Below are 113,717 nucleotides of genomic sequence, written 5' to 3' on the forward strand. Positions count from 1 at the left end.
GGCTTGGCAGCAGCCGGTTTCGCAACAGCTTTAGCGGCTGGCTTGGCAGCAGCGGGTTTCGCAGCAGCTTTGGCGGCCGGCTTGGCAACGGCAGGTTTCGCGACCGCTTTGGCAGCTGGCTTGGCTGTGGATGATTTCGCGGCGGTTCTGGCAACTGGCTTGGCGGCAGCGACTTTAGCTGCAGGCTTAGGAGCAGCTGGCTTCGCAGCAGTCTTGGCAACCGGCTTGGCGTCGGCCTTGCTGCGGCTAACCAGAGCCTTGTTGGCGGCTTCGCGGACCTTGCCGACGCCCTGGGCCAACTTCAGGCTTTCCTGCGCGTCACGCTTGAGCTGCACGATGTACTGGCGGGTCTCGCTCTGGCGAGCCTGCAGGGCGTCCAGCACGCCTTCCAGCTCATCGACAGCGGACTTGGCTTTCGCTTGCGCCTTGGCTTTGCCTGCACTCACAGTGGCTTGCAGCTTACCGCGCGCCTTGTGCAGCTTTTCCTGAGCACCGCCGCGCTGCTTCTCGAGTTTGGCGAGTACTTTTTCAGCGTCTACCAACGCTTGCGAGCAAGCACTTTCGAGATGCTCAAGCAAACTTCCGGACAGCTGTTGCAGCAAATGCAATGGGGTAGTGACCGACTTCTTTTTCACGTTCTTCGTGGCCGACATGACGCGCCTCCTGGCGGATGAGATGGAGCCATACTAGACGTGCGAATTGGCGCCCGCTAGAGGCACTTTGCAAGCACCTGCGCAAAGCGCATCACGCACGCTTGAGCAAGCGCAAGAGCCATACAAAAACGCCGCGAGTAATCGCGGCGTTGAATGTCATACCACCGCGGCGGTGGCCTGCTGCTGGTGGGCAGTGTGCAGCACTTCGATCAGACAATCCTCGAGCTCGAAGCGCTCGTGAAGCATCTGACCAAGACGCGTGAGCTCGGCGCTCACTGCTTCGGTATCGCCGCAGTCTCCCGCGTCACAGCGATCATTGAAAGCCAGTGCAGCCTCGGTGATCACTTCGATACGCGGATAGATCTGCTTGGCCAGTTCGAGACCGCGCTGATCATCGAATGCCCGAGCTTCGTCGGTGAGCTGCTGATAAACCTCGAAATGCCCAGCAGACACATAATCGACGAGGATTTCGCAAAATCGCTGCATGAGGATCTTGTCGCTCACATCGTCAATGGCGGCGTAGGCTTTGATCAGCTCCGCGCGCTCCTGCAGCCAGCGATCAATCAGCAGGTGTACACCGCCCCATCGCTCCTGCGCATTCTGGCAACTCTCGAGCATGGCGCTCTCCTTCCCTTAACGGTCTGTCATGTAGGCATCCGGGCAACGGCTGTCGTTCAGCGAATCTTCAATGCCCCGAATCGGAAGCTGGCTAATCGCCAAATGGCAGCACTTCCCTGCTGCCGTTTCGGTGTGAGACTCGCTCAACCCGATAACGACGAAGCGTCACGCATCACCCCTTGAACGTGCAGCCGAACCCCGACACTAGCATGATTCGCCCCGGCAGTCCGAACACTCATTTCCACCCCGATAATACCCGCCAGACGGAGCCGGAAAAACGCCTCTTTGGCGCTCCCGGCTCACGCGTGGCAGCGCACTCTCGATCAGATCCCGATCAGCTCTCTGGCCGCACTGGCTGCGGCTTGACGGCAGGCACCACAGCGACCTGCCCACTCAAACGATGGTCCAGCAGCCCCAGCCCTTCCTGAAACAAGCGGTTACTGCGTTCCACATCACCCAACTGAGCGAGCAGCCGCGCCAACTCGGCACAGGTTTCCGGGTGGCGCTCGAAGGTCAGGCTGGTTTCAAAATACTCACGCGCCTTGCCCCACAGTTGGTTGTGCAGGCTCAGCCGGCCCAAGGTCAGCAACAAACCCGCATCACTGGGGTGCTGCTTCAACCAGCCCTCGGCAGCCTGCAATTGGCGCGCTGAGTCACGGCCACGCAGCAGACCATAAAGACGCGCCAGACGGCTGTCGTAGTCGCGGTTCAGTGCCTTGTTGAGCAGCTCCTCCGCACCAGGCTCGGCGCCCAGTACACGTAGCCGCTCCGCGTAGACAGCGAGCAATTCAGGCTCGCCGCGCAAGTTGGGCGACAGCCGCTCCCATGCTTGCGCCAGAGACGGCAAGGCACTGTCATCGGCGCCGTGCAGATCGATGCCCGTCAGGTACTCGCGCCAGGCACGGCGCTCCAACGCCATCAGCTCAGCCGGCACCAACGCCTTTTCCTTGCGCAATGTCGGCAGCAGTTTGAGCAGCGCCTGCCAATCGCCACGTATCACGTAGAGCTGCTGCAGCTGACGCAGCACCTGCGGGTTACGCGGATGACGCTCCTGCATGACCAGCAGGGTGTCCTGAGCCGTGTCGATCTCGCCGCGCGCCAGCTGCAATTCGGCATGGGTCAAGGCGATAGCCAGCTCAGCGCTAGGCTGGCGCTCCAGCGCCTCGGCCAGCAACGCATCGCTTTCCTCGTAATGCTCAAGATTGTTCGCAGCGCGCGCTGCGCCGAGGTAGTGAATCAGCGGGCGTGGCTCGTTACGAGCTATTCGGCTCAGGTGCGTCTGCGCCTTCGCCCAGCGACCTTCGATCAGCTCCTGAAAGCCATGCTCGGACGCGCTACGCACCCGGCGCTCACGGTGCAAACGCGACCAGGGATTAACCAAACCCAACGAGGTGAGCAGCGCGCGAATGACCAGGCGCAACAGCCAGAATGCCAGGCACACCGCCACAATCAGCAGCACGAATGCCCAGAGTGTCGATTCGTAGCGAAACCCCTGATAAGCGAACAGCACGTAGCCCTTGTGTTCGGAAATGGCCAGCCCCAGCAACGCCAGGCCACCGATCACCAACACGGCGAGCAACAGCAGGTAGACGCGCTTCATGGGCGCTCCTCCTGATCATCGCCAGCCCCGTCGCTCGGTGCGTCCTTCAGGCGCTCACGCGCCGACTGCTTGTGTTCGATATAGGCCTGTACGGCATTGAGCGACTCGCTCAGCTCGGGCACTTCGACTTCGATAGGCTTGTCGACCAGCTCGGCGACACGTGTGCGCAGAGCGCGGCTGTCCGGATTGTCACGATTGAAGTTAGCGTCCAGTACTTCGCCGGCCTGTTGCAGCGCCTGACGATACACCTGAGTCTCGCCGTGTAACGCCGCCCATTGCGCCTGCTCGAGCGCCAGGCTCAAGGCCAATCTCACTTGAGTCAGGCTCTGCCCGGCGAGCAGCGGACGAACGTTCTGGTCGGCATTGAAGTCGAGGCGGAAATACTGCGACAACGTCTGCAGGCTGTGGCCCCACCAGGTGCCGGGCTCGCTTTCTGCAGCCATTTCACCCAACACGCCGCCGTCGGCAACGAATTTCGGATTCAGCGAGCTGAGCTGCGACGCCTGCTCGCGCAATGCGCCAAGCTGCAGGAACAGGCCGGTGCGGTCCGGGTTGTCAGTGGAGCGCAAGGTTTCCAGGCTCTTCGCCAACTGCTCGCGAGCAGCGAATGCGGCTGGGTCATCCTGATCACGCAGAATCTCGTCGGCCGCCTGCACCAGTGCTGTGGCGCTGCTGGTGTCCTGCAACGCAGAGAGACGCAGGCTGGCCAGGCGCAGCAAGTGCTCGGCCTCGGCGAGTCGCCAGTCCTGCCGGCTGGCGCCGAGCACGGTTTCCAGACGCTGGTTGAGCAGTTGCTGATCACCCTGCAGTTGGGCGACCAGCCGGCGACGTTCTTCCAGCTCCTGCACAGTCGGCAGTTGCTCGAAACGGCCATTGAGGCTTTCGGTACGCTGCGACAGTGCAGCAGCCTGGCTGCGTGCCTGCTCGAGCTGACTCGCCTGCTGCTGTGCATCGCTTTGCAGCGCGCGCAATTGCCAGGCGCTCCAACCGCCTACACCGACTCCGATCGCGCCGACCAGCAGCGCCACGGCCGCCAATGCAGAACCCCGTGAGGCGGGCCTGGTTTCGCCGGCGACCGGAGACTTGAGGGCGGGTTGTACAGGCTGCTCCTGCTCTTTCGGGGTAGTCGCTTCGCTCACGTATCCATCCTTTGCTTCAAGAGTCGGGCGAAGCCTGCGCACGCAAGGCCGCCAACAACGCCGGGGTATCTGCACCACGGCAATCCACAACATTCAGCGCACCCAGCTCGCGCGCCATTTGGGCGACCCGCGGGCTGGGCACGAACAAGGGTAGCTGCGCCAGCTGTAGCCAGTCATCCGCCGCCAATTGGCGCAGATGCGTCAGGCCCTGCCCACTGCTGACCACCAGCCCATTCAAGCGTTCCACCTGTAATAGCTGCTGCAACGCGCCGGCAGGGTAACTCGGCAGTACGCGACGGTAGACGGCTAGATGATCGACCTCCACGCCCTGGCTCTGCAAGCGTTCGGCGAGCAGGGTACGCCCGTCTTCGCCGCGAATGATCAATACGCGGGGGAACAACGCGTCGCGCAACGGCGCCTGCAGCTCGGGCAGGTCCAGCAATGCCTCACTGTCGTCGCCTTTGCTGGGCCAGAAAACCGGTAAGCCGTAATCGGCAAGAATCTGTCCGGTGCCGGCGCCAACACTGAACCAGGGCTGGTCGCCGAGCGGCTGCGGCCAGTAGCGATCGAGCAGCTCCAGACCCAGACGAGCAGCTGGCTTGCTGACCACAATCACCGCCGTGTAGCGGTGCAGGTCGCAGATCAGCGCGCTCTGCTGCGGTGTTTCTGGCAGCGCTTCGATGCCCAGCAGGGGCAGACAGGCGCTGTGAATGCCTTCACTGGCGAGCGCCGAGGACAGCGTTTGGCATTCCTGCTCAGGACGCGTCAGCAGCAGCCGCCAGCCGCTCACTCGACGCTGGCCTCGCCGTAGATGGCTTTCAAAATCTCACCTGCGCCCTGGGCCAGCAACGCTTCGGCCACCTCGATGCCCAGGCGCTCGGCATCTTCTACCGCAGCGCGTTGCTCAGCACGCAGCAGACGGCTGCCATCGGGCTCGCCGACCAGGCCGCGTAGCCACAGTTGCTCGCCTTCGTGAATCGCATAGCAAGCGATAGGCACCTGGCAGCCGCCGTTGAGGTGCTTGTTCAAGGCCCGCTCGGCGGTAACTCGAGACGCCGTTTCAGGGTGATTGAGCGGCGCGAGCAGCGCGTGCAATTCGCTGTCGGCAACCCGGCATTCGATACCGACCGCGCCCTGCCCGCCCGCCGGAAGACTGTGCTCGGCGCCAATCGAGTCACGGATACGCGACTCAAAACCCAGACGGATCAAACCGGCGGCGGCGAGAATGATGGCGTCATACTCGCCAGCGTCCAGCTTGGCCAGGCGCGTATTGACGTTGCCACGCAGAAACTGAATCTTCAGGTCGGGCCGGCGCGCCAGCAGTTGCGCTTGCCGACGCAGGCTCGAGGTGCCCACCACACTTCCGGCCGGAAGCGCGTCGATGCTCTCGAAATGATTGGAGACGAAGGCATCACGCGGGTCTTCGCGCTCGCAGATGCAGAACAGACCCAGGCCTTCGGGGAAATCCATCGGCACATCCTTCATCGAATGCACGGCGATGTCGGCCTCGTTCTCCAGCAACGCAGTTTCCAGCTCTTTGACGAACAATCCCTTGCCGCCGATTTTCGCGAGTGGCGCATCGAGCAATTTATCGCCACGGCTGACCATCGGCACCAGGCTCACCGACAGGCCGGGATGGGCCTGTTCAAGACGCGCTTTGACATGTTCGGCCTGCCACAGGGCCAAGGCGCTTTTGCGGGTAGCGATGCGAATTTCGCGGAGCATGGGACAATTCCAGAAAACGAACTGTCGCCGATGATAACAGGCTATCGAGGTGCCAGCCCGCAGCCGCCTGCGACGCTTCGCCCTACCAGGAGCGGCGGTGGTGCTTGCTAGCGCACTCGCCCGATTAGCCGATCAGGCAATAAAAAGCCGGAGTGGACATGCGATTTACCAACGGTAAAAGCGCATTCCAAACCGGCTTTTTGGAGCATCCGAAAGGCGTAACGCAGGCAGCAAACCTAGATGTGGTTCATCAGCTTGCGCACACCTGCCACATGACGGCGGCTAACGACCAGCGCATCGCCATTGAGACCTTTAAGATAGAGCTGGAAGTGCCCAAGCGGCGTACGCTGCAAGCGCTCGATGCGTTCGCGGGCAACCAATGCATTACGGTGAATACGCACGAAACGATCACCGAACTCATCCTCCAACGCCTTCAACGGCTCGTCGAGCAACACCTCCCCGCCCTCATGGCGCAGGGTGACGTATTTATGGTCGGCGATGAAGTAGATGACGTGATCCAAGGGGATCAACTCGATGCCCTTGCGGGTCCGTGCGCTGATATGGCTGCGCGGGCCGACGCCGCTTTCCGCTGCCGGTCGTGTCAATGCGGCCAGCTGTACGCGGTTGAGGCGCTCGGCTTTTTTAAGTGCATCCTCCAAGTGTTCCGGCCGCACCGGCTTGACCAGATAACCCACCGCACTAACCTGAAACGCCTCAACGGCGAATTCATCGTGGGCGGTGCAGAAGATCACGGCGGGTGGTGCTTCGCGTTCGCAGAGCCGAGCAGCCGCCTGCAGGCCGTCGAGCCCAGGCATGCGAATATCGAGCAGCACCACATCAGGCCGAAGGCTTTCGACCAGAGCCAGGGCCTCTTCGCCGTTGCTCGCTGAGGGCTCGACAACACGGTAACCCTCCAGCGCAGAGACCATCCGGCCTAAACGCTCGCGGGCAAGGGGTTCGTCATCGACGATCAAGACATTCATAGTGCTCTGGCTTCCTGCGTGGGTCTCGCACATGGATAGCGTAGACGGGTGTAGTGTCGACCATCGCGGCGCTCTACGCTGAGGCTGGCTTGCGGCCCGAACAGCGCCGAAAGACGAGCATCAATATTGGCCAGCGCCTGATGAGTTCCGCGAGAGGACCGCTGCTCGCCGTCCTGATAAGGATTGCTAACAATCAGATGGAATATGCCATCGCTGTAATTGGCTGTGATCTGCACCAGTCCCCCCTCGATTCGCGGCTGGATTCCATAGATCAAGGCATTCTCCAGCAACGGTTGTAAGGTCAGCTGGGGAATGGGTAAATCAGCGGGTACATCGTCTACATCCCACTGCAACTGTAGCCGCTCGCCGAGCCGGTAATGCTCGATCGACAAATAGCGGCGGGCCAGCTCCAGCTCCTCGCTCCAGCTTACGAGGCTACCGGGCCTGGCCAGGCTTGCCCGGAACAGGTCGGATAAATCCAAAACGGCCTGTTCTGCCTTGCCTGAGTCTGTGACAACCAGGCTCGCGATGCTGTTCAAACTGTTGAACAGGAAATGCGGGCGGATCCGTGCCTGCAGCGATTCGATGCGCGCTCGCAACTCAGCCTGCTCCTGGCGCCGCCACTGGCTTTGCAGGTAGAAATAACGCAACAGCAGTGCCGACATGATCAGACTGATCAGCGCATGACGCAGGTACAGATTCACTTCGCCGTCGCGCTGCAGCGGGCCGCCAAGGTCGTAATACTCGGCGACGGCGGTGCAGCCCAACGTCAGGCCGACGACCAGCGCACAACAGGCCGCACCTGCCCACATTGCGGGAAGCTTCGCCAATAGAGGGCGCAAGCGACACAGCAGCGCCGAGGACAAGAGCACGATCCACTGCACGAACAGCGATGTCAGCGCCAGGCGGACCCAATCGAAGGCCGGAAGCATCGGTTCAGCCAGCACCAACACGAACACCAGCAGCTCGGCGAGCAGCACGGTGCTGAGCAGCGCTTCGGGCTGGCACAGTTCCGGCACGAAGAAATCGTTGGCCGCAATGATGGGCGAGGTCTTGCGAGTCTTGTTCATTGCCGCAGTGTCCGCGCACGCAAGAACGCCGGCAAGCGGGGGTGAGCGCAAGTGAGTGATAAACGCCGCTGAAACGCGTAATAGCGCGTGAAATTGTGATCGAGGCAGCACTCGTCCGGCCCGCTGCCTGGACAGCCACGTCTGTTATCATCAGCGCAAATTTCCGTCGTGCCGGAAGCTTCCGGCCCGTCTGCACCTGCCTACAGCCGAGCCCACTCATGAGCAACGAAAAAACCAATCAGTCCTGGGGCGGCCGCTTCAGCGAGCCCGTCGATGCCTTCGTCGCCCGCTTCACCGCCTCGGTGGAATTCGACAAGCGCCTTTACCGTCACGACATCATGGGCTCCATCGCCCATGCCACCATGCTGGCCAAAGCCGGCGTGCTGACCGACGCCGAGCGCGACGCGATCATTGACGGCCTGAAGCAGATACAGGCCGAGATCGAGGCCGGCCAGTTTGACTGGCGCGTCGACCTGGAAGACGTGCACATGAACATCGAGGCGCGCCTTACCGACCGCATTGGCGTGACTGGCAAGAAATTACACACTGGCCGCTCGCGTAACGACCAGGTGGCCACCGACATCCGCCTGTGGCTGCGCGATGAGATCGACATCATCCTCGCCGAGATCACCCGCCTGCAGCAGGGTCTGCTCGAGCAGGCCGAGCGTGAAGCCGAGACCATCATGCCCGGCTTCACCCATTTGCAGACCGCACAACCGGTGACCTTCGGCCATCACCTGCTGGCCTGGTTCGAAATGCTCAGCCGCGATTACGAACGCCTGGTCGACTGCCGCAAGCGCACCAACCGCATGCCCTTGGGCAGCGCCGCACTGGCCGGCACTACCTACCCGATCCAGCGTGAAATCACCGCCGAACTGCTGGGCTTCGACGCCGTGGGTGGCAACTCGCTGGACGGCGTGTCGGATCGCGACTTCGCCATCGAATTCTGCGCCGCTGCCGCCGTGGCGATGATGCACCTGTCGCGCTTCTCGGAAGAGCTGGTGCTGTGGACCAGCGCGCAGTTCCAGTTCATCGATCTGCCGGATCGTTTCTGCACCGGCTCCTCGATCATGCCGCAGAAGAAAAATCCCGACGTACCCGAGCTGGTGCGTGGCAAGACCGGCCGCGTGTTCGGCGCCCTGACCGGCCTGCTGACCCTGATGAAAGGCCAGCCGCTGGCCTACAACAAGGACAACCAGGAAGACAAGGAACCGCTGTTCGACGCCGCCGACACGCTGCGCGATTCGCTGCGTGCCTTCGCCGACATGATCCCGGCGATCAAACCCAAGCACGCCATCATGCGTGAAGCGGCGCTGCGCGGCTTCTCAACCGCGACCGACCTGGCTGACTACTTGGTACGCCGTGGCCTGCCATTCCGTGACTGCCACGAAATCGTCGGCCATGCGGTGAAATACGGCGTGGACACCGGCAAGGACCTGGCAGAAATGAGCCTGGAAGAGCTGCGCCAGTTCAGCGATCAGATTGAGCAAGATGTGTTCGCCGTGCTGACTCTGGAAGGCTCGGTCAACGCCCGCGACCATATTGGCGGCACCGCACCCAATCAGGTACGCGCTGCCGTGGCACGCGGCAAGACCCTGCTCGCGTCGCGGTGACCGCACCCGGCCGCTGCATCTCGGTGGTCGGCTGCTCGGGCGCCGGCAAGACCACGCTGTCGCGCCGCCTGGCGCAGCAGCTCGGTTATCGGCATGTGGAGCTGGATGCACTGTTCCACCAGCCGGGCTGGCAACCGCTTCCCATCGAGCAATTTCAGCAGGCGACCCGTGATGCGTTGCAGGGCGATGGTTGGATCGCAGAGGGCAATTATTCAGCCGTGCGCCCGCTGGTGCGTGAGCGTTCGGACATGGTCATCTGGCTGGATCTGCCACGCCATAAAGTGATGCGCCAGGTGATCTGGCGCACCCTGCGACGCCTGGCCTGCCGGGAAGAATTATGGAATGGCAACCGCGAACGCTGGAGCAACTTATTCAGGCTCGATCCGCACCAATCCATTCTGGCCTGGTCCTGGACGCGCCACCCGGTGTACCGACAGCGCTACGCCGAGGAAATGCGCAACGCGCCGCCATCGTGCCGGTATCTGCGCCTGCAATCATCACAGGCCATCGACGCCTTTCTGGCGAGCCTGCCACCCCGTTAAATCCTGTTTGAGAGTCTGCCGTAATGCCCTTGAATATCCGCCCTGCAGTGCGCGAAGACGCCGCTCTGATCCTGCGTTTCATTACCGACCTGGCCATCTATGAAAAGGCCGAGCATGAAGTCAAAACCGACGTCGCCGGCATCGAGAACAGCCTGTTCGCCGACGGAACCACCGCCCACGGCCTGATCTGCGAGTTGGATGGCGAGCCCATCGGCTACGCGGTGTACTTCTTCAACTACTCGACCTGGCTGGGTAAGCACGGCCTGTACCTAGAAGACTTGTACATCACTCCAGAGCAGCGCGGTGTCGGTGCCGGCAAGGCGCTGCTGCGCCACCTGGCCAAACTGGCGGTGGCGCGTGGTTGCGGTCGCTTCGAGTGGTCAGTGCTGGACTGGAACACGCCGGCCATCGACTTCTATGATTCCATCGGCGCCAAGCCGCAGAACGAGTGGATCGGCTACCGCCTGACCGGAGACGCCCTGAGCCAGTTCGCCGCTGGCTGATCAGCCCTTGAAACGCGCCTGCATGTGGGCCATGAACGGCCCCATCGCCGCGTCCTTGTCGACCGCAATACGCTGCACGTTGGGGTTGCCGGCGAAACGTTCGAGCAGCGCTCGGGCTTGTGGCAAATCGGCCAGCAGGTCGATCTCGAACAGCTTGTGGGCGACGCCGGCCGCCAGGTCGATGCTATACAGAAAATACAGATCGGCCAGCGTCAGGCTATCACCTGCCACATAGGGCGCAAAACGCCCCAGACGCTTGAGCGAATCGACACCGGCAAGCAGCTCTTCGCGGCTTTTAGCCAGAATTGCCGCATCGACCTGCATGCCGAAAAATGCCTGCGCATAGCAGGCTCGCGCAGGCAACTCGATATACAGCTCGATGTGCTTGGCAAGCTCGCGAACCCGCGCCTGCTCAAAGGCTCCTCCTGGCAGCAAGGCAGGACCCTGGCCCAGGCTCTCAACATACTCGAGAATCGCCGATGTCTCGCTGATATAGCCCACCTCGCACTGCAGCACCGGCACCTTGCCTCGCGGGCTGATGGCAAGAAATGCCTCGTCACGGGACGCGTAAACAGTGGCCTCCTCGAACGGCATGCCCTTTTCCAGCAGGGCGAGCTTGACCATGTTGTAGTAGTTACTGACCGCGAAACCGTGAAGTCTGAGCATGGATAGGTATCCTCTGAAGAGACCGGCGAAACACCGCTGGAAGGAGCACGCTAACTCCATTCATGGAGCTTTGCCATGGGCTTTTCCTGGCGGCTGGCTGCGGCCGCTCTGGGCTGCTACTCTGCGCCCGCCTCGGGCGCTCACTGCGCCGCATGCGGTAGCCTCTACCGCCCGGGTATCCCTACCATGGACTGGAGTTACACCATGAAGAACCTGTTCTTCTTCGACGCGATGCTCACCCCGAAAATCATCACCTTCGTCTACTGGCTGTTGCTGCTCAGCGTGGCAGTCAGCGGCCTGGGCATGATGTTCAGTGGTTACGGCAGTTTTCTCGGCGGCCTCGGCACCCTGATCGGCGGCGCCATCGGCGCGCGCATCTGGTGCGAGCTGATGATAGTGCTGTTCAAGATCCACGAAAACCTGCAGAAAATCGCCAACCGCGCTTGAGCAAGCTAGCCCGCGCACGTTGCATGCGCGGGCGCTCTGTCAGCCGAGCGCGGCCGCGCCGGCCAGCGCCACCTGCCCGTCCTGAGTAGGATGCATGCCCGATACGCCGATGGCGCCGATGACCTTGCCGTCCTGCACCAGCGGTACGCCTCCTTCGAGCAGAATGGCGTTGTGCATCGACAGCAGCCGCAACGCCGCTCCACCGGTGGCCAGGGTTTCCTCGAAGCCCTTGGTCGAGCGCTTGAACAGGGCCGCCGTGGAAGCCTTCTTGATCGCCACGTCGACACTGCCCAGCGCCGCTTCATCGAGCTTGTGCAGCAGCACTAGGTGGCCGCCGCTGTCGGCCACGGCAATCACCATCGGCCAGCCATTGGCCTGAGCCTCACGCTGCGCAGCCGCTGCGACATGCTGCGCCTGCTCCAGGCCAATCGGCGCACCGTAGCTCAGCACGCCGGGGGCCAATGCGACAGGCATGCTCATGGCATGGCCTGCCCGCCGTTGACGTCGAGCACCTGGCCGGTGATGTAGCCGCTGCAGGCGTGTGACGCAAGGAACAGGTAAGACGGCGCCATCTCGTCCGGGGTGCCAAAACGGCCCATCGGAATGGTGGTGCTTACTGCCGCGCGCGCGGCCTCGTCCTTGTCGGCGTGGAATGCGGTGTCCACGGTACCGGGTGAGACGATATTGAAACGGATGTTGGCTGGGGTGAACTCCCGCACCCAGTTGCGCTGGATGTTATGCAGCCAGGCCTTGGCTGCCGCGTACAGGCTGGCACCCGGACCACCGCCACCGTGGGCGGCGATCGAGCCGGTGGTGATCACCGCGGCGCTCTGCCCGCTGGCCTCGGCCGATGCGCGCAGATGGGGAATGGCCTCGCGAGTGACCATCAGCGCCGAACGCAGGTTGACGTCGGTCATGGCGTCGAAGAAGGCATCGTCGATGCTTTCCAGGCCACGACGTTCCAGCAGCGCCCCGGCGTTGTTGATCAGCACATCGATGCCGCCGAAGCGCTCGACGAATGCCGCGACGGTGGCCACACAGGCCTCGGTCTTGCCGAGGTCGCCGGCGAAGAACGCGGCCTGGCCGCCATCGGCCGACAGCTCGCTGAGCAGCGTATCGAGGTTGGCCGGCGTGTTGCGTGCGGTGATGCCAACGTGGGCGCCCAGCTTGGCGAAGGCGCGGGCAGTGGCCAGGCCGATACCGAGGGTAGAACCGGTGATTAGAACGCGCTTGCCGCGCAGGTCGTTGAACGTCATAGGGTGCATTCCTCTTTACGATGAGCAGGGGATTCAGGGGTGATACCGGCACGGCGCTTGAGCAGGCGCAACAGCACCGGCAGCATCCACAAAGACAGGGTAATGATGGCCAGCGCCAGCGAGACCGGGCGTTCGAAGAACACCATCAGGTCGCCCTGGGCACGCATCATCGAGGTGATGAACGTTTCCTCGAGCATCGGCCCGAGGACGATGCCGAGAATCATTGGTGCCAGCGGAAAACCGTTCTCTTCCATGAAGAAACCGATGATGCCGAAGGCAAGAATGATGACGATGGCGAACAGGGTGTTTTCCACCGCGAAGGCACCGACCATGGAGAACGCGAGGATCACCGGCATGAGCATGCTCTGCGGCACCTGCAGCACCCGTTTGAACAGCTTGATAGCGAGGAACCCGAACGGAATCAGCAGGATGTTGGCGAGCAGGAACGCCAGGAACACCGCGTTGATCATGTCGGCGTTTTCGGTAAAGATCGTCGGTCCCGGATTCAGCCCCTTCATGAACAGCACGCCAATCACGATCGCGGTGAGCGAGTCGCCGGGAATGCCGAACACAGTGGCCGGAATGAAACTGCCACCCACCGCCGCGTTGTTGGCCGCCGTGGCCGGGACGATCTTGGCCATGTTGATCTCGTCCTCGGTAGGCCGCTTGGCCGCGGCGCGCTTGGACATTGCATAGGAAATGTACGCCGCCACATCAGCGCCAGCGCCCGGCAAAATGCCCACCAGCACCCCCACGAACGAACCCTGAACAACGCCAGCCTTGTATTTGAAGATGTCGCGCAGCGCCTGCAGCAGCATGGGTTTCTGCGGCACCAACGCGGCCTGTCGGGAGTTGCCGGTGCGGCTGTTACGAGTGCAGAAACGCAGGATTTCCGCGACGGCGAACAGACCGATGATCACCGGAATGAACCCCAGGCCGCCGAGCAGATCGGCATTGCCGAAGGTGAAGCGCGACTCGCCGGATACCGGGTCCAACCCGACGCTGGCCACCAGCAAACCGAGCAACAGCGACACGGCGCCTTTGACGGGTGAACTGTCGGACACCGCAATGGCGGCCGTCAGGCCCATACAGGCCAGCCAGAAATATTCGAACGAGCTGAAGTTGAGGGCAAATTCGGCAAGAAACGGGGCGCAGAGAATCAGCGCCAACACGCCCACGCTGCCACCGATGGCCGAGCTCACCGCACTCATGCTCAGTGCGTACTCACCCAGGCCGCGCTGCGACAGGCCATAGCAGGGCTCGGTGTAAGCAGCGGAGGCCGGAGTGCCGGGCATGCGCATGTAAACCGCCGGCAGGTCACCGGAGAAGATCGCCATGGCGGCCATGGTGACAATGGCGGCAATCGCCGGCACCGGGTCCATGAAAAAGGTCACCGGCACCATCAGCGCCACCGCCATGCTGGCAGTGAGGCCGGGAATGGCACCGACGAACAACCCGTACAGCGCGGCGATCACCATCACTGCCAGGACTTCGAAGGTCATGACCATGCCGAATGCATTGATTATCGCTTCCACGATCAGCCTCCCAGGTAGCCGGTGAGAAAGCCCATGGGCAATTGCACGCTCATCACCTGCTGAAAAAACAGGTAGAGAAACAGCGTGACCAGTATCGCGGTGACCCAAGACAGCAGTGGGCGGCCACTGAAGCGCTGGCAGAGCACGCCGATCAGCAGCACACCGCAAACCAGGAAGCCGGCGTGTTCGACCACGGCGATGAACACCGCGACCAGCAGCGGCACCAGCACGATGTTGACTACCCGCTCGCGATCACGCAGCCAGGGCCCGGCTTGTACCAGCCAGAAGCCGCTTTGCTGGGCCAGCGCCAGGCGCATGCCCTTGATCAACAGGATCGCGCCACAGACCGCCAGCAGGCTGCCGATGATCGACGGAAAGAAGCCGGCGCCGTATTGGAAGAACGGCGAGGTTTTCATCTGCTGGCCGTGCAACAGAACACCCAGCCCGAGCAGAGTGAAGAGCACCCCGAGGGTGATGTCGCTGAATTTCATGCTGTGCGCTCCTGTCGATCAGCAACACCGCCCGCGGGCGCGGGCGGCTGCGCCGGTTAAGGATTGAGCTTGCCGATCAGGGCCTGAACGTCCCGGGTGTGCTGTTCCAGGTACTGCCCGAAGGCTTCGGCATTGCGCCACTGCGGACGGAAGCCACGGGCTTCCATTTCCTTGCGCCATTCGGGGTCGTTGTAGATTTTCTCCAAGGTCGTTTCGAGCTTGACCTTGATGTCATCCGGCAGGCCGGCAGGCGCCACCAGAGCACGAAACGAGCCCAGCTCCAGATCCAGTCCGGTTTCTTCTTTCAGGGTCGGCACGTCCGGGTAGGCGGCCTGACGCTCGGAGCCGAACACCGCCAGGCTGCGCACCTTGTTCGAGCGCAGCAGCGCGTCGGCCTCGGGCAGCGAGCACGGCACGAAGTCGACGCCACCGGCCGCCAGGTCCTGCATCGCCGCAGCGGCGCCCTGCCCCGGGATCATGCGGACTTTCTGCAGGTCGACCTGCCAGGCGTCGAGCAGCCCGGCCACGGCCATCGGCCAGGAGCCACCGCAACCGCCAGCGCAGGCAATGGTGTACTTGGCAGGGTCGGCTTTCAGTGCATCGAGCGCCTGGCGCAGGCTGGTGAAGGGCGAATCGGTATTGACCTGAAAACCGGCCAGGTCGAAGTTGTACTGGCCGATGGGCGTGAAGTCGCTGGCCTTGAAATCGGCCTGGCCCATCTCCTTGTAGTGGGCGTAGTTGAACAGGATGCCCAGGGTGTAGCCGTCAGCCTTGGAGCTGATGATCTTCTGGAGGCCGACGACGCCACCGCCCTGCCCCAGGTTGATCACATTGAACTGCTGGCCAAGCTCCTGCTTGAGGTACTTGGACAGGATCCGCGCGGTGCCATCGGAACCGCCGCCGGCGCCCGCAGGCACGATGATGCTAACCGGTCGGCTCGGCCATTCAGCGGCCATCGCTGGCATTGCTAGGCCTAGCGCCAGGGTCAGTGCGGCCAGCTTGCAGCCGGCGCGGCTCAGCAGTTTGCCGAGGGTGGAAGACTGCGACATGCGGGGTGCATGGTTAATGAGCATAACGAGCTCTCCTTTTATTATTGTCGAGTACGGCTGTCATGTTGATCGGGTGCAGCGAATCTCAGTGTTGTGTTGCCCTCCAGGCGGCCACGAAGGCCTTGCCGTTTTCGCCCACGTCGGCGGCGCTCATGCCCGGCTTGTACAGCGCCGAACCGAGCCCGAAGCCACTGGCGCCCGCGTCGACGTAGGCGGCCATACCGGCGGGCGTAATGCCACCAACCGGCAGCAAGGCGATATCTCGCGAGAACACCGCGCGCCAGGCCTTGACGATCGACGGGTTGAACTGCTCGGCAGGAAACAGCTTGAGCACCTGCGCACCGGCCTCAAGCGCGGCGAAGCCTTCGCTCGGCGTGGCGACACCCGGCGAGCTGAACAGCCCAGCGCGGCGTGTGGCGCGGATCACCTCGGGGTTGCAGTTGGGCGATACGATCAGCCGCCCACCGGCCTGGGCCACTTCCTCGACCTGCCCGGTGCTGAGCACAGTGCCAGCGCCAACCAGGGCGTTATCCCCCAGCTCGGCGGCCAGCAAACGGATGCTCTGCAACGGTTGCGGGGAATTGAGCGGAATCTCGATCAAGCGGAAGCCGGCTTCATACAATGCCAGGCCGACGGGCACGATCTCCTGGGGCGTAACACCGCGCAGGATGGCAATCAGCGGCAATTGCTGCAGATAGGAATCAGACATGCAAAGCATTCCTCGATGTAGGGGTGGGCATCACGTTGACCAGGCCGGCGGCGCCGGCCAGGTGCCAGAGGCCAGCGACTCCGGCGTTTTCCAAGGTGCGCACTGAAGTGACGCCGAAGCGCAGCAGGGCCAGGCGATAGCGCTCGCACAGCTGTGCATCGCCAATCAGTACCAACGGTGGGCAGACGCCACCGACGAGGCCGGCGAGCACGCTGCGCAGCTCCTCACCAATCAACAGGCCGGATAGGTAGTCCAGGCTTTCGGCCGCGGTCAGGCGCCCGGTGAGCAACAAGCTACGGGTGCTGAACAGGCGAGCGGATACGCCTTCAGCGGCGCTGTCTCGGGCCGCGTCGAGGCCGCGATAGAACGCGTCGTCGCTGCGTTCACTGCCCTGTTCACGTGCCGGGCGGCCGAGAATCGAATGGTCACGCAGCACCGCGAACAGCTCACCGGTCATGTGCGTAGCGAAGTGACTGATCGCGCCGTCGCGCACCGTCACCCATTTGCTGTGGGTCCCGGGCAATACCAGCAAGGTGTTGTCGCATAGCTCGGGCGCCAGTTGCAGGGCGCCGAATACTTGGGTTTCTTCGCCGCGAATCACGTTGGGCAGCGCGCTGGCGTCGAGCACACCTGGCACCAGATGCAAGGTACCGCAGGCGGTATCTAGCGCCAGCAGCCCATCGACCAGATCGTTCGCCGTAGCGGGGCAACGTGCGTAAGGCACTTCGCGCCAGCCTTGGCGGCTGCCGATCATGCCGCACGCCAGCGCCGGCAGGCCCGGCCATTTCTGGCACCAGTCACCGACCAGCTCCGCATAGGCGCGGGCGAAGTCGCCGTCGGGGGTGTGCTGGATGCCCCAGGGCCGGTGCAGGGTAGCCAAGACCTGACCGCCGTCACCCAGCAGATAGGCTCGTAGCGATGAGGTGCCCCAGTCGAGGGCAATCAGCGTCGGCGCGCAGCGTTCGGTCATGAGGCACTCCAGCCCAATTCATGGGAAATGGCCATGGCACACGCCGTCACATCCGGGCGCAACTCGTGCAGCCGGGCTTCCGGCATATAAGGGATCGCGCTGGCAACACTCAGCGCGGCGACAATCTGCCCACTGGCATCGCGCACCGGCGCGGCGACGCAGCGCACGCCGAGTTCGTTCTCTTCCAGATCAAAACTGAAACCGCCTTCGGCATAGCGGTTCATCAGGCTGCGGAAGTCTTCCCACGCGGTGAATTCTTCGCGCAGACCGGACTGCCCAGCGCGGCGCTGCAAGCCCTGCTCGTAGAGGTCCCGCCACTGCGCTTCAGGCAGATCAAGCATCAGCGACTTGCCAATGCCGGTCAGTGCCAGTGGCATGCGCAGGCCGATTCGCGAACGCATCTCCAGGCCGCGACTGCTCGGCAGCTTCTCGATGTAGAGCACATCGCCGTCGTCGCGCACGCCGAGGTGCACGGTGTCTTGCGTGAGCCGCGCCAGCGCTTCCAGATGGGGGCGCGCCACGTTCGCCAGTGGCATCTGTGCGCGGGCTTTGTAGCCCAGCTCGATGAGTTTGGGACCGAGCTGATAGCCACCGTTACTGCCACCGATGGCGCGCAGATAACCTGCCTGCACCAATGCGGCGATCAGCCGATGGGTAGTGCTGCGCGTGCAGCCGATGGTCGCGCCGATGTCGACCAGGCTGCTGGCACCCTGGGCAACGGCGTCGATTACAGCCAGGCCCCTGAACAGCGCCTGGGCACCCGTGGGTGCGTGATTGTTGTTTTTATCGGGCATTGGACTCTCCTGGCGATGGACTCTAATCGGGTTTTTCGCAATTCTCAATATGCGAAACAAACTCCCACATTATAGGATCATTACGGACGAAACGGCATTTGCATGGCCAGCACGCAGGCTGGCTGGCAAACTGAAGGCTCTTTCCAGCCACATGGACCTGCACCATGAGCACTGCCGACGAGCACGACGACGAAGCCTTCACCGAGAACACGCTGGTTCAAGCCATCGAAAATCAGCTGGAATCAGGCGAGCCGGCGTTCGCCCAGTCGGTGCTCAACAAGCTGACGCTGGTCGGTTACGAGCGCGAGGAAATCGTCCAGATGATGGCCATGGTGCTGGCCCACGAAGTGGACGTCATGTTGCGCGAAGACCGCCCGTTCGATGCCGAAGGCTATGAACAAGCACTGCGCGCGCTGCCGACACTGCCAGACGAAAGCTGAGTCGACGACAGCGACAGTCGGCCGCCTTCTCGCGTACGTGGTGTACTGCTAAGGTGTGCCGACAAACCGCGTGGATAGTTACGGATGCGCCATTCGACCTCTATCCGTTTTTGCCTGGCGCTGCTGATCGCGGCGAGCGCTAGTGCGCGGAGCGAGGAACCCCTGCGCATCGGCGCCGAAGACGATTGGTACCCCTACACGGCGTACCGCGACGGCAAGGTTCAGGGCATGTCGGTAGATATCGTCAAGGCAGCCTTTGCTGCGAGTGGCACGCTGATCGAACTGGTGCCCTACCCCTACTCGCGTTGCATGCAAATGGCCCACGACGGGCAGCTGGCGGCCTGCTTCAACACCTCGCCCGACAAGCGCATCGACAGCGATTTCCTGATTCCTCACGAACCGCTGTTCAGTGACGACATCCTGCTCTGGGCGCTGAAGAGCAACCCAACGCCGAATCCTGAGCACTTAGGCGGGCGCAAAGTCGCTGTCACCATCGGCTACGAATACGGTCCACGTCTGGATAACGACGAGCAGGTGATCCGCGTACCGGTGCGCCGAGACCTAAGCGGCTTTCTCATGCTGCAGCATGGCCGCGTCGACTTCGTTGCCGCTTACCGCGGCACCGCTCAGGCGCTGTTCGAAGAAAACCCGGTGCTGCAAGATCAGTTCGTACCAGTTGCCACCCTGCATCGTCCTTCGCTGTACCTGAGCTTTTCCCGCCACCACACCAACGCCAGCGAGTTGCTGGGGCGCTTCGAGCGCGGCATGCAGACCATCCACGGCAATGGCCGTTATCAACAGATTCTCAACCAATGGCAGCACAGCCCGGCGAACTGACGCCGGCTTGACTACACTTCGTCTGCGGGGCGCCAGACACCCCGCAGCCCACGGCCGACGCCGTGCACGACAACGACAGGCAGGAGTCATCATGGTCTTTACCGCCGAATTGGTCGCCGAACTGGAAATACTTTTGCTGTTCAACCTGGGCAATGGTCAGGAGGGTTTGAAGATCCACCACGATGCCGCTCCCGCCGCAGTCGCAGCTGCCAAGCGCCTGCATGATAAAGGGCTGATCAGCCTCGCCGATGGCGGCTACCTGACCCGCCTTGGTCATGAAGCCGCCGAACATGCACAGAGCCTGCGGGCCATTCTTACCACCCCGCAACCCGCTTGATATCGACCCGACGCCTACCGCTGCGAAGACGGTAGGCTCTTCCCACTGAACGATTGCGACACCGCCCGGCACGACGGTAGTCTTGCTCATCACCTGGCCGAGCCCGAGCATGACGCGCCACCTGCCCTTGCGACCGAATATCGACGACGGCATCGACCGCAAGGTGCTGACGCAGTTGCGCGCCCGCTTCCTGCGTGTCAATCAGGGCCGTCAGCTGCGCGCCATGCAGGCCTTGTCGAGCCGCCAGCAACGGGTACTGACGCTGTTGCCGCTGCTGTTTCACGTCAACCATCCCCTGCTACCCGGCTACGTGTCCGCACAGACGCCGGCCGGCCTTAGTGGCTTCGAGCCAAGCGCAGAACTGCTCGTCGAAGCCCAGCGCCTGACCCGTTCGTTCGGCTACAAGCCAGCCCGTGGCCCGGCGCCTACGCCAATCCATGGTGTGTTTCTGATGGGCAGCCTCGGTACCGTGGCGCAGGCCGAACAGAGCGACATGGACTTCTGGGTCTGCCACGCCAGCAACCTCAGTGAAGCCGCGCGTGGCGAGTTGCGCCGCAAGTGCGACCTGCTGCAAGACTGGGCCGCCAGCCAGGGCACCGAAGCGCACTTTTTCCTCATTGACCCGCAGCGCTTTCGTTCTAGAGAGCGCGAGGCCCGGCTGACTTCGGATGACTGCGGCAGCACGCAACACGTCCTGCTGCTCGACGAGTTCTACCGTACGGCAATCTGGCTGGGCGGCCGCATACCACTCTGGTGGCTGGTGCCCGCAGTCGATGAGCATCGCTACGAGCAGGTGACCGGGGTGTTGCTGGGCAAGCGTTTCATCCGTACCGAGGAGGTTCTCGACCTCGGCCATCTCGCACACGTGCCCTGTGGAGAATTCATTGGCGCCGGCATGTGGCAGCTGTTCAAGGGCATCGAATCTCCGTACAAGTCGGCGCTCAAGCTGCTGCTTACCGAGGTTTATGCCAGCGAGCATCCGCGAGTGGAGTGTCTGTCGCTGCGTTTCAAGCAGTCGGTATACGACGGCCAACTGGACCTCGATGAGCTTGACCCCTACATCATCATATATAGACGGCTGGAGGACTATCTGCAGGCGCGCAATGAGCCCGAGCGCCTGGAGTTGATGCGCCGCTGCCTGTATTTGAAGGTCAACAAGAAAATCAGCAAACCGCCGCGCAACCGCGCCAAAAGCTGGCAGCGCCTATTACTCGAACGCCTGACCCGTGAATGGCGATGGAGCGAGCGACAGTTGGCGATGCTCGACAGCCGCAGCCAGTGGAAGGTGCGCCAAGTCAGTGTGGAGCGACAGGCGCTGGTCAACGAGCTCAATTACAGCTACCGATTTCTCTCCTCCTTTGCGGGCAGCCAAGCCGGCGACGTGCCACCCGAAAGCCGCGAACTGGCGCTACTCGGGCGGCGCTTGTATGCAGCCTTCGAGCGACGCGCCGGCAAGGTCGAGTTCATCAACCCCGGGATTGCCCCGGACCTCGGCGAAGACACGCTGACGCTGGTGCACTGCCCAACACCCAGGGCAGAGCGCTGGGCGTTGTTCAACGGCAACCTTGGCGCTCACGAATGGCAGGATTTCGCGCCCTTGCGGCAAGCTCGCAGCCTGGTCGAATTGCTCGCATGGTGCCACCGCAACGGGGTAATCGACAGCGGTACACACCTTTCGCTGCACCCCGGTGAGAGTGACCTTGGTGAATTCGAACTCAATCACCTGCTCAGCTGCCTGACGCAGGCGTTACCCATGCCGCTAGGCAGCGTGCCGGAACGTGTTCTTGCGCGTGCTCGTCGGCCCATCCAGGAGCTTCTGCTGATCAACGTGGGACTCGACCCGCTCAAGCAGCACAGCCAGATGAACGTGCACATGACCAGCGAGCGCACGGACCCCCTGAGCTACTCAGGGGTGCGCGAGAACCTGGTGCTGACCCTCGACCGAATCACGCTCAACAGCTGGCATGAACTGATGGTCGAGCGCTATGAAGGCCCGAACGCGCTGCTCGACTGCCTGACTGATCTGCTCAACGCACTCCCGGCCGAGGGTGAACGACCCGAACTACGCGTGCAGTGCTTTTGCCGCAACAGGGCGAGTGCCATTGCCGAACGCACCGAGGAACTGCTGCGCGAGCTGATCAGCAACCTCGACAGCAAGGCACGCCCGCGTTATCTGCTGCAGGTCGCCCGGCACTATCACCTGCTCGAACTGACGCCGGGCCAGGTTCGTCACACCACCCTCGAGGATCTGCCCGTCCTGCTCGAACACCTGGCCCAGGATCGCGCCGAGTACAACCCGATACGGCTCGACCGCAACGTGCTGGAAGGTGAAGACTTGGCGCTGATCCTCAGCGCTGGCAAGCCCGGCTGCGTTCAGGTGTTCTACCGCCTGCATGAAACGCACACCCAAGCGCAGATCACCGTGCTCGACGAGCATGGCGCAGTGTGGCGCACCTCGGCGCCGTTCCATGACGAGGCCAGCCTGCTGGCGCCCCTGCAACGGTTCCTGCAGTCGCTGCTGTATCGGCGTAATGCCGCGCTCGCTCTGGAAAGCCCACAGGCGCCACTGGAGATCATCTATCAGCAGTTACAACCTGCCGCGCCGTTACGCGTCCAGCATCTGGAGCCACGCCCTGCGCCGCTGACTCAAGTCAGCCAGCCTTTCTACGATGTGCAGGCGATCGTCGAACCCGGCAGCGGCCAGCGCGCCTACATCAGCCTGTACTGCAATCACCGGGAATTCTGCGAACTCGAATACGGCGGCAGCCTGTTCAGCAACGTGGCTCGGCATATCCTCACCCTGCGCAGCGAAGCAGAACGCTATCCCTGCTACATCACCGACCTGGATCTTTCCGCCCTGCTGGGCGACCGCCAGCCTTCGGTGGTGCATTACCTGCGCTACAAGGCCAGCCTGGAAGAAGCGCTGAACACCGCTCTGCGTGCGCTCTAGGAGTTATTGATAATAATTCTCAGCGTGAGCTAACATGCGCGTTCGCTGTTGCACGCCCGCTGTGCACGGCCCTCGGCAGCCCGCATCGTGTCCTCAGCACCCAACCTCAAACTCGACCTCTACCTCGCCCACCGCAACGCGCTGGTGGACTATGCCGCGTCCCTCGTCAGTTGCCGTGCCCAGGCCGAAGACGTGGTGCAGGAGGCTTGGCTGCGTTTCAACAACCGCGACAGCACCGAGGCGGCGATCGACCAGCCCGTGGGCTACCTGTACCGCATCGTGCGCAACCTGGCCTTCGACCTCAGCCGTCGACTCGCCACCGAGCGTCGCCAGCCGGGCAGCGAAAGCCTGCTCGAAACCCTCTCCGATGACAGCCCCGGCCCTGAACAGCAGGCCAGCAGCAGCGCCGAGCTGCGCATCGTCAACGCGGCCCTGGCGGAACTGCCGGAGCGCGTGCGCCGGGCCTTCGAGATGCATCGCCTGGATGGCCACACCCTGCAGCACATCGCGACCACATTGGGCATATCCGTCGGCCTGGCACATCAGTTGGTGCACCAGGCGCTATGCCATTGCGCGGACCGTTTGGAGCAGGCCAATGGTTGATCTGAAAATTTTCGCAGCTGATACGTCCTTTGTTCAGTGCATAGGAATATGCGACCCTCTGGCGCCTTTTCACATGACCCCGACCCGACCATGACCGGCAACCTCAGACACACCGCACTGGACTGGCTGCTACGCATCCAGCAGAGCCCGGAGGATGCCGAGCTGCGTGGCGGCTTGGCGGCCTGGCTGGCGGTGGATGCCAGCCATGTCGAGGCTTACCGCAAGGCCGAGCGGGTCTGGCGCATCACCGGCATGGCCGAAGCGGCGGCTGCTCCTGCCGAACGCCCTGCAACACCACCCTCGGCAACTCTCAGTTTGCGTCCAGCACCGGTCACGGCTCCCGTGCGTCCGCGCCGACGCCGCTGGCCGGCCCTGTTGGCAGGAGCTCTGGCCGCCTGCCTGGTGGTATTCATCGCACCCGGCAGTTACCTGGCCTACCAGAGCGACTACCGTACCAGCCTCGGCCAACAGCGTACGGTTGAGCTGGAAGACGGCAGCCGCGTGCATCTGGACAGCGAATCAGCGATTGCGGTGAGCTACAGCAGTGCCCGTCGCGAAGTCCGGCTACTCACCGGGCAGGCGTTCTTCGAGGTGACGCAGGACAAGAGCCGACCATTCAGCGTCGATGCCCAGGCGCTGCAGATCACCGTTACCGGCACAGCATTCAACGTCACCAATCGCAAGAGCGCGCTTGCCGTGGCCGTGCAGCACGGCTCGGTGCAAGTGGCCGAAGGCAGCGTCATGCTGGCTGATGCACTGCGCGCCGGCGACCGCTTGCGCTGGCAAGCGGACAGCCACGAAGCGACCCGAGACCGGGTGCCGATCAGCCAGATCGCGGCCTGGCAGAACGGCCAACTGGTGGTACGCGATGCACGGATCGCCGATGTGTTGGAAGAACTGCGCCCTTACCTGCCTGGCAAAGTCGCGCTACACGACCGCGCCTTGGGCGAGCAACGCGTGACCGGCGTTTACGCCCTGAGTGACCCAGATGCTGCGCTACGTGCAGTGATCCGCCCTTATCAGGGCCAGGTCAGTAACTGGACACCTTGGCTGCGGGTCATCACTCGCCAGCCCTGAGCGCCTGCCAGTCCATATTTCGAACAAATGAAAAATAATTCGTGAATTGCTGAAAATTCATCGAGCCAGCACGTCTTTGCCTCGAACACGAATCGATAGGGATTCGTATTAGCTTTCAACAAAGGCCGCTTGGCCTGCTCGGGGAAGACCATGAACACGCAGTCGCACCGGCTCAAACGCTCCTCCACAGGCACCCCGACACTGAGCAAGGCCGTCAGCCTGGGGCTGCTCAGCCTGTGCGCCGCGTTGCCCCTGGCCACCAGCCATGCCCAGGAAGCGGCCGAGCCGGCCAGCGCTTCGATGCAGCGCCAACACAGCTTCGATCTCGACGCCCAGCCCCTGGCCGACTCACTGATCGCCTTTGCCCAGCAAAGCGGCCTGCAGGTCAGCGTCGACCCGAGCCTGGTCGGGCACTTGCGCGGCAATGTCGTGCGCGGCCAGATGAGCAGCGAGCAGGCGCTGTCGCGATTGCTCGATGGCAGCAATGTCGGTTGGGATTATGAGCAGCAGGTGCTGACCTTTCACGCACTCAAATCCAGCCAGAATGCCATGGAGCTTGGCAACACCGTTGTCCTGGCAGCCGCCGACCAAAGCTTCATGGGCGAAACCGTCGTCGATCGTCGCGCCATCGAAGCATTTCCCGCCGCCAATGGCGATATCACCACGCTGTTGCAAATGCACCCCAGCGTGCAGTTCAGCAACACTCAACAAAGCTCGAGTACGCCTGGCGAAATCGACCCTGCGGACATCAGCATCAACGGCGCAGCGTTCTACCAGAACAGCTTCATGATTGATGGCGTGGGAATCAATAACGACCTGGATCCTGGTCGCCATGAGTGGAGCACCATCGCCGATGCCCGGGGCACGCCCAGCCGTAGTCATGGCATTGCCCTAGACGCCGACTTGCTCGAAGAAGTGCGGGTCTACGACAGCAACGTGCCGGCTGAATATGGCGGATTTAATGGCGGCGTGATTAACGCAGTCACCCGCCGCCCGAGCGAGGACTTGCACGGCAAGCTATCGATGAGCATGAGCCGCTCAGCCTGGGCCAATTACCACATCAACGAAGAAGACCGCGAAGATTTTGAAAACTCCACCACCAGCCAGGAGCAGCCGGAGTTCGACAAATGGACCCTCAGGGGAACGCTGGAAGGTCATGTCACCGAAAACTTCGGCGCCCTTTTCAATTTCTCACGCAAGCATTCCACCATTCCGCTCAACAGCTATAGCGATGGTTTCAACAGCACGGGTGACAAGAGTAAAAAAGACCAGACACGCCAGATCGACAACTTCCTCCTGAAGACCTATTGGCAAGTCAACGACCGCCTGCAGCTCGATGTATCGCTGACTCATGCGCCTCAGGAAAGTGAGTATTTCCGCGAAAACTCCAAGAACTCGGACTTCGTCATTCTTCAAGGCGGCCAGCAGGCGGCTATCAAAGCCACTTGGTTCGGGGACGCGGCGAAATTCACCCACAATCTGGCGTACACCAACCTGCAGAGCTCGCGCGACAGCGACAGCAATGTGAGCAAGCAATGGCGCTGGTCGAGTGAAAAGAACTGGGGCAATCCCCTTAGAGATACGAGCTTGAGCCGCGAAGGCAGTTTCGGCGATATCGAGCAACGCCAGAAAAGCATGACGTACACCTTCAAATCCGATTGGGAGCCGATTCAGGCGCTGGGAATTGAACACAACTTCCAGGCAGGTCTGGAGTTGGCCTATCAACAGGCTAACTACAAACGGCCCGAAAGTGCGACCACGGCGGCTGGCCTGATCGCCACTGCGGCAGGCAGCAATAGCTGCAGCTTTGCCAGTGGCGAGCTGGACAGCGAGTACTGCTCTATCGGCACCAACGTATCAGGCACGCTTACTCGCCAATATTTCCGCAACCTGACGCACTACAACGCAGGGGAAATATCCATGAATGAAAAGCGCTATGCCCTGTTCCTGCAGGACCGCATGCAGTGGGGGCGCCTGCAAGTACGTCCGGGCGTTCGTTTCGATGGCGATGACTACATGGAAAAGAAGACCATCGCTCCGCGCTTTTCCGCTGACTACGATCTGTTCGGCGACTCATCCACGGTGCTGACGACAGGTTTCAACCGCTACTACGGACGCAGCATGTTCAAGTATCGCCTGGCGGATGGCCGCGAGTCCCTGGAATACCGGCAGTCACGCGCCACTGCATCAGGCACAACGGTGAACGAGTTCGGCGCGATCACCAGAGGCGAGGCCGACAGCAGCTCATTCCGCAAAATCGACATCCCCTACAACGACGAATGGATGGTAGGTATCGCACAACGCTGGCTGAACACCACCTTCGAGCTGAAGTACGTGCACCGCGATGGGCGCGACCAAGTTGTCAGGACACAGGGCGTGAACCTCGGACTGCCACCTGGCGATGGCGTTGATGAAAGTATCGTTTACACCACCTATACCAATGCCGGCAGCAGCGAGACCGATGCAGTCTCCCTGGCGATTACTCCCGATGCCGAGTTGCGCCTGTTCGGCACCCGTTCGAGCATGCAATTCGCCGCAGACTGGACGCGTACTCGCAGTACCAACAACTCCAACTACGACGTCTCGTTCTCCCGTGATGAGCTGAACGATGAACTGGTGATGTACGACGGCAAGCTCATGCGCTTCAGCCAGTTGCCAGCGGCCAACTTCAACCGCCCATGGACAGCACGTATAACCACCATTACCCATGTTCCTCAAGCAAACCTGACGCTGAGCAACTTCCTGCGCTACCGCGCTGGGTATGAGCAGATCGTGACGGACGGAACCATTGAGGTCGAGGGAGCTACCTACGACAACTACAGCTTCGGCGAGGTCAATGCTGCCTTCACTTGGGACCTGCGGGCCAAGTGGGAAATACCGGTAATTCGCGACCAGTCCGCCTTCGTCGCCGTGGATGTGAAGAACGTCCTGGATGAGGTCGCTGAGATCTATAGCAGCACTGGGTACAAGTACGAGATGGGCCGCCAATACTGGCTCGAAGTCGGCTACCAATTCTAAAAGGCGCGCGCCATGCATCCCGTGAGAGTCCTCTTCACGGCACTGGCAGCGCTGCTGCTCGGTGCCTGTGCCCATTTGCCCGCAGGCGACACGCCACTGCAATGGCACCCCATCGTCACACGTGGCGAGCTGCCCAACGGCCTGCGCTACAACCTGATCTCCGTGGACACGCAGAAAGGCCGTCTGGATATGCGCCTGACGGTGCATGCCGGCTCGGTGGATGAGGCCGACGATCAGGTCGGCGTCGCCCATATGCTCGAACACCTGGCCTTCTACAGCCACGGCGGCGATGCCCTGGACGTGCGCCAGCGCCTGCAAAAAGCCGGCTGGCTGCAAGGCCGTCACTTCAACGCGGTGACCAATTACGAGCGCACCCAATACCTGATGAGCCCGCCTGGCGGTACCGCCAGTGCCGATCTTTCGTTGAAGGCGCTGGCCACGATGGCCTTTGCCGGCGATTTCACGGCGGACGATCTGCAGCGCGAGCGGCCCATCGTCATCGAAGAATGGCGTGGTGGCCTGGGAGTCGCGCAGCGCATGAACGCCAAACGCGCCGCCGCACAGCGCACCGGCTCGCGTTATCCGGCGCATCGCACCATCGGCAACCGCAAGGCCATCGAGCACGCGCAGTTGGCGGCGCTGCAGGCGTTCCAGCAGCGCTGGTACCTGCCAAACAACATGGTGCTGAATGTCGTCGGCGACTTCGATCCCCAGCAGATGGCCACGCAGATCGAACGTCATTTCGGCACGGCGCAACGGGGCGAGCGCCCCTCGCGCGAACACCTCGAACTGCCGCTGGACGACAAGCTGAAAGTCTTCCGCGTGCAGGACAGCCAGAGCGGCAGCAACCAGGTCGCTCTGCTGATGCGTTTCCAGCAGGTGGATATTCGCGAACAGACGCTCGCCGGTGGACGTGACCGACTGCTGGACCGCCTGGCACTCACCGCTCTATCGCGGCAACTGCGCCGCCAGCCACTGGACGAAGGGATTGGCAGCCTGACGGCGGTGAAAACCCAGATCGGCAGACGCACCGGCGTGCTGGCGGTGGCCGCCAGCGTCAAAGGCCAACACCACGAGCAAGCGCTACAGACCCTGCTGCGCGAGCTGGAACGGCTGCGCCAGCATGGCTTGTACGACGAGGACGTGGCCGCCGTGAAAGAAGAGGTACGGCAGATCGCCGAGCGCATGCTGGCGAAGCCGACGCCACGGGACTTCGACGCCTGGGTGCGGCAGCTCAACGATGCCACCGTGGGCGAGCGCATGCTGCAGGACCCCGAGGCCATCGCGCGCAATACCCTGGTCAATCTGAGCAGCATCAGCAAACGCGAGCTGCAGCGGCGCATCGTCAGCTGGCTCGACAGCCCGGATCGGGTGCTGCAACTCAGTGCGCCAGGCGGCGTGCAGCTGATACTGCCTGATACCAAGGGCGTCGAGCAGCAGATACGACACCTGGCAGATGGCCGCCTGGAAGCCCCTGCAGCTCCCGCCATCCCGCAACAAATAGCCATTCCCGACCTACGGAGCAACACGCCGCAGGGCAGCATCGAAACACGTCGCAGCTTCACCCGTGAGAAGGTCGAGCATTGGCAATTGAGCAACGGCGACCGCCTGGTGTGGCTGCGTACCAAGGGCGCTGATGGCAAGGCGCAGCTGCGCGTCGATTCCAGCGCCGGCTTCCTGCACCAGGGCGCCCAGTCCTGGCGCGCGCAGATCGCCAATCAACTGGCCCTGCAAATGCCCCCGCACGGCTGGAGCGATGAACAGCTCAACGCCTGGAAAAAACGCGAAGCCGTGCAACTGTCCTTCACTCAAGGCCCGCAACGCCTCGAAGCCCAAGGCAATGCAGCGTTGGACAAGCTAGGCAGCCTGCTGGCGCTTTATCAGGCGCAGCAGGTCCGTCGCGACCTGGATGAGAAGGCCTACCGCGAGAGCCTGGCCGATCTGCGCGAAAGCCTGTTGCGCCGGCGAGATAACGTGCGCAGCGAACAGGACGCTACCTGGCGAAGCGTCAAGCAGGGCCACGATGACTGGCTGCAACCCACCGCCCAGGAACTCGACGCCCTGAGTCGCTCCACGCTGGAAGCGCAATGGCGCCGCCAGGCTGCTGCGCCAGTGACCTACTACCTGATGGCCGACCTGCCCGAGCACGAGCTGCAAATGCTGGTCAATCGCTACTTGGCGGGGATCCCGCGTGGCGAGCCGCTGATGATCACGGCCAAGCCACGCCAACCTGGTCAACGCCAGGCCACCCTGGCCATCGCTCGCGAGCCACGCGCCAGCCTTTACGCGGGCAGCTTCCAGCCCCATCCATGGAACCCGGCGGATGCTGCCCGGGTGGCGGCGTTGCGCGAGATCGCCAACGGCCTGCTGAAACAACGCCTGCGCGGCGAAGCCGCTGGCATCTACAGCCTGCAGTTCGACAGCGAACTGAGCCCGGAACACCAACGCATCGACAGCGAGCTGCGCTTCACCAGCGACCCGCAACGCGCCGACGAGCTCTGGCAGCTGGCTCGCCAGACCCTGTCCGCCTTGCCCGATAGCATCGACGACAAGCGTGTGGCGGCGCTGCGCCGCGAACTGACCCACCAGGAAGCGCTGCGCGTAAAAGATCCGGCCACCCAGTTCAATCGCCTAGTTCTCAGCGAGCGCGCCTGGCACGACCCACGCTACCTCAGCGAGCAACATCGATTGCCGGCAGCCCTCGAGCCCAAGGCCCTGAAGCGCCTGGCTCGCCAGGTATTTCCAGAAGGCAACGAAGTACGCCTGCAGGTGCTGCCCGCGCAGGACGTCGGCTTATGAAGACACTGCGGTTGTTCTTCAACCTATCGCGTCCATTCTGGGCCAGCCGCGCCGGCTGGCCGGGCTGGCTGCTGTTGGCGTCGATATTCGCCATGGGCGTCGGCATCGTCCAGGTCAACTTCTACATCAACGCCTGGAGCAAGACGTTCTACGACACCCTGGCGACCTTCGACGGCAGTGCGCTGCTCGATCTCATGGGTAGCTATGCACTGGCCATCGGAGCACTGATCCTGGTGATCGTTTCGAAGAACTGGCTGACCAAAGCGCTGATCCTGCGCTGGCGCCAGCATCTCAACGATCACATGCTCGACCGCTGGCTGGGTGAGCGTCGCTACTACCGGCTGGGGCTGAGCGGCGAGCCGGATCATCCCGATCAGCGGATCGCCGAGGACGTGCATTTGCTGACCGACAAGACCGTCGGCCTGGTCGTTTCGCTGTTCATCAACACCCTGCAGATCGGCGCCTTCGTCAGCGTGCTCTGGCAGCTCTCGGGCACCCAGACCTTCACCCTCGGCGATTACAGCGTCACCCTGGATGGCTACCTGGTCTGGGCCGTGGTGATCTACACCCTGATCGGCACCCTGGTCACCCATTGGCTGGGCCAGCCGCTGCACGATCTCAACTATGAACGGCAACGCAGCGAGGCGGCCTTTCGAACAGATCTATTACGCAAACGCGAGCATGCCGAGCAGATCGCCCTGTACGGCGGCGAGCATGCCGAGCGACAGAGCCTGGCCCTGCGCTTCACTGCTATAGCCGAAAACTGGCGCGGCCTGATGCGCCGGGAGCTGAAACTTGGCACATTCACCGTCGGTTATGACCGCATCAGCAACATAGTGCCGGTATTCATCGCCCTGCCCGCGTTCCTGGCCAAGACCATCACCTTGGGCGGGTTGATGCAGATCCGTACGGCTTTCGGCGCCGTGCACGGTTCACTGAGCTGGCTCATCTACTCCTACCGCACACTGATGGAGTGGAGCGCCACGGTACAGCGCCTCGGCCAGTTCCAGCAGGCCATGGAAGGGCTGCCGGCGGTCGAGCTCGAGCATGGCGAAACGCTCAACACCTGCGGGCTGGATGTGCTGCGCCCCAACGGCGAGCCGCTGCTGTGCGGATTGGCGTTGCATGCCCAGCCTGGGGAATGGCTGCGCCTGGCGGGCGCCAGCGGCCTGGGCAAGACCACCTTGCTGCGTACCCTGATGGGTCTGTGGCCTCATCATCGCGGCAGCTGGCAGCTACCGGGCGGACGCAGCCTGCTGCTGCCGCAAAAACCTTACCTGGCCGGCGGTCGCCTGGATGAGTTGCTGGCCTATCCGGCTACGCAGACGCCAGGCGGCCTTGAGCTGATCGGCGCACTCAAGGATGTGGGCCTCGATCATCTCGCCGATCAGCTGGACAGGGACGCCGAGTGGAGCCGGGAACTCTCCGGTGGCGAGCAGCAGCGCCTGGCGCTGGCCCGCGCCCTGCTCTATCGCCCGAGCACCCTGTACCTCGACGAAGCCACCAATCAACTCGACGAGCAGGCAGCCTGCCAATTGCTCGAGCGCCTGCGCATGCGCCTGCCCGACTGCACGCTGATAGGCGTCAGCCACCAGCCAGCGGTGCAGCGCCTGTTCGAGCGCAGCATTGATCTTCAGGAGTGTGGAGCGGCATGCAGGCCGGTAACGCTGGAGCTCGCGACGGCCTGAGCAGACTCCCGGGGCGCGGCGATCGACCCGGGATACGCAGCACTGACTTCTTGCGAGTCAGGCGAAGCGGGCCGTCTTAACGGGCGTATTCACCTGCCGCTTCCGGCTGATATTCCACCGCCAGCAGCGTCAGTTTAAGCTGCTTGCCGCCGGGCGCGGGCCAGTCGATGTGCTGGCCGACGCTCAAACCCAGCAGTGCAGTGCCCATTGGCGCGAGTACCGAGACTTTACCTTCCCCGCCAGCATCCTGAGGATAAACCAGGGTCAGGTGGTAGTCCTTGCCACTGCTCTCCTCACGGCAATGCACGCGCGAGTTCATGGTGACCACGCCCGCCGGAACCTGATCGTGGCCAACCACTTCGGCGCGGTCCAGCTCGGCCTGCAAGGCTTCGGCTGTAGGGCCAAAATCATCGAGGCTGTCGAGCAATTGCTCAAGACGCTGTAGATCAAGACGGGTAATGGTGATGTTCGGTGTGCTGGCCATGGTGCGGGCATATCTCCTTTGCTGGACGCCAAAAAAGCAAAACCCCATCGAGACGACGGGGTTTTTACACAGGTTGAGTCGACCGTAACACAGCCACTCAAATAAACAAGAGCAGGCCTATCCGCTCGCCAGGCGACCCTCGGCAAGTGCCCTGATCGCCAGCCGCCGACCATCATCGGCACCGCTCCACTCGAGAATTTCCGCCAACAGGCGCCCGCACCCCAGGCACCGGTCAGCATCGTTCAGGCAACAGCGTCGCTGGCAGGGCGAAGCGACCGGCACTGAAGCCGACGGCGCCTCGCACACGGCAATCTCAGATTTCATCGAACTCAAGGCTGGCGCCGGACTGCTCAAGAACGATGCGCTCGAGCATTTCGCTGAGCAGCTCGTCGGTGCTGTCGCAGATCCAGCGCTGGTTGTCTTCGTCATAATCGAAATGGAAACCACCGGAGCGGGCGGCCAGCCACAGCTGACGCAGAGCCGGTTGACGGCTGAAGATCAGCTGCGAGCCGTTGGCAAAGCGCGCTGTCAGCACGCCCGCGGAGTTCTCCAGATCGAGATCCAGATCGCTGTCATCGAAGATGTCTTCCAGCGCTTGCTGTACGGTATCGACCAGGTCGTGGAAGCGGGCTTCGGTCAAACTCATTGCACTTACCTCATGAAAGATTCAGCAGCATCGTACGCAAAAGAAAGCATCGCCGCGCTCTGTTCGGTGCAGCTCAGCGTACCAGAGCAAAGCCCCGCCGGACGGGAACCCCGCCGCATAGGCAACATGCCGGGGGGTCGGTATACTCCGGTGCAATTATGCTTTATTACAAGGATTTGACCATGAAGCGGCTGTTCACTGCCCTCATCGCGCTTGTCGCCGTTACCACCCTGCTCAGCGGCTGTGGCCAGAAAGGCCCCCTGTATCTGCCGGATGATACTCAGTCTGCACCTGCGCAAGATCAATAAGGACGGCTCATGAACACCTTCGAATACCGCGACGGCTTGCTGTTCGCGGAAGGTGTGGCGTTGTCCGCCGTGGCCCAACGCTTCGGTACGCCCACTTACGTCTACTCGCGCGCCCACATTGAGGCGCAGTACCGCGCCTACGCTGATGCCCTGGCCGGCATGCCACACCTGGTGTGTTTCGCCGTCAAGGCCAACTCCAATCTCGGCGTCTTGAACGTGCTGGCACGTCTGGGTGCGGGATTCGATATCGTTTCACGCGGTGAACTGGAGCGTGTTCTGGCCGCCGGTGGCAGCGCTGACAAAATCGTCTTCTCCGGCGTCGGCAAGACGCGCGACGACATGCGCCGCGCGCTGGAAGTCGGTGTGCACTGCTTCAACGTCGAGTCGACCGACGAGCTAGAGCGCCTGCAGCAGGTCGCCGCCGAGCTCGGCAAGACCGCGGCGATCTCCCTGCGCGTCAACCCGGACGTCGATGCCGGCACCCACCCGTACATTTCCACCGGCCTTAAGGAAAACAAGTTCGGTATCGCCATCGCCGACGCCGAAGCTGTTTATGCTCGCGCCGCCGCGCTGCCGAACCTGAACGTGGTGGGCGTTGATTGCCACATCGGCTCGCAACTGACCAGCCTGCCACCGTTTCTCGACGCCCTCGACCGCCTGCTGGCGCTGGTCGACCGCCTCGCCGAACAAGGCATCCGCATTCGCCACCTCGATTTGGGTGGTGGATTGGGCGTGCAATATCGCGACGAGCAGCCGCCCCTGGCCGGCGACTACATCAAGGCCGTGCGCCAGCGCATCGAAGGCCGCGAGCTGGCCCTGGTGTTCGAGCCGGGCCGCTTCATCGTTGCCAACGGCGGCGTACTGCTGACCCGCGTCGAATACCTCAAGCACACCGAGCACAAAGATTTCGCCATCGTCGATGCGGCGATGAACGATCTGATCCGTCCAGCCCTGTATCAGGCGTGGATGGAGGTGGTTCCGGTGCAGCCGCGCGACGGCGCCAGCCGCCAGTACGACATCGTCGGGCCGATCTGCGAGACCGGTGACTTCCTCGCCAAAGAGCGCGACCTGAGCCTGGCCGAAGGCGATCTGTTGGCCGTGCGCTCGGCGGGTGCCTACGGCTTCGTCATGAGTTCCAACTACAACACCCGCGGCCGCGCCGCCGAGGTGATGGTGGATGGTGATCAGGTTTTCGAAGTGCGTCGCCGCGAAACCCTGGACGAGCTCTTCGCGGGCGAAAGCCGCCTGCCGGAGTGATGCCGATGTTATTGCGCTTTACCAAAATGCACGGCTTGGGCAACGACTTCATGGTCCTCGATCTGGTCAGCCAGCATGCACATATCCAGCCCAAGCACGCCAAGCAGTGGGGCGACCGCCACACCGGTGTGGGCTTTGACCAGTTGCTGCTGGTCGAGCCGCCGCACAGCCCGGACGTAGACTTCCGTTACCGCATCTTCAACTCCGACGGCAGCGAAGTGGAGCAGTGCGGCAACGGCGCGCGCTGCTTCGCCCGCTTCGTGCTCGACAAGCGCCTGACGGTGAAGAAGAGCATCCGCGTGGAAACCAAAGGCGGCATCATCGAACTCAATGTGCGCGCCGATGGCCTGATCACCGTGGACATGGGCGCACCGCGCCTGGCGCCAGAGCAGATCCCTTTCCAGGCCGACGCCGAGGCCCTGAGCTACGCCGTCGAGGTCGACGGCACCGCCCATCAGTTGGCCGCGGTCTCGATGGGTAACCCCCATGCGGTGCTGCGCGTCGAAGATGTCGACAGCGCGCCGGTGCACGAACTGGGGCCAAAGCTGGAACACCACCCCCGCTTCCCGCAGCGAGTGAATGTCGGCTTCCTGCAGATCGTCGATCGTCAACGCGGCCGTTTGCGGGTCTGGGAACGCGGCGCCGGGGAAACCCAGGCCTGCGGTACCGGCGCCTGCGCCGCCGCCGTCGCCGCGATCCGCCAGGGCTGGATGGATTCGCCGGTACAACTGGAGCTGCCGGGTGGCAAGCTGACCATCGAGTGGGCAGGCCCTGGCCAGCCGGTTATGATGACCGGCCCCGCCGTGCGCGTGTACGAAGGACAGGTTCGCCTATGACTGACCAACAGGATTCGCCCAAGCCCCTGGATTCGGAAACGGTCGCCGCCTACCTGCGCCTGCATCCTGAGTTCTTTATCGACCACGATGAGCTGATTCCCGAACTGCGCATTCCGCACCAGCGCGGCGATACCGTGTCGCTGGTCGAGCGTCAGGTCAAACTGCTGCGCGAGCGCAACATCGAGATGCGCCAGCGCCTGTCGCACCTGATGGACGTGGCCCGCGACAACGACCGGCTGTTCGACAAGACGCGCCGCCTGATCCTCGATCTGATGGACGCCAGCAGCCTCGAAGAGGTCGTCAGTTGCGTGGAAGACAGCCTGCGTCGCGAGTTCCAGGTGCCCTTCGTGGGGTTGATCCTGTTCAGCGATATGCCGTTGCCGGTTGGCCGTAGCGTCAGTAGCGCCGAGGCTCACCAGGCCATCGGCGGCCTGCTGGCCGGCGGCAAGACCATCTGCGGCGTGTTGCGCGAGCACGAGCTGAATTTCCTCTTCGGCAGTGCCGGCGCAGATGTCGGTTCGGCTGCTGTAGTCGGCCTTTCACATAATGGGCTGCATGGCGTGCTGGCGATCGGCAGTGCCGACTCCCAGCATTACAAGAGCTCGCTGGGCACTCTGTTCCTCGGCTATATCGCCGAAGTGCTGTCTCGCGTGCTGCCACGCTTCTCCACGCCGCTGCGTTCTGTCAGATAACAGGCGAACGCTGCAGCGGGACGATCGGGCCGGTAGCTGCACGCCGATCATTCGATAGGTTGGGTGGTGCGCCGACATCCGAGCTTGCAAGGGCCTTGTAACAGGCGCCGCTAACCCATCCCACGGAGTTTTTAGCGTGAAGCTTGCCGCCAACCTCGAGGCCTACCTTGAACACCTGCGCAGTGAGCGCCAGGTGTCCGTCCACACACTGGACGGCTATCGCCGGGATCTGGGCAAGCTGCTCACCTACTGCGAGAAAGAGGGGCTGGCCGACTGGGCAGCTCTCGACACCGCACGCCTTCGTCGCCTGGTCGCACGCCTGCACATGGAAGGCCAGTCAGCTCGCAGTCTGGCCCGTTTGCTGTCGGCCACCCGCGGCCTGTACCGCTATCTGATTCGTGAAGGCCATTGCCGCCATGATCCAGCCAACGGCCTCATGCCGCCCAAAGGCGAGCGCCGGCTCCCCAAGGTGCTGGATGTGGACCGCGCCAGCCAACTGCTCGACGGCGCGCAGGAAGACGACTTCATTGCCCGGCGTGATCACGCCATGCTCGAGCTGTTCTACTCATCGGGCCTGCGCCTGTCCGAATTGGTCGCACTGAACCTGGATGGCCTCGACCTACCTGCCGGGTTAGTGCGCGTGGTCGGCAAGGGCAACAAGGTGCGCGAGCTGCCAGTCGGTAGCAAAGCGCGTGAGGCCCTGGAACAGTGGCTGCCGCTGCGTGCCCTGGCCAACCCGGCGGATGGCGCAGTGTTCATCAGCCGCCAGGGCCGGCGCATCGGCGCTCGCGCGGTGCAGCTGCGAGTGCGCCAGGTGGGCATCAGCGAACTGGGCCAGCACATTCACCCGCATATGCTGCGGCACTCTTTCGCCAGCCACATGCTCGAGTCGTCTCAGGATCTACGCGCGGTACAGGAGTTGCTCGGGCATGCCGACATCGCCACCACGCAGATCTATACCCACTTGGACTTTGGCCATTTGAGCAAGGTCTACGACAGCGCCCATCCACGGGCCAAGCGCCGCAAGGAACAGGACTCATGAGTATCCGCCTGATCACCTTCGACCTCGACGACACGCTGTGGGACAATCGCCCGGTGATCCTCGGCGCCGAAACGGCCATGCGCGACTGGCTCAGCGAGCACGCACCGCGCCTGGCGAGCCAGCCGGTGGATTACCTGGGGCAAACCCGCAGCCGCCTGCTGGAAGGCGAGCCGGGCCTGAAATATCGACTGAGTGAATTGCGCCGCCGTACCCTGCGCCATGCTCTGGAAGGGGTCGGCTATGCAGCCGACGAGGCTCAGCATCTGGCCGAAGGTGCCTTTCAGGCGATGCTCGAAGCACGTCACGCCATCACCTTTTTTGCCGACACCGTGACCACGCTGGAACGACTGGCCAATCACTACAAACTCGGCGTGATCACCAACGGCAATGCCGATGTACGTCGACTGGGTCTGGCCGACTACTTCAGTTTCATTCTGTGCGCCGAGGAGCTGGGTGTCGGCAAACCGGATGCCACGCCGTTTCGCGAAGCGCTCAACCGCGCTGGCCTGACTGCCGAGCAAGCGGTGCACATCGGCGATCACCCCGGCGACGATATCGCCGGCGCACGCGCCGCTGGATGGCGCGCGGTGTGGTTCAACCCGCAACGCAAGGTTTGGGCCGATGACGGCGAAGCGGACGCGGAGATTGCCAGCCTCAGCGAGCTGCCGGCCTTGCTGGAACGCTGGGCATAGGTCGTAGGGTGGACAACGCTCTTTTTGTCCACCATTGCGATTGCGGAGCGGTGGACGGTGAAGCGTCGCCCCCCCTTACAAAAGATCGTTAACGGCCGTAGCAATGCCCCATAACGAACGGCCGCTACCGCCATTAATCTCCCGTGCCGCAGCAATATTCTCCGACACAAACGCAAAAGCCCGCCTGAGAGGGCGGGCTTTTGCGTTTCCTACCAGCTTTCGCGTCAGATAGGGCGACTGCCGTACTTGCTGTCAGGCTTCTTGGGCGGGTCGGAAACCACGTTGGGCTCCACTTCCTGCACCTTGCCGCCACGCGACAAGAACTCTTCCATGGCGCGAGCCAGCGCATCGCGTTCCTTCTGCTTAGCTTCGACACTCGGCAGCTCTTCTACTTCGACGGCTTTCTTTGCCTTGCCTTTGGCAGGCGCCGGGCTGTCGGATTCGCTGTCGTCATCTGCCACATCGCCATCCGCGGCCGCCAGCTCCTCGCCGTCGTCCTCGTCTGCGCCTTCCAGCTCGTCTTGTTCCAGTTCTTCGTCGCTCATGTTCAGCCTCATGACTTGCGAAAAGCAGGTTAGTTATAGCCCAGTCGTCCGATACCGCACGCCTGGAAAAAATTCAATTTGCCGTACCTTGCAAGGTCGCTAGCACCCGACGCGCACCACCCTGTTCACGGTGCTCGCCGAGGTAAATCCCCTGCCAAGTGCCCAGCGCAAGACGACCCTGACTAACGGGTATCTGCAACTGCACGCCCAGCAAGCTCGACTTGAAGTGCGCCGGCAAATCATCCGGGCCCTCGTCGCAATGCTCGAACCCGGTTGCATCCTCGGGAACGAGACGGCGAAAAAAGCGCTCGAAGTCGCGGCGTACTGCCGGGTCGGCATTCTCGTTGACCGTCAACGACGCCGATGTGTGCTGCAGCCACAGGTGTAACAGACCCACCCTGCAGCTCGCCAGTTCCGGTAACGCATCCTGCACTTCGTCGGTTACGAGGTGGAAGCCTCGCGGCCTTGAACGCAGGGTGATCAGCCATTGCTGCCACATGTTCGTCGTCCTCTTCAACGCGCGCATTCTAGCGTGCCGTACAAAAAAACAAAGGGCGCCTGAGCGCCCTTTGCTGTTGTTCGACCACTATTTAGCTGCAAGAACATCTTGCAGCCTCGCCATTACTGAAATGCTGGCGAGGCGAGTCGGTTATTTCTTGCTGGTGAACTCGGGATAAGCCTCCATCCCGCACTCGGCCAGGTCGACGCCCTCGTACTCTTCTTCTTCGGAAACCCGCAGGCCGAACACCGCCTTGATAATGGCCCAGACGATCAGGCTGGCGATGAATACCCAGGCGAAGATGGATACGATACCCAGCAGCTGGGCGCCCAGAGTCGCCTCGCCATTGGTCAGGCAGACCGCCAGAGTGCCCCAGATACCCGCCACACCATGTACCGAAATGGCGCCGACCGGGTCGTCGATCCGTATCTTGTCGAGTGCCAGGATGGAGAACACCACCAGTACACCGCCCACGCCGCCGATCAGGGTGGCTTGCAGCGCACTTGGGGTCAGCGGCTCAGCAGTGATCGACACCAGGCCGGCCAATGCGCCGTTGATGGCCATAGTCAGGTCGGTCTTACCGAACAGAATGCGCGCGACGATCAATGCGGCAATCAAACCGCCAGCGGCGCCCATGTTGGTGTTGACGAACACCTGAGCGACGGCATTGGCGTCTTCAATGGTGCTCATCTTCAGCTGCGAACCACCGTTGAAGCCGAACCAGCCCATCCACAGGATGAACATGCCCAGCGTTGCCAGCGGCAAGTTGGCGCCAGGGATGGCGTTGATCTGGCCCTTGGCGCCGTATTTGCCCTTGCGCGCGCCAAGCAGCAGCACCCCAGCCAGAGCTGCGGTTGCACCCGCCATGTGCACTACGCTGGAACCGGCAAAGTCGAGGAAGCCGGCAGCGTCGAGGAAGCCGCCGCCCCATTTCCAGAAGCCCTGGACCGGGTAGATGATCCCCGTCATGACCACCGCGAAAGCGATGAAGGCCCACAGTTTCATGCGCTCGGCGACCGCACCGGAGACGATCGACATGCAGGTAGCAGCGAACACGATCTGGAAGAAGAAATCGGATCGCGCGGCATAGTAGGGCGCGTCTTCACCGCCGGCGAGCACCGCTTCGACGCTGTGTTCATCGCCGATCAGGAAGCCCAGGCTCGGCAAGATGCCACCTTCCGGGCTGGAGTACATGATGGTGTAGCCGACCAGCAGATACATCACGCAGGCAATGGCGAACAGCGCCACGTTCTTGGTCAGGATCTCGGTGGTGTTCTTGGCGCGCACCAGGCCCGCTTCGAGCATGGCGAAGCCCGCCGCCATCCACATCACCAGGGCGCCGCAGATCAGGAAGTAGAAGGTATCGAAACCGTACTGCAGTGCAGTCAATGCTGTGTTGTCCATTTTTCACCTCTAGCCGTCACGCCTGTTCAGGCATGGAGCGGTCGAGGCGCCCGGGTTGGCTCCGGGCGCACTCCGTGTGCTTTAACCCACCACTGCGTGGCGGGCGATGGGTTTACAGGATGTAGCCACGCTCGTTGTGTTGCGCCAGGTCGAGGCCGACCGACTCTTCTTCCTCGCTGACCCGCAGCCCCATCACTGCATCGATGACCTTGAGGATCACGAAGGTGACGATGGCGGTGTAGATCACCGTGAAGGCAACGCCTTTGAACTGAATCCACAACTGCAGGCCGATGTTTTCCACTTCGCCAAAACCGCCAAAAGCCGGTGCCGCGAAGATGCCGGTCAACAGCGCGCCGACGATGCCGCCCACGCCATGCACACCGAATACATCGAGAGAGTCGTCGTAGCCCAGCTTGCGCTTGAGGCTGGTGGCGCAGAAGAAGCAGATCACCCCGGAAGCCAGGCCGATGAACATCGCGCCCATCGGGCCAACGGTGCCGGCAGCCGGCGTGATGGCGACCAGGCCAGCCACCACACCCGAGGCGATGCCCAGGGCACTTGGCTTACCGTGTGCAACCCACTCGGCGAACATCCAGCTCAGGGCGGCAGCCGCGGTGGCGATCTGCGTCACCAGCATGGCCATGCCTGCGGTCTGGTCGGCGGCAACAGCCGAACCGGCGTTGAAGCCAAACCAGCCGACCCACAGCATCGCAGCGCCGATCAGGGTGTAACCGAGGTTGTGCGGCGCCATGGCCACGCTCGGGAAGCCCTTGCGTTTGCCCAGCACGATGCACGCTACTAGCCCGGCGATACCGGCATTGATGTGCACCACGGTGCCGCCGGCAAAGTCCAGCACACCCCAGTCCCACATCAGCGCACCGTCGCCGCCCCAGACCATGTGGGCGATAGGTGCGTAGACGAGAGTGAACCACACCGTCATGAACACCAGCATCGCCGAGAACTTCATACGCTCGGCGAACGCGCCGACGATCAGCGCCGGGGTGATGATGGCGAAGGTCATCTGGAAGGTGATAAAGACACTTTCAGGGAAAGCCGCGGTTAGCGATTCCTTGGTCAGGTTGCCGAGGAACATGTTGCCCAAGCCGCCCACGAAGGAGCTGAAGTTGGTCACGCCGGCTTCCATCCCGGTGGTGTCGAACGCCAAGCTGTAGCCGTAGGCGAACCACAGGATGCTCATCAGGGCGGTAATGGCGAAGCACTGCATCATCACCGACAGTACGTTCTTGGAACGCACCATGCCTGCGTAGAACAGCGCCAGGCCTGGAATGGTCATGAACAGCACCAAGGCGGTCGCAGTCAGCATCCAGGCGGTATCACCGGAATTCAGCGTCGCTTCCTGCGCCATGGCCAGGCCTGGGAAAAACAGGGACGAAAGGGCTCCAAGCCCTGCGAATTTTCGCAGAGTCATGATTTAACTCCTGGGGACGATTGGGGTGGGGGCGGAGCTTTAGATCGCGTCGGTATCGGTTTCGCCGGTACGGATGCGGATCGCCTGTTCCAGGTTTACAACGAAAATCTTGCCGTCACCGATCTTGCCGGTGTTGGCAGCCTTGGTGATCGCTTCAATGACTCGGTCCAGTTGATCGTCGGCGATGGCCACGTCAATCTTCACCTTGGGCAGGAAGTCGACGACGTATTCGGCACCGCGATACAGCTCGGTATGGCCCTTCTGACGACCGAAGCCTTTGACTTCGGTCACGGTGATGCCTTGCACGCCGATTTCAGACAGCGACTCGCGCACGTCGTCCAGCTTGAACGGCTTGATGATGGCAGTGACTAGTTTCATGAAACTCTCTCCCGTAAAGGTGGACTTGCCCCAGGAATTGTTACCCCGTCGCAAGTCTAAGCTCAGTGTCTGGCTTTTGTATGCATCGGTTGCCAACACAGGCCCATCCGATTGCGCTAACTGTTGCCGACGAACCGCGCAGTGCCCGCCCGGTTCACCCGAACCGCATCGGTGCATGGGCTACTAGCGACTAAGCAGAAAGCTTGCCAATACCGGCAAACCGCCGCATTTCAGGGAGTTGAGAGGATCTGCGGCTTCGCTTGATAAGCTTTGGCGCTGTTGGCGCACCAAGAGGGCGCCAAACTGCACGCAACTCTGCACGGTATTGGTGCGCAGCCTTGGTGCCGTGCCTGAAAATCACCGTGCTACACTGCGCGCACTCGTTTTCGGAAGGTTCTCATGCTGCCACCCAAAGCCTTGTTCGACGCCCTTAGCAGCCAGGCTTCGCGCCTGCTCAGTGGCGACACTCCCCTGCCCCGTAGCGAAATCGAAAGCCAGCTCAAAGCGCTTTTGCAAAGCAGCTTCAGCAAGCTCGACCTGGTGAGCCGTGAAGAATTCGACAGTCAAATGGTCGTCCTAGCTCGCACGCGCGCGCGTCTCGAAGCGCTGGAAGCCAAGATCGCGGAAATCGAAGCACGCACCACCTCAGCGCAGCAGCACACACCGGTCGAGTAACCTGCTCGGCCGGCAGCCGATCAAGGAGTGATCGATGTCATTGGCCATAGTCCACAGCCGCGCCCAAGTCGGCGTTGACGCCCCCATCGTGACCGTAGAGGCCCACCTGGCCAACGGACTGCCCTCACTGGCGCTAGTCGGCCTGCCGGAAACCGCGGTCAAGGAAAGCAAGGATCGCGTACGTAGCGCCATCCTCAACTGCGCATTGGATTTTCCCCCGCGACGCATCACCCTGAACCTGGCACCAGCCGATCTTCCCAAGGATGGCGGCCGTTTCGATCTGGCCATCGCGCTGGGCATTCTGGCCGCCAGCGGCCAGCTCCCGGCGGAGTCGCTGACCTCACTTGAATGCCTCGGCGAACTGGCGCTATCCGGCGCGATACGTCCGGTGCAGGGCGTGCTGCCGGCGGCACTGGCCGCGCGCGAAGCAGGCCGCACACTGGTGGTGCCCAAGGAGAATGCCGAGGAAGCCAGCCTGGCGTCCGGGCTCACGGTGCTGGCCGCTGGGCATCTGCTTGAGTTGGTCGGCCACCTCACCGGGCAAGCGCCAATGGCGCACTACCAAGCCCAAGGCTTATTGCGCCACACCCAACCCTATCCGGACCTCGCCGAGGTGCAGGGGCAGCTTGCCGCCAAGCGTGCGTTGCTGGTCGCCGCGGCGGGTGGTCATAATCTTCTATTGAGCGGCCCGCCCGGCACCGGCAAGACACTGCTCGCCAGTCGCCTGCCCGGGCTCCTGCCACCTCTGACGGAAGAAGAGGCCTTGCAGGTCGCCGCGATTCGCTCGGTGGCCAGCCATACACCGTTGCAAAGCTGGCCGCAGCGCCCTTTTCGGCATCCTCATCACAGCGCGTCAGGGCCGGCACTGGTGGGGGGTGGCAGTCGCCCGCAACCGGGCGAGATTACGCTCGCCCATCACGGCGTGCTGTTTCTTGATGAGCTACCCGAATTTGATCGGCGCGTGCTTGAGGTCTTGAGGGAGCCACTGGAGAGCGGTCAGATCGTGATTGCCCGCGCCCGAGACAAGGTCAGTTTCCCTGCCCGTTTCCAGCTGGTGGCCGCCATGAATCCCTGCCCTTGCGGATTCCTCGGCGATCCCAGCGGCCGTTGTCGCTGCAGCCCGGAGCAGATTCAGCGTTACCGCGGCAAGCTATCCGGCCCACTGCTCGACCGTATCGACCTGCATATTACCGTCGCCCGGGAGAGCACGGCACTCAGCCCACCGCAAGACAGTGGTGAAAGCAGCGCGACTGCTGCCGCCCGGGTGGCGACGGCACGGGACATTCAGTTACGCCGCCAGGGTATCGCCAATGCCTTTCTCGACCTGCCGGGGCTGCGCGAGCATTGCGTGCTGAACGATATAGACCGCGAGTGGCTGGAGCATGCTTGCGAGCGCCTGACGCTGTCGCTGCGCTCCGCTCACCGGGTGCTTAAGGTCGCGCGCACACTGGCCGACTTGCAGAGCGAAACCGCCATAAGCCGCCAGCATCTGGCGGAAGCGCTGCAGTACCGCACGAACCTGTAAGGCGAAAAATAAGCTGAACGAACAACAAGCAAACCTATCGATAGCTGGCACTTTCAAGAAACTCACTATCGATGATGGTACTATGCCGGGCCTTCCGCCCTTGGCGGCCATCCGATAAACCGAGTCGTTTCTCCATCCGACTGTTCGCTTGATCTAGCCTAAGCTCGAACAAGTGATGCATCTGTCATGGATAGACTCTGACCAAGGAGAGCTAGCTCATGGAGGCACCCCTGTCTTCTCGCTCCACACTCAACCCCCCGGTATTTTTCGGCTCCACGTTCCTGATTGCCTGCCTGGTGATCTACAGCACTGTGTTCAAAGACAATGCGCAGAGCGTCTTCGGTGCCACCCAGACATGGATCATCGAGAACGCCAGTTGGGTATATATCCTCTCCGTCGCGCTGATCCTGTTGTTCGTGGTATTCCTCGCTGTCAGTCGATACGGCGACATCAAGCTTGGCCCCGACCACAGCGAACCCGAATACAACAACACCACCTGGTTCTCCATGCTGTTCTGCGCAGGCATGGGTATCGGCCTAATGTTCTTCGGCGTGGCCGAGCCGGTGATGCACTTCATCGCCCCGCCAGTTGGCGACCCGCAGACCGTCCAGGCGGCCAAGGAGGCGATGAAGCTCACCTTCTTCCACTGGGGCCTGCACGCCTGGGCCATCTACGCCATTGTCGCGTTGATCCTCGCCTACTTCGCCTACCGGCATAACCTGCCGCTGACGTTGCGCTCGGCGCTCTACCCGCTGATTGGCGACCGCATCTATGGCCCGATTGGCCATGCCGTGGACATCTTCGCGGTGATCGGTACGGTGCTCGGCGTTGCCACGTCACTGGGTTACGGCGTACTGCAGATCAATACAGGGCTTAACCACCTCTACGGTTTGCCGACCACCACCACCGTGCAGATCGGCCTGCTGATCTGCACTATGGGGCTGGCGACCATTTCCGTGGTCAGCGGCCTGGACAAGGGGATTCGTCGCCTGTCCGAGCTGAACATGATGCTCGCCGTCGCGCTGCTGCTGTTCGTGCTGGTGCTTGGCCCGACCGTCTTCATCCTGCAGACCTTCGTGCAGAACACTGGCGGCTACCTGTCGGAGATCGTCAGCAAGACCTTCAACCTCTACGCCTACGAGCCAACCGACTGGATCGGCGGCTGGACCCTGTTCTACTGGGGCTGGTGGCTGTCATGGTCGCCCTTCGTCGGCCTGTTCATCGCGCGCATTTCCCGTGGCCGCACCATTCGCCAGTTCATCAGCGGCGTATTGGTCGTGCCAGCCGGCTTCACCCTGCTGTGGATGACCGTATTCGGCGATACCGCGATCCACATGATCATGGTCGATGGCATCACCGACCTGGCCGAAGCGGTGGACGAGGACAGTGCCCTGGCGTTGTTCGCGTTCCTGGAACACTTCCCGCTGTCCATGATTCTGTCGCAGATCGCCATCATCATGGTCGTGGTGTTCTTCGTCACCTCGGCTGACTCCGGCGCCATGGTGGTGGACATGCTTGCCTCCGGAGGCCAGGACAAGACGCCGGTCTGGCAGCGCATCTTCTGGGCCGTGCTGATGGGCGTGGTGGCCGCTTCGCTGCTGCTCGCCGACGGCCTCAAGGCCCTGCAGACCGCGACTATCGCCAGCGCCCTGCCGTTCGTGATCGCGCTGATGGCGTCCATGTGGGGGCTGCTGCGTGCCTTGAGACTGGATGCTGCCAAGCGGGGCCTGCGTGATCAGGTCTCGCTCAGCTCGCGCAGCAGCTCCGCCCCGGGCGGCTGGCAGCGCCGTCTGCGCAGCATGGTCATGTTGCCGCGTCGCTCCCACGTGAGCCGCTTCATCACCGAAACCGTTCTGCCCGCCTGCGAGCAGGTGGCCGACGAGCTGCGCAAGCAAGGCCGCGACGCCAAGGTGGAAAGCGGTGAAGACGGCCGCGTTACGCTGTCGGTCAGCCATGGCAGCGAAGCGGACTTCCAGTATCAGGTTCGTCCCCGTGCGCTGATCCAGCCAAGCTTCGTGATGCGCGATACGCGCGATGACACCAGCGAAGAGCGCAAGTACTTCCGCGCCGAAGTCCACCTGGACGAAGGCGGCCAGGATTACGACGTGATGGGCTGGAACCGTGAAGAAGTGATTGGCGACATTCTCGACCAGTACGAGCGCCACATGCACTTCCTGCACCTGACCCGCTGATACGCCACGCAAAACGAAACGCCCGGGCCGATGCCCGGGCGTTTTTGGTTGTGGCGCATATTCATATCGACTGATGGGTTCAGCGGGCATCGGATGAGGCGAGCCGAACAGCCGGCGCGGATAGAGTCGGCGTGCTGGCGACCCCGTGGCCGCACGGCTCGTCAGCACGACGGCGCCTGCAGCCAGCGGCAGCAGGCTTGCCCCGGAAAAGACAATGCCCGCCCTGCTGACGCAGACGGCGGGCATTGCCTGTAGACCAAGCGGACTCAGTGGGCTGGCTTGGCCTCTGGCCGGGCGGAAATCGCTGCCTGGCTTTCTTCCATGACCTGCTGCAACGCCTTGCGCCGTTGCTCCTCAGCGCGGTGGGCGAAGAACCAGACCAGGAAGGTCACCAGCGATACTGCGAGCAGGATCAGACTGGCCACTGCGTTGATCGCCGGCGTCACGCCCAGACGGACCTTGGAGAATACCTCCATCGGCAGCGTCGTGGCGCCAGGGCCAGACACGAAACTGGCCAGCACCAGGTCATCCAGAGACAGCGCGAACGACATCATGCCGCCAGCCATCAGCGACGGCGCGATCATCGGGATGGTGATCAGAAAGAAGACCTTCCACGGCCGCGCGCCGAGATCCATTGCCGCTTCCTCGATCGACAGATCGAGCTCACGCAGGCGCGCCGACACCACCACAGCCACGTAGGCCGAGCAGAACGTGGTGTGAGCGATCCAGATCGTCAACATGCCGCGCTCTGCTGGCCAGCCGATCAGTTGCGCCATGGCGACGAACAGCAGCAGCAGCGACAGACCGGTAATCACTTCGGGCATTACCAGGGGCGCGGTGACTAGGCCACCGAACAACGTGCGGCCCTTGAACCGGTTGATCCGCGTTAGCACAAAGGCTGCGAGCGTACCCAGCGCCACGGCGGCAATCGCCGTGTAGCAGGCGATTTCCAGCGAGCGCCACACGGCCCCCATGAGCTGCCGGTCATCGAGCAGGCTGGCATACCATTTGGTCGACCACCCACCCCATACCGTCACCAGCCGCGAGGCGTTGAACGAATAGATCACTAGGATCAGCATCGGCAGATAGATAAATGCGAAGCCAACCCAAAGCATCATCGTGGAGAAACGGAAGTTCTTCATGCCCGGCCCTCCATCTCTTTCGCCTGGTTCTTGTTGAACAGGATGATCGGCACCAACAACAGCGCCAGCATGACCACCGCCAGGGCGGAAGCCACCGGCCAGTCGCGGTTGTTGAAGAACTCCTGCCACAACACCTTGCCGATCATCAGCGTCTCCGGTCCACCGAGCAGCTCGGGGATCACGAATTCGCCCACCACCGGGATGAACACCAGCATGCAGCCGGCGATGATGCCGTTCTTCGACAGCGGCACGGTGATCTTCCAGAAACTGTTGAAGTTGCTCGAACCAAGATCCGATGCAGCTTCCAGCAAGCTCTGGTCATGCTTCACCAAGTTGGCAAACAGCGGCAGGATCATGAACGGCAGGTACGAATAGACGATGCCGATGTAAACCGCGGTGTTGGTGTTGAGAATCTGCAGCGGTGCGTCGATCAGGCCAATGCTTTGTAAAAAACCATTGAGTAGCCCGTTGTTGCTGAGGATGCCCATCCAGGCGTAAACGCGGATCAGAATCGCCGTCCAGGTCGGCATCATCACCAGCAACAGCAGCACCATCTGGGTTTCTTTCTTGGCACGGGCGATCGCGTAAGCCATCGGATAGCCGACCAGCAGGCACGCAATGGTGCTGAAGAACGCGATCTTCAGCGAGCCCAGGTAGGCAGCCACATACAGCTCATCTTCGCTAAGAAAGATGTAGTTGCCCAGGTTCAGCACCATCGAAAACGTGTTGTCTACCCAGGTGAACACTTCGGTGTAGGGCGGAATCGCCACATCGGCTTCGGCGAAACTGATCTTCAGCACGATGATGAACGGCAGCAGGAAGAACAGAAACAGCCAAATGAAGGGGATGCCGATCACCAGGTGTCGGCCGTTTGGCATTCGCTTGGTCAGGCTGCTCATCTTCATGACTGCAGTACCACGCCACTATCGTCTTCCCAGAACACCACCACCGGGTCATCCCAGGTCGGCCGCTTGCCACGGCGCTCGGCGTTGGCGATAAAGCACTGCACAATCTGCCCCGAGGTCAGCTTGACGTAGTACACCGAGTGCCCGCCCAGGTAGGCGATATCGTGAACGATGCCGTGGCTCCAGTTGTAATCGGGGTGCTCGTGGTCACTGGGCAGTTGCGTGGCCATCAGCAGTTTTTCAGGACGCAGCGCGTAGGTGACCTGGGTCTCCTGAGCGCGGGTGCTGATGCCATGACCGATGTAGATTGGCTTGTCGAGCTGCGGGCAGTCGATCACCGCGTGGTCGGTGTCATCGTGAACAAGCTGGCCTTCGAACAGATTGACGTTGCCAATGAACTCGCAGACCAGGCGGCTGGCCGGCGTTTCGTAGATGTCGATCGGGCTGCCGATCTGCGCGATCCAGCCCAGGTGCATGATCGCGATGCGCTGGGCCATGGTCATGGCCTCTTCCTGATCGTGGGTGACCATCACGCAGGTCACGCCCACGCGCTCGATGATTTCCACCAGCTCGAGCTGCATCTGCGAGCGCAGCTTCTTGTCCAGCGCGCCCATCGGTTCGTCGAGCAGCAACAGCTTGGGCTTCTTGGCCAGCGAGCGGGCCAGCGCCACACGCTGGCGTTGGCCACCGGAAAGTTGGTGCGGCTTGCGCTTGGCATATTGGCTCATCTGCACCAGCTTGAGCATCTCGGCTACACGGGCCTCGATCTCCTGCTTGGGCAGCTTGTCCTGCTTGAGGCCGAAGGCGATGTTGTCGGCCACGCTCATGTGCGGGAAAAGCGCGTAGGACTGGAACATCATGTTGATCGGCCGCTCGTAGGCCGGCATGTCGGTAATGTCCTGTCCGTCGAGGAAGATGCGCCCCTCGGTAGGCCGTTCGAAACCCGCGAGCATGCGCAGCAGCGTCGACTTGCCCGACCCGGAGCCACCGAGCAGGGCGAAAATTTCGCCCTTGTTGATGGTCAGCGAGACGTCTTCGACGGCGATGGTCTCATCGAACTTCTTGGTCACACGCTCGATCTTGACCAGCACCTCTTTAGGTTGCTGACTCCCCTCGATGACCTTCTTATAGGTACTGGAAGCAACTGCCATTACCAAACTCCCGCAGCAAAAATGGCGCCCGGCATGGGCCGGGCGCTAAAGGGTTCATCTTCCGGACTTGATCTTCGTCCAGCTTCGCGTCATCAGCCGCTGCGCCTTGGGCGGCAGTTCGGCCATCACGTACAACTTGTCCAGCACGGGCTGCGGTGGATACACCGACTCGTCTTGGCGAATGTCCTGATCCATCAGCTCCCCGGCCTTGGTGTTGGGGTTGGCATAACCGACGTAATCACTGACCCCGGCGATCACTTGCGGATCGAGCAGGTAGTTGATGAACGCATGGGCCTGTTCGACATTGCTGGCATCCTTGGGGATGGCGAGCATGTCAAACCACAGATTGGCGCCCTCCTTGGGGATCGCATAGGCGATTTCGACGCCCTTTCCGGCCTCCGCGGCACGGTCTGCTGCCTGTAAAACGTCTCCGGAGTAGCCGAACGCTACACAAATGTTGCCGTTGGCCAGGTCACTGATGTATTTCGAGGAGTGGAAGTAGCTCACGTAGGGTCGCACTTCCAGCAACTTGGCTTCAGCCTTGGCGTAATCGTCGGCGCTTTGGCTGTTCGGATTCATGCCCAGGTAGTTGAGTACCGAGGGAATCATCTCGTCTGCCGAGTCCATGAATGAAACGCCGCAAGCCGCCAGCTTTTTCATATTCTCGGGTTCGAACAACACAGCCCAGGAGTCGATTTTCTCGACGCCCAGCACTTCCTTGACCTTGGCGACGTTGTAGCCAATGCCATTGGTGCCCCACAAGTAAGGCACTGCATATTGATTGCCCGGGTCGTTGGCTTCGAGCTGCTTGAGCAGCGCCGGGTCGAGGTTGTTCCAGTTCGGCAGCTTGCTACGGTCGAGCTTCTGAAAAGCCCCCGCCTTGATCTGCTTGCCGAGAAAATGATTGGACGGCACCACCACGTCGTAGCCGCTGCGGCCGGCGAGCAGTTTGCCTTCCAGGGTTTCGTTGGAGTCGAAGACGTCGTATACCGGCTTGATGCCCGTAGCCTTCTGGAACTCGGCCAGGGTCTCCTCACCGATGTAATCGCTCCAGTTGTAGATATGCACAGTACCGTCCGCATAGGCGGAGGTTACGAGGCCAACTGAAAGCGCCGTCGTGGTCAGAATCTTGCCCAGGGGAAAATGCACAGGTCGTCCTCTTCTCATGGCCCATCACCGTCAAGCGATGCGTCGCGGTTTGGGTAAGCATTGCAACAGGTCACAACGCTCGGCGGCGGCGATCCGCCCGTTATCAGTGCAGGAGCGAACCGCGGCGATGATAACCGCCGCGGTTGCAGCTCGATCAGCGACCAGACTTGATCTTCGTCCAGCTGCGGGTCATTGCGCGCTGGGCTGCCGGTGGCAGATCCGGGAACGCGTAGAGCTTGCCCATGGTTTCCTGGGTCGGATACACACCCGGGTCGTTGCGGATAGCCTCATCCACCAGCGGCGTGGCCTTGGCATTGCCGTTGGGGAAGTGCACCTCGTTGGTGATTTCCGCCATGATTTCCGGCTTCATCAAGAAGTTCATGAAGGCATAAGCCGACTCGACGTTCTCTGCATCAGCCGGGATGGCCACCATGTCGAAGAAGGTACCGGCGCCTTCCTTCGGAATGTTGTAGGAAACCTCGACCCCACCGCCCGCTTCTTCAGCGCGAGACTTGGCCTGGTAGATATCACCCGAATAACCCACGGCTACGCAGAGGTTGCCGTTGGCCAGGTCGGAGATGTACTTGGAGGAGTGGAAATAGGTGACCGATGGACGGATCTTCAGGAACAGCGCTTCGGCTTCCTTGAGCTCTTTCGGGTCGGTGCTGGTCGGCTCGTAGCCCAGATACTGCAGCGCGATCGGCAGGATCTCGGTTGGCGAATCCAGGAACGACACGCCACACGCCTTCAGCTTCTCGATGTTCTCCGGCTTGAACAGCAGGTCCCAAGAGTCCACCGGAGCGTTCTCGCCCAGCACAGCCTTGACCTTTTCCGCGTTGAAGCCGATGCCGATCGAGCCCCACATGTACGGGAACGCGTACAGGTTGCCCGGATCGCTGACTTCCACGGTTTTCAGCAGGTTCTTGTCGAGGTTGTCCCAGTTCGGCAGCTTGGACTTGTCCAGCGGCTGATAAACCTTGGCCTTGATGTGCTTGGCCAGGAAGTTGTTAGACGGCACTACGATGTCGTACCCGGATTTGCCGGCGAACAGCTTGGCTTCCAGGGTCTCGTTGGAGTCGAAGACGTCGTAGGTGACCTTGATGCCGGTTTCCTTGGTGAACTTGGCCACCGTGTCTGCAGCGATGTAGTCCGACCAGTTGTAGATGTTCAGTACCTTGCCATCAGCCTGCGCCATACCGGCCACGCTGCCAGCCAGCGTCACGGCCAGTAGAGTTTTGCCGAAAGTCTTGATCATGCGGTTCAGCTCCATTTGTGGTGTCGATTATCGGCAACCATGCTAGATCGCATGGCCGCCTTTTTTGGCCGGCGCAGTCTGGCGATAAGTGCCCTATCGCTCAACCCTTAAACCAGTAAAGCACGGGCGGTGAGGTCCAGACAGGTGCGAGCCTTTTCCACTAACTCGTCGATTTCATGCTTACTGATCACCAACGGCGGCGAAATGATCATGGTGTCGCCGACGGCGCGCATGATCAATCCATTGTCGAAGCAGTGCCCCCGGCAAACCATGCCGACAGCCCGATCACTCGGATAACGTTCACGGGTCTGCTTGTCCTTCACCAGTTCGATGGCACCCAGCATACCAACGCCACGAACTTCGCCCACCAACGGATGATCCGCCAGCTCACGCAGTCGTTTTTGCAAATACGGTGCCGTTTCTTCTCTGACTGTCTCGAGGATCTTTTCTTCGCGCAGAATTCGAATGTTTTCCAACGCCACCGCCGCTGCCACCGGGTGCCCGGAGTAGGTGAAGCCGTGGTTGAAATCGCCGCCCTCGCTGAGCACCGCGACGATCTCGTCACGCACCACCAGGCCGCCCATCGGCACGTAGCCGGAGGTCAGCCCCTTGGCGATGGTCATCAGGTCCGGTGTATTGCCGTAATAATCGCTACCAAACCACTCACCGGTGCGGCCGAACCCGCAGATCACCTCATCGGCGACGAACAGGATGTCGTACTTGGCGAGAACCTCGCGTACCCGCGGCCAGTAGCTGTCCGGCGGGATGATCACGCCACCCGCACCCTGAATGGGCTCGGCGATGAACGCCGCGACATTGTCTTCACCGACCTCGAGAATCTTCTTCTCCAGCTCATCGGCCGCCCAGATGCCGAAGGCCTCGGGCGTCATGTCGCCACCCTCGCCAAACCAGTACGGTTGCGCGATGTGCACGATACCCGGAATCGGCAGGTCGCCCTGCTCGTGCATGCCTTTCATGCCGCCGAGGCTGGCACCCGCCACGGTAGAGCCGTGGTAACCGTTCTCGCGAGCGATCACCACCTTCTTGGCGGGCTTGCCCTTGAGTGCCCAGTAATGGCGCACCATCCGCAGCATGGTGTCATTGCCCTCAGACCCCGAGCCGGTAAACACCACGTGGTTCATGCCAGCCGGAGTGATCTCGGAGAGCGCCTTGGCCAGCTCCAACACCGGCGGGTGGGCGGTCTGGAAGAAGGTGTTGTAGAACGGCAGTTCCCGCATCTGCTTGCTGGCCGCTTCGACCAGTTCCTCACGGCCGTAACCAAGTGCGACGCACCACAGGCCGGCCATGCCATCGAGAATCTTGTGGCCTTCGCTGTCCCACAGGTGCACACCGTCGGCCCGGGTGATGATGCGCGGACCCTTTTCGGCCAATTGTTTGAAATCGCTGAAGGGCGCCAGATGATGGTCGCGGCTCATGGCCTGCCAATACTGGGTTTGCGGGTTGTTGACCGACATGTTCACCTCCTTCTATAGACGGGGCCGTGCGGATCGCGCAGCAGCCCCGGTTGAGTCATACCGAGAGCAGCAGAAACTCGCGTTCCCAGGAGCTGATCACCCGTTTGAAGTTCTCGTGCTCGGCACGCTTGACCGCCACGTAACCGCTGACGAATTTTTGGCCGAGGTATTGCTCGACCACCTGGCAGGTTTCCATACGCTCCAGCGCAGCCTCGAGGGTCAACGGCAGGCGCAGGTTGCGCCGCTCGTAGCCACGGCCGACCACAGGTGCGCTCGGCTCGATGCCTTCGACCATGCCGATGTAGCCGCACAGCAGGCTGGCAGCCAGCGCCAGATAAGGGTTGGCGTCGGCGCCGGCCAAGCGGTTCTCGACCCGGCGATTCTGCGGCGTCGCATCAGGCACGCGCAGGCCAACGGTGCGGTTTTCCTCGCCCCACTCAACGTTCACCGGCGCCGAGGTGTCCGGCAGGAAGCGGCGGAACGAGTTGACGTTCGGGGCGAACAGCGGCAGCAGCTCGGGAATGTACTTCTGCAGCCCGCCGATGTGGTGCATGAACAACTGACTCATCGAGCCATCTTCGTTGGAGAAGATGTTCTTGCCGGTGCTCATGTCGACGATGCTCTGGTGCAGGTGCATGGCGCTGCCCGGCTCATCGGTAATCGGCTTGGCCATGAAGGTCGCGGCCACGTCGTGCTTGAGCGCCGCCTCGCGCATGGTGCGCTTGAACACCAGAATCTGGTCAGCCAGATGCAGCGCTTCGCCGTGACGGAAGTTGATTTCCATCTGCGCCGGGCCTTCTTCGTGGATCAGGGTGTCCAGATCCAGGCCCTGCAGCTCGCACCAGTCGTACATGTCTTCGAACAGCGGATCGAATTCGTTGGCCGCGTCGATCGAGAAACTCTGCCGACCGGTTTCCGGACGCCCGGAGCGGCCCATGGGCGCTACCAGCGGAAAGTCCGGGTCGCTGTTGCGCTTGGTCAGGTAGAACTCCATCTCCGGCGCCACGATCGGCTGCCAGCCTTTATCGGCGTAGAGACGCAGGACCTTCTTGAGGATATTGCGCGGCGACAGCTCGATCGGATTGCCTTGCTTGTCGTAGGTGTCGTGGATCACCTGGGCGGTGGGCTCGATGGCCCAAGGCACAATGAACACGGCGTTCTCGTCCGGGCGGCAGATCATGTCGATGTCGGCCGGATCGAGCAGATCGTAATAAACGTCGTCTTCGACGTAGTCGCCGGTAACCGTCTGCAGCAATACGCTTTCGGGCAGCCGCATGCCCTTTTCGTCGAGGAATTTATTGGTCGGCGAGATCTTGCCACGGGCGATACCCGTCAGGTCGCTGACCAGACATTCGACTTCGGTGATCTTGCGTTCTTTCAGCCAGCTGGAGAGCTGGTCCAATTTGGTGCTCATAGAGACCTCAGGTTTTTTGAAACCGGCATCCTCGGCCGGCTCGACATGTCCCGCGCTCAGGAAATCTCTGCTCGACGTTTGCCAGAGCGCAGGATAATTCGGCTTGTCACGCAGCCTCCGGCACGTGCTCGTGACGCCATATCGGTGCGGTAGACAGCCCGCTGTTGCACGTGGCCAGCCATTGTTCACCACACCGCTCACGACTGTAACCGACCTGGGTTACAGCCGACAGACCCAGGCTCTGCTGCAATGAGCGAGCCGCAGCGCCTGCGTTGCAAAAAAACCAGTCACCGGGGCGAACGGATGACCATCGTCGGCTACCACACATGATCAGCAGGGTAGATATAGAAGGTGTCAGGGAATCGATAGGGTTGCCACGCTGTGCGGTTTCTTGAGCGGGGCAAGCGCGGCTGATTGCTGCGCTCTGCACAGGGGATGGGCGCGGGTCAATTGCTTGTGGCAGGGGCCCGCGGTCGATGGGCAAGCACGGGCACACCCCATGCTGCGCGGCACCGGCAATGACGCTGACTAGCGACATGCGAATCATCAGACACCCGTATTGTTGGATTATTCTGGGTCGTGACGGAGCTTAGCTTTGTTCATTTTTTTATACAACAGGACTCACAGCGCCAATCTGACTTGCGGCACACACGGCCAAATTGGCGCAGAGACGAGCTGTCGAAATGCCCTGAAACGCCCTGAAAATGGCCACTACGCCCTAATTCAGGGCAGACTTCGCATATCTTGACAGCCTCTGACGTTTGGGATTGACTCCAGACTAATCAACCACTGATTGATATTTTCAACAACATAGGTGTTGCATCATGTCGGTACCCCTGCGTGCCGTTCAGCTCAATGAAGCGAACGCGTTCCTCAAGGAACATCCTGAGGTTCAGTTCGTCGACCTTCTGATTGCAGATATGAATGGCGTGGTGCGTGGCAAACGCATCGAGCGCGCCAGCCTCCACAAGGTGTATGAAAAGGGCATCAACCTGCCGGCCTCGCTGTTCGCGCTGGATATCAACGGCGCCACCGTGGAGAGCACTGGCCTTGGCCTGGATATCGGCGATGCCGATCGTATCTGCTTCCCCATCCCCAATACCCTGTGCAAAGAGCCCTGGCAGAAGCGCCCAACCGCGCAGTTGCTGATGACCATGCACGAGCTGGACGGCAGCCCCTTCTTTGCCGACCCGCGCGAGGTATTGCACCAAGTGGTGCAGAAGTTCGACGAACTTGGCCTGACCATCTGCGCGGCCTTCGAACTGGAGTTCTACCTGATCGACCAGGAGAACGTGAATGGCCGCCCGCAGCCGCCCCGCTCGCCGATCTCCGGCAAGCGTCCTCACTCGACCCAGGTCTACCTGATCGACGACCTTGATGAATATGTCGATTGCCTGCAGGACATGCTCGAAGCCGCCAAGGAGCAGGACCTGCCCGCGGACGCCATCGTCAAGGAGAGCGCCCCCGCGCAGTTCGAAGTCAACCTGCACCACACCAAAGATGCACTCAAGGCCTGCGACCATGCGCTGCTGCTCAAGCGCCTGATCAAGAACATCGCGTACGACCATGAAATGGACTCGACCTTCATGGCCAAGCCCTACCCGGGCCAGGCGGGCAACGGTCTGCATGTGCATATTTCGCTGCTCGACAAGAAGACCGGCGAGAACATCTTCGCCACCGAAGATCCGGAGCAGCATGCGCCGTTGCGTAATGCCATCGCTGGCATCCTCGACACCATGCCCGCGTCGATGGCTTTCCTGTGCCCGAACGTCAACTCGTACCGCCGCTTCGGCGCGCAGTTCTACGTGCCGAACGCGCCGAGCTGGGGCCTGGATAACCGCACCGTCGCGGTTCGTGTGCCGACCGGCAGCAGCGATGCCATCCGTATCGAGCACCGTGTGGCCGGCGCCGATGCCAACCCGTACCTGATGATGGCGTCGATCCTTGCCGGCATTCACCACGGCCTGACCAACAAGCTGGAGCCGGGCGAGCCGATCGAAGGCAACTCCTACGAGCAGCTGGAGCAGAGCCTGCCCAACAACCTGCGTGATGCGCTGCGTCAGCTGGACGACAGCGAAGTGATGAACAAGTACATCAGCCCGGCGTACATCGACATCTTCGTGGCGTGCAAGGAAGCCGAACTGCAGGAATTCGAAACGACCATTTCCGATCTCGAATACAACTGGTACCTGCATACGGTCTGAGTGATTCTGCGTCGCTAATGCCGCCACTTGCAGTTCAAGCCCCTGAAAAAACGCAGGCTGAGATAGACTTCGGTTTATCTCAGCCGCGCCCTGTCACGGAGTAACACCATGTCCACCCTGACCACCACGCCCCGCGCCGATGGCTTCCGCATGCCGGCCGAATGGGAACCGCACAGCCAGACCTGGATGGTCTGGCCAGAACGCCCCGATAACTGGCGCCTGGGCGGTAAGCCTGCGCAGCATGCGTTCGCCGCCGTGGCCAGGGCCATCGCTGAGTTCGAACCCGTAACGGTCTGCGTGTCGGCGGCGCAATACGAAAACGCCTGCGCGCATTTGCAGCACGAGCGCATTCGCCTGGTGGAAATGACCACCGATGATGCCTGGGTGCGTGATACCGGCCCGACCTTCGTGACCAGCGCAAGCGGCACGCTGCGCGGCGTCGACTGGGGCTTCAATGCCTGGGGCGGTTTCGAGGGCGGTTTGTATTTCCCTTGGCTGCGCGACGATCAGGTGGCGAGCAAGGTGCTCGGTATGGAGGGCTGCGACCGCTATCGCACCGAGGGCTTCGTGCTCGAGGGCGGCTCGATCCATGTCGATGGCGAGGGCACCTTGATCACTACCGAGGAATGCCTGCTCAACCACAACCGCAACCCGCACCTTAACCGTGAACAGATCGAAGTCGTGCTGGCCGAACACCTGGCCATCGACAGCGTCATCTGGCTGCCGGATGGTCTGTTCAACGATGAGACCGACGGGCACGTGGATAACTTCTGCTGCTACGTACGCCCAGGCGAAGTGCTGCTGGCCTGGACGGACGATCAACAAGACCCTAACTACTCGCGCTGTCAGGCCGCTATGCGCGTATTGGAAAACAGCCGCGATGCCAAGGGCCGAACACTGACCGTGCACAAGATGCCGATCCCTGGCCCCCTGCACGCGACCGAAGATGAATGCGCGGGCGTCGATCGCGTACTCGGCAGCCAGGAACGCAGCCCAGAGGTGCGCCTCGCCGGCTCCTATGTGAACTTCCTGATCGTCAACGGCGGTATCGTCGCGCCAAGCTTCGATGACCCGAAAGACCAGGAAGCCAAGGCCATTCTCGAGCGCCTGTTCCCCGAGCACCGTGTCGTCATGGTGCCGGGTCGAGAAATTCTCCTGGGCGGTGGCAACATTCATTGCATCACGCAACAGCAACCCGCCGTGACTGCAGCAAGCTGAAACCAGGCAATTCCAGACAATAAAAAGCCCGGAACCAGTCCGGGCTTTTTATTGATACGAGCCGCCGCGTAGAGCGACTCGGACGCTGCTTACATCAGCGGGATGCTGTAGCTGACGATCAGGCGGTTCTGATCTACATCGCCGGTCGACGTTTGGCTACGCAGCGAGGCATTCCGCCACGCAAAGCCCATGCCTTTCAGCGAGCCTTCCTGCAGCACGTAGCTGACGGTCAGGTCGCGCTCCCACTCCTTCTGATCGCCACCAACGGCCTTGATGTTGTCACCCTTCATGTACAGCACGTTGGCGGTCAGGCCTGGGACGCCAACCTTGCCGAAATCGTAGCCGTACTGGGTGATCCAGGTACGCTCGCCAGCACGGGCGAAGTTGGTGATCTGACGGTCGGTGATCAGGTAAGTGGTAGCACCACCCTGCCCAGGGATCGAAGTTTGGTTCAGCTGCATGAAGTTGCTATCACCCGAAACCTGCTGATAACCGGCGCTCAGCGCGTGGCCTTCCAGGCTGTAGGTGAAGAAAGCACTCCAGGTGCGGTTGTCAGCCTCACCGTTGTTACCCGGCTTACCAGCGGCGCGGAAACCTTCAGCACGTCCAGCGGTGCTGCCGTTCTTCCCATCGGAGTTGGTGTCGAAGTAACGCAGATCGGACTTCAGCGAGCCAGCGCCCAGAGCCAAAGTATGGGTCAGACCCAGGAAGTGCTGCTTGTAGAAATCATCCAGGTTGCCGTAGTAGTACTGAACCAGCAGATCCTTGTTGATCTTGTAGTCGGCACCACCGTAGTAGAACTTGTTGCTATCCGCGCCATTGGTGGCGCCGGCGATGGCAAGTGAATCAGCATTGCTGGAAGTACGGCCCTTGGCGTGTTCCAGCTGACCGGCAACCAGTGTCAGGTTGTCGATTTCATTGGAGGTAATCTGCGCGCCTTCGAAGGTTTGCGGGATCAGACGACCATCGTTGAAGGTCACGACTGGCAGCTTCGGCTGCAGGGTGCCGACATGGGCTACGGTCTTGGAGACACGAATCTTGCCAGTCAGGCCCAAGCTGCTGAACTCATCAACAGCGCTGTTATCGCTATCGGTAGGGAACAGAACGCCCGGAGTACGGCTACGGTCCGCCTTGTTAGTCCGACCACCGGAGTCCAACTTGACACCCAGAAGCCCTAGCGCGTCTACACCGAAACCAACTGTGCCTTCGGTGAAACCAGACTGCAGGTTCAGCTGGAACGCCTGACCCCACTCTTTGTTGCTGGGGGTATCGGTATCACGAACATCGTTATTGAAATAGAAGTTACGCAGGTCAAGCTTGGCCTTGCTGTCTTCGATAAACGCCGCGTTCGCGACGTTGACCAGGGTCAAACCCAGAGTGCCGGCGGCTACGGCCAGCGCTAGGGAAGTCTTTTTCATCGTGATCTCTCCAGTGTCTTTTCTTTTATTGGTTTGCAGCACATCGGACTGACGGGGCTTCATGGGCGAAAGATCAGCCGAATTCGGGGCACGACCGCCATTGCCAGGCAGCCGAAAAGACGCCACAGGCAAGGACAGCAGCACGCAAGCTCAGTAGTTGGAATTAATCGAATTCAGGGAACGGCAAGGAATGCATAAAAAGCGCATCGTACATTCTCGGCATTGTTATTCTCGGCCTCGCACGGGCCGTTGCTGGGCAAATCTAACACAGCAGGTTACATGCCATGGCTGACTCGCGTCGCATAACTGCAAAGATTTCAGTTGGTTACCGAGAATGGCGCACAAGCCAGCGGACGCTCAAAAAGCAACCATGAGCAATTATCCGCTGACCCTCTAGAAGCATACGGCGGCTTTTCGCCACTTTCAGCTGGTGACGATCTGATTTTTCCCCTGCCGTTTGGCCTGGTACATGGCCGCATCGGCGCGCGCATACAGCACATCCAGACCTGGATCGCCGCTGCGCAAGGAGGTCAGGCCCTGGCTGACCGTAACACCAAAGGTCTTACCCTCGTGATTGAAGGCCAGACGCTGAATTTCGCGCTGCAAACGCTGGGCAATCTGCGAGGCCAGCTCCGGCTCGCAGCCCGGGAATAGCGCCGCGAACTCTTCCCCACCGATACGCCCGAACAGATCGCCACGGCGCAGCACCGAACTGGCGCAGTTGGCCAGCTGCTGCAGCACCTGGTCACCGACCTGATGGCCATAGTTGTCGTTGATGTGCTTGAAATCGTCGAGGTCCAGCAGCAGGAAACCCAACGGCTGCCCTTGATTGCGGGCCAGTTCGAACTCGCTTTGCGCGCATTCGAAAAAGTGCCGACGGTTGCTGCTCTGGGTCAGCACGTCGGTGGTTGCCAGGCGGTGCAACTCGCCTTCCAGCTGCTTCTTCTCGGTGATGTCTTCGGCAATACCAAAAATGATCGGCGTTGCCCGGCTGTCACTGTTGCGACCGATGAAGCACTTGTCACTGAGCCAACGAATCTCGCCATCCGCCCTGATGATGCGGTATTCGCGCGCTTCGACAGCGCCAGTTTCCAGCACCTTGGCCATACTTTCGGCGGCGAATTCCAGATCATCTGGATAAATGCTGTTACGCCACTCGCCGTAATCGGCAAGCAACAGCCCAGCTGAACGCCCAAACACGCGCTCATAGGCCGGGCTGACGTAGGTGATCTGCTGGCTTGCCCAATCGAACGCCCAAAGTACCGCGTTAACGCTGCCCAGCAAGGTGCTGAACAGTTCTTCACGCTCGCGTAACCGGGTGCCCTCGGCGCGGCTGTGTAACAGCGCCATGGTCAACTCTTCCAGGTCGATAGTGCCGAGTTCGTCCATATACCGATCCTGCAGTGCCAGATTAAGTGCGGTGGGGCTGCCAAACAGGATCAAAAAAGCCCGCCGAACGGCGGGCTTTCATGTGGCAACCGGGTCACTGCTATGACCATGGCCGCTTCAGGCGGTTCAGAGCGCCTTATGCGAATGAGCGCCGGGTCACACTGCAACCGGGCGCAATGAGTAGGTCTTGAGCTGCTCGGCGAAATCCCGAAGGGATTGAATGCCACTGGCTTCGGCATCCTGCACCCAATGCTTCATCGCCTCGAGCATGTCGTGGCCATTCGCGCTGGTCTTGGCCCAGATCTGCTGCAACGCCAGGCGCTTCTCGTAGATGACCTTGAGCGAATGGCTGTGCGCCAACATCGCATCGATATGCACTTGCTGGTTGTCCTGCAGCAGGCTCGGCTCGCGCGACAACAATCGCTTGGCACGGCGGAATTGATGGCGCACCGACTCGTCGGCCTTGGCCAGCTCCTGCTTGACCAACGGGCCGATGACTAACTTGCGGTACTGGGCCATGATCTGGAAGCGGTTGTTGAGAATCGCCATGGCAGTGTCCATGTCCAGAATGCCCTTGCCCGGCACCCGGTGCGCGATCGGCGCGACACGCTGCACCTTGGCCAGGCGCAGGAAGCTGAACACGCGTATCCACGCCCAGCCCATATCGAACTCCCAGCGCTTGACCGACAATTTGGCCGAATTGGGATAGGTGTGGTGATTGTTGTGCAGCTCTTCACCGCCGACGATGATGCCCCACGGCACCAGGTTGGTGGCGGCGTCACGGCATTCGAAGTTGCGATAGCCAATCGCATGGCCCAGGCCATTGATGACGCCAGCGGCCCAGAACGGAATCCACATCATCTGGATGGCCCAGACGGTAAGGCCGAGCGCGCCAAACAGCGCCACATCGATGACCATCATCAGGGCGATACCGCCCATGGGAAAGCGCGAATAGACCTTGCGCTCGATCCAATCGTCAGGGCAGTTCTTGCCGTAGATGCGCAAGGTATCCTGATTCTTCGCCTCGTCGGCATACAACTCGGCGCCCTTGCGCATCACCGTACCCAGGCCCTTGATGACAGGGCTGTGAGGATCATCGGCGGTTTCGCACTTGGCGTGGTGCTTGCGATGGATGGCAGTCCACTCGCGGGTGTTCATGGCCGTGGTCAACCACAGCCAGAACCGGAAGAAGTGTTTGAGCGCAGGGTGCAGCTCGAGGGAGCGGTGCGCGGAATAACGATGCAGATAGACCGTGACGCTGACGATGGTGACATGAGTCATCAGCAAGGTGGTGAGGATGAGTTGCCAGACCGAGAGGTCGAGAAAACCGTTGTACCACATGGGCAGGGGTACCTCTTGCAGAGAAAGACGCAGCGGCCGACAGGCCGACGACGCATTATCAACGACACTCTATGGAAAACCACTGGGACTTTTGGCTAAGGATGTTACAACGGTGGCCACAGCGATGACCTTCCCACGAACCCCAGAACCGAATCGTCCGTTATGACTACTCGCCAAGGCGCACTGCGCCTGACTTTGAACTACTTGGTAGTCGCCAGCCTGTGGGTTTTCTGCAGCGACATGCTGTTGACCTCATTGGGCCTGACTGTCCGACAGACGGAGCAGATTCAGGTGTGGAAGGGGCTCACCTTCGTCCTCCTGACCAGTGCCCTGCTGTATGTCACGATACGTTGGCACCTCGAGCGACAGGCGCGTATTGGCAGCGCACTGCAGGCCAGTGAAGAACGCCTGAGCCTGGCTCTCTCGGCCACCGAAGATGGATTGTGGGATTGGGATCTGCAGCGCCAGAAGGTCTTTTATTCGGCGGGTTATCACGCGCTGCTCGGCTTGCCCGAGGGCGCTCTGAGCAATGACCGCGCGCAATGGGAGCAGCTGCTGCACCCGGATGATCATCCGCGCTACCAGCGCGCCCTCGCCGAGATCCTGCAGGCCGACCACGACACACCCTACGAGAACACCTTTCGCCTGCGCCACCATGATGGCAGCTACCGCTGGATACTCTCGCGAGGCCGCGTGCAGGTGGACGCCAAGGGTCAGCCTGCGCGGTTCATCGGCACGGTCAAGGACATCACCCAGCGGCGCGCCGATGCCGACAGCCTGCGCCAGGCAGCCGCCGTATTCGAAGCCACTCAGGAAGGCGTGCTGGTCACCGATGTGCAGCAGAGGATTGTGCACATCAACCCCGCCTTCAGCCGCATCACGGGTTACAGCGAAGCGGAAATTCTCGGTCAGCATCCGACGCTGCTGAAATCGGGCCGTCATGACGCTGCGTTCTACCAGCATCTCTGGCAGACCCTGCAAACCGAAGGCATCTGGAGCGGCGAAGTCTGGAACCGCCGCAAAAACGGCGAAATCTATCCACAATGGCAATGCATCCGCGCTATTCACGATGACAATGGCCTGCTCAGTCACTATGTGGCGGTGTTCTCCGACATCAGCGTGCTCAAGCACTCACAGGATGAACTCGACCACCTCGCCCACCACGATCCGCTGAGCAATCTGCCCAATCGCCTGTTATTCACCGAGCGTGTCGAGCACGCCCTCGGTCGCGCGCAAAACGAAGCACACCGTGGCGCGGTGATGGTGATCGACCTGGATCACTTCAAACATATCAACGAAAGCCTCGGCCACAACATCGGCGACCTGCTGCTCAAGGCCGCTGGCGCACGGTTTGCCAGGCAACTCGGCAAAGCCGCGACGCTGGCAAGGCTGGGCGGTGACGAATTCGGCCTGCTCAGTGAAGACTGCGGCCAGGCCGAGCAGGCCGCTCAATTGGCCCAACAGCTGATCGACTGCCTCACCGAGCCCTTTGTGCTCGAGGGCCAGGAGCTGTTCATTTCCGCCAGCATCGGTATCAGCCTGTACCCGCAAGATGCGCAGACCGTCGAGCAGGTGCTGCGCAATGTGGACTCGGCCCTGTTCAAGGCCAAGAACAGCGGTCGCGAAGGATTCGCCTTTTATGATCATGCGCAGACCGAGCACGCACGCCAACGCATAGAACTGATCGCCGGCTTGCGACACGCCCTCGAAAACGAAGAGCTGCGCGTGCATTACCAACCGCTGTGCCGCCTGGATGATGGGCAGATGGTTGGCGTCGAGGCGCTGGTGCGCTGGCAACACCCGCAGCGTGGGCTGGTGCCGCCCGGTGAATTCATTCCGGTTGCCGAGGACAGCGGCATGATCAATGCCATCGACGCCTGGGTACTGGAGCATGCGTGCCGGCAGATGGTCGCCTGGCGCGCGGCCGGCAGCCCGCTGCAGTTCGTGGCGGTGAATATCTCCAGTCGCCTGTTCAGCCGCGGCGAGCTCGATCAGCGGGTCGCCAGGGTGTTGGCACAGACAGGCTTGCCTGCCGATTGCCTGGAGCTTGAGGTGACCGAAAGCGCGGTCATGGATGACCCGGACCAGGCCCAAGCGCTGCTCGAGCGTTTACGCAGCCTGGGCGTGCGTCTGGCCATCGATGATTTCGGCACCGGCTACAGCTCCCTGGCCCGCCTCAAGCGCCTGCCGGTGCAGAAACTGAAGCTCGACCAAAGCTTTGTTGCCGGCCTGCCCGACGACAAGGACGACCGCGCGATCACCCGCGCAGTAATCGCCCTCGCCCACAGCATGGAAATGAACGTACTGGCCGAAGGCATAGAACGCGTCGAGCAGCAGGATTATCTGCGCGAACTCGGCTGCGATTATGCCCAGGGCTATTTCATCGACCGCCCCGTGCCAGCCGATGCGTTGAAACTGACCTAGCCTCGATTGGCTGGGCGGGACCCTACCGCTGAAAAGAGCCCGCAACGCATCGCGCCTTAGAACAGCGCTTTGCGCGCCTCGCTGCTGAGCACTTCCTCAGGACGCTGCGCGACCGCCTCGGCAACCTGATAGGCACGCTGCACAGCAGGACGGTTACCCATGCGCGCCAGCCAGGCAGCCATATTGGGAAAGTCTTCGAGACGCTGACGCTGCAGCTCCCAGCCCTTCGCCCACGGATAGATGGCGATATCCGCGATGGAATAGTCCCCGGCTACATATTCGCGCCCCTCCAGCTGACGATCCAGCACCCCGTAAAGACGCGCCGTCTCCGTCACGTAGCGCTCGATGGCATACGGAATTTGCTCGGGAGCAAAACGCACGAAATGGTGATTCTGCCCAGCCATTGGCCCCAGTCCGCCCATCTGCCAGTGCAGCCACTGCTGCACCTCTACCCGCAGGCGCGGCTGCAGCGGCAGAAAGCGGCCAACCTTGTCGGCCAGGTATTCGAGAATCGCCCCGGATTCGAACACTGAAAGCGGCTCTCCGCCATCGCTAGGGTTGTTGTCGACGATGGCCGGAATGCGGTTGTTTGGGGATATTTTCAGGAATGCCGGCTCGAACTGCTGGCCGGTGCCGATATTCACCGGATGCACGTTGTAATCGAGCCCGCTTTCTTCGAGGAAAATGCTGACCTTGTGGCCGTTGGGGGTCGTCCAGTAATGGAGGTCGATCATGGGGCGCTCCTGTCGGTCGGGCACAGCCGCCTGACGGCTGTCGGTTTGGCGATGAGTAGATTTGGAGCGGAGCCGGCGGCGCAGAGTTCAGGCTCGGTGACCTCGCCGCCCGGCGAGGCGTCCAGCATGCTCGTTGGATGAATAGACTGGTAGCGCGCATTTTCGGAGCGCCGTGCAAACCGCCGCTCGCTCTGCTGGTCACAAGCGAGGCACAATCGAAATGCCGCAGCCCCAAGGCCGCGGCTCCGTCCCTTACCCGAGAAGGTTTCCGATCCGGATGTCGTCCCCCTCCCTGCGCCACTCGCTGCGTCGTCTCTGGGCGCTGGACAAGTTCAGCTACAGCCTGCGGGTGTTCATTGCTCTCGGCGGCAGCCTGGCGCTGTGCTGGTATCAGGGCTGGATGCACAGCCTGATTCCGCTGTTTCTCGGGGTGATCGCCAGCGCCCTGGCCGAGACTGATGACAGCTGGCAAGGCCGGCTGGCGGCGCTGCTGGTAACCCTGGGCTGCTTCAGCGCCGCCGCCTACACGGTAGAGTTCCTGTTTCCCTACCCGTGGCTGTTCGTTAGCGCGCTGGCACTGTCGACGTTCGCACTGACCATGCTGGGGGCGCTCGGCGAGCGCTTTGCGACCCTCGGCTCGGCGACGCTGATCCTGGCGGTGTACAGCATGATCGGCGTGGAGCAGCGCGGCGGCGTTGCCGGCCTGTGGCTGGAGCCCCTGCTGTTGGTCGCTGGCGCGGCCTGGTACGGCGCCCTGTCGGTGCTGTGGCACGCACTGTTCGCCCATCAGCCGGTACAGCACAGCCTGGCGCGGCTGTTCCGCGAACTGGGCCTGTACCTCAAGCTCAAGGCGGCGCTGTTCGAACCGCTGCGCCAGCTGGATGTGGAAGCGCGTCGCCTGGCCCTGGCAAAGCAGAACGGCCGCGTCGTGGCGGCGCTCAACGCGACCAAGGAAATCATCCTGCACCGGGTCGGCAACGGTCGGCCAGGCCCGAAGGTCAGCCGTTACCTGAAGCTGTATTTTCTTGCCCAGGACATCCACGAGCGCGCCAGTTCCTCGCACTATCCATACAACGACCTGGCCGAGGCATTTTTCCACAGCGACGTGATGTTCCGCTGCCAGCGCTTGCTACGTTTACATGGCAAAGCCTGCCACGCGCTGGCCCAGGCCATCGAGCTGCGCCAGCCATTCGAATATGGCGAGCAATACAGCCAAGCGCAGGCTGATCTGCAGGCTTCACTGGAACACCTGCGCATCCAGAGTAATCCGGCCTGGCGTCACCTGCTGCGCTCGCTCGGCGCACTGGCTGGCAACCTCGGCACGCTCGACCGCCTGCTCGGCAGCGCCAGCAACCCCGACGCCCTGGCCGAGGAGCAGGACAGCTCGCTGCTCGACCGCGAGCCGCAGTCGCTGCGTGACGTCTGGGAACGCATCCGCCTGCAGCTCACGCCCACCTCGCTGCTGTTCCGTCATGCCCTGCGCCTGTCCATCGCGCTGGCGGCGGGCTATGGCGTGCTGCACTGGATTCATCCGACCCAGGGCTACTGGATCCTGCTGACCACGCTGTTCGTCTGCCAGCCGAACTACGGCGCCACCCGGATGAAGCTGGTGCAGCGCATCATCGGTACGGTGCTCGGCCTGCTGCTTGGCTGGGCGCTGATCGATCTGTTCCCGGCTCCACTGATCCAGGCATTCTTCGCCGTCGCGGCCGGCGTGGTGTTCTTCGCCACCCGCTCCAGCCGCTACACCGTGGCCACCGCCGCGATCACCCTGCTGGTACTGTTCTGCTTCAACCAGGTGGGTGACGGCTATGGGCTGATCCTGCCACGGCTGTTCGACACCCTGCTCGGCAGCCTGATCGCCGGACTCGCGGTATTCCTGATTCTGCCGGACTGGCAAGGCCGGCGCCTTAACCGCGTGGTGGCCAACACCCTGAGCTGCAACAGCACCTACCTGCAGCAAATCATCCGCCAATACGCCGAGGGCAAGCGCGACGACCTCGCCTATCGCCTGGCGCGGCGCAACGCCCATAACGCCGATGCAGCACTGTCTACCACCCTGGGCAACATGCTCATGGAGCCCGGGCACTTCCGTAAGGAAGCAGATATCGGCTTCCGCTTCCTGGTGCTCTCGCACACTCTGCTCAGTTACCTGTCGGGCCTTGGCGCGCACCGCGGTGAGGCCTTGCTGGTGGAAGAACACAGCGACCTGCTCAGCAGTGCCGGGCGCATCGCCGAAAGTCTCGACGAGATTGCCCGCGGCCTGGTTGAACAGACCCAGGTCGCCATCCAGAGCGACAGCGAGGAGCAGCTAGCGGCGAAGCTAGAGCAGATACCGGATGAAATGGATGACTCGCAGCGCCTGGTGCAAACCCAACTGTCGCTGATCGCCCGGCAGCTCGGCCCGTTGCGCACGCTGGCCGCGCACTTGCTGAAGAATCGCGCCGCAGCGGCTGCCACGCGATGAGCCAGGCGCCTGTGGATAAGCAGCTGATTGCCCGGCAGGTCGTCGAGCAGCTCGGCACAGACCTGCTGGCCGCCGAGCAGGCCGCGCGGGTCGCCCACGAAACGGCGACCCACGAGGAAAACATCGCCGAGAACAAATACGACACCCTGGGCCTGGAGGCGGCGTACCTGGCCGCCGGGCAAGCTCGGCGCGTCGAGGAGATCGGCTTGAGCCTGCGCGCCTGGCGCCAGTTGCAGTTACGCCCCTACGACAAGGCGCTGGGCATCCGCCTGAGCGCGCTGGTGCTGGTAGCTGACGAAAACGGCCACGAACAATGGCTGTTCCTCGGCCCGGAGGGAGCGGCCCTGAAGATACATATCCAGCAGCAGGCCATTCTCGTCCTCAGCCCCCACGCACCTCTAGGCCAACGGCTGCTGGGCCGACACCCGGGCGACGAGATCGAGTTGACGGTTGCGGGGCGGGTGCACCACCATGAAATCATTGCGGCGTACTGACGTCAGGCCGGCGCGCCAGCTTGCAGGTCCTTCCAGGTCAGGTACAGGCGCAGGTCGAACTCCAGCTGCCCGTAGTCCGGCAGCATGTATTCGCAGAGTTTATAGAACGCCTTGTTGTGATCGCTTTCCTTCAAGTGCGCCAGCTCATGCACCACGATCATCTGCAGGAACTGCGGCGCAGCCTCGCGAAACAGCGACGCGACGCGAATCTCTTTCTTGGCCTTGAGCTTGCCGCCCTGCACCCGCGAGATGGTGGTGTGCAGGCCAAGCGCGCGATGGGTCAAGTCCAGGCGATTGTCGAACAGAACCTTGTCGATAGCCGGCGCGTTCTTCAGGTGCTCCTGCTTGAGCGCCATGACGTAAGCATACAGCGCCTTGTCGCTCTGAATCGTGTGGTGGCCGTCGTAACGCTGGGCCAGGTAATCGCCCAGGCGCCCGCCCGCGATCATCTGGCGCACCTGCTCCTGCAGCGAGGCCGGATAGGCCTGGAGGTACTTCAATACTGTCATGACGGCTCACGGATCGAGGCGGGCCTTGAATTATGCCTCAACCTACAGCGGTACGACCCGTAGCAGCCGGCCTTCGGCGCTGTCGGTCAGCAGGTACAATGCACCGTCAGGTCCGTCGTACACGCCGCGGATGCGCTCTTCGAGCTCCTGAAACAGCACGTCTTCACCGGCTAACCGGCCTTTTTCCAGACGCACACGGCGTACGCTTTTTTCTGCCAGCGTCGATACGAACAGATCGCCCTTCCAGAGCGGGAAGCGATCACCGCTGTAGAGCGCCAACCCGGACGGCGCTACAGAGGGCGTCCAATGCAACTGCGGCGGCAGGTAGCCGGGCAACTCGGTAAACGGCGTGACCATCGCGCCGGTGTAGTCGACGCCGAAAGACGTCAGCGGCCACCCATAGTTGCCACCGGCCTGCAGCAGATTGAGCTCATCACCGCCCTTGGGACCATGCTCGTGGCTGTACAGCCGCTCCCGTGCGCTGTCGTAAACGATGCCTTGCACGTTGCGGTGCCCCAGGCTGTAAATCTCCTGCGCGGCGCCCTGTTGGCCGCGCAGCGGATTGTCGTCGGGGATGCTGCCGTCACGGTGCAGGCGCACCGTCTTGCCCAGATGATTGGCCGGGTTTTGCGCTTGTTCGCGCCAGTCGAAGCCATCACCGAGGGTCAGCACCAGCGTGTCGTCAGGCAGGAAGGCGATCCGCCCGCCGTAATGCGAGGCGCCCGCCTTGGCCGGTTGGGCCGTGAACAGGACCTCGAAGTCCCTTAACTCAGTGTTGACCAGACGCGCCCGCGCCAGCCGCGTGTTGTTAGCGTCGATATCGCCATGGGCATAGCTCAGGTAGATCCACGGGTCGTCGGCGAAGTGCGGATCCAGCACCACTTCCATCAAGCCCGCCTGGGTGGCGACGAAGGGCGTCGGCATCCCCGCGATCGGCTCGGCCTGCAATTTGCCCTGGGCGTCGATCATACGCAGCTGCCCGGTACGCTCGGTGACCAGCATGCGGCCATCCGGCAGGAAGGCCAGGGACCAGGGATGCTCCAGGCCGCCGGAGACGGTTTCGATCCGGTAATCGGCCCGGGCCAGCACGCCTGCGCAAAGCCCGAGAACCAGCAGCACAGCGCTTACCGTCACGCGTTTATTTCGAGAAAGGGTCATCGGCGGCCACCACTGCGCAGGCGCGCATAGGCCAGGCTGCCGAGGCTGCCGCAGACCATCAGCGCCAGGGTGCCAGCCAAGGTACGGTTGGCACCGATCAGGGTCGGCATGGGCGCTACGGCATTGGCCACACTCAGCGCCAGCCAGACAGCCAGGGCGCCGGCCAGCGCAAATACCAGCCAGCGCAACGGGGCGAGGGCAGATGACAACCAGGTAGCTACCGGCAACGCGACGATGAAGGCGGCGATGATCAACACGGCGAACGTCGGGCTGAAACTGAACAGGTCATGCACGGTGGCGTGCACGCGAATACTGCCGGGAATGGTGGCGCCAAGCTGTTGCAAAGCGGCGAGGTTGAACTGGGTCTGAACGATGCTGCCAAGCAGCGTGGCCACCAGAACGGCGCCGCAGAACGGCAGCCAGGGGCGGGAATTTTGAGGCATGGTGCCGACATCCTGAAACGCGTGACGGCAGTATGGCGTAGAGCGCGCGGCAAGACGGTGCAGGTGTTTTACATGGTTTTACACCGCTGCGCCGGCTGCCGAAAAAGCCAGGCTGGGTGCGTGCCTGAGCAACGCATCCATGACGATGCACCGCTGTGAGTCAAGCCGTGATCACCCTGCACATGGCCCAATAAAAAGCCGCTTGTCCATGACGGACAAGCGGCTTGTGGCCAGCGAGGAACGCTTCGATCAGTTGATCTTGGCGGCCAGCTCACCCTTGGCGTAACGCTGGAACATGCCTTCCAGGGAGATCGGTTTGATCTTCGAGGCGTTGCCGGCGGTGCCGAAGGCTTCGTAGCGGGCGATACAGATATCACGCATGGCAGTGATGGTATGGGCGAAGTATTTGCGCGGGTCGAACTCGCTCGGGTGCTCGGCCAGGAAGCGGCGGATGGCTCCGGTGGAGGCCAGACGCAGGTCGGTGTCGATGTTGACCTTGCGCACGCCGTACTTGATGCCTTCGACGATCTCTTCGACCGGCACGCCGTAGGTTTCCTTGATCTCGCCACCATGCTCGTTGATGATCGCCAGCCAATCCTGCGGCACCGAGCTGGAGCCGTGCATCACCAGGTGGGTGTTGGGAATGCGCTTGTGGATGGCCTTGATGCGCTCGATCGACAGCACGTCACCAGTAGGCGGCTTGGTGAACTTGTAGGCGCCGTGGCTGGTGCCGATGGCAATGGCCAGGGCATCGACCTGAGTCTTCTTGACGAAATCGGCCGCTTCTTCCGGGTCGGTCAGCAGTTGGCTGTGATCGAGCACGCCTTCCGCACCTACGCCGTCTTCTTCACCGGCCATGCCGGTTTCCAGGCTGCCCAGGCAACCCAGCTCACCTTCAACCGATACGCCGCAGGCGTGGGCGAAGGCAACGGTCTGCTGCGTGACACGAACGTTGTACTCGTAGTCAGCCGGCGTCTTGCCGTCTTCTTTCAGCGAGCCGTCCATCATTACCGAGCTGAAGCCCAGCTGAATGGAGCGTTGGCAGATGTCCGGGCTGGTGCCGTGGTCCTGGTGCATGCACACCGGGATGTGCGGGAATTCTTCGATGGCGGCAAGAATCAGGTGACGCAGGAACGGCGCACCGGCGTACTTGCGGGCACCCGCAGAGGCCTGGACGATGACCGGCGAATCGGTCTTGTCGGCAGCTTCCATGATGGCGCGCATCTGCTCGAGGTTGTTGACGTTGAAGGCCGGCACGCCGTAGCCGAATTCGGCGGCGTGGTCGAGCATCTGGCGCATGCTGATAAGTGCCATGTTTTGCTATCTCCCGATAGGGCTCGTTAATCGTGCAAGCCTGCCGCAGTGGCAGGCGCTATTCAAGTTCTGCGCGTGAAAGCGCGTGTCGCTCAAGGCGCCTTGCAGCCACGCCCGAGCAGATCATCATTGGCGGTGCGGTAGATCAGGCCTTCCTCACCCTTGGTGTGAAAGGACAACGTACCGTCGCTGTACAGCACGCCGGAGCCCGCGGGCTCCTGGCTCAAGCGATGAACGACATCGCTGCCGCCCATCCGTACATCGACTTTCTCATGGGTGCTGTCGGCATAGCGCCAGAACACTTCGGCCTGGCTGTCGCACACCCAGCGGTTCCATTCCTGGGTATCCGCGTAATCCTTGCCCGCGCAGCCGGCGAGCATGACCAGACCGAGTAACGCGGCGGCGCCTGTATAACGGTTCATCGCACTCTCCTTGTCACTTAACAGTTCTGCTCACTGACCGGCGCCGCGGGGTCACCGCTCGTCTGCCCTTCAATGCGCGGCTCTTCGCGGGTGGTCGGCAGGTCGATGGCCGCCGGACTCAACACACTGCACGCCTCATCACGCGGTGAACCGCCCCCGGCACAACCGCCCAAGGCAGCACATAAGGTCAACACAACGGCCACATTACGCATCGGTCACTCCTTGCTGGTTAATTTCCGTACAAGGTAATGACCGTGGCGAGGCGCAGAGGTTTAGCCCTTTGCGCGTTGCTGCAGGACTTCCACAGCCGGCAGCACCTTGCCCTCGACGAACTCGAGGAACGCGCCGCCACCGGTAGAAATGTAAGAAATACGCGAAGCCACATCGTACTTGTCGATGGCAGCCAGGGTGTCGCCACCGCCTGCAATCGAAAACGCCGGGCTTTCGGCGATGGCCAGGGCCAACGTCTTGGTGCCTTCACCGAACTGATCGAACTCGAAAACGCCGACTGGGCCGTTCCACAGGATGGTCTTCGAGGCCTTGAGCAGCTCGGCGAACTGCGCCGCGGTCTGCGGGCCGATGTCGAGGATCATGTCGTCGTCGGCCACATCGGCCACCGCCTTGACGGTCGCAGTCGCCGATTCGGAAAACTCTTTGGCGACTACCACATCCACCGGCAGCGGCACGCTGACCTTGGCGGCGATGGCTTTGGCAGTGTCGACCAAGTCGGCTTCGTACAGCGATTTGCCGACGGGGTAACCGGCAGCGGCCAGGAAGGTGTTGGCAATGCCGCCGCCGACGATCAACTGATCACAGATGCTGCTCAGGCTGTTCAGCACGTCCAGTTTGGTCGACACCTTGGAGCCGGCGACGATCGCCGCCATTGGCTGAGCCGGGGCGCCCAGGGCCTTGCCCAGCGCATCCAGCTCAGCCGCCAGCAGCGGGCCGGCAGCGGCAACCTTGGCGAACTTGGCCACGCCGTGGGTCGAGCCCTCGGCGCGGTGAGCGGTGCCGAAAGCGTCCATCACGAACACGTCGCACAGGCCGGCGTATTGCTGAGCCAGCTCGTCGGCGTTCTTCTTCTCGCCCTTGTTGAAGCGCACGTTCTCGAACAGCACCAAATCACCGGCATTCAGCTCGACGCCGCCAAGGTAGTCCTTGATCAGCGGCACATCACGGCCCAGAGCCTTGCTCAGGTAGGCAGCTACCGGTGCCAGGCTGTTCTCTTCGCTGAATTCGCCTTCGGTCGGGCGGCCCAGGTGCGAGCAGACCATCACCGCAGCGCCTTTTTCCAGGGCCAGCTTGATGGTCGGCAATGCGGCCAGGATGCGCGCATCGCTCTTCACCACGCCGTCCTTGACCGGCACGTTGAGGTCTTCGCGGATCAGCACGCGCTTACCTTGCAGGTCGAGGTCGGCCATTTTCGTGATGTTTACGGCAGCTGCAGTCATTGAGTCAGTCCTTAACAGGGGCTGGTGAAAGGGAAGCGGCGGCATCGAGAAAATGCACGGCCATGTCTAGCATGCGATTGGCAAAACCCCACTCGTTGTCGAACCAGGCCAGCAGGTTGACCAGGCGAGGCCCGGAAACCCGCGTCTGACTGCCGTCGACGATGGCCGAATGGGGATCATGGTTGAAGTCGCAGCTGGCGTGCGGCAACTCGGTGTACGCCAGCAGACCCTGCAGCGGCCCCTGTTCGGCAGCCTGTCGCAAGATCCGGTTGATCTCTTCGGCACTGGTGTCGCGGGCGGTCTGCAAGGTGATATCCAGGCAGGACACGTTGACCGTCGGCACCCGAATGGCTTTGGCCTGAATTCGTCCGGCAAGTTCCGGTAGCAGACGCTCGATACCGCGGGCCAGGCCGGTGGACACCGGAATCACCGACTGGAAGGCCGAGCGCGTACGGCGCAGGTCTTCATCGTGATAGGCGTCGATCACCGGCTGGTCGTTCATCGCCGAGTGGATGGTGGTGATGGAGATGTACTCCAGCCCGATCGCCTCATTGAGCAACTTGAGCAGCGGCACGCCGCAATTGGTGGTGCAGGAAGCGTTCGACACCAGGCGCTCGGCGCCTGTCAGGCAGTGCTGATTGACGCCATAGACCACGGTCGCATCGACGTCGCTCTCGCTGGCCATCGGCTGCGACAGCAAGACTCGCGGCGCGCCGGCCTGCAAAAAACGCTCGGCCTGTTCGCGGGTGGTGTACTGCCCCGAGCATTCGAGCAGCAGGTCGATATCCAGCGCGGCCCAGTCCACGCCTTCCGGTTCGCGCTGACGCAACACGCGCACCGACTCCCCGTTGATGTGCAGGCAATCGCCCGCCACCTTCACCTCGCCGGGAAAGCGCCCATGGGTAGAGTCGAAGCGGGTCAGGTACTCGATGCTGGCCTGATCGGCCAGGTCATTGAGTGCGACGATTTCCAGACGTGCATCGCCGACACGTTCGTGCAGGGCACGCAGCACACAACGGCCGATGCGGCCGTAGCCGTTCAGAGCAACGCGGTAGGGACGATAGGACATCGCAGATCTCGGATGAACCCGTAGGGTGGATCGCGCTTTATCAATCCACCGGGCGCTGTAACGGTGGATCGAAAGCGTCAGCTGCGCGCCCCGACCCACTCTACAGCGTCGTTCTCACTCAGGCGTCGAGCAGCTCTTCGGCAGTGCCGATGATGTTCTCGACGGTGAAACCGAAATGCTCGAACAGCTCGCCGGCCGGGGCCGACTCACCGTAGGTTTCCATGCCGATGACACGACCTTCGAGGCCGACGTACTTGTACCAGAAGTCAGCATGGGCAGCTTCGATGGCGATACGCGCGGTGACCTGCAGCGGCAGTACGGACTGCTTGTAGCCAGCGTCCTGCTGGTCGAAGACGTTGGTCGACGGCATCGACACCACGCGCACCTTGCGGCCCTGCTCGGTCAGCTTGTCGGCCGCCTGAATGGCCAGGCCGACTTCCGAACCGGTGGAAATCAGGATCAGTTCCGGCTCGCCGACACAATCCTTCAGCACGTAGCCGCCACGGCTGATGGCCGCTTCGGTTTCATGGTCGCGCAGGTTATGCGGCAGGTTCTGGCGCGAGAAGATCAGCGCGCTCGGGCCGTCCTTGCGCTCGACCGAATGCTTCCAGGCCACCGCAGCTTCGACGGTATCCGCCGGGCGCCAGGTATCCAGGTTCGGCGTGGTGCGCAGGCTGGTCAGTTGCTCGACCGGCTGGTGCGTCGGGCCGTCTTCGCCCAGGCCAATGGAGTCGTGGGTGAACACGTAGAGCACGCGCAGCTTCATCAGCGCGGACATGCGCACGGCATTGCGGGCGTATTCCATGAACATCAGGAAGGTCGCGCCGTAAGGCACCAGGCCGCCGTGCAGGGCAACGCCGTTCATGATCGCGCTCATGCCGAACTCGCGCACGCCGTAGTACATGTAGTTGCCTGAAGCGTCTTCGGCGACCACCGGCTTGCAGCCTTTCCACAGCGTCAGGTTGGAGCCGGCCAGATCAGCCGAACCACCGAGCAGTTCCGGCAGCAGCGGGCCGAAGGCATTCAGGCAGTTCTGGCTGGCTTTACGGCTGGCGATGGTTTCGCCCTTCTCGGCCACGGCGCGGATGAACTCGCTGGCCTTGGCGGAGAAATCAGCGGGCAGCTCACCGGCCATGCGGCGGATGAATTCGTTGGCCAGCTCAGGGTAAGCGGCGGAATAGGCGGCGAAACGCTGATCCCACTCGGCTTCGGCAGCCAGACCGGCTTCCTTGGCATCCCACTCGGCATAGATGCCGGCAGGCACTTCGAACGGCGCATGGTTCCAGTTCAAGGCAGCGCGGGTCAGGGCGATTTCGTCATGGCCCAGCGCGGCGCCGTGGGATTCTTCCTTGCCCTGCTTGTTCGGCGAACCGAAACCGATGATGGTCTTGCAGCAGATCAGGGTCGGCTGATCGCTCTTGCGCGCGGTGTCGATGGCCATTTTGATCTCTTCCGGATCATGGCCGTCGACATTGCGGATCACCTGCCAGCCGTAGGCTTCGAAGCGCGCCGGGGTGTCGTCGGTGAACCAGCCGTGCACTTCGCCGTCGATGGAAATGCCGTTATCGTCGTAGAAGGCGATCAGCTTGCTCAGGCCGAGGGTACCGGCCAGCGAGCAGACTTCATGGCTGATGCCTTCCATCATGCAGCCATCACCCAGGAACGCATAGGTGTGGTGATCGACGATGGTGTGGCCGTCGCGGTTGAATTGCGCCGCCATGATCTTTTCTGCCAGGGCGAAGCCCACGGCGTTGGCGATCCCCTGGCCGAGCGGGCCAGTGGTGGTCTCGACGCCGGGTGCGTAGCCATATTCCGGGTGACCCGGGGTGCGGCTGTGCAGCTGGCGGAAGTTCTTCAGGTCGTCGATGGACAGGTCGTAGCCGGTCAGGTGCAGCAACGAATAGATCAGCATCGAGCCGTGGCCGTTGGACAGCACGAAGCGGTCACGGTCGGCGAACTTCGGGTTGGCCGGGTTGTGCTTCAGGTAGTCACGCCACAGCACTTCGGCGATATCCGCCATGCCCATCGGGGCACCCGGGTGGCCGCTGTTGGCTTTTTGCACAGCATCCATGCTGAGGGCACGAATGGCATTGGCACGCTCACGACGGCTGGGCATCGATGAATCTCCTGCGGGGTGGCTGCCGAAGCAGCTAGGTCGGAAAAAGGCGGCCATTTTCGCCCAGCCACCCCCTGCGGGGCAATCACAGATGGTCGTTGGCGGGACGATTCCCGCGGATTTACTGGATAAAACCGTTCTTGCTCGTCAATGAGGCCCGGCCTCGGTCGCTTGAGAGCAATCGCCAGATGCAATATCAAAACTTTTTGATATTGGTCTTGCTGCACGAAAAATGACCGTCTAGACTGCGCAACCTATGAATCTGCGTGCCTCCCCGCTCGATTTCGAGCCTGCTGATGCCCTCTCCGCCCTGTGCAAGGCCGCGGGCGATCCGTTGCGTCTGAATATTCTGCGCGCACTGACCAACGACTCGTTTGGCGTGCTGGAGCTGGCGCAGATCTTCGCCATCGGCCAATCCGGCATCAGTCATCACCTCAAGGTGCTGGCCCAGGCCGGCCTGGTGGCGACGCGCCGGGAAGGCAATGCGATTTTCTACCGCCGCGCCCTGGCTCACGCCGATGTCCTTGGCGGCACCCTGCATGGTGCGCTGCTCCAGGAAGTCGAACGACTGACCTTGCCTGGCGACGTACGCGCACGCATCGACCAGGTACATCTGCAACGCGCCAACGCCAGCCGCGACTTCTTTGCCCGCAGCGCCGAACGCTTTCAGGCTCAGCAGGACCTGATCGCCGGCCTGCCGCAGTACCGCGACAGTGTGCTGGCACTACTCGACTCGCTGGATTTCGCCAGCAGCGCCAGCGCGCTGGAAATCGGCCCCGGCGACGGCGGCTTCCTGCCCGAACTGGCGCGCCGCTTTGGCCAGGTCACCGCACTCGACAACAGCCCGGCCATGCTCGAACTGGCGCGCCTGCGCTGTGAGCAGGATGGCCTGGGTAACGTTCACCTGCAGCTCGCCGACGCCTTGCTCGACGATTACCCCAGCGCCGACTGCGTGGTACTGAACATGGTGCTGCACCATTTCGCCGCGCCCGCCCAGGCCCTGCAGACACTGGCAAGCCGTGTGAACGACGGCGGTAGCCTGTTGATCACAGAACTGTGCAGCCACGACCAGAGCTGGGCACGCGATACCTGCGGCGATCTGTGGCTAGGCTTCGAACAGGACGACTTGGCCCACTGGGCCATCGCCGCCGGTCTGACTGCGGGCGAAAGCCTGTACGTCGGCCTGCGCAATGGATTTCAGATTCAAGTGCGCCACTTCCAGTGCACGCCTCCACTCACGCATGTGGCCGACAGGCCCTCACTCGCCAGGACAATCAATCGATGAGCGAATACTCCCTGTTTACCTCCGAGTCCGTGTCCGAAGGCCACCCGGACAAGATCGCCGACCAGATTTCCGATGCGGTCCTCGACGCCATCATCAGCGAAGACAAGCACGCCCGCGTAGCTGTCGAGACGCTGGTCAAGACCGGCGTGGCGATCATCGCCGGCGAAGTCACCACCAGTGCCTGGGTCGACCTGGAGCAGATCGTTCGCGACGTGATCTGCAACATCGGCTACACCAGCTCGGACGTCGGCTTCGACGGCGCCACCTGCGGCGTGATGAACATCATTGGCAAGCAGTCCCCGGACATCAACCAGGGCGTCGACCGCGCCAAGCCGGAAGACCAGGGCGCGGGTGATCAGGGTCTGATGTTCGGCTACGCCAGCAATGAAACCGACGTGCTGATGCCTGCACCGATCCGCTTCTCCCACGCGCTGGTCGAGCGCCAGGCCGAGGCGCGCAAGTCCGGCCTGCTGCCGTGGCTGCGCCCGGATGCCAAGAGCCAGGTCACCTGTCGCTACGAGAACGGTAAAGTGGTCGGCATCGACGCCGTGGTGCTGTCTACTCAGCACAATCCCGATGTCAGCCTGAGCGACCTGCGTGAAGCGGTGATGGAGCTGGTGATCAAGCACAGCCTGCCTGCCGAACTGCTGCACAAGGACACCCAGTACCACATCAACCCGACCGGCAACTTCGTGATCGGCGGCCCGGTGGGCGACTGCGGCCTGACTGGCCGCAAGATCATCGTCGACAGCTACGGCGGCATGGCTCGCCATGGTGGCGGCGCGTTCTCCGGCAAGGACCCGTCCAAGGTCGACCGCTCGGCAGCCTACGCCGGCCGTTATGTGGCCAAGAACATCGTCGCCGCCGGCCTGGCCGAGCGCTGTGAGATCCAGGTGTCCTACGCCATCGGCGTGGCCCAGCCGACCTCCATCTCGATCAACACCTTCGGCACTAACAAGGTAGCCGACGAGACCATCATCAAGCTGGTGCGCGAGGTGTTTGACCTGCGTCCGTACGCCATCACCAAGATGCTCGACCTGCTGCACCCGATGTATCAGCCGACCGCCGCCTACGGCCACTTCGGCCGCGAGCCGCAGCAGCTGACCGTCGGTGATGATACCTTCACCAGCTTCACCTGGGAGAAGACCGACAAGGCCGCCGACCTGCGCGCCGCTGCCGGCCTCTGAGCCTAGACGGGCTCTGCCGGGAGCCTGCTCCCGGTGGCTCACATCGACAGCTGAGATCAAAGCCTCCGTAGACATAGCGTCTGCGGAGGCTTTTTCATTTCCGGCAGGGACTTCAGGTTTGCGGCGCGCCCGGTCTGTGGCTAGCCTGCAAGAGTCGTCACTCGAGCAAGGATGCTCTGCCATGAACCACTGGATCGTCGCCGCCCTTCCCACCCTGCTGAGTGCATTCGCCCACGCTGATGCATGTCCGGAGCCGACAGCTGCACAGAGCCGGCAACTCGGCGAACTCACCACTCAAATCGCTCAATGGGACGACGCCTATCATCGTCAGGGCCGCTCGCTGGTTAGCGATGAGCTCTATGATCAGGCCCGGGCTCGCCTGGAGCACTGGCAACATTGCCTTGATGGCGCATCCGCCACCAATCCGCTGGGTAGCTCGGCCGGCCCGGTTCAGCACCCCATTGCTCAGACTGGCCTGCGCAAGCTGGCTGATGAACCTGCGGTGAAGCGCTGGATGGCCTCGCGCGAAGACCTGTGGGTGCAGCCCAAAGTGGACGGGGTTGCGGTCACGCTGCTCTACAGCGCCGGCCAACTGCAGCAGGTAGTCAGCCGCGGCGATGGCGCCACAGGCCAGGACTGGACATCGCGCGCCAGACGGATCACCGCCATTCCCCAGCACCTCGACAACAACGCCGAGATCGTTCTGCAAGGCGAGCTGTATCTGCGCCGGCCTGCCCACAGTCAGGCCGAGCACGGCGGCGCTTCGGCGCGCAGTACGGTTGCCGGCCTGATGGCGCGTGATGATCTGGACAGCGACCAGGCGGATGGCATCGGTCTCTTCGTGTGGGACTGGCCCAACGGGCCGCAGGCGATGGCGCAGCGCCTCGACCGCCTGGCCCAACTGGGTTTTGCCGACAGCCGCGATTACAGCCAGGTCGTCAGCTCCATTGACGACGCGCGACAGTGGCGCGAACACTGGTACCGCACCCCGCTGCCGTTCGCCACCGACGGTGTGGTCTTGCGCCAAGGTCAGCGCCCGTCTGGCGAGCGCTGGCAGGCCGAACCGCCACACTGGGCAGCGGCCTGGAAGTACCCGCCCAGCGAGGCCCTGGCGTTGGTCGATGCCGTGGAGTTTCGCATCGGCCGCAGCGGGCGTATCACCCCGACGCTGCGCCTGCAGCCGGTGAAGCTCGACGACAGAATCATTCGCTCCGTCAGCGTTGGCTCACTGGAGCGCTGGCAGCAACTGGACATCCGGCCGGGCGATCAGGTCGCCATCCGCCTGGCCGGGCTGACCATCCCGCAACTGGATAAAGTAGTGCTGCAGACCGCAACCCGCGCAAACCTCGACATTCCTCAGCGCGACGACTTCCACGCACTGAGCTGCTGGCGGACCAGCGACCGATGCGCCAGCCAGTTCCACGCGAGGCTTACGTGGCTCAGCAGCAAACAAGCCTTGAACCTGCACGGCATCGGTGCCGGCACGTGGCACAAGCTGCTGCAAGCCGGTCAGCTCGACAGCCTGCTCGACTGGCTGGAACTCAGCGACGAGCAACTGCTTGCGGTACCAGGCATCGCCGAGCTGAGTGCGGCGAGTCTTGGCCGCCGCTTTGCCGAAGCGCGGCAGCGCCCGTTCAACGATTGGCTGCGCGCACTGGGCACACCCGTCAATCCGCAAACGCTGGCGGCCACTGATTGGGCGCAGTTGCAACAGCGCAGCCTGGCCGAATGGCAGACACTGCCCGGTATCGGCCCGACCCGCGCGACCCAGTTGCAGGCGTTTTTCCAACACCCGGAGGTCGTTGACCTGGCTGTCCGCTTGCGCCAGGCCGGCGTGGAGGGCTTTTGACGGAAACCAGCTTGGCTGGCCCGCAGGCAGCATCCGGCTCAGTCCTTGAACTGGTCTTTGATATAGCTGATTTCGGTTTTGCCATGCGGCGCTGGCTGGCCGTTCTCGTCGAGATTGACGAAGACCATCTTGTCGATGGTGAGGATGCTCTTGCGGGTGATTTTGTTGCGCACCTCACAACGCAGAGTGACCGAGGTGCGGCCGAACTCGCTGGCGGTGATGCCCAACTCGATGATGTCGCTCTGCCGCGCCGAGCTGACGAAGTTGATCTCGGAGATCAGCTTGGTGACCACTCGCTGACTGCCGAGCTGGATGATCGCGTAAATTGCCGCTTCCTCATCGATCCATTTCAACAGGCTGCCGCCAAACAGGGTGCCGTTGGGGTTGAGGTCTTCGGGTTTTACCCACTTGCGGGTGTGGAAGTTCATGCGCGCTCCTTATCCAATCGCTATCGTCGCCCAACCATGATCGCAAAGGCCTGCTGGCGCTGTCGCGGCCGGGTTTTCAATCGCGCCGATTAACACTCGGTATCAAGCCGGCCCGCAGCCTGTTTACCACCGGCAGATGACGACGGAAAACCTTGGGCTCGCGCGTCGGCACGGCTATAATCGCCGGGTTATACGCCCGGCTGCGCCCGGGCGTTCCCGCCACCTGTCCGAGGGGCGCTGCAGCAAGCCAAGGCTTGTCAGGCTCGGATAGGGCGTTACCCAAACGCATCAACGGCGCCCAATCGGACTGCGTGAAAACGTGGCAAGCCATGGCCTCCCGGCCCGGCATCGCGGTTTTACCTATCTGATCCCAGATCAACGATTGGAGAGCTTTTGCATGAGCGCTGCTTTTAACGACTTTAAAGTTGCCGATATTTCCCTGGCCGATTGGGGCCGCAAAGAGCTGATCATCGCCGAATCCGAGATGCCTGCACTGATGGGCCTGCGTCGCAAATACGCGGCCAGCCAGCCGCTGCAAGGCGCGAAAATCCTCGGCTGCATCCACATGACCATCCAGACCGGCGTGCTGATCGAGACGCTGACCGCGCTGGGCGCTGAAGTGCGCTGGTCGTCGTGCAACATCTTCTCCACCCAGGATCAGGCCGCTGCCGCCATCGCCGCCGCCGGTATTCCGGTGTTCGCCTGGAAGGGCGAGACCGAAGCCGAATACGAGTGGTGCATCGAGCAGACCATCCTCAAGGACGGCCAGCCGTGGGACGCCAACATGGTGCTCGACGACGGCGGCGACCTGACGCAGATCCTGCATGACAAGTACCCGCAGGTGCTGGAAAACGTCCACGGTGTGACCGAAGAAACCACCACTGGCGTACACCGTCTGCTCGACATGCTCAAGGCCGGCACCCTGAAAGTCCCGGCGATCAACGTCAACGACGCGGTCACCAAGAGCAAGAACGACAACAAGTACGGCTGCCGTCACAGCCTCAACGACGCCATCAAGCGTGGCACCGACCACCTGCTGTCGGGCAAGCAGGCGCTGGTCATCGGCTACGGCGACGTGGGCAAGGGCTCGGCGGCTTCGCTGCGCCAGGAAGGCATGATCGTCAAGGTTTCCGAGATCGATCCGATCTGCGCCATGCAGGCCTGCATGGACGGCTACGAGCTGGTTTCGCCGTACATCGACGGCCGCAATGACGGCACCGACGCCTGCATCGACAAGGCCCTGCTAGGCAAGATCGACCTGATCGTCACCACCACCGGCAACGCCGACGTCTGTGACGCCGGCATGCTCAAGGCGCTGAAAGCCCGCGCCGTGGTCTGCAACATCGGTCACTTCGACAACGAGATCGACACTGCCTTCATGCGCAAGAACTGGGCATGGGAAGAGGTCAAACCGCAGGTGCACAAGATCCATCGCACCGGCGCTGGCCAGTTCGACCCGCGCAACGACGACTACCTGATCCTGCTGGCCGAAGGCCGTCTGGTGAACCTGGGCAACGCCACCGGTCACCCGAGCCGCATCATGGATGGCTCCTTCGCCAACCAGGTGCTGGCGCAGATCTTCCTGTTCGAGCAGAAGTTCGCCACCCTCTCCGCCGAGAAGAAGGCCGAGCGCCTGACAGTCGAAGTGCTGCCGAAGAAACTGGACGAAGAAGTCGCCCTGGAAATGGTGAAAGGCTTTGGCGGCGTGGTCACTCAACTGACCAAACCGCAGGCTGATTACATCGGCGTTCCGGTCGAAGGCCCGTTCAAGCCGGACAGCTACCGCTACTGATGGGCGGTGTGGATCGTGGGCCATGGGCCTGCGATCCACAGCCTGAAGGAATTGCCATGTCTCAGAAACGCCCCACTGTCAGCTTCGAGTTCTTCCCGACGAAGACCGATGCCGGACACGAAAAACTGCTGAATACCGCACGCGAGCTGGCCGGCTACAACCCGGACTTTTTCTCCTGCACGTACGGCGCCGGTGGCTCCACCCGTGACCGCACCCTGAATACCGTGCTGCAGCTCGATGGCGAAGTGAAGGTGCCGACCGCACCGCACCTGTCCTGCGTCGGCGACAGCAAAGCCGAGCTGATCGAGCTGCTCAATCTGTACAAGAGCAACGGCATTACCCGCATCGTTGCCCTGCGCGGGGACCTGCCATCGGGCATGGGCATGTCCAGCGGCGAGCTGCGCCACGCCAATGACCTGGTCGAGCTGATCCGTCGGGAAACCGGTGATCATTTCCATATCGAGGTGGCCGCCTACCCGGAAATGCATCCGCAGGCACGCAACTTCGAAGACGATATCGCCAATTTCGTGCGCAAGGCCAAAGCCGGCGCCGACAGCGCGATTACCCAGTACTTCTTCAATGCCGACTGCTATTTCTACTTCGTCGAGCGCATACGCAAGCTGGGGGTCGATATCCCGGTGATCCCGGGCATCATGCCGATCACCAACTACAGCAAGCTGGCGCGTTTCTCCGATGCCTGTGGTGCCGAGCTGCCGCGCTGGGTGCGCAAGCAGCTGGAAGCCTATGGTGACGATACCCAGAGCATCCAGCGCTTCGGTGAAGAGATGATCACCGGTCTGTGTGAGCGCCTGGTCGAAGGTGGCGCGCCCGGCCTGCACTTCTACACCCTCAATCAGGCAGCCCCCAGCCTGGCGGTGTGGAAAAACCTGCAAGGCTGAATGGCCAGCGCCCGCTCACCGCGCACCATGTTGCGACGGGGCGTAGCCAACGAAACAAACAACAGGGCCGCGAAAGCCAGAACTTTCGCGGCCCTGTTGTTTCCTACCTCAGTATCCGTTGACCCAGAGCCCTGCGCTGGTCGACAGTACAGCGCTATTGCCCGGACGCCCCAACATGGGTCACGACGACCGGGACTGAATTCTTCACCGCGCGATCAGCCAGGATCGGCTCGAGTTGTCGCGTTAAAACACGGGATGCCTGCATGCTCACTCGCCAGAAAATCAACGCCTCTGTCTCACCCAAAGGCAGCCTGGAAACCCTCTCCCAACGTGAGGTCCAGCAACTGCGTGAAACCGGTTCCGGCAGCGTCTACGCGCTGTTCCGCCAATGCGCCCTGGCGATTCTCAATACCGGCTCGCACAGTGATAACGCCAAGACCATTCTCGAGGCCTACCCGGACTTCGAAGTGAAGATTCACCAGCAGGACCGCGGCATCCGCCTGGAGCTGATCAACGCGCCAGCCGACGCCTTCGTCGATGGCGAGATGATCGCCAGCACCCGCGAGATGCTGTTCAGCGCGCTGCGCGACATTGTCTACACACAAAGCGAGCTGGAAAACAAACGCGTCGACGTGGACAGCTCCAGCGGCCTGACCGACTACGTGTTCCACCTGCTACGCAATGCCCGCACCCTGCGTGCCGGCGCCGAACCGCGGATGGTGGTGTGCTGGGGCGGGCACTCGATCAGCACCGAAGAGTACAAATACACCAAGAAGGTCGGCCACGAGCTGGGTCTGCGCGCCCTGGACGTGTGCACCGGCTGTGGCCCAGGCGTGATGAAGGGCCCGATGAAGGGCGCGACCATCTCCCACGCCAAACAACGCATCGTTGGCGCGCGCTATCTCGGCCTGACCGAGCCGGGCATCATCGCCGCCGAAGCGCCGAACCCGATCGTCAACGAGCTGGTGATCCTGCCGGACATTGAAAAGCGCCTGGAAGCCTTTGTGCGCATCGGTCACGGCATCATCATCTTCCCGGGCGGTGCCGGTACCGCCGAAGAATTTCTCTACCTGCTCGGCATTCTGATGCACCCGGACAACGCCGAGCTGCCGTTCCCGCTCGTGCTCACCGGGCCGAAGAGCGCAGAGCCGTACCTGCAACAGCTGCACGATTTCATTGGCGCCACGCTGGGTACCGAGGCGCAGAACCGCTATGTGCTGATCCCCAACGATCCGGCCGAAGTGGCCCGCCACATGGCGGCCGGCATCAAGGCGGTCAAGCAGTTCCGCCGCGAGCGCACCGATGCCTTCCACTTCAACTGGCTGCTGAAGATCGACGAAAGCTTTCAGCGCCCGTTCGAACCGACCCACGAGGCCATGGCCAGCCTCAACCTGACCCGCAATCAGCCCGTGCATGAGCTCGCCGCCAACCTGCGTCGCGCCTTTTCCGGCATCGTCGCGGGCAACGTCAAGGCCCACGGCATTCAGCTGATCGAGGAGCATGGCCCCTACGAGCTGCGTGGCGAAAAGACCATCATGCAACCGCTCGATCGCCTGCTGCAGGCCTTCGTCGAACAGCACCGCATGAAGCTCCCCGGCGGCAGCGCCTACGTGCCGTGCTACCGGGTCGTCAGCTGATGTCACCACTTAGCCTTCGCCTGGGTTGAGCGTAGCGATACCCAGGTCGGGCGCGCCACCGCGCCACCGCGCCTACGCACCAGCACCAGCACCAGCACCAGGTCTTAGCGCCGCCTTAAGCCTGCCGGAACACGGAGAGTGCAAGCCCGCCGGCGGCTCACACTGGCAGACGCCAGCACTAAGTGATAATAATTCTCACATCAACGACGCCTTACTGCCGTCGCAACAGGAGAGTTCAATGGCACGCCCTGCCCCGCGCAACCTGCAGGTCATTTCATCCACGCCGATCACCCCGCACATGCTGCGCATTACCCTCGGCGGTGCCGAGATCGACAGTTTCCCTGCCGACCAGGAAAGCGCCTACATCAAACTGGTCTTCACCGCCCCGGGCAGCGACACGACACTAATGCGCACCTACACCGTGCGCCATCAGCGGCCCGACCAACTCGACGTCGACTTCGTGCTGCACGAGGATGCCGGCCCGGCGTCCCAGTGGGCCAAGGCTGCCAAACCCGGCGACAGCATTGTCGTAGGCGGCCCGGGCCCCAAGAAGCTGGTAGATAACGCGGCCGACTGGTTTCTGATCGTCGGTGACATGACCGCGCTGCCGGCCATCAGCGTCAACCTCGAACAACTGCCGGCTGATGCCCGCGGTCACGCCGTGATCGAAATCATCGACGAGCGTGACATCCAGTCGCTGCGCCACCCGGACGGAATCCGCCTGCATTGGTTGGTCAACCCGCACCCTGGCGAAGACAGCCAGCTGCTGGTCAATCAGGTGCGCCAGCTTGAGTGGTTGCCAGGTCAGCCGAGCATCTGGGCGGCCTGCGAGTTCAGCAGCATGCGCGCGCTGCGCAAGCATTTCAGAGAGGAGCGTCAGGTCGACCGCCGCAGCCTGTACATTTCCAGCTACTGGAAGCTTGGCAACAGCGAAGACCAGCACAAGCTCGCCAAGCGCGAGGATGCCGATGCCGCGGGCGATTGATCATCGTGACGCGGGCCACAACGCCTGTAGCGTGCACAGGCCGGTCGGCGGCAAGTTGTGCCGATCGTCCGCAATCCTGTTACACTCGGGCCTTCCCGCCAGGCTTGCGCCCGGATGCTGACCCCCAGAGGCCAGCAGTACCGGACGGGATTGCGCGCCCCACGTGCGATTCAAGCCAGGCACTACACCTATAGGGCCACGCCCTCACCAGACAGGATTGCACATGTCCTTTGCCTCCCTCGGTCTCTCCGAGGCTTTAGTCCGTGCGGTCGAAGCCGCCGGCTACACCCAGCCCACTCCGGTGCAACAGCGGGCCATCCCCGCCGCGTTGCAAGGTCGCGACCTGATGGTAGCGGCCCAGACGGGTACAGGTAAGACAGGCGGTTTTGCACTGCCGATCCTCGAGCGACTGTTCCCCAACGGTCACCCGGATCGTGAGCAGCGCCACGGCCCGAAACAGCCCCGCGTGCTGGTGCTCACCCCCACTCGCGAATTGGCCGCCCAGGTGCATGACAGCTTCAAGCTGTATGCCCGCGACTTGAAATTCGTCAGCGCCTGCATCTTCGGCGGCGTTGGTATGAACCCGCAGGTTCAGGCCCTGGCGAAGGGCGTCGACGTACTGGTCGCCTGCCCCGGCCGCCTGCTCGATCTGGTCAACCAGCGCGCCATCGACTTGTCGCACGTGGAAATCCTCGTGCTCGACGAGGCCGACCGCATGCTCGACATGGGCTTCATTCACGACGTGAAGAAAGTCCTCGCCAAGCTGCCGACCAAGCGTCAGAACCTGCTGTTCTCGGCGACCTTCTCCAAGGACATCACCGATCTCGCCGGCAAGCTCCTGCATGATCCGGAGCGCATCGAAGTCACGCCGCCGAACACCACGGTCGAGCGTATCGAACAGCGCGTATTCCGCCTGCAGGCCAGCCACAAGCGCGCCCTGCTCGCTCACCTGATCACCGCGGGCGCCTGGGAACAGGTGCTGGTATTCACCCGTACCAAGCACGGCGCCAACCGCCTGGCCGAGTACCTCGACAAGCACGGCCTGCCCGCCGTGGCGATTCACGGCAACAAGAGCCAGAACGCCCGCACCAAGGCACTGGCCGACTTCAAGGCGAGCAAGGTGCGCATTCTGGTGGCTACCGACATCGCCGCCCGTGGCCTGGACATCGACCAGTTGCCGCACGTGGTCAACTTCGAGCTGCCCAACGTCGAGGAAGATTACGTGCACCGCATCGGCCGTACTGGCCGTGCCGGTCGTAGCGGCGAGGCGATTTCCCTGGTCGCGCCGGACGAAGAGAAGCTGCTCAAGGGCATCGAGCGGATGACCAAGCAGAGGATCCCTGACGGCGATCTGCTCGGCTTCGATGCCAGCAAGGTCGAGGCCGAGCGCCCCGAAGTGCGCGAGCCGCAGAAGCCTCGCCCTCCGCGCGGCGCCAAGCCGGAAGGCGGCGGTCGCAAGGACAAGGGCAAGGACGCCGGCAAAGCCAGGACCCAGGGCAAAGCCCGCCCTGCCCGCGAGCAGCAGCCACGTGGCACGGCACGCGCCAGCGCGCCAGCAGTGCCTGCGTTGCCTCCGGATCGCGCGCCGGATGAGTTCCGCGATGACGAAATCGACAACTTCGGCAACCGTGCCGACTACGTGAGCCCGAACCAGAACAATGGTCAGGGTCGCGGCCGTCGCCCGGGCGCCGCCGCTAGCGGCCCAAGCGCCAGCAATGGCGTTGGCCAACCTCCTCGCGGTCAGGGCAAAGGCCCACGCAGCGGTGGTGGCGGTGCAGGTGCTGGCAAACGTCCGGGTCAAGGCCAGGGACAAGGTGCCGGCAAGGGCCGTAGCGGTTCGAGCAACCGTGGCCGCGGCCAGCAACGCGACTCCAGCACATCGCTCAACCGCGATGAGCTGCCACGCCAGGAACCTGCCGTACGCGCTTCGCGCGACAAGCAGCCGGTCATCGTGCACAAGCCTTCACGCAGTGATCGCCTGCCGACTCCCGAGCAGCTTGATCAGTTGCCGAGCAGTCGTCCGCGTGGCGAGAAGCCGGCACTGTTGACGCGCAACCGCGACAGCTGAGTAATGGCTGATTGAAAACGCCGGCCCCTGTGCCGGCGTTTTCATATGTGCGCCCTGCCGCCGATGCATATGTTCGAGCGCGTGGCGAATCACGGGCAAAAAAACGCCGACCCTTGGGTCGGCGTTTTTCATGCTGCGCTCAGGCTTACTTGCGTACGCCTTCCACGGAGATGATCAGCTCGACTTCCTGCGAAGCCGGGCCCAGATCCTTCTCGATGTTGAAGTCTTTCAGCTTCAGCGTGGTGCTGCCCTCGAAACCGGCGCGGTAGCCACCCCACGGATCGTTGCCCTGGCCAATGAACTTGGCAGCAATCACCACCGGCTTGGTAACGCCGTTGAGGGTTAGGTTGCCGGTAATGTCTGCAGCGTCCTTGCCAGTCGACTTGACGGCCGTGGACTCGAAGGTGGCGGTGGGGTTCTTGCTGACATTGAGGAAATCGGCGCTGCGGATGTGCTTGTCGCGCTCCGCATGGTTGGTGTCGACGCTTTCGGTCTTCAAGGTCACGTTGACTTTACTGGCTTCCGGGTTCTTCTCATCGAAGCTGAAGCTGCCGTCGAAATCCTTGAACGTGCCGTACAACCAGCTGTAGCCCAGGTGGCTGATCTTGAAATTGACGAAGGCGTGCTGGCCTTGTTTGTCGATGGCGTAATCAGCAGCCATTACCTGGCCGGCGCTCAACAGCGCGGTGCCCAGTGCCAGTGCAGCGAAAGTCTTCTTCAACATGAGAACTCCTTGTGTATCGAATGGACGACGCCGCAAGACAGCGCCGAATCAGCTGGAAGATCAGCGCCCGAAGATACGCAACAGCGTGCGATCACGGTCGATGAAATGATGCTTGAGTGCGGCCAGGCCATGCAGCACAGCAAAAATCACGATAGCCCAGGCCAGGTATTCGTGGATCAAACCGGCAACATCACCCTGATTAGGAATGCTGGTCACGCTCGCCGGTACTTCGAACAAACCGAATACGCTGATGCCGCGACCATCGGCCGTGGAGATAAGGTAACCGGAGGTCATCAGCACGAACAGGCCGAGGTACAGGAAGCTGTGGCCCAGCTTGCTGGCGATGCGGGTCAGGCGGCCATGCTCGCTAAGCGCCGGAGGCGGCGGGCTGATCCAGCGCCACAGCAAGCGGGCAGCCATGACCATGAACAGAAGGATGCCGATGCTCTTGTGGATGTTCGGCGCGGTCTGGTACCAGCCGCTGTAATAACTCAGCCCGACCATCCAGAAGCCGAGCGCGAACAGACCGAATACCGCAATTGCCACCAGCCAGTGCAGGGAAACACTGACAAGACCGTAACGAACCGCCGAATTACGCCACTGCATGGCCTGATCTCAGAAAAGTGATGGGCAGAGATTAGCAACAAACCTATCGAGTAATAGCAGAAATTACTGCTTTGAAATATCGATAAAGGCGATGCTTGGCTTATCAAACATGCCTTGTAGGGCGATGAGCAACCTAAGCGCTGAGGCAAAGGCATCCCAGATGGGGCAGGACCCACCTTCTGGTGCATCTGATAGGCTTGCCCGCTGTTGATTTGGGAGAGCGCGTCGATGAACAACCACCACTGGATGCAGCGTGACCTGGATGTGCTCTGGCACCCCTGCACGCAGATGAAGGATCACGAACGGCTACCCCTGATCCCGATCCGCCGCGGTGAAGGCGTGTGGCTGGAAGACTTCGAGGGCAAGCGCTACCTCGATGCCGTGAGTTCCTGGTGGGTCAATGTATTCGGCCATGCCAACCCGCGTATTGGCGAGCGCATCAAGGCGCAGATCGACACCCTCGAGCATGTGATGCTGGCCGGCTTCAGCCATCAGCCGGTGGTCGAGCTGTCCGAGCGCCTGGTGCGCATTACTCCCGAAGGGCTGAATCGGGTGTTCTACGCCGACAACGGCTCTTCGGGTATCGAAGTGGCGCTGAAGATGAGCTTTCACTACTGGCTCAACAGCGGCAAACCGGCCAAGAAGCGCTTCATCACCCTGACCAACAGCTACCACGGTGAAACCGTGGCGGCGATGTCGGTGGGCGATGTGGCGCTGTTCACCGACACCTACAAGGCGCTGCTGCTCGACACCCTCAAGGTGCCCAGCCCGGACTGCTACCTGCGCCCGGACGGCGTGAGCTGGGAAGACCATTCGCGGACGATGTTCGCGGCGATGGAGCAAACCCTGGCCGAGCATCACCACGAAGTCGCTGCCGTGATCGTCGAGCCGTTGATCCAGGGTGCAGGCGGCATGCGCATGTATCACCCGATCTATCTGACGCTACTTCGCGAGGCCTGTGATCGCTACGGCGTGCACTTGATCCATGACGAGATTGCCGTCGGCTTCGGCCGCACCGGCACAATGTTCGCCTGTGAGCAGGCCGGCATCACCCCGGACTTTCTGGTGCTCTCCAAGGCGCTCACCGGCGGTTACCTGCCGATGGCAGCAGTGTTGACCACCGATGATGTCTACAGCGCCTTCTATGACGACTACGCGACCTTGCGGGCCTTCCTGCATTCGCACACCTACACCGGTAACCCGCTGGCGTGCGCGGCGGCGCTGGCGACGCTGGATATCTTCGAAGAGGATGGGGTGATCGAGGCCAACAAGGCGCTGGCCAAGCGTATGGCCAGCGCCACCGCACACCTGGTCGATCATCCGCACGTGGCCGAGGTGCGCCAAACCGGCATGGCGCTGGCCATCGAAATGGTGCAGGACAAGGCGGGCAAGGTCGCCTACCCGTGGCAGGAGCGACGCGGCCTGCAGGTGTACCAGCACGCCCTGACACGCGGCGCACTGCTGCGCCCGCTGGGCAGCGTGGTGTATTTCCTGCCACCGTACGTGATCACCGAAGAGCAGATCGACTTCCTCGCCGACGTCGCCAGCGAAGGTATCGATCTGGCAACCCGCACCTCGGTCAGCGTGGCAGTTGGCGACAGCCGCTACCCCGGCTTTCGCGACCCGGGCTGACCGAGCTGGCAGGCAGGCTTGCCCCGCCTGCCAGCACGCAAGCGTCAGAGCACGCTAAGCGGGTATTCGACGATGAAGCGCACCTGGTCGGAGTCGACATCCGAGGTGCCGGAAATGCGGTGCGTCGCCTGACGCAGGCGGAATTTCAGATCCTTGGCTGCGCCGCTCTGCACCACGTACTGCACGTTCACGTCGCGCTCCCAGTGCTTTTCGCTGTCCGCATAGTCACCTGCATAGGCGCTGGTGGCGTCCATCTTGTTGCCATCGACGTTGTCACCACGGATGTAGGACACGTAAAACGACAGCCCCGGTACGCCGTAGCTGGCCAGGTCCATGGCGTATGTAGCGCGCCAGGAGCGCTCGCCCGGCCCGTTGAAGTCCACCAGTTGCGACGAGTTGGCCAGGTAGATGGAATCCTGAAAACCTCCGCCGCCCAGGGTCAGGTAATCGAACGGCTGATCGCCATGCACCCGCTGATGGGCGACGGTGAAGGTGTGTGCGCCCACCGAGTAGGCAGTGGCCAGCGACCAGGCAGTGACATCAATGTCACCAGCCAGCGACTTGCCGTTATCCCGGGTGTGGTAGATGTTGAAATCGAAATTCAGCGCCTGCTCGTCGCTGAGCGGCAGGTTGTAGATGGCATTGCCGTAGTACTGACGCCACAGGTCCTCGTAACGCGAGGCGTAGGCGCTGAGACTCAGGGCGTCGCTGGCCACCCAATTGGCCCCCAGGTAATCGACATTACCGCCTTCGACACCCGCGTAACCGGCATAGAATCCGTCACGATTGCCGGCCTGGTTGAAGTCTTTGGAGGAGGTGAAATGACCCGCGTCGATCAACAGCCCATCGACCTCGGCACTGGTCAGCTGGAAGCCGGTGGCGGTAGCGGGCACCAGGCGGGCGTCAGCCACTGCGATGACCGGGTTGTAGGGGCGCAGTTGGCCATACTTGAGCTCCGAGTTGGAGAGACGCATCTTCACGGCGCCGCCCAGTGAGCCGAACTCGTCCTCGGCGCGCTCGGTAGACGAGTCCACCGGTAGCAGACCGGAGCCCGAACGCCCGCGGCCACTGTCCAGCTTGATACCCATGTAGCCATTGAGGTCGACACCAAAACCGACGGTGCCCTGGGTGTAACCCGAGCTGTAGTTGAGGTGAAAACCCTGACCCCATTCGCGATTGTCCTGGGCACCGGGCGCATGACCGTCCATGTGCCAGTAGACGTTGCGTGCCAGGAGATCCAGCGTGCTGTCTTCGATAAATCCGTTGGACTCGGCCTGCCCCGCCTGAGCGGTGGTAATGGCTAGAACACTGGCGCTGAGCGCCATCAACGAGAGTCCGCTACGTTGCACTTTCATTCTTATTCCCTATGCGTGGAATGTGTCGGCGCAATACTGTCGCCATTGGAACGGGGCCGGCTGCAGCGCCCACGACACTGCACGGCAACAGGTCTCCCCAGCCTGACGTGCGCATGTGTGAGCCACCCACCCCTTAATCAGCCCTGCCGTGTTGAAGCCCCCCGGGAATGCAGCCCGGGAGCAGAGCCGTTCTTTTTTTACCCTATGGCCTATTGCCGGCTCGCCGCAACCCTTCAACCGCCCCGCCACGCTCCTTTTCAAGGCACATCAAGCGCTTCTACCGCCCTCACCATGGGGCCTGCGGCACACTGGCCGGCGGCTTGCACCCTGCAGAAAAAAACCTATGCGGTTATGCTTGCCCACCCTCAGCTCATATCAATGATCGCCCATGCGCCTCTCCCGCTTCTTCATCGATGCCCCTCTTTCCCTCGGCCAGCACGCGCTGCCGGAAGCCCAGGCCCACTACATCGGCCGCGTGCTACGGCATGCCGTGGGCGACGCGGTGCAATTGTTCGATGGCAGTGGTCAGGAGTTTCGTGGTGAGCTGATCGAGGTCGGCAAGAAGACCGTGCGCGTCGAGCTGCGCGAGCAGTTCGATGGCCAAGCCGAATCGCCGCTGCACATTCACTTGGGCCAGGGCCTGTCCCGTGGCGAACGCATGGATTGGGCAATTCAGAAAGCCACCGAACTGGGCGCCCAGGCAATCAGCCCGATCATCAGTGCGCGCTGCGAAGTGCGCCTCAAAGATGAGCGTGCCGACAAACGCATGGCGCACTGGCGCCAGATAGCTATCAGCGCCTGCGAGCAGTGCGGTCGCTCGGTGATTCCGGTGATCCACTCGCCGATCACCCTCGAAGAATGGCTGCAGCACAGCCAGGCCGACCTGAAGCTGGTGCTGCACCCCGTCGCCGAGCCGTTGAGCAGCCATACCAAGCCGCAGTCGCTGGCCTTTCTGATCGGCCCCGAGGGTGGCCTCAGCGATGCCGAAGTCGCGCTCGCACAAACTGCCGGCTTCCACGCTGCGCGCTTAGGGCCGCGGGTGCTGCGCACCGAAACTGCGCCCGTGGCCGCGCTGGCGCTCGCCCAGCACTTGTGGGGCGATTTATGAACGGGGGCGAGGCAACAACCCGCGTCAGAGGTCCAGTAAAAAAAACGGCCGTTTCGTTGACAGTTCGCAGTCTTAGCCGCTTGAATCAATGCTTGCACAACCACAAAAAATGTCCGGCCATGTAGGCATGATCGCGCGCTGACCGCAGGCATCAATCAGGTGCCTGATTAGAGACGATTCCATGAATGATCGCTATTCGAGCGCCCAGATCGGCCTGCACTGGCTCACCGCCGTGCTGGTGCTCTGCACGATATTTCTGCCTTACGGTCAGGACCTGGTTGCCGACTGGCTCGGCGGCACCGGTGGCGTATTCACCCTGCACAAATCCCTCGGCCTGACCATTCTGCTACTCACCGTGTTTCGCCTACTGGTTCGCAGCGTGCATGGCGCTCCGCATCTGCTTGCCGACAACGCGGTCTGGCAGCGTCGCGCCGCCAAGGCCGGGCACCTTGCGCTTTATCTGCTGCTATTGCTGATGCCGCTGAGTGGCCTGCTGTTCGGCAGGAAACCTGTCGAGCTGTTCTGGCTCGTACAGATCGACCCGCTGCCACTTTCCGATGGCGCGCGCGCACTTGCCCGCCAGTTTCACCTGACGGCCAAGTACCTGCTGTTCATCTTGATTCTGGGCCACGCCGGTATCGCCCTCTGGCACCACTATCGCCTGCGCGATGGCGTACTCCGGGCGATGCTGCCGCGCCGGAACTGACGCCCGCAGCGCGTGCTGTGGCGCAACAGCGAGCGCCCGAAGCTAGGTGACCTAGAGGTCTTCAAGGATATCGGCCATGTCGTCGGCGTGTTCCTCTTCCTGAGCGAGGATTTCCTCGTAAATACGTCGTGTCGTGGGGTCGTCATTGCCGAGAAAGGTGATGATCTCGCGGTAGCTGTCGATGGCGATGCGCTCGGCTACCAGGTTTTCGGTGACCATTTCCTTGAGCGATGTGCCGGCGACGTACTCGGCATGGGAGCGTGCCGTCAGCGTCGAAGGGTTGAAATCCGGCTCGCCACCTAACTGGGTAATGCGCTCGGCCAACTTGTCCGAGTGCTCAAGCTCCTGCTGTGCGTGCTCGAGAAACTCGGCAGCCGCCACACTCGCCTTGAGCCCGCTGGCCATATGGTAGTGGCGCTTGTAGCGCAGGTAGCACACCAGTTCGGTCGCCAGCGACTCGTTGAGCAACCGCAGCACCGTGTCGCGGTCCGCCGAGTAGCCTTCGGTGATCGCACCGCTTTCAATATGCTGTCGGGCACGCTGGCGCAGGATGCTGATATCGGTGAGAGGGGTGGCGCTCATGTCTTTTCTCCATCGGCTTACGGTTGAGTGCGCCCGCTCTGCTGGCCGGCGGCACTCGGTTGTGAGTCGTGGTGAAAGAGAAAAGTTTGATCTGTTTCCAAATGCTACAAAGATTTCTAGCGTGATATTCAGATCAGCCCGACGTCGGCGAGCAGCTGTTCCAGCCCTTCGAGATCGGGGATGCGCAGCACGGCGTCATCGACTTTGACGGCGGCCAGCTCCAGCGGCGCCAACGGCACATCGGCACGCGGCAGGTCTTCGGCAACCCGCAACGAACGCGGGATGCCCTGTACCAGCAGGGCGATGAACTTGACCTGCGGCCGACCACCCAGCGCATTGAGGATGGCGATACGCGCGCCCTCAGCCACCACCGGTTGCCCACCGGACGCTGCCTCGAACGACAACAGCGGCAGGCGCAGGTCACGCCAGGCAACCTGGCCGAGAAACCAACCTGGCATGCCGGCAATGGCCGGTGGGGCGCGGTAGGGGATCAGCTCCGCGACGGCCACGTTGGGCAGCAGCAGCGTGCGGTCGGCCAGCGGCACGACCAGACCGGTCAGGCTGCTGACGCTGTTCTGGGTAACGACGGCTTGGCTCATGACGACATCCTGTAGACGGGTAAACGCGATAAAAGAAAACGCAGGCGATCAGCGACACTGCTCGGCAAGGTGGTTGACCAGGGCCGCAGCCAGCTCCCGCGGATCGGCACTGAAGCTGCTGTAGCCGCCCTCGCGCAAGCTGTCCGGCATGCTCGAGCAGACGCAGCTGTCAGCGCGCTGGGTCCAGATCAGCCCACCCTGACGCTTCACATAGGCGGCCGCGGCGCTGCCGTCGCTGCCCATGCCGCTAAAGGCGATCACGCCACTGCAATCGGCGTAGCACTGCGCCAGGTTGAGCATCATCTGGTCGATGGACGGGCTGTACGGCTCTGGCCAGGGGCGGTCGGTAACCTGCAGGGCGCCGTCTTCGCTGAAAGTCAGCTCATTGCTGATCGGCACCACAACCACCTCACCGCAGCGCACGCTGTCACCATCACGTACTGTGCCGACGCGCCATTGGCTGTGGCGGCCAACAGCCTGGGGCAAGGTGTTTTCGAAACTGGGGTCGATGTGCTGCGCGTAGATGAACCCTACCGGCAGCCCGCCGGGCAACGCGTCGAGAAAAGCCTTCACGGCGGCTGGGCCGCCCAGCGACGCAGCCAGCAACCAGACCTGCCTGGCCGGCTCGCCAGCCTGCAGCGGTGTATTGGCCAGCGCAGCCGGCAACTCGACACGCTCTGGCCGCTGCGCTTCGGCAAGCAGCCCTTCCAGGCCAGCGCCTGCGGCAAGCGCAGGATCACCCACCAGTTTTTTCAGCTTGCCGACCAGGCGACGTTCCCAGCGCGGATAGTTTTCAGAACTGCGCTCCGGCGCATGGCCTTCGCCGAACAGCACCGGCACGCTGGACTCGGCCATCAGCGTATCGATCAGCGGCAGGTCATCGGACTGGGCCAGGTCGACCAGCCACAGCTCGGCTTCGCAAGCCTGCAGTGCGGCATCGTCGAGCCGCGCCGGATCGCTGTTGAGCACCACTTGATAGCCGTTGCTGCTCAATGCCTGCTGCAGCACATGACGCTGCAGCGAGGTGTCAGCGATCACCGCTATTCGTGCGGCGCTACGTTCGCTCATGAACGCTTCGTCCATTTACCGATGGCTTCCAGCAATTGCGATTCCTGGTAGGGCTTGCCGAGGTACTCGTTGACGCCGATGCTGATCGCGCGGTCGCGGTGTTTCTCACCGGTACGCGAGGTGATCATGATAATCGGCAGATCCTTCAGCCCGTCATCGTGACGAACCAGGTTGGCGACCTCGAAACCGTCCATGCGCGGCATTTCGATGTCCAGCAACATGATGTCCGGGCGCCGTTCCTGCAGCTGGGCGATGGCATCGACCCCGTCCTTGGCAGTCAGCACGTTCATGCCGTTGCGCTCGAGCAGGCGGGTGGTGACCTTGCGTACGGTCACCGAGTCGTCCACTACCATGACCAGCGTTGGGCGCTCGGCTTCGGCTTCGGCAGCCGTGCCGTAGTCCGTGGCCAGGCGCGGCCGCACCGGGTGCAGCAAATGCGCATGCAGTTCGCGGATGGTCGCCAACAGGTCGAGAATCACCACCACACGGCCGTCACCGAGGATGGTCGCACCGGAAATGCCGTGTACCGCGGCAAACTGCGGACCGAGGCTCTTCACCACGATCTCCCGCGAGCCAGCCAGCGAGTCCACCTGCACGGCCACCGTATGGTCGTTGGAACGCACCAGGATCACCGGCAACGGCAGGCTCTGGCCGACCAGTTTGGGGTGCTGACCGTTGTTTAGCAGGTCGCCCAGATAGCGCAATTCGTAAGCCTGACCGGCATACTCGAAACGCGGCGCATCGGGGCCGTAATAGGCTTCCAGCTCATACGGCGAAACACGCACGATACCTTCGATGGTGTTCAGCGGAATGGCGTACAGATCTTCGCCCGACAGCACCATCAGTGCGCGGTTGACCGACACGGTGAACGGCAAGCGAATGCGGAAGGTGGTGCCCTGCCCCGCGACCGACTCGATGCTCATCGAGCCACCGAGCTGCTTGACCTCGGCATTGACCACGTCCATGCCGACGCCGCGCCCGGAAATCTGCGTGACCTTTTCGGCCGTGGAGAAGCCGGCCTCGAGAATGAACTGCAGAATCTCGTACTCGCTGAGGTCGGCACCGGCATCCATCAGCCCGCGCTCGATGGCTTTGCGGCGCACGGCATCGAGGTTGATCCCGGCACCGTCATCGGCCAGGGTCAGTACGATGTCGCCGCCTTCACGGGCCAGGCCCAGGCGGATGCAACCCTGCTCGGACTTACCGGCGTCACGGCGCGTCGCAGCGCTTTCGATACCGTGATCGACGGCGTTGCGCAGCATGTGCTCGAGCGGTGCAACGATACGTTCAAGTACCGTACGGTCCATCTCGCCGTCAGCGTTGCCGACGATGAACTCGACCTGCTTGCCGAGCTCGCCAGCGACCTGCCGGACGATACGCCGCAGGCGCGGCACCAGGCGATCGAACGGCACCATGCGCGTACGCATCAGACCTTCCTGCAGCTCGGTATTGACCCGCGCCTGTTGCAGCAACAGGGTTTCCGCATCGCGGTTACGCGAGGCCAGGGTCTCCTTCAGATCCAGCAAGTCGGAAGCCGACTCGAAGAGCGCGCGGGACAGCTGCTGCAGCTGTGAATGACGGTCCATTTCCAGCGGGTCGAAATCTTCGTACCCCGCGCGTTCGGCCTCGGCCTGGTAACGGCTGAGAATCTGCGCCTGGGTTTCGGTATCGAGGCGGCGCAACTGGTCGCGCACACGGTCGATGGTCGCTTCCATCTCACTCAGGGTGAAGCCGAAGTCGCTGACTTGCTGCTCCACTCGGCCGCGGAAGATCGACGTTTCACCGGCCAGGTTGACCAGGCCTTCGAGCAGATCCGCTGGCACCTTGACCAGTTCCTGCGGCGCGCGACGTGATGCGGCTTCTTCAGCGGCCAGTTCGGCGCGCTGTACGAAGGGCAGCACGCGGTGCTCGGTCGGCACGGCGGGCTGCTGGCTGGCGGCAATCAGCGAGGTAGACGAAGCCACCGGCGCCTGTTCGGGCTCGGGCTCGGACTCCTTTGGGCGCTCGTCAAGCGGTTGCTGCTGCAAGTGCAGACGTAGCGCGTCGACGCTCTTCTGCAAGCCTTCGAACCCCGATTGCACGTCGAGATACAGGCTCTCGGGCCAGGGCGCGCCCTGCGTCTGCGCATCGGTCAGGTGAGTTTCCAGGTCATGGCTGAGGTCACCGAGGTGCTTTTGCCCAGCCAGGCGTGCACCGCCCTTGAGGGTGTGCAGCACGCGCAACAGTTCGTCGATAGCGCCCGTGTCGTCACGGCGCTCTTCCCAGCGACCGATGGCGGTTTCCATGGTCTCGAGCAGTTCATCCGCTTCTTCCAGGAAGATATCGAGAATATCTTCCTCGTTGTCGAACGCGTCGTCGTGCACCGCACGCAGCGGTACCGAGGTGGGCATGCTCAGTTGTTCATCCGGGTTGGCGCGCAGCCGGCGGATGGTTTCGATCAGCTCGTCACCGTTTGGTATCGACCGCTGAGCACGCACGGCATCGAGCATCTCAGCCAGACGGTCATGGCAAACCTGAAGCAATTCGAAGAGCATCGGACTGGCACGCAGGCGGCCATTACCAAGGTCTTCGTAGAGGAATTCCAGCTCGTGAGCCAGATCACCAATCTCACGAATTTCCGCCATCCGCGCACCGCCCTTGAGGGTGTGCAGATCGCGCTGTAGCGATTCCAGATCGAGGCTGTTGTCGACGTCGCCCATCCAATGCGACAGCGCAGTTCCGGCGCTGTCGATGATGTCGAAACCTTCTTCGAGGAAGATGTCCACCAGCTCGGGATCGCGGCCGTCATCGATCGCGGCAGGCTGCATCGGCAGGCTGCCTTCGACAGCCATCGGTGGTTCGCTGAGGGGCTCACCAGCGACCGGCTCGTCCGCCAGGGAAACGTCCTGCGGCGGCGTATCGATCACTTCGCTCGGTTCGAGCAGCGTCGGCGCAGCTGCTTCGCTGAACGGTTGCTCCTGCCCACCACGCTGGCGGAACTGGCGAATGGACTCGACCAACTCGTCGGCCGGTTGCGCCTGCTGACGCTTCTGCAGACTGGCGAGCATGCCGACCAACAAGCTGTGCCCCTGCTGGACACTGTCGGTCACGAACGGCGATACGCCATAACGGCGATCCACCAGCCCTTCGTAAAGCGCCTCCAGTTCATGGGCCAACTCGCCGATCGGCGCGATGCCCGCCATGTTCGCGCCACCTTTGAGTGTGTGCAGGTCGCGCTGCAGCGACGACAGTGCAGTGCGGTTATCCGGCTCGGCCAGCCAGCGCTCCAGAGCGAGGCCGGCGCTGTCGAGAATATCCACCGCTTCTTCGAGGAAGATCGCTACCAGCTCGTCGACTTCGTCTTCGGCGGCTGCCGACTCTTCGGCCGCATTGATGACGTCGGCGGCATCGGCATCGGCGTGCAGAGATTGCTCCAGAGCACGCGTCGCCTCTTCGAGTTCGACCGCTTGCAGGCCCGGCACGTCGCCGGACAGCAGGGCCAATTTGGACGGATCGAGGGCCTCGTCGAGCAGCGCACGCAACGCAGCAACACGCTCGGGTGATGCGCTGACCTCCAGGCCCGCGGCGACCTGGTCCATCATGCTGACCAACGCTTCGTGGGCCTGTTCGGCCTCGTCGAAGAACCGTTCGCTGACCGCCAGGCTACCCTCTTCAACGGCGCCGTAGAGATCGAGCAGCGCTTCGCACAGCCCGTCGATCTGCGGCAGCTCGGCCATTTCCGCGCCGCGCCCCAGGGTCGTCAGCTCTTCGAGCAGAGCATTGAGTTCCTGGCGCTCCGACGGGTGCTCGCGCCAGCGACGCAGCAGGTCTTCGGCATCAAGCAGAATATCCATGCCTTCAGCGAGGAAGATGCTGATCAGCTGCGGGTCGCGGGTTTCGCCTGGCACGTCCTGGCGCTGGCTTTCCGCGTGCTCGAGGCGCTTGTGGTGAAGCTGACGCACTCGCTCGAGGTAATCCTCGATACCAGGCAGTGGCTGCAACGGGTCGCTTTCCAACTGTGCAAGGCCCTGGCGGAACAGCGCCTGCGCCTCGACCAGTATTTCCGCTTCGCTCAGCTCCAGCGGCAACAGGTTGGCTTTGAATTCCTTGACCATCTTTTCCAATGGCGCGGCAACCTCTGCCATTGGCAAGATACCGGCCATATAGGCGCTGCCCTTGAGGGTGTGCAGCGCGCGTTGTAGGTCATCGGTTACCGGCTGTGGCAACTCGCGGGCGCAGTCGTCGAGAAACGCCGACAGGGTGTCGAGGTGGGTGTCTGCTTCGTTGCGGAAAATCTCCAGCAATTGGGGATCCAACCCCTCATGCGGATCGACCATTGGCGCGGCAGCCTCGACGTCGCCCGCGGGCTCGGCTACCGCAGCAGCCGGGGCGTCATGCTTTGGGAGGCTCTGCCCTTTCGCCAGGGCGTGCGCATCGGCAGCCAGACGATCGACATCGTCGCGCTGACGCTGGGTCTGGGCGGCAAATTCATCGACCAGCTCGGGCATCAAGGCGACGACCTGACCGATCACCTGCTGCACGTCGGCACCTGGCTGGATGCTGCGGTCGAGCACGCGGTTGAGCAGGTTTTCGATCGACCAGGCCAGCTCACCGATCACCAGCGCACGCACCATGCGCCCGCTGCCCTTGAGGGTGTGGAAGGCGCGACGCACTTCAATCAGCGCATCCTTGTCCTCAGTATTGGCGCACCAGCGCGGCAGGAATTCGGCGATGGTTTCCAGCACCTCGCCGGCTTCCTCGATAAAGACTTCGCGCAGATCTTCATCAATCGGCTCTTCATCGGCCGGCGGCGGCAGCAGGCTGGGCGGCACATCCAGCGCAGGCGGGTTGATCGCCTGCACCGGAGCGGCCATCACGTCAGCCATGGAAAGCGCTTTCTCGGCAGCCGGCTCTTCAATCAACGCCGGTTCAGGCATTCCGGGCAGATCGACCTCAGGCAGATCCGCCAGGTCGACTTCATCCCACTGCATATCGCTTTCGGCATTGAACGCCTGCGGATCAAGCAACAGGTCGTCAGCAGGCAGTTCCAGGGTTGGCAGCTCATTGGCTGGCGGCTCGACAGCCCCCAGGTCGAGGTCGCTTTTCAGCTCCTCGGTCGACCACAGCGCGTGTTCGGCAGCCTGCGGCTGTTCTGCGTCGGGCAGCTGTGCGGTGGTGGCGGCTTGTTCATCAAGATCGAAAGACCAGCCGTCATCGGCCAGCGAAGGCTGCTTCTCTGCCGGAGGCAACGCCTCGAGTTCACCGAGATCGAACGACTCGGCCGAGGCAAGCGCATCATCATCCAGGACCAGCGGCTCGAAAACATCGGATTGCTCGGCGAGCAGGTCACTGTCATCCAGCGACCAGCTGTCATCGGCCACCGACGCGTTCGCATCGGCATAGGGATCAAGCACCGGCTCATCGAGGCCGCTGGTTTCCGACGCAGTTGCCGGCGATGCGTCGGACTCCGCGGCGAGCTGCGGCTGTTCGTCAGCGTGCGCTGGCCAGTGATCGTCGGCGACCGGCAGGCTTTCGTCAGGCTGCTCGGACAGGTCAGCGTCGGCGCGTTCGAATCGAGGCTCGTCGGCTGGCGATGTTTGTGTATCGGACCCATTGTCGACATCGACGGCAGAAGTAGAATCCGACGCAGGAACCGCCAGCACATCGATATCGTGCAAGGGATCATCGAGCGGAGCGGGTTCGTCGTCGGCCGCTGGCGCATCGAGAATCGACGGTTTTTCCTGCAACGGATAACCCAGCGTCGCGAGGCTTTCTTCCGCGACATCGAGAATCAGATCGCCCTGGGTGGCATGATCCTCGGAGAGGCGCTCCAGGTAATACTCGACGCTGGTGATGGCGTCGGCGAGGGTATCGAGGTTCTGCCAGTTCGGCACGGCCTTGCGGGCCAGCAGCTGTTCCTGGATGTAGCGGTTACAGGCATTGAGCAGCGCGGCGGCGCGGTCCAGCGGAATCATCGCCAAACCACCACGCACTTGCGTCAGCAGCTCCGGCACGCGGGCCAGATGCTCGTGGTTCCATTGCGAGGCGATGAACTCGATGATCGCGTCCTTGGCCTGTTCCAGGCCGGTGCGCGCTTCCTTGATCACCAGCTGGTGAATCTGCCCGACATCGGTGGTGGGCAGGTGGCTTTCTTCGCGTTTGCCACTGTCGTTCTGGCCGACCATGCCGGTCAGCGTCGCCTCGACGTAGAGCAGCGCGCCTGCGACGTCCATCAGCACCGCATCACCCGGCTCGCGCGCACCCTGAGCCAGGGCGCGGACCACGTCGAGCTGGTCGACGATGATCTTGCGCGGCTGCGCGAAGCCGAGCACGGCGAGGGTGTCGGCGATCTGCTTGAGCGGCACCAGCAGCGCGTCCAGATCGGCGACCTGGGCACGGTCGCTGCGTACGAACAGGTCGAGGCTGTCCTTGACCCGCACCAGCTCTTCACAGAGAGCGCCAACCACCGAACGCATCGCGTCGCGATCGGGGCCGGCGAGGCGAGCACGCTCCTCATCGACGAGGTCGTTATCCGGCAATGCCTCGTCAAGGCTGTAGCGCTCACGCAGCACCTGATTGCGCGGTGACTGCGGCGACGCCTTGGCGACATAGAACAGGAGGTTTTTGGTGAGTTCGTCCGGCGCGGGCTGGTTAAGGCCATCGGCGCCCTGCTCGGTGAGGCGCTTGAGTTCCTTGTCGACCTGGCGCAACAAAGTGCGCACGGAGGTGCCGTTGGCAACGCTGCCGTTGGACAAGCCCTCGATCATGCCGGACGCGATCTGCCACAGCGATTCCAGCGGCGAGTCGACGCAGAGGGTTTCCAGGCGTGCGAAGACTCGCGCCATGTACCCCAGGTTGGTGGGCAGATCCTGCTGACGGATAACCCCGACCAAGGCGACCTGAAGCATCTGCCGGAGCTTGCGCAGCAGCGCCGGCAATTCGGCGGTGCGCAGCTGGGTCAACGATTCGGGCGACAGTGCCGCAGCGCGAGCGGAGAGGTCCGGAGAGAACAGGCTGGTTTCCGACAGCAGCTTCTCGCCGCGCGCTGCGCGCAGGTCGTTGAGCAGCGGCAGCACCACCATCGGCAGGTCGCGACGGGCGGTCTGGATGCGATCCAGATACACCGGCAACTGCAGGATCGCCTGCATCAGCACTTCCAGCGCTTCGCCCTGGTTGGCGACGCGGCCATCGATCAGCGCCTGGGACAGGTGTTCCATTTCTTCGGCGAGCAATGCCGCGCCGAAGAACTCGACCATCTGCAGAGTGCCGTGAACCTGATGCACATAGGTCTGGCAAAACCGCATGCGTGTCGAATCCTGCGGATTCTCGACGAACGCCTCCAGAGCCTGCCGCGCCTGCTTCAGGGTTTCTGCGATTTCGCCCTTGACCCACTCCAGGGCGACATAGTCGTGCCGATCACCCATACACACTCCGTCTCTTAGCCCTTGCGGGTATACGCCAGCACTCGCTCATCGGCGACCGGAAGCATGTCCGGGTGCTGCCAACCGACCACCTCGCCCACCCCGACCACCAGCAAGCCACCAGGCGCCAGGCACTCGGCCAGGCGGTTGAGGATCTCGCGGCGCCGCCAGCGGCGAAAATAAATCAGCAAGTTCTGGCAAAAAATAACGTCCATGCCGGCCATTGGCGCTTTGTCCAACTCCAGCACATTGAGCTTGGCGCAACACACTCGTGCAGCAAGTTCCGGTACGACCTTGAAGCGTCCATCCGCCTGCGCCAGGAAATAGCGCGCCCGCAGGCTGTCATCGATCTCTTGCAGGCGGCGGGCGTCATAAACCCCCTCACGCGCCTTGCTCAGGGCAATACGGCTGACATCGGTGCCAGTGACACCAAACTGCCCGTCCGCGCCCAACACCTCGCTGGCACCAATGGCCAACGAGTAAGGTTCTTCACCACTGGAGCAACCTACGCTCCAGATCGCCAGCGATTGCTTCAGTCCTTGCTCGCTGCGGCAGGCGAGGTACGCCTGGTACACCTCGAACGAAGGCGGATGTCGGTAGAAGCGGGTTTCTTGGACGGTCAGTCGATCCAGCAGGTTTGCCCACTCCACCGCACCGCGCGGGCCATCGGTGACCTGCCGGTAGTAACTGGCGTAATCACTGATGCCCAATTCGCGCATACGGGCGGTGAGACTGGTCTGCAGGAACACGCGGCGCGGTTCGTTGATCACCATGCCGAGCCGCGACTCCAGCAGTTGCTGCCAGTCGCGGAACTCCGTGGCGGACATTTCCACCAGCGGTTGCAAGGCCCAGACGCCTGACTGCATGTCGTACCCCTCGCTCGTACCGCCCTCTGCCGGGCCGCGCATTCACGATGCGCGGCCCGGCAGCCGATCAGGCCCGCTCGCTGTCTTGTGGCAGGGTAAAACCGGACACCGAATTACGCATTTCACTGGCCATCTTGGCCAGATTACCAATGCTCTTGGCGGTGGCGGTGGTACCGGACGACGTCTGCGAGGTGATCTCCTGAATCACGTTCATGGTGTTGGAGATATGACCGGCGGACGATGCCTGCTGACGTGCAGCGTTAGAGATGTTCTGGATGAGCGCAGCGAGGGTCTTGGATACCTTCTCGATCTCTTCCAGTGCCACACCCGCATCCTGGGCCAGTCGAGCACCGCGTACCACTTCGGAAGTAGTCTGCTCCATGGAGATAACGGCTTCGTTGGTGTCGGTCTGAATGGTCTTTACCAGGGCCTCGATCTGCTTGGTCGCGCCCGAGGAACGTTCAGCGAGGCGTTGTACCTCGTCCGCTACCACGGCGAAGCCGCGGCCTGCGTCACCGGCCATGGAGGCCTGGATCGCGGCGTTGAGTGCGAGGATGTTGGTCTGGTCGGCGATGTCGTTGATGAGGCTTACGATGTCACCGATCTCCTGGGACGATTCACCGAGGCGTTTGATTCGCTTCGAGGTGTCCTGGATCTGCTCACGGATGTTATCCATGCCGGTGATGGTGTTGTGTACGACTTCGTTGCCCTTGTTGGCGATGGCTACGGAACGCTCCGCTACCGCCGAGGACTCCGAGGCGTTCGCCGATACCTGGTCAATCGACACGGCCATTTCGTTGACCGCGGCGGATGCCCCGGCAATTTCCTGGGCCTGATGCTCGGAAGCCTCGGCCAGATGCATGGCGGTGGCCTGGGTTTCCTGGGCCGCGCCCGCTACCTGAACGGCGGTCAGGTTGATCGTCGCAACCAGATCACGCAGCTGGTCGATGGAGTAGTTGATGGAGTCGGCGATGGCACCGGTGAAGTCCTCGGTTACCGTCGCAGCTACGGTGAGGTCACCGTCGGCGAGGTCGGCGATCTCATCGAGCAGACGCAGAATCGCAGTCTGGTTACGCTCGTTCTTCTCAGCGGTTTCGGCGAGACGGCGGTTGGTCTCACGCACCATCACCAGACCGATGATCAAAATCGAACCCAACGCCAACGCACCCAGCACGTAACCTGCGATGACGTTCAGCGAACGACCATCGGCCATGGCTTCGAAGCCTTCGGACAGCGCGGCGGCCTTGTCGAGGAACTGTTGCGAGACGGTGAAAATGGTGTTGGCCGACTCACGAACTTGGAACAGTTCTGGCGAGGTTTCGAGGATTTCGTCCACGGAACCGGAAACGAATTCGAACAGCTCGGAAATCTCAGCCAGGCGCTCGAGGGCTTCCTGGTCGCTGACCTTGGCGATCTCCATCGCTGCGTTGCCTTCCTGCATCGCACTCAGCACGCGGCCGAACAGGCTGGCGTCACGGCCGAACATGTCGGCGGCCTGTACCGAGTCCTGGTCACCGGCCAGTACCTTGTTGACCGAACCAAGGATACGCTCGGCCAGCAGTGACTGACGTTGAGCCACCGCAACCTGACTCGCCGGCGCGCCGCTTTCCAGCAGAATGTCGACGACTTCCTCGTACTCGACCTGCAGCTGCGGAATGGTTTCCGCGAGCGTGCCGGCAACCTGATTCAGCGACAGAACTGTCTGCTCGCTGGCCAGAATGGCGTCGGCGTTCTGGCGCAACTTGTCCCAATCCTGCTGCACGACAGCCATTTGCTCCTGAACCTCAGCAGGCGCGGCGGGCAGGCCGCTCTGCGCGTTACCATCAGTCAGGTAGGCCCAACGCGTTTCGAAGCCATTACGCGCATCACGCAGCAGCGTGAAGGCTGCAGGCGTGCCGGTGGCCGCTTCGGTGGCATCCTTGGAGATACGCTGGGACAGTACCCGCAGCTCACCCGCGTGACCGATATATTCGGTGTCGAAGTTACTCTGCGTATTCATATAGGCAAAGTTGGCGAACAGCATCACGATCGACACGATCAGGACGACGAACAGCCCCGCTACGAGTGCGCCAACGCGCGTTCCCGCCAGCACATTGTTTGAGCTTACTTTTTTCATTATCTGGCCCCCGCCTGGACCCTACCGCACTTCGAATTCCATCTAACGTCAGAAGGCCGGCTACGCCGCCTCCACCGAAAAGCTCTCAATACGCAACGTCGATAAACCCCGGCGCCTGTGCCAGCGCGTGAGGGCTGAACACCAGCCAGGCCTGCTCGCGCTGGAACACACCCTGGATAAAGGGTTGGATGGACGCCTCGAGCGGTGGCAGCTGCTCGGTGAAGGTGTCCACTGCAAAATGCTGCATGCCGAACACTTCGTCGACCGTGAGGCCGGCAAAGACGTCCTGATGATCAACGACCAGCACCCGCCGCTGCTTGCGCAGCGGTGACAGCTCGCCGCCGAAAAAACCGCACAAGTCCATCACCGGCAGCAGCCGCCCACGCACGTTGGCCACACCCTTGACCCAGCTTTTCACCCCGGGTAGCAGGGTATGCCGCGGTTCGTGCAGCACTTCACCGACCTCTCCCATCGGTGCGACGAACAAGCGTTCGCCCATGCGAAAACCAATACCGCTCCAGGTCTGTACCGCTACCTGCTGCGATGGCAAGCCAGCCGCCAGCACACGGCAACGCTGCTCGATACCGAGAAGAATCTGAAAAGGGGTGCGTGTCTCTGACATGCCTGCCGTGACCTTCTTCTTATGCCGCGCCGTTAACCGGCCTCAGCCGGCCAGTACCGCATTCAGGGTTTTCAGCAAGGTTGCTTCGTCCACCGGCTTGGTCAGGTAATCCTTGGCGCCTTGGCGCTTGCCCCAGACCTTGTCGGTTTCCTGGTCCTTGGTGGTGATGATGATCACCGGAATGTGGCTGGTCTCGGCATCCTTGGTCAGTTGCCGTGTCGCCTGGAAGCCGTTGAGGCCAGGCATGACGATATCCATCAATACGGCATCGGGCTTTTCCTGACGGGCCAGAGCCACGCCATCAGCGCCGTTTTCCGCCTTGAGTACCTGATGGCCGTGCTTTTCCAGCATGGCGGTCAGCTTGTACATTTCGGTGGGTGAGTCATCAACAATCAGAATTCGAGCCATGGTGTTTCCCCATACATAAGAAGCAGCGTGTGCAGTGTCAGCCGGACGTCAGGATGCGTGTTCGACCGGAGTGAATTCCGGCACGTGAGCCTTGATCGCGCCGAGCAGCTCTTCCTTGCTGAAGGGTTTGGTCAGGTATTGATCAGAACCGACGATGCGCCCCTTGGCCTTGTCGAACAGGCCGTCCTTGGACGACAGCATGATCACTGGCGTGGACTTGAAGGCGCTGTTGTTCTTGATCAGGGCGCAGGTCTGATAGCCATCGAGCCGCGGCATCATGATGTCGACGAAAATGATGTTCGGCCGGGTATCGGCAATCTTCGCCAGGGCGTCGAAACCGTCTACCGCGGTGATCACCTCGCAGCCCACTTTTTTCAGCAGGGTTTCTGCTGTACGACGAATCGTTTTCGAATCGTCGATCACCATCACCCTCAAGCCTTCGGAATGCTGTTCCATGTCTGCCCTGCCACCACTTCGGTGAGTCGTTGTGTTACGCCATATCCAGTGTGCCGCAAGCCCTGAAAACAAAGGGCCCGGCCCATCGCTGGGCCTTTTTAGCACACTCTCCACATGCAAGCCATCAGCCCGGTTTCCCTTGACCACCAGCCCCGTCAGCGCCAACCTTGGCGCCCAACCCCGCTACCTTTGCGGCTGCTTCTGCCGCCCTTCACGGAGATACCTCAATGAGCGTTCGGCTCGGCATCGTCATGGATCCCATCGCGCAGATCGCCTACAAGAAGGACAGCTCGCTGGCCATGCTGCTGGCTGCCCAGGCCCGCGGCTGGAGCCTCTTCTATATGGAGCAGAAGGATCTCTATCAAGCCGCTGGTGTTGCCCGGGGTCGCACTCGCGCCCTTCAGGTATTTGCCGATCCGCAGCGCTGGTTCGAGCTCGGCGACGAGCAGGACCTGCCACTGGCCGAACTGGATGTGATCCTGATGCGCAAGGATCCGCCCTTCGATACCGAATTCATCTATTCCACCTACCTGCTCGAGCAGGCCGAAGAAGCCGGCACGCTGGTGGTCAACCGACCGCAGAGCCTGCGCGACTGCAACGAGAAGCTCTTCGCTACCCGATTTCCGACGCTCACGCCGGAAACGATTGTCAGCCGAAGACCCGATATTCTGCGCGATTTCGCACGACAGCACCGTGACATCATTCTCAAACCCCTCGATGGTATGGGTGGATCGATGATTTTTCGGCACCGCGAAGGCGATCCCAATCTGTCGGTGATTCTCGAGGCGCTGACCGCTCACGGCAGCCAGCAGATCATGGCGCAGGTCTACCTGCCGGCCATCCTCGACGGTGACAAGCGCATCCTGATGATCGACGGCGAGCCGGTGCCGTACTGCCTGGCGCGGATTCCGGCCAGCGGCGAAACCCGTGGCAACCTGGCGGCGGGCGGTCGGGGCGAGGCGCGCCCACTGACTGATCGTGACCGCGAGATTGCTGCAGCGGTTGGCCCCAGCCTGCGCGAGCGCGGCCTGCTGTTCGTCGGTTTGGACGTGATCGGCGACCGCCTGACCGAGATCAATGTCACCAGCCCGACCTGCATTCGCGAGATCGATGCGGCCTTCGACACACGCATCGGCGAACAGCTGATGGACAAGATTGCCGAAAAGCTCAGTGCGCGGACTGCTTCATAGACTTTTTTTGGACGCCTCGGCAGACTGCGCGGCAATCCTGAACCGACAGAATCGCGATGAACGCAGCTGCCACCTCACCCGATAACATCGCCTCCGGCGTCCGCCCGGCGGATCGCCTGGGGTTTACACTGTTTCTCGCCGCGGTGCTGCATGCCGCGCTGATCCTTGGCCTGGGCTTCACCTTCACTGAGCCTGGGCAGATCAGCAAGACCCTGGAAATCACCCTGTCCACCTTCAAGAGCGATGAAAAGCCCAAGGAGGCGGACTTCCTCGCCCAGGACAATCAGCAGGGCAGCGGGACGCTGGACAAGAAGGCCGCGCCGACCACCAATGAACAGGCGCCCTTTCAGGACACCGAAGTTCGCAAGGTCACGCCCGCGGCGGCTCCGCCGCCGCCGCCCGCAGTCAAGCCCCAAGCACCCAAGGCTGCGGTTACCACCAAAGCGCCCCAGGCCCAGAAGGCACCCGCCAAACGCGAGGAAACCAAGCCGACGCCGCCGGCCCCGACAGCGCCGTCATTCGACAGCGCGCAACTGTCCGCCGAGATCGCCAGCCTGGAGGCAGAGCTGGCCAATGAGGTGCAGCAGTACGCCAAACGCCCAAAGATTCACCGCCTGAATGCCGCCTCGACCATGCGCGACAAGGGCGCCTGGTATAAAGACGAGTGGCGCAAGAAGGTCGAGCGTGTCGGCAACCTCAATTATCCGGACGATGCACGCCGCCAGCAGATTCACGGCAGCCTGAGGCTGCTGGTATCGATCAACCGAGATGGCAGCCTGTACGAAGTGCAGGTGCTGGAATCGTCCGGCCATCAGGTACTCGACCAGGCAGCCATGCGCATCGTTCGCCTCGCCGCGCCGTATGCACCCTTCACCGGTGACCTGGCCGATATCGACCGCCTGGAAATCATCCGCACCTGGCGCTTCGAGCGCGGTGACCGCCTGTCGAGCAACTGACCCGTCAGCGCGGGCGCACGGCCTACTTTTGGCTATGCGCCCCTGGCTGCAGGCTTTAAGCTAGCGCCCATGAAAGACGCCAGCTCTAGCATCCTGAAAAATCACTTTCTGATCGCCATGCCTCACATGGCCGATCCGAATTTTGCGCAAACCGTCATCTATCTGATCGAGCACAGTGATCAGGGCGCCATGGGATTGGTGATCAACCGCCCCAACGGCCTGACCCTGGCCGATGTGCTCGAGCAACTGCGCCCTGACAGCGAGCCTGCGGTACTCTGCCAGAGCCTGCCGATATTCAGCGGCGGGCCGGTACAGACCGACCGCGGCTTCGTGCTGCACCCCAGCGGCGCGCAGTTTCAGGCAACCCTGGACCTCGGCGAGCTGGGCATGTCCACCTCCCAGGATGTGCTATTCGCGATTGCTGAAGGCAACGGCCCGGCTCGTCACTTGATCGCCCTCGGCTACGCCGGTTGGGGCGCCGGCCAGCTGGAGGCCGAGCTGGCCGATAACGCCTGGCTGACCTGCCCGGCTGATCAGACGATCCTTTTCGAAACCCCTTATGAACAACGCCTCGGCGCCGCCGCGGCATTGCTCGGCATTGACCTCAATCTGCTGACGGCCCAGGCAGGACACGCCTGATGGCCGAAATCCCAGGGAAACCACTGCGCCTGCTGCTCGGCTTCGATTACGGCGCCAGGCAGATCGGTGTCGCCGTCGGCCAGCCGATCACCGGTTCGGCCCGCGAGCTGTGCATTCTCAAGGCGCAAAATGGCGTACCGGACTGGCAGCAGGTCGAAGCGCTGATGCGCGAATGGCAACCCGATGCCCTGGTAGTCGGCCTGCCGCTGAACATGGACGGCACGCCCAGCGAAATGAGCGAGCGCGCGGAGAAGTTCGCGCGCCGCCTGAATGGCCGCTTCAACCTGCCGGTTTTCACCCACGATGAACGCCTGACCACCTACGCCGCCAAGGGCGAACGCCTGCAGCAAGGCCAGACTGGCGGCTATCGCCAGCGCCCGGTGGATGCCCTGGCCGCCGCGCTGCTGCTGCAAGGCTGGCTGGAAGAGAACAGTCCGGGCTGATCCAGCCCTGGCCACAAGGAGCTTTCGATGAGCCTACCCAACCCTGCCGAACTGCTGCCACAGATGGCGTCCTCACTGATCAGCCATCTCAACCGGCGGCAGATTGCCGAGCCGCGCTTCATCGGTATCCGCACCGGTGGCGTGTGGGTCGCCCAGGCGCTGCTCGAGCAGCTGGGCCGCGATGAACCGCTGGGCATTCTTGACGTCTCCTTTTACCGCGACGACTTCAGCCAGAATGGCCTGCACCCGCAGGTTCAGCCTTCAGAGCTGCCGTTCGAGATCGAAGGGCAACACCTGGTGCTCATCGATGACGTGCTGATGAGCGGCCGTACCATCCGCGCCGCCCTCAACGAACTGTTCGACTACGGCCGCCCGGCCAGCGTAACCCTGGTCAGCCTGCTCGACCTGGACGCCCGTGAACTGCCGGTGCGCCCGGACGTTGTCGGCGCAACGCTGTCGCTGGCTGCCGATCAACGGGTAAAATTGTCCGGCCCAGCGCCCTTCACCCTCGAACTCCAGACGCTCTCCGACCAAGGCCGTGCGCAATGACCCCGATCGATGCCAAGCGACCGCTGCAACTCAATGACCAAGGCCAACTGCGCCATTTTCTGTCCCTCGACGGCCTGCCCCGCGAGCTGCTGACGGAAATCCTCGACACTGCCGACTCGTTCCTCGAAGTGGGCGCCCGCGCGGTGAAGAAAGTCCCGCTGCTGCGCGGCAAAACCGTGTGCAA

At 62.3% G+C, this 113,717-nt stretch carries 102 protein-coding genes and 1 riboswitch (1 of these 103 running past the window's edge); of the genes, 44 read left to right on the plus strand and 58 right to left on the minus strand.

Going from position 1 to position 113,717, the window contains the following annotated elements:
- The 8 genes from BLS60_RS21630 to BLS60_RS09025 all read right to left on the minus strand — a co-directional run.
- A partial coding sequence (locus BLS60_RS21630; protein ID WP_244153393.1) for an AlgP family protein occupies positions 1-653 on the minus strand: 653 nt, incomplete at its 3' end.
- Between the two features lie 156 nt (positions 654-809).
- On the minus strand, positions 810-1,271 hold the full coding sequence (locus BLS60_RS08995) for an Rsd/AlgQ family anti-sigma factor (RefSeq protein WP_070880263.1): 462 nt from the start codon (positions 1,269-1,271) through the stop codon (positions 810-812).
- Positions 1,272-1,605: 334 nt separating this feature from the next.
- On the minus strand, positions 1,606-2,871 hold the full coding sequence (locus BLS60_RS09000) for a heme biosynthesis HemY N-terminal domain-containing protein (protein ID WP_092367081.1): 1,266 nt from the start codon (positions 2,869-2,871) through the stop codon (positions 1,606-1,608).
- Entirely contained in the window at positions 2,868-4,010 is a 1,143-nt protein-coding gene (locus BLS60_RS09005; protein WP_092367092.1) for a uroporphyrinogen-III C-methyltransferase, read from the minus strand. The genes BLS60_RS09000 and BLS60_RS09005 overlap by 4 nt, the downstream gene beginning before the upstream one ends.
- A 16-nt stretch (positions 4,011-4,026) precedes the next feature.
- Positions 4,027-4,800, minus strand: a complete 774-nt coding sequence (locus BLS60_RS09010) for a uroporphyrinogen-III synthase (protein ID WP_092367094.1) — start codon at positions 4,798-4,800, stop codon at positions 4,027-4,029.
- Positions 4,797-5,735, minus strand: a complete 939-nt coding sequence (gene hemC / locus BLS60_RS09015; RefSeq protein WP_070880267.1) for a hydroxymethylbilane synthase — start codon at positions 5,733-5,735, stop codon at positions 4,797-4,799. Before hemC ends, BLS60_RS09010 begins: the two co-directional genes overlap by 4 nt.
- Positions 5,736-5,971: 236 nt before the next feature.
- Positions 5,972-6,718, minus strand: a complete 747-nt coding sequence (locus BLS60_RS09020; RefSeq protein ID WP_070880268.1) for a LytR/AlgR family response regulator transcription factor — start codon at positions 6,716-6,718, stop codon at positions 5,972-5,974.
- Positions 6,715-7,788: a sensor histidine kinase gene (locus BLS60_RS09025; protein WP_092367097.1), complete on the minus strand. Its 1,074-nt coding sequence runs from the start codon at positions 7,786-7,788 to the stop codon at positions 6,715-6,717. Before BLS60_RS09025 ends, BLS60_RS09020 begins: the two co-directional genes overlap by 4 nt.
- A gap of 218 nt (positions 7,789-8,006) precedes the next feature.
- Between BLS60_RS09025 and argH the strand changes: the two genes are divergently transcribed.
- Genes argH through BLS60_RS09040 form a run of 3 tightly spaced genes read left to right on the plus strand, consistent with a single transcriptional unit; the run spans position 8,007 to position 10,446 of the window.
- Positions 8,007-9,401: an argininosuccinate lyase gene (gene argH, locus BLS60_RS09030; protein ID WP_092367099.1), complete on the plus strand. Its 1,395-nt coding sequence runs from the start codon at positions 8,007-8,009 to the stop codon at positions 9,399-9,401.
- A complete protein-coding gene (locus BLS60_RS09035) occupies positions 9,398-9,943 on the plus strand; it encodes an AAA family ATPase (RefSeq protein WP_092367101.1) in 546 nt (181 codons plus the stop codon). The genes argH and BLS60_RS09035 overlap by 4 nt, the downstream gene beginning before the upstream one ends.
- Before the next feature lie 23 nt (positions 9,944-9,966).
- On the plus strand, positions 9,967-10,446 hold the full coding sequence (locus BLS60_RS09040) for a GNAT family N-acetyltransferase (protein ID WP_092367103.1): 480 nt from the start codon (positions 9,967-9,969) through the stop codon (positions 10,444-10,446).
- Here the strand turns inward: BLS60_RS09040 and BLS60_RS09045 are convergent, their stop codons facing one another.
- Positions 10,447-11,112: a glutathione S-transferase family protein gene (locus BLS60_RS09045; RefSeq protein WP_092367106.1), complete on the minus strand. Its 666-nt coding sequence runs from the start codon at positions 11,110-11,112 to the stop codon at positions 10,447-10,449.
- Between the two features lie 75 nt (positions 11,113-11,187).
- Between BLS60_RS09045 and BLS60_RS09050 the strand changes: the two genes are divergently transcribed.
- On the plus strand, positions 11,188-11,559 hold the full coding sequence (locus BLS60_RS09050; RefSeq protein WP_244153386.1) for a DUF4282 domain-containing protein: 372 nt from the start codon (positions 11,188-11,190) through the stop codon (positions 11,557-11,559).
- A gap of 39 nt (positions 11,560-11,598) precedes the next feature.
- On the opposite strand, the gene BLS60_RS09055 is transcribed toward BLS60_RS09050, so the two are convergent.
- The 8 genes from BLS60_RS09055 to BLS60_RS09090 form a co-directional block, all read right to left on the minus strand.
- A complete protein-coding gene (locus tag BLS60_RS09055; protein ID WP_092367108.1) occupies positions 11,599-12,039 on the minus strand; it encodes a GlcG/HbpS family heme-binding protein in 441 nt (146 codons plus the stop codon).
- Positions 12,036-12,815 (minus strand): SDR family NAD(P)-dependent oxidoreductase, encoded by a 780-nt coding sequence (locus BLS60_RS09060; RefSeq protein WP_092367110.1) that lies wholly within the window; start codon positions 12,813-12,815, stop codon positions 12,036-12,038. Before BLS60_RS09060 ends, BLS60_RS09055 begins: the two co-directional genes overlap by 4 nt.
- Positions 12,812-14,350: a tripartite tricarboxylate transporter permease gene (locus tag BLS60_RS09065; RefSeq protein WP_244153387.1), complete on the minus strand. Its 1,539-nt coding sequence runs from the start codon at positions 14,348-14,350 to the stop codon at positions 12,812-12,814. Before BLS60_RS09065 ends, BLS60_RS09060 begins: the two co-directional genes overlap by 4 nt.
- A gap of 2 nt (positions 14,351-14,352) precedes the next feature.
- A complete protein-coding gene (locus BLS60_RS09070) occupies positions 14,353-14,841 on the minus strand; it encodes a tripartite tricarboxylate transporter TctB family protein (RefSeq protein WP_092367111.1) in 489 nt (162 codons plus the stop codon).
- A gap of 56 nt (positions 14,842-14,897) precedes the next feature.
- Positions 14,898-15,914, minus strand: coding sequence for a Bug family tripartite tricarboxylate transporter substrate binding protein (locus BLS60_RS09075; RefSeq protein ID WP_092367112.1), 1,017 nt, complete (start codon positions 15,912-15,914; stop codon positions 14,898-14,900).
- Positions 15,915-15,975: 61 nt separating this feature from the next.
- Complete coding sequence (locus BLS60_RS09080; protein ID WP_092367113.1) at positions 15,976-16,599, minus strand: 2-dehydro-3-deoxy-6-phosphogalactonate aldolase; 624 nt, start codon at positions 16,597-16,599, stop codon at positions 15,976-15,978.
- A complete protein-coding gene (locus tag BLS60_RS09085) occupies positions 16,592-17,569 on the minus strand; it encodes a 2-dehydro-3-deoxygalactonokinase (RefSeq protein WP_092367115.1) in 978 nt (325 codons plus the stop codon). Before BLS60_RS09085 ends, BLS60_RS09080 begins: the two co-directional genes overlap by 8 nt.
- Positions 17,566-18,363 (minus strand): IclR family transcriptional regulator, encoded by a 798-nt coding sequence (locus BLS60_RS09090; RefSeq protein ID WP_092367118.1) that lies wholly within the window; start codon positions 18,361-18,363, stop codon positions 17,566-17,568. Before BLS60_RS09090 ends, BLS60_RS09085 begins: the two co-directional genes overlap by 4 nt.
- 164 nt (positions 18,364-18,527) lie before the next feature.
- Between BLS60_RS09090 and BLS60_RS09095 the strand changes: the two genes are divergently transcribed.
- From BLS60_RS09095 to BLS60_RS09135, 9 genes are all read left to right on the plus strand, one after another.
- The gene (locus BLS60_RS09095) at positions 18,528-18,803 is read left to right on the plus strand and encodes a hypothetical protein (RefSeq protein WP_070880277.1); all 276 of its coding nucleotides are present in this window, start codon (positions 18,528-18,530) and stop codon (positions 18,801-18,803) included.
- A gap of 84 nt (positions 18,804-18,887) precedes the next feature.
- A complete protein-coding gene (locus BLS60_RS09100; protein WP_092367120.1) occupies positions 18,888-19,640 on the plus strand; it encodes a substrate-binding periplasmic protein in 753 nt (250 codons plus the stop codon).
- A 91-nt stretch (positions 19,641-19,731) separates the two neighbouring features.
- Positions 19,732-19,977 (plus strand): TIGR02647 family protein, encoded by a 246-nt coding sequence (locus BLS60_RS09105; RefSeq protein ID WP_070880279.1) that lies wholly within the window; start codon positions 19,732-19,734, stop codon positions 19,975-19,977.
- A gap of 109 nt (positions 19,978-20,086) precedes the next feature.
- On the plus strand, positions 20,087-22,927 hold the full coding sequence (locus BLS60_RS09110; RefSeq protein WP_092367123.1) for a class I adenylate cyclase: 2,841 nt from the start codon (positions 20,087-20,089) through the stop codon (positions 22,925-22,927).
- A gap of 87 nt (positions 22,928-23,014) precedes the next feature.
- Entirely contained in the window at positions 23,015-23,530 is a 516-nt protein-coding gene (locus tag BLS60_RS09115) for a sigma-70 family RNA polymerase sigma factor (RefSeq protein WP_338061633.1), read from the plus strand.
- A 90-nt stretch (positions 23,531-23,620) separates the two neighbouring features.
- Complete coding sequence (locus tag BLS60_RS09120) at positions 23,621-24,607, plus strand: FecR family protein (protein ID WP_092367125.1); 987 nt, start codon at positions 23,621-23,623, stop codon at positions 24,605-24,607.
- A 150-nt stretch (positions 24,608-24,757) separates the two neighbouring features.
- Positions 24,758-27,625 carry a TonB-dependent receptor gene (locus BLS60_RS09125; RefSeq protein ID WP_244153388.1) on the plus strand — a complete coding sequence of 956 codons (2,868 nt, stop codon included), beginning with the start codon at positions 24,758-24,760 and terminating at the stop codon, positions 27,623-27,625.
- A 12-nt stretch (positions 27,626-27,637) separates the two neighbouring features.
- On the plus strand, positions 27,638-30,424 hold the full coding sequence (locus tag BLS60_RS09130; RefSeq protein WP_092367127.1) for a M16 family metallopeptidase: 2,787 nt from the start codon (positions 27,638-27,640) through the stop codon (positions 30,422-30,424).
- A complete protein-coding gene (locus tag BLS60_RS09135) occupies positions 30,421-32,112 on the plus strand; it encodes an ABC transporter ATP-binding protein/permease (RefSeq protein WP_092367129.1) in 1,692 nt (563 codons plus the stop codon). The genes BLS60_RS09130 and BLS60_RS09135 overlap by 4 nt, the downstream gene beginning before the upstream one ends.
- A gap of 76 nt (positions 32,113-32,188) precedes the next feature.
- Here BLS60_RS09135 and rnk read toward each other — a convergent pair whose 3' ends face one another.
- From rnk to cyaY, 3 genes are all read right to left on the minus strand, one after another.
- On the minus strand, positions 32,189-32,596 hold the full coding sequence (gene rnk, locus BLS60_RS09140; RefSeq protein WP_070880283.1) for a nucleoside diphosphate kinase regulator: 408 nt from the start codon (positions 32,594-32,596) through the stop codon (positions 32,189-32,191).
- Between the two features lie 117 nt (positions 32,597-32,713).
- Positions 32,714-33,025, minus strand: a complete 312-nt coding sequence (locus BLS60_RS09145; protein ID WP_420848446.1) for a DUF1289 domain-containing protein — start codon at positions 33,023-33,025, stop codon at positions 32,714-32,716.
- Complete coding sequence (gene cyaY, locus BLS60_RS09150) at positions 32,910-33,242, minus strand: iron donor protein CyaY (RefSeq protein WP_070880284.1); 333 nt, start codon at positions 33,240-33,242, stop codon at positions 32,910-32,912. Before cyaY ends, BLS60_RS09145 begins: the two co-directional genes overlap by 116 nt.
- A gap of 182 nt (positions 33,243-33,424) precedes the next feature.
- On the opposite strand from cyaY, the gene lptM reads away from it, so the two are divergent.
- The 6 genes from lptM to BLS60_RS09180 all read left to right on the plus strand — a co-directional run bounded on the left by lptM (position 33,425) and on the right by BLS60_RS09180 (position 38,069).
- Positions 33,425-33,550: an LPS translocon maturation chaperone LptM gene (lptM, locus tag BLS60_RS09155; RefSeq protein WP_083328585.1), complete on the plus strand. Its 126-nt coding sequence runs from the start codon at positions 33,425-33,427 to the stop codon at positions 33,548-33,550.
- Between the two features lie 9 nt (positions 33,551-33,559).
- Entirely contained in the window at positions 33,560-34,807 is a 1,248-nt protein-coding gene (lysA, locus tag BLS60_RS09160) for a diaminopimelate decarboxylase (RefSeq protein ID WP_092367133.1), read from the plus strand.
- A gap of 5 nt (positions 34,808-34,812) precedes the next feature.
- Complete coding sequence (gene dapF, locus BLS60_RS09165) at positions 34,813-35,643, plus strand: diaminopimelate epimerase (RefSeq protein WP_092367135.1); 831 nt, start codon at positions 34,813-34,815, stop codon at positions 35,641-35,643.
- A complete protein-coding gene (locus tag BLS60_RS09170) occupies positions 35,640-36,335 on the plus strand; it encodes a DUF484 family protein (RefSeq protein ID WP_070880287.1) in 696 nt (231 codons plus the stop codon). Before dapF ends, BLS60_RS09170 begins: the two co-directional genes overlap by 4 nt.
- A gap of 136 nt (positions 36,336-36,471) precedes the next feature.
- Positions 36,472-37,377, plus strand: a complete 906-nt coding sequence (xerC, locus tag BLS60_RS09175; protein ID WP_070880288.1) for a tyrosine recombinase XerC — start codon at positions 36,472-36,474, stop codon at positions 37,375-37,377.
- A complete protein-coding gene (locus BLS60_RS09180; RefSeq protein WP_092367138.1) occupies positions 37,374-38,069 on the plus strand; it encodes an HAD family hydrolase in 696 nt (231 codons plus the stop codon). Before xerC ends, BLS60_RS09180 begins: the two co-directional genes overlap by 4 nt.
- Positions 38,070-38,293: 224 nt before the next feature.
- Here BLS60_RS09180 and sutA read toward each other — a convergent pair whose 3' ends face one another.
- From sutA to glnK, 5 genes are all read right to left on the minus strand, one after another.
- Positions 38,294-38,614: a transcriptional regulator SutA gene (gene sutA / locus BLS60_RS09185; protein WP_070880290.1), complete on the minus strand. Its 321-nt coding sequence runs from the start codon at positions 38,612-38,614 to the stop codon at positions 38,294-38,296.
- A 73-nt stretch (positions 38,615-38,687) separates the two neighbouring features.
- Positions 38,688-39,113, minus strand: a complete 426-nt coding sequence (locus BLS60_RS09190; protein WP_070880449.1) for a secondary thiamine-phosphate synthase enzyme YjbQ — start codon at positions 39,111-39,113, stop codon at positions 38,688-38,690.
- A gap of 150 nt (positions 39,114-39,263) precedes the next feature.
- Positions 39,264-40,517, minus strand: a complete 1,254-nt coding sequence (locus BLS60_RS09195) for an ammonium transporter (protein WP_092367141.1) — start codon at positions 40,515-40,517, stop codon at positions 39,264-39,266.
- Between the two features lie 112 nt (positions 40,518-40,629).
- Positions 40,630-41,946 (minus strand): ammonium transporter, encoded by a 1,317-nt coding sequence (locus tag BLS60_RS09200; protein WP_070880292.1) that lies wholly within the window; start codon positions 41,944-41,946, stop codon positions 40,630-40,632.
- Positions 41,947-41,985: 39 nt separating this feature from the next.
- Positions 41,986-42,324 carry a P-II family nitrogen regulator gene (gene glnK / locus BLS60_RS09205; protein ID WP_003096476.1) on the minus strand — a complete coding sequence of 113 codons (339 nt, stop codon included), beginning with the start codon at positions 42,322-42,324 and terminating at the stop codon, positions 41,986-41,988.
- Between the two features lie 399 nt (positions 42,325-42,723).
- On the opposite strand from glnK, the gene BLS60_RS09210 reads away from it, so the two are divergent.
- The 3 genes from BLS60_RS09210 (at position 42,724) to BLS60_RS09220 (ending at position 46,716) form a co-directional block, all read left to right on the plus strand.
- Complete coding sequence (locus tag BLS60_RS09210; protein WP_092367144.1) at positions 42,724-42,999, plus strand: accessory factor UbiK family protein; 276 nt, start codon at positions 42,724-42,726, stop codon at positions 42,997-42,999.
- 34 nt (positions 43,000-43,033) lie between these two features.
- Positions 43,034-44,524, plus strand: a complete 1,491-nt coding sequence (locus BLS60_RS09215) for a YifB family Mg chelatase-like AAA ATPase (RefSeq protein WP_092367147.1) — start codon at positions 43,034-43,036, stop codon at positions 44,522-44,524.
- 218 nt (positions 44,525-44,742) lie between these two features.
- Positions 44,743-46,716, plus strand: coding sequence for a BCCT family transporter (locus BLS60_RS09220; protein ID WP_092367150.1), 1,974 nt, complete (start codon positions 44,743-44,745; stop codon positions 46,714-46,716).
- A gap of 266 nt (positions 46,717-46,982) precedes the next feature.
- Here the strand turns inward: BLS60_RS09220 and BLS60_RS09225 are convergent, their stop codons facing one another.
- From BLS60_RS09225 to BLS60_RS09255, 7 genes are all read right to left on the minus strand, one after another.
- Entirely contained in the window at positions 46,983-47,858 is an 876-nt protein-coding gene (locus tag BLS60_RS09225) for an ABC transporter permease subunit (RefSeq protein WP_092367153.1), read from the minus strand.
- Positions 47,855-48,763, minus strand: a complete 909-nt coding sequence (locus BLS60_RS09230) for an ABC transporter permease subunit (protein ID WP_092367156.1) — start codon at positions 48,761-48,763, stop codon at positions 47,855-47,857. The genes BLS60_RS09225 and BLS60_RS09230 overlap by 4 nt, the downstream gene beginning before the upstream one ends.
- Positions 48,760-49,914 (minus strand): polyamine ABC transporter ATP-binding protein, encoded by a 1,155-nt coding sequence (gene potA, locus BLS60_RS09235; protein WP_070880298.1) that lies wholly within the window; start codon positions 49,912-49,914, stop codon positions 48,760-48,762. The genes BLS60_RS09230 and potA overlap by 4 nt, the downstream gene beginning before the upstream one ends.
- Before the next feature lie 54 nt (positions 49,915-49,968).
- Positions 49,969-51,042, minus strand: a complete 1,074-nt coding sequence (locus BLS60_RS09240; RefSeq protein ID WP_241077601.1) for a polyamine ABC transporter substrate-binding protein — start codon at positions 51,040-51,042, stop codon at positions 49,969-49,971.
- Positions 51,043-51,217: 175 nt separating this feature from the next.
- A complete protein-coding gene (locus BLS60_RS09245) occupies positions 51,218-52,318 on the minus strand; it encodes a polyamine ABC transporter substrate-binding protein (RefSeq protein WP_070880450.1) in 1,101 nt (366 codons plus the stop codon).
- A gap of 107 nt (positions 52,319-52,425) precedes the next feature.
- Entirely contained in the window at positions 52,426-53,793 is a 1,368-nt protein-coding gene (locus BLS60_RS09250; protein ID WP_092367162.1) for an aspartate aminotransferase family protein, read from the minus strand.
- A gap of 55 nt (positions 53,794-53,848) precedes the next feature.
- The gene (locus tag BLS60_RS09255) at positions 53,849-55,207 is read right to left on the minus strand and encodes a glutamine synthetase family protein (RefSeq protein ID WP_092367165.1); all 1,359 of its coding nucleotides are present in this window, start codon (positions 55,205-55,207) and stop codon (positions 53,849-53,851) included.
- A gap of 824 nt (positions 55,208-56,031) precedes the next feature.
- Here BLS60_RS09255 and BLS60_RS09260 point away from each other — a divergent pair.
- Both BLS60_RS09260 and aguA read left to right on the plus strand, forming a co-directional pair.
- Positions 56,032-57,411 carry a glutamine synthetase family protein gene (locus BLS60_RS09260; RefSeq protein WP_092367168.1) on the plus strand — a complete coding sequence of 460 codons (1,380 nt, stop codon included), beginning with the start codon at positions 56,032-56,034 and terminating at the stop codon, positions 57,409-57,411.
- 108 nt (positions 57,412-57,519) lie between these two features.
- Positions 57,520-58,629, plus strand: coding sequence for an agmatine deiminase (gene aguA, locus BLS60_RS09265; RefSeq protein WP_092367171.1), 1,110 nt, complete (start codon positions 57,520-57,522; stop codon positions 58,627-58,629).
- An 89-nt stretch (positions 58,630-58,718) separates the two neighbouring features.
- Here aguA and BLS60_RS09270 read toward each other — a convergent pair whose 3' ends face one another.
- From BLS60_RS09270 to desA, 3 genes are all read right to left on the minus strand, one after another.
- Positions 58,719-60,047 (minus strand): OprD family porin, encoded by a 1,329-nt coding sequence (locus BLS60_RS09270; RefSeq protein WP_092367174.1) that lies wholly within the window; start codon positions 60,045-60,047, stop codon positions 58,719-58,721.
- A 423-nt stretch (positions 60,048-60,470) separates the two neighbouring features.
- Positions 60,471-61,436, minus strand: coding sequence for a GGDEF domain-containing protein (locus BLS60_RS09275; protein WP_070880305.1), 966 nt, complete (start codon positions 61,434-61,436; stop codon positions 60,471-60,473).
- Positions 61,437-61,592: 156 nt separating this feature from the next.
- Entirely contained in the window at positions 61,593-62,777 is a 1,185-nt protein-coding gene (desA, locus tag BLS60_RS09280) for a delta-9 fatty acid desaturase DesA (protein WP_070880306.1), read from the minus strand.
- A gap of 162 nt (positions 62,778-62,939) precedes the next feature.
- Between desA and BLS60_RS09285 the strand changes: the two genes are divergently transcribed.
- Entirely contained in the window at positions 62,940-65,201 is a 2,262-nt protein-coding gene (locus tag BLS60_RS09285; protein ID WP_092367177.1) for a putative bifunctional diguanylate cyclase/phosphodiesterase, read from the plus strand.
- Between the two features lie 56 nt (positions 65,202-65,257).
- Here the strand turns inward: BLS60_RS09285 and BLS60_RS09290 are convergent, their stop codons facing one another.
- Positions 65,258-65,935, minus strand: a complete 678-nt coding sequence (locus tag BLS60_RS09290; RefSeq protein ID WP_092367179.1) for a glutathione S-transferase N-terminal domain-containing protein — start codon at positions 65,933-65,935, stop codon at positions 65,258-65,260.
- 277 nt (positions 65,936-66,212) lie between these two features.
- Here BLS60_RS09290 and yccS point away from each other — a divergent pair, with 277 nt between their 5' ends.
- Together yccS and BLS60_RS09300 are read left to right on the plus strand one after the other, a co-directional pair.
- Positions 66,213-68,402: a YccS family putative transporter gene (gene yccS, locus BLS60_RS09295; RefSeq protein WP_092367182.1), complete on the plus strand. Its 2,190-nt coding sequence runs from the start codon at positions 66,213-66,215 to the stop codon at positions 68,400-68,402.
- An 11-nt stretch (positions 68,403-68,413) separates the two neighbouring features.
- Entirely contained in the window at positions 68,414-68,896 is a 483-nt protein-coding gene (locus BLS60_RS09300) for a GreA/GreB family elongation factor (RefSeq protein ID WP_092367444.1), read from the plus strand.
- 2 nt (positions 68,897-68,898) lie between these two features.
- On the opposite strand, the gene BLS60_RS09305 is transcribed toward BLS60_RS09300, so the two are convergent.
- The 9 genes from BLS60_RS09305 to tkt all read right to left on the minus strand — a co-directional run bounded on the left by BLS60_RS09305 (position 68,899) and on the right by tkt (position 77,378).
- Entirely contained in the window at positions 68,899-69,405 is a 507-nt protein-coding gene (locus tag BLS60_RS09305) for a M48 metallopeptidase family protein (RefSeq protein WP_070880310.1), read from the minus strand.
- Positions 69,406-69,447: 42 nt separating this feature from the next.
- Positions 69,448-70,563, minus strand: coding sequence for a PQQ-dependent sugar dehydrogenase (locus BLS60_RS09310; protein WP_092367185.1), 1,116 nt, complete (start codon positions 70,561-70,563; stop codon positions 69,448-69,450).
- Positions 70,560-71,006, minus strand: a complete 447-nt coding sequence (locus BLS60_RS09315) for a hypothetical protein (RefSeq protein WP_092367188.1) — start codon at positions 71,004-71,006, stop codon at positions 70,560-70,562. The genes BLS60_RS09310 and BLS60_RS09315 overlap by 4 nt, the downstream gene beginning before the upstream one ends.
- 249 nt (positions 71,007-71,255) lie before the next feature.
- Positions 71,256-72,320 (minus strand): class II fructose-bisphosphate aldolase, encoded by a 1,065-nt coding sequence (fba, locus tag BLS60_RS09320; protein WP_092367191.1) that lies wholly within the window; start codon positions 72,318-72,320, stop codon positions 71,256-71,258.
- Between the two features lie 92 nt (positions 72,321-72,412).
- The gene (locus tag BLS60_RS09325; protein ID WP_070880314.1) at positions 72,413-72,742 is read right to left on the minus strand and encodes an MliC family protein; all 330 of its coding nucleotides are present in this window, start codon (positions 72,740-72,742) and stop codon (positions 72,413-72,415) included.
- A 17-nt stretch (positions 72,743-72,759) separates the two neighbouring features.
- A complete protein-coding gene (locus BLS60_RS09330) occupies positions 72,760-72,954 on the minus strand; it encodes a hypothetical protein (RefSeq protein WP_092367194.1) in 195 nt (64 codons plus the stop codon).
- 60 nt (positions 72,955-73,014) lie between these two features.
- Positions 73,015-74,193 (minus strand): phosphoglycerate kinase, encoded by a 1,179-nt coding sequence (locus BLS60_RS09335; RefSeq protein ID WP_092367197.1) that lies wholly within the window; start codon positions 74,191-74,193, stop codon positions 73,015-73,017.
- Positions 74,194-74,197: 4 nt separating this feature from the next.
- Positions 74,198-75,262, minus strand: coding sequence for an erythrose-4-phosphate dehydrogenase (gene epd, locus BLS60_RS09340; protein ID WP_092367200.1), 1,065 nt, complete (start codon positions 75,260-75,262; stop codon positions 74,198-74,200).
- Positions 75,263-75,380: 118 nt separating this feature from the next.
- Positions 75,381-77,378: a transketolase gene (gene tkt, locus BLS60_RS09345; RefSeq protein WP_092367203.1), complete on the minus strand. Its 1,998-nt coding sequence runs from the start codon at positions 77,376-77,378 to the stop codon at positions 75,381-75,383.
- A 256-nt stretch (positions 77,379-77,634) separates the two neighbouring features.
- Here tkt and BLS60_RS09350 point away from each other — a divergent pair, with 256 nt between their 5' ends.
- The 3 genes from BLS60_RS09350 (at position 77,635) to ligB (ending at position 81,699) form a co-directional block, all read left to right on the plus strand.
- Entirely contained in the window at positions 77,635-78,663 is a 1,029-nt protein-coding gene (locus BLS60_RS09350) for an ArsR/SmtB family transcription factor (protein WP_092367206.1), read from the plus strand.
- A complete protein-coding gene (gene metK / locus BLS60_RS09355) occupies positions 78,660-79,850 on the plus strand; it encodes a methionine adenosyltransferase (protein WP_092367209.1) in 1,191 nt (396 codons plus the stop codon). The genes BLS60_RS09350 and metK overlap by 4 nt, the downstream gene beginning before the upstream one ends.
- A gap of 181 nt (positions 79,851-80,031) precedes the next feature.
- Positions 80,032-81,699 (plus strand): NAD-dependent DNA ligase LigB, encoded by a 1,668-nt coding sequence (gene ligB, locus BLS60_RS09360; RefSeq protein WP_092367212.1) that lies wholly within the window; start codon positions 80,032-80,034, stop codon positions 81,697-81,699.
- Positions 81,700-81,737: 38 nt separating this feature from the next.
- Here ligB and BLS60_RS09365 read toward each other — a convergent pair whose 3' ends face one another.
- Positions 81,738-82,127 (minus strand): acyl-CoA thioesterase, encoded by a 390-nt coding sequence (locus tag BLS60_RS09365; protein WP_070880322.1) that lies wholly within the window; start codon positions 82,125-82,127, stop codon positions 81,738-81,740.
- 223 nt (positions 82,128-82,350) lie between these two features.
- A riboswitch (S-adenosyl-L-homocysteine riboswitch) is annotated at positions 82,351-82,434 on the plus strand.
- A 90-nt stretch (positions 82,435-82,524) separates the two neighbouring features.
- Between BLS60_RS09365 and ahcY the strand changes: the two genes are divergently transcribed.
- The 5 genes from ahcY (at position 82,525) to BLS60_RS09390 (ending at position 89,508) form a co-directional block, all read left to right on the plus strand.
- The gene (gene ahcY / locus BLS60_RS09370; protein ID WP_092367215.1) at positions 82,525-83,919 is read left to right on the plus strand and encodes an adenosylhomocysteinase; all 1,395 of its coding nucleotides are present in this window, start codon (positions 82,525-82,527) and stop codon (positions 83,917-83,919) included.
- Positions 83,920-83,975: 56 nt separating this feature from the next.
- The gene (gene metF, locus BLS60_RS09375) at positions 83,976-84,818 is read left to right on the plus strand and encodes a methylenetetrahydrofolate reductase [NAD(P)H] (protein ID WP_070880324.1); all 843 of its coding nucleotides are present in this window, start codon (positions 83,976-83,978) and stop codon (positions 84,816-84,818) included.
- A 263-nt stretch (positions 84,819-85,081) separates the two neighbouring features.
- A complete protein-coding gene (gene ppnN, locus BLS60_RS09380; protein ID WP_092367218.1) occupies positions 85,082-86,455 on the plus strand; it encodes a nucleotide 5'-monophosphate nucleosidase PpnN in 1,374 nt (457 codons plus the stop codon).
- 238 nt (positions 86,456-86,693) lie between these two features.
- Positions 86,694-87,440, plus strand: a complete 747-nt coding sequence (locus tag BLS60_RS09385; protein WP_092367221.1) for a siderophore-interacting protein — start codon at positions 86,694-86,696, stop codon at positions 87,438-87,440.
- Positions 87,441-87,663: 223 nt separating this feature from the next.
- Positions 87,664-89,508: an RNA helicase RhlE2 gene (locus BLS60_RS09390; RefSeq protein ID WP_092367224.1), complete on the plus strand. Its 1,845-nt coding sequence runs from the start codon at positions 87,664-87,666 to the stop codon at positions 89,506-89,508.
- 145 nt (positions 89,509-89,653) lie between these two features.
- Here BLS60_RS09390 and BLS60_RS09395 read toward each other — a convergent pair whose 3' ends face one another.
- On the minus strand, positions 89,654-90,232 hold the full coding sequence (locus BLS60_RS09395) for a YceI family protein (RefSeq protein ID WP_092367227.1): 579 nt from the start codon (positions 90,230-90,232) through the stop codon (positions 89,654-89,656).
- Between the two features lie 60 nt (positions 90,233-90,292).
- The gene (locus tag BLS60_RS09400) at positions 90,293-90,838 is read right to left on the minus strand and encodes a cytochrome b (protein WP_070880329.1); all 546 of its coding nucleotides are present in this window, start codon (positions 90,836-90,838) and stop codon (positions 90,293-90,295) included.
- A gap of 228 nt (positions 90,839-91,066) precedes the next feature.
- Here BLS60_RS09400 and BLS60_RS09405 point away from each other — a divergent pair, with 228 nt between their 5' ends.
- On the plus strand, positions 91,067-92,470 hold the full coding sequence (locus BLS60_RS09405) for an adenosylmethionine--8-amino-7-oxononanoate transaminase (RefSeq protein ID WP_092367230.1): 1,404 nt from the start codon (positions 91,067-91,069) through the stop codon (positions 92,468-92,470).
- A gap of 44 nt (positions 92,471-92,514) precedes the next feature.
- Here the strand turns inward: BLS60_RS09405 and BLS60_RS09410 are convergent, their stop codons facing one another.
- A complete protein-coding gene (locus tag BLS60_RS09410; protein ID WP_092367232.1) occupies positions 92,515-93,825 on the minus strand; it encodes an OprD family porin in 1,311 nt (436 codons plus the stop codon).
- A gap of 388 nt (positions 93,826-94,213) precedes the next feature.
- Here BLS60_RS09410 and BLS60_RS09415 point away from each other — a divergent pair, with 388 nt between their 5' ends.
- Together BLS60_RS09415 and BLS60_RS09420 are read left to right on the plus strand one after the other, a co-directional pair.
- Complete coding sequence (locus BLS60_RS09415) at positions 94,214-94,933, plus strand: 16S rRNA (uracil(1498)-N(3))-methyltransferase (RefSeq protein WP_092367235.1); 720 nt, start codon at positions 94,214-94,216, stop codon at positions 94,931-94,933.
- A 181-nt stretch (positions 94,934-95,114) separates the two neighbouring features.
- Positions 95,115-95,639, plus strand: coding sequence for a cytochrome b (locus tag BLS60_RS09420; RefSeq protein WP_092367238.1), 525 nt, complete (start codon positions 95,115-95,117; stop codon positions 95,637-95,639).
- A gap of 51 nt (positions 95,640-95,690) precedes the next feature.
- On the opposite strand, the gene BLS60_RS09425 is transcribed toward BLS60_RS09420, so the two are convergent.
- The 9 genes from BLS60_RS09425 to pilG all read right to left on the minus strand — a co-directional run bounded on the left by BLS60_RS09425 (position 95,691) and on the right by pilG (position 109,756).
- Positions 95,691-96,221, minus strand: coding sequence for a ferritin-like domain-containing protein (locus BLS60_RS09425; RefSeq protein WP_092367241.1), 531 nt, complete (start codon positions 96,219-96,221; stop codon positions 95,691-95,693).
- Positions 96,222-96,349: 128 nt separating this feature from the next.
- A complete protein-coding gene (locus BLS60_RS09430; protein WP_092367244.1) occupies positions 96,350-96,820 on the minus strand; it encodes a chemotaxis protein CheW in 471 nt (156 codons plus the stop codon).
- A gap of 48 nt (positions 96,821-96,868) precedes the next feature.
- Positions 96,869-97,888: a chemotaxis protein CheB gene (locus tag BLS60_RS09435; RefSeq protein WP_092367447.1), complete on the minus strand. Its 1,020-nt coding sequence runs from the start codon at positions 97,886-97,888 to the stop codon at positions 96,869-96,871.
- Positions 97,885-105,291 (minus strand): Hpt domain-containing protein, encoded by a 7,407-nt coding sequence (locus tag BLS60_RS09440; protein ID WP_092367247.1) that lies wholly within the window; start codon positions 105,289-105,291, stop codon positions 97,885-97,887. Before BLS60_RS09440 ends, BLS60_RS09435 begins: the two co-directional genes overlap by 4 nt.
- A 14-nt stretch (positions 105,292-105,305) precedes the next feature.
- On the minus strand, positions 105,306-106,154 hold the full coding sequence (locus tag BLS60_RS09445) for a CheR family methyltransferase (RefSeq protein ID WP_070880337.1): 849 nt from the start codon (positions 106,152-106,154) through the stop codon (positions 105,306-105,308).
- 67 nt (positions 106,155-106,221) lie between these two features.
- Entirely contained in the window at positions 106,222-108,270 is a 2,049-nt protein-coding gene (locus tag BLS60_RS09450) for a methyl-accepting chemotaxis protein (RefSeq protein ID WP_092367250.1), read from the minus strand.
- 85 nt (positions 108,271-108,355) lie between these two features.
- Positions 108,356-108,892, minus strand: coding sequence for a chemotaxis protein CheW (locus BLS60_RS09455; RefSeq protein WP_070880339.1), 537 nt, complete (start codon positions 108,890-108,892; stop codon positions 108,356-108,358).
- A gap of 42 nt (positions 108,893-108,934) precedes the next feature.
- On the minus strand, positions 108,935-109,300 hold the full coding sequence (gene pilH, locus BLS60_RS09460; RefSeq protein ID WP_070880340.1) for a twitching motility response regulator PilH: 366 nt from the start codon (positions 109,298-109,300) through the stop codon (positions 108,935-108,937).
- Between the two features lie 48 nt (positions 109,301-109,348).
- The gene (gene pilG / locus BLS60_RS09465; RefSeq protein ID WP_070880341.1) at positions 109,349-109,756 is read right to left on the minus strand and encodes a twitching motility response regulator PilG; all 408 of its coding nucleotides are present in this window, start codon (positions 109,754-109,756) and stop codon (positions 109,349-109,351) included.
- A 227-nt stretch (positions 109,757-109,983) separates the two neighbouring features.
- On the opposite strand from pilG, the gene gshB reads away from it, so the two are divergent.
- From gshB to BLS60_RS09495, 6 genes are all read left to right on the plus strand, one after another.
- Entirely contained in the window at positions 109,984-110,946 is a 963-nt protein-coding gene (gshB, locus tag BLS60_RS09470) for a glutathione synthase (RefSeq protein WP_070880342.1), read from the plus strand.
- Between the two features lie 56 nt (positions 110,947-111,002).
- Complete coding sequence (locus BLS60_RS09475; RefSeq protein WP_092367253.1) at positions 111,003-111,902, plus strand: energy transducer TonB; 900 nt, start codon at positions 111,003-111,005, stop codon at positions 111,900-111,902.
- A 69-nt stretch (positions 111,903-111,971) separates the two neighbouring features.
- Positions 111,972-112,541, plus strand: coding sequence for a YqgE/AlgH family protein (locus tag BLS60_RS09480; protein WP_092367256.1), 570 nt, complete (start codon positions 111,972-111,974; stop codon positions 112,539-112,541).
- Entirely contained in the window at positions 112,541-112,984 is a 444-nt protein-coding gene (gene ruvX, locus BLS60_RS09485; protein WP_070880345.1) for a Holliday junction resolvase RuvX, read from the plus strand. Before BLS60_RS09480 ends, ruvX begins: the two co-directional genes overlap by 1 nt.
- Before the next feature lie 27 nt (positions 112,985-113,011).
- Positions 113,012-113,533: a bifunctional pyr operon transcriptional regulator/uracil phosphoribosyltransferase PyrR gene (pyrR, locus tag BLS60_RS09490; protein ID WP_070880346.1), complete on the plus strand. Its 522-nt coding sequence runs from the start codon at positions 113,012-113,014 to the stop codon at positions 113,531-113,533.
- Positions 113,530-113,717, plus strand: the start of a protein-coding gene (locus BLS60_RS09495) for an aspartate carbamoyltransferase catalytic subunit (RefSeq protein ID WP_070880347.1). The gene runs 817 nt beyond the window's last position; 188 of the gene's 1,005 nt are visible here — the first part of the coding sequence; it begins with the start codon at positions 113,530-113,532; the stop codon falls past the right edge of the window. Before pyrR ends, BLS60_RS09495 begins: the two co-directional genes overlap by 4 nt.

The sequence above is a fragment of the Phytopseudomonas seleniipraecipitans genome, from assembly GCF_900102335.1.
GTDB lineage: Bacteria > Pseudomonadota > Gammaproteobacteria > Pseudomonadales > Pseudomonadaceae > Aquipseudomonas > Aquipseudomonas seleniipraecipitans.

What these genes read in the sequence shown, in the direction of transcription:
- BLS60_RS09220 (WP_092367150.1), top strand. Translation starts at nt 44,743, where the DNA reads ATGGAGGCACCCCTGTCTTCTCGCTCCACACTCAACCCCCCGGTATTT.
- BLS60_RS09310 (WP_092367185.1), bottom strand. Translation starts at nt 70,563, where the DNA reads ATGACCCTTTCTCGAAATAAACGCGTGACGGTAAGCGCTGTGCTGCTG.
- BLS60_RS09120 (WP_092367125.1), top strand. Translation starts at nt 23,621, where the DNA reads ATGACCGGCAACCTCAGACACACCGCACTGGACTGGCTGCTACGCATC.
- BLS60_RS09070 (WP_092367111.1), bottom strand. Translation starts at nt 14,841, where the DNA reads ATGAAATTCAGCGACATCACCCTCGGGGTGCTCTTCACTCTGCTCGGG.
- BLS60_RS09025 (WP_092367097.1), bottom strand. Translation starts at nt 7,788, where the DNA reads ATGAACAAGACTCGCAAGACCTCGCCCATCATTGCGGCCAACGATTTC.
- pilH (WP_070880340.1), bottom strand. Translation starts at nt 109,300, where the DNA reads ATGGCTCGAATTCTGATTGTTGATGACTCACCCACCGAAATGTACAAG.
- BLS60_RS09200 (WP_070880292.1), bottom strand. Translation starts at nt 41,946, where the DNA reads ATGACTCTGCGAAAATTCGCAGGGCTTGGAGCCCTTTCGTCCCTGTTT.
- BLS60_RS09390 (WP_092367224.1), top strand. Translation starts at nt 87,664, where the DNA reads ATGTCCTTTGCCTCCCTCGGTCTCTCCGAGGCTTTAGTCCGTGCGGTC.
- BLS60_RS09195 (WP_092367141.1), bottom strand. Translation starts at nt 40,517, where the DNA reads ATGGACAACACAGCATTGACTGCACTGCAGTACGGTTTCGATACCTTC.
- desA (WP_070880306.1), bottom strand. Translation starts at nt 62,777, where the DNA reads ATGTGGTACAACGGTTTTCTCGACCTCTCGGTCTGGCAACTCATCCTC.
- BLS60_RS09020 (WP_070880268.1), bottom strand. Translation starts at nt 6,718, where the DNA reads ATGAATGTCTTGATCGTCGATGACGAACCCCTTGCCCGCGAGCGTTTA.
- fba (WP_092367191.1), bottom strand. Translation starts at nt 72,320, where the DNA reads ATGGCACTTATCAGCATGCGCCAGATGCTCGACCACGCCGCCGAATTC.
- BLS60_RS09290 (WP_092367179.1), bottom strand. Translation starts at nt 65,935, where the DNA reads ATGATCGACCTCCATTACTGGACGACCCCCAACGGCCACAAGGTCAGC.
- rnk (WP_070880283.1), bottom strand. Translation starts at nt 32,596, where the DNA reads ATGGCCAGCACACCGAACATCACCATTACCCGTCTTGATCTACAGCGT.
- BLS60_RS08995 (WP_070880263.1), bottom strand. Translation starts at nt 1,271, where the DNA reads ATGCTCGAGAGTTGCCAGAATGCGCAGGAGCGATGGGGCGGTGTACAC.
- BLS60_RS09335 (WP_092367197.1), bottom strand. Translation starts at nt 74,193, where the DNA reads ATGACTGCAGCTGCCGTAAACATCACGAAAATGGCCGACCTCGACCTG.
- BLS60_RS09190 (WP_070880449.1), bottom strand. Translation starts at nt 39,113, where the DNA reads ATGTGGCAGCAATGGCTGATCACCCTGCGTTCAAGGCCGCGAGGCTTC.
- BLS60_RS09075 (WP_092367112.1), bottom strand. Translation starts at nt 15,914, where the DNA reads ATGCTCATTAACCATGCACCCCGCATGTCGCAGTCTTCCACCCTCGGC.
- BLS60_RS09405 (WP_092367230.1), top strand. Translation starts at nt 91,067, where the DNA reads ATGAACAACCACCACTGGATGCAGCGTGACCTGGATGTGCTCTGGCAC.
- BLS60_RS09430 (WP_092367244.1), bottom strand. Translation starts at nt 96,820, where the DNA reads ATGAGCCAAGCCGTCGTTACCCAGAACAGCGTCAGCAGCCTGACCGGT.
- BLS60_RS09400 (WP_070880329.1), bottom strand. Translation starts at nt 90,838, where the DNA reads ATGCAGTGGCGTAATTCGGCGGTTCGTTACGGTCTTGTCAGTGTTTCC.
- BLS60_RS09350 (WP_092367206.1), top strand. Translation starts at nt 77,635, where the DNA reads ATGAATCTGCGTGCCTCCCCGCTCGATTTCGAGCCTGCTGATGCCCTC.
- aguA (WP_092367171.1), top strand. Translation starts at nt 57,520, where the DNA reads ATGTCCACCCTGACCACCACGCCCCGCGCCGATGGCTTCCGCATGCCG.
- BLS60_RS09095 (WP_070880277.1), top strand. Translation starts at nt 18,528, where the DNA reads ATGAGCACTGCCGACGAGCACGACGACGAAGCCTTCACCGAGAACACG.
- epd (WP_092367200.1), bottom strand. Translation starts at nt 75,262, where the DNA reads ATGTCCTATCGTCCCTACCGCGTTGCTCTGAACGGCTACGGCCGCATC.
- BLS60_RS09170 (WP_070880287.1), top strand. Translation starts at nt 35,640, where the DNA reads ATGACTGACCAACAGGATTCGCCCAAGCCCCTGGATTCGGAAACGGTC.
- BLS60_RS09315 (WP_092367188.1), bottom strand. Translation starts at nt 71,006, where the DNA reads ATGCCTCAAAATTCCCGCCCCTGGCTGCCGTTCTGCGGCGCCGTTCTG.
- argH (WP_092367099.1), top strand. Translation starts at nt 8,007, where the DNA reads ATGAGCAACGAAAAAACCAATCAGTCCTGGGGCGGCCGCTTCAGCGAG.
- BLS60_RS09130 (WP_092367127.1), top strand. Translation starts at nt 27,638, where the DNA reads ATGCATCCCGTGAGAGTCCTCTTCACGGCACTGGCAGCGCTGCTGCTC.
- hemC (WP_070880267.1), bottom strand. Translation starts at nt 5,735, where the DNA reads ATGCTCCGCGAAATTCGCATCGCTACCCGCAAAAGCGCCTTGGCCCTG.
- sutA (WP_070880290.1), bottom strand. Translation starts at nt 38,614, where the DNA reads ATGAGCGACGAAGAACTGGAACAAGACGAGCTGGAAGGCGCAGACGAG.
- pyrR (WP_070880346.1), top strand. Translation starts at nt 113,012, where the DNA reads ATGAGCCTACCCAACCCTGCCGAACTGCTGCCACAGATGGCGTCCTCA.
- ruvX (WP_070880345.1), top strand. Translation starts at nt 112,541, where the DNA reads ATGGCCGAAATCCCAGGGAAACCACTGCGCCTGCTGCTCGGCTTCGAT.
- BLS60_RS09270 (WP_092367174.1), bottom strand. Translation starts at nt 60,047, where the DNA reads ATGAAAAAGACTTCCCTAGCGCTGGCCGTAGCCGCCGGCACTCTGGGT.
- BLS60_RS09100 (WP_092367120.1), top strand. Translation starts at nt 18,888, where the DNA reads ATGCGCCATTCGACCTCTATCCGTTTTTGCCTGGCGCTGCTGATCGCG.
- BLS60_RS09330 (WP_092367194.1), bottom strand. Translation starts at nt 72,954, where the DNA reads ATGCGTAATGTGGCCGTTGTGTTGACCTTATGTGCTGCCTTGGGCGGT.
- BLS60_RS09090 (WP_092367118.1), bottom strand. Translation starts at nt 18,363, where the DNA reads ATGCCCGATAAAAACAACAATCACGCACCCACGGGTGCCCAGGCGCTG.
- BLS60_RS09060 (WP_092367110.1), bottom strand. Translation starts at nt 12,815, where the DNA reads ATGACGTTCAACGACCTGCGCGGCAAGCGCGTTCTAATCACCGGTTCT.
- gshB (WP_070880342.1), top strand. Translation starts at nt 109,984, where the DNA reads ATGAGCGTTCGGCTCGGCATCGTCATGGATCCCATCGCGCAGATCGCC.
- BLS60_RS09110 (WP_092367123.1), top strand. Translation starts at nt 20,087, where the DNA reads ATGACGCGCCACCTGCCCTTGCGACCGAATATCGACGACGGCATCGAC.
- BLS60_RS09245 (WP_070880450.1), bottom strand. Translation starts at nt 52,318, where the DNA reads ATGATCAAGACTTTCGGCAAAACTCTACTGGCCGTGACGCTGGCTGGC.
- metK (WP_092367209.1), top strand. Translation starts at nt 78,660, where the DNA reads ATGAGCGAATACTCCCTGTTTACCTCCGAGTCCGTGTCCGAAGGCCAC.
- BLS60_RS09425 (WP_092367241.1), bottom strand. Translation starts at nt 96,221, where the DNA reads ATGAGCGCCACCCCTCTCACCGATATCAGCATCCTGCGCCAGCGTGCC.
- pilG (WP_070880341.1), bottom strand. Translation starts at nt 109,756, where the DNA reads ATGGAACAGCATTCCGAAGGCTTGAGGGTGATGGTGATCGACGATTCG.
- BLS60_RS09215 (WP_092367147.1), top strand. Translation starts at nt 43,034, where the DNA reads ATGTCATTGGCCATAGTCCACAGCCGCGCCCAAGTCGGCGTTGACGCC.
- BLS60_RS09285 (WP_092367177.1), top strand. Translation starts at nt 62,940, where the DNA reads ATGACTACTCGCCAAGGCGCACTGCGCCTGACTTTGAACTACTTGGTA.
- lptM (WP_083328585.1), top strand. Translation starts at nt 33,425, where the DNA reads ATGAAGCGGCTGTTCACTGCCCTCATCGCGCTTGTCGCCGTTACCACC.
- BLS60_RS09180 (WP_092367138.1), top strand. Translation starts at nt 37,374, where the DNA reads ATGAGTATCCGCCTGATCACCTTCGACCTCGACGACACGCTGTGGGAC.
- ppnN (WP_092367218.1), top strand. Translation starts at nt 85,082, where the DNA reads ATGCTCACTCGCCAGAAAATCAACGCCTCTGTCTCACCCAAAGGCAGC.
- BLS60_RS09210 (WP_092367144.1), top strand. Translation starts at nt 42,724, where the DNA reads ATGCTGCCACCCAAAGCCTTGTTCGACGCCCTTAGCAGCCAGGCTTCG.
- BLS60_RS09475 (WP_092367253.1), top strand. Translation starts at nt 111,003, where the DNA reads ATGAACGCAGCTGCCACCTCACCCGATAACATCGCCTCCGGCGTCCGC.
- ahcY (WP_092367215.1), top strand. Translation starts at nt 82,525, where the DNA reads ATGAGCGCTGCTTTTAACGACTTTAAAGTTGCCGATATTTCCCTGGCC.
- BLS60_RS09445 (WP_070880337.1), bottom strand. Translation starts at nt 106,154, where the DNA reads ATGCAGTCAGGCGTCTGGGCCTTGCAACCGCTGGTGGAAATGTCCGCC.
- BLS60_RS09250 (WP_092367162.1), bottom strand. Translation starts at nt 53,793, where the DNA reads ATGTCGGTCAACAACCCGCAAACCCAGTATTGGCAGGCCATGAGCCGC.
- tkt (WP_092367203.1), bottom strand. Translation starts at nt 77,378, where the DNA reads ATGCCCAGCCGTCGTGAGCGTGCCAATGCCATTCGTGCCCTCAGCATG.
- BLS60_RS09230 (WP_092367156.1), bottom strand. Translation starts at nt 48,763, where the DNA reads ATGAAGATGAGCAGCCTGACCAAGCGAATGCCAAACGGCCGACACCTG.
- BLS60_RS09415 (WP_092367235.1), top strand. Translation starts at nt 94,214, where the DNA reads ATGCGCCTCTCCCGCTTCTTCATCGATGCCCCTCTTTCCCTCGGCCAG.
- BLS60_RS09305 (WP_070880310.1), bottom strand. Translation starts at nt 69,405, where the DNA reads ATGACAGTATTGAAGTACCTCCAGGCCTATCCGGCCTCGCTGCAGGAG.
- BLS60_RS09085 (WP_092367115.1), bottom strand. Translation starts at nt 17,569, where the DNA reads ATGACCGAACGCTGCGCGCCGACGCTGATTGCCCTCGACTGGGGCACC.
- BLS60_RS09050 (WP_244153386.1), top strand. Translation starts at nt 11,188, where the DNA reads ATGGGCTTTTCCTGGCGGCTGGCTGCGGCCGCTCTGGGCTGCTACTCT.
- metF (WP_070880324.1), top strand. Translation starts at nt 83,976, where the DNA reads ATGTCTCAGAAACGCCCCACTGTCAGCTTCGAGTTCTTCCCGACGAAG.
- BLS60_RS09040 (WP_092367103.1), top strand. Translation starts at nt 9,967, where the DNA reads ATGCCCTTGAATATCCGCCCTGCAGTGCGCGAAGACGCCGCTCTGATC.
- BLS60_RS09480 (WP_092367256.1), top strand. Translation starts at nt 111,972, where the DNA reads ATGAAAGACGCCAGCTCTAGCATCCTGAAAAATCACTTTCTGATCGCC.
- BLS60_RS09435 (WP_092367447.1), bottom strand. Translation starts at nt 97,888, where the DNA reads ATGAGCGAACGTAGCGCCGCACGAATAGCGGTGATCGCTGACACCTCG.
- ligB (WP_092367212.1), top strand. Translation starts at nt 80,032, where the DNA reads ATGAACCACTGGATCGTCGCCGCCCTTCCCACCCTGCTGAGTGCATTC.
- cyaY (WP_070880284.1), bottom strand. Translation starts at nt 33,242, where the DNA reads ATGAGTTTGACCGAAGCCCGCTTCCACGACCTGGTCGATACCGTACAG.
- BLS60_RS09145 (WP_420848446.1), bottom strand. Translation starts at nt 33,025, where the DNA reads ATGACGAAGACAACCAGCGCTGGATCTGCGACAGCACCGACGAGCTGC.
- BLS60_RS09450 (WP_092367250.1), bottom strand. Translation starts at nt 108,270, where the DNA reads ATGAAAAAAGTAAGCTCAAACAATGTGCTGGCGGGAACGCGCGTTGGC.
- BLS60_RS09395 (WP_092367227.1), bottom strand. Translation starts at nt 90,232, where the DNA reads ATGTTGAAGAAGACTTTCGCTGCACTGGCACTGGGCACCGCGCTGTTG.
- BLS60_RS09225 (WP_092367153.1), bottom strand. Translation starts at nt 47,858, where the DNA reads ATGAAGAACTTCCGTTTCTCCACGATGATGCTTTGGGTTGGCTTCGCA.
- BLS60_RS09455 (WP_070880339.1), bottom strand. Translation starts at nt 108,892, where the DNA reads ATGTCAGAGACACGCACCCCTTTTCAGATTCTTCTCGGTATCGAGCAG.
- BLS60_RS09255 (WP_092367165.1), bottom strand. Translation starts at nt 55,207, where the DNA reads ATGAGCACCAAATTGGACCAGCTCTCCAGCTGGCTGAAAGAACGCAAG.
- BLS60_RS09045 (WP_092367106.1), bottom strand. Translation starts at nt 11,112, where the DNA reads ATGCTCAGACTTCACGGTTTCGCGGTCAGTAACTACTACAACATGGTC.
- BLS60_RS09420 (WP_092367238.1), top strand. Translation starts at nt 95,115, where the DNA reads ATGAATGATCGCTATTCGAGCGCCCAGATCGGCCTGCACTGGCTCACC.
- lysA (WP_092367133.1), top strand. Translation starts at nt 33,560, where the DNA reads ATGAACACCTTCGAATACCGCGACGGCTTGCTGTTCGCGGAAGGTGTG.
- BLS60_RS09125 (WP_244153388.1), top strand. Translation starts at nt 24,758, where the DNA reads ATGAACACGCAGTCGCACCGGCTCAAACGCTCCTCCACAGGCACCCCG.
- BLS60_RS09440 (WP_092367247.1), bottom strand. Translation starts at nt 105,291, where the DNA reads ATGGGTGATCGGCACGACTATGTCGCCCTGGAGTGGGTCAAGGGCGAA.
- BLS60_RS09260 (WP_092367168.1), top strand. Translation starts at nt 56,032, where the DNA reads ATGTCGGTACCCCTGCGTGCCGTTCAGCTCAATGAAGCGAACGCGTTC.
- BLS60_RS09325 (WP_070880314.1), bottom strand. Translation starts at nt 72,742, where the DNA reads ATGAACCGTTATACAGGCGCCGCCGCGTTACTCGGTCTGGTCATGCTC.
- BLS60_RS09135 (WP_092367129.1), top strand. Translation starts at nt 30,421, where the DNA reads ATGAAGACACTGCGGTTGTTCTTCAACCTATCGCGTCCATTCTGGGCC.
- glnK (WP_003096476.1), bottom strand. Translation starts at nt 42,324, where the DNA reads ATGAAACTAGTCACTGCCATCATCAAGCCGTTCAAGCTGGACGACGTG.
- BLS60_RS09055 (WP_092367108.1), bottom strand. Translation starts at nt 12,039, where the DNA reads ATGAGCATGCCTGTCGCATTGGCCCCCGGCGTGCTGAGCTACGGTGCG.
- dapF (WP_092367135.1), top strand. Translation starts at nt 34,813, where the DNA reads ATGTTATTGCGCTTTACCAAAATGCACGGCTTGGGCAACGACTTCATG.
- BLS60_RS09105 (WP_070880279.1), top strand. Translation starts at nt 19,732, where the DNA reads ATGGTCTTTACCGCCGAATTGGTCGCCGAACTGGAAATACTTTTGCTG.
- BLS60_RS09275 (WP_070880305.1), bottom strand. Translation starts at nt 61,436, where the DNA reads ATGGACGAACTCGGCACTATCGACCTGGAAGAGTTGACCATGGCGCTG.
- BLS60_RS09385 (WP_092367221.1), top strand. Translation starts at nt 86,694, where the DNA reads ATGGCACGCCCTGCCCCGCGCAACCTGCAGGTCATTTCATCCACGCCG.
- yccS (WP_092367182.1), top strand. Translation starts at nt 66,213, where the DNA reads ATGTCGTCCCCCTCCCTGCGCCACTCGCTGCGTCGTCTCTGGGCGCTG.
- BLS60_RS09000 (WP_092367081.1), bottom strand. Translation starts at nt 2,871, where the DNA reads ATGAAGCGCGTCTACCTGCTGTTGCTCGCCGTGTTGGTGATCGGTGGC.
- BLS60_RS09410 (WP_092367232.1), bottom strand. Translation starts at nt 93,825, where the DNA reads ATGAAAGTGCAACGTAGCGGACTCTCGTTGATGGCGCTCAGCGCCAGT.
- BLS60_RS09365 (WP_070880322.1), bottom strand. Translation starts at nt 82,127, where the DNA reads ATGAACTTCCACACCCGCAAGTGGGTAAAACCCGAAGACCTCAACCCC.
- potA (WP_070880298.1), bottom strand. Translation starts at nt 49,914, where the DNA reads ATGGCAGTTGCTTCCAGTACCTATAAGAAGGTCATCGAGGGGAGTCAG.
- BLS60_RS09080 (WP_092367113.1), bottom strand. Translation starts at nt 16,599, where the DNA reads ATGTCTGATTCCTATCTGCAGCAATTGCCGCTGATTGCCATCCTGCGC.